Origin of the sequence: Rhizobium sophorae (assembly GCF_013087515.1) — a bacterium.
In the GTDB taxonomy this organism is placed as follows: domain Bacteria; phylum Pseudomonadota; class Alphaproteobacteria; order Rhizobiales; family Rhizobiaceae; genus Rhizobium; species Rhizobium sophorae.
On record NZ_JABFCN010000021.1, the window covers coordinates 57,672 to 140,737 of the forward strand.

68 protein-coding genes and 2 pseudogenes (1 of these 70 only partly in view) are annotated in these 83,066 nt (G+C 58.8%); 41 read left to right on the forward strand and 29 right to left on the reverse strand.

The annotated features are described in order from the left end of the window. The 11 genes from G9X64_RS12565 to G9X64_RS12615 all read left to right on the forward strand — a co-directional run. Positions 1-549, forward strand: the 3' portion of a protein-coding gene (locus G9X64_RS12565) for a LysR substrate-binding domain-containing protein (protein WP_040140048.1). It extends 369 nt beyond the left edge of the window; the window shows 549 of its 918 coding nt (coding positions 370-918); its start codon lies off the left edge, out of view; the stop codon is at positions 547-549. A 423-nt stretch (positions 550-972) separates the two neighbouring features. After that, positions 973-1,656 (forward strand): GntR family transcriptional regulator, encoded by a 684-nt coding sequence (locus tag G9X64_RS12570; RefSeq protein ID WP_040140051.1) that lies wholly within the window; start codon positions 973-975, stop codon positions 1,654-1,656. A gap of 88 nt (positions 1,657-1,744) precedes the next feature. Next, complete coding sequence (locus tag G9X64_RS12575) at positions 1,745-2,632, forward strand: NAD(P)-dependent oxidoreductase (RefSeq protein WP_064843728.1); 888 nt, start codon at positions 1,745-1,747, stop codon at positions 2,630-2,632. Positions 2,633-2,723: 91 nt separating this feature from the next. Then, on the forward strand, positions 2,724-3,152 hold the full coding sequence (locus tag G9X64_RS12580) for a carboxymuconolactone decarboxylase family protein (RefSeq protein ID WP_170961475.1): 429 nt from the start codon (positions 2,724-2,726) through the stop codon (positions 3,150-3,152). 79 nt (positions 3,153-3,231) lie between these two features. Next, positions 3,232-3,615, forward strand: coding sequence for a hypothetical protein (locus G9X64_RS12585; protein WP_064843732.1), 384 nt, complete (start codon positions 3,232-3,234; stop codon positions 3,613-3,615). Then, entirely contained in the window at positions 3,612-4,508 is an 897-nt protein-coding gene (locus G9X64_RS12590; RefSeq protein WP_064843734.1) for an alpha/beta fold hydrolase, read from the forward strand. Before G9X64_RS12585 ends, G9X64_RS12590 begins: the two co-directional genes overlap by 4 nt. 25 nt (positions 4,509-4,533) lie before the next feature. Then, a complete protein-coding gene (locus G9X64_RS12595) occupies positions 4,534-5,700 on the forward strand; it encodes an ABC transporter substrate-binding protein (RefSeq protein WP_064843736.1) in 1,167 nt (388 codons plus the stop codon). A gap of 89 nt (positions 5,701-5,789) precedes the next feature. After that, positions 5,790-7,343, forward strand: coding sequence for a sugar ABC transporter ATP-binding protein (locus G9X64_RS12600; RefSeq protein WP_064843738.1), 1,554 nt, complete (start codon positions 5,790-5,792; stop codon positions 7,341-7,343). Beyond that, positions 7,340-8,314 carry an ABC transporter permease gene (locus tag G9X64_RS12605; RefSeq protein ID WP_050577727.1) on the forward strand — a complete coding sequence of 325 codons (975 nt, stop codon included), beginning with the start codon at positions 7,340-7,342 and terminating at the stop codon, positions 8,312-8,314. Before G9X64_RS12600 ends, G9X64_RS12605 begins: the two co-directional genes overlap by 4 nt. A gap of 11 nt (positions 8,315-8,325) precedes the next feature. Beyond that, positions 8,326-9,345 (forward strand): ABC transporter permease, encoded by a 1,020-nt coding sequence (locus G9X64_RS12610; RefSeq protein ID WP_013984697.1) that lies wholly within the window; start codon positions 8,326-8,328, stop codon positions 9,343-9,345. Positions 9,346-9,368: 23 nt separating this feature from the next. Further along, complete coding sequence (locus G9X64_RS12615) at positions 9,369-10,856, forward strand: NAD-dependent succinate-semialdehyde dehydrogenase (RefSeq protein WP_013984698.1); 1,488 nt, start codon at positions 9,369-9,371, stop codon at positions 10,854-10,856. A gap of 739 nt (positions 10,857-11,595) precedes the next feature. On the opposite strand, the gene G9X64_RS12620 is transcribed toward G9X64_RS12615, so the two are convergent. After that, positions 11,596-12,702, reverse strand: a complete 1,107-nt coding sequence (locus G9X64_RS12620; RefSeq protein ID WP_064843739.1) for an NAD(P)-dependent alcohol dehydrogenase — start codon at positions 12,700-12,702, stop codon at positions 11,596-11,598. 666 nt (positions 12,703-13,368) lie between these two features. Between G9X64_RS12620 and G9X64_RS12625 the strand changes: the two genes are divergently transcribed. The 11 genes from G9X64_RS12625 (at position 13,369) to G9X64_RS12675 (ending at position 26,224) form a co-directional block, all read left to right on the forward strand. Next, positions 13,369-14,457, forward strand: a complete 1,089-nt coding sequence (locus G9X64_RS12625; protein WP_013984701.1) for a substrate-binding domain-containing protein — start codon at positions 13,369-13,371, stop codon at positions 14,455-14,457. A gap of 56 nt (positions 14,458-14,513) precedes the next feature. Then, entirely contained in the window at positions 14,514-16,040 is a 1,527-nt protein-coding gene (locus tag G9X64_RS12630) for a sugar ABC transporter ATP-binding protein (RefSeq protein ID WP_170961474.1), read from the forward strand. Positions 16,041-16,049: 9 nt separating this feature from the next. Continuing rightward, the gene (locus tag G9X64_RS12635) at positions 16,050-16,991 is read left to right on the forward strand and encodes an ABC transporter permease (RefSeq protein WP_013984703.1); all 942 of its coding nucleotides are present in this window, start codon (positions 16,050-16,052) and stop codon (positions 16,989-16,991) included. Positions 16,992-16,996: 5 nt separating this feature from the next. Next, positions 16,997-17,995: an ABC transporter permease gene (locus G9X64_RS12640; RefSeq protein WP_013984704.1), complete on the forward strand. Its 999-nt coding sequence runs from the start codon at positions 16,997-16,999 to the stop codon at positions 17,993-17,995. Positions 17,996-18,057: 62 nt separating this feature from the next. Continuing rightward, the gene (locus G9X64_RS12645; RefSeq protein WP_064843743.1) at positions 18,058-19,209 is read left to right on the forward strand and encodes an NAD(P)-dependent alcohol dehydrogenase; all 1,152 of its coding nucleotides are present in this window, start codon (positions 18,058-18,060) and stop codon (positions 19,207-19,209) included. Continuing rightward, the gene (locus G9X64_RS12650; protein ID WP_013984706.1) at positions 19,169-19,480 is read left to right on the forward strand and encodes a putative quinol monooxygenase; all 312 of its coding nucleotides are present in this window, start codon (positions 19,169-19,171) and stop codon (positions 19,478-19,480) included. Before G9X64_RS12645 ends, G9X64_RS12650 begins: the two co-directional genes overlap by 41 nt. 77 nt (positions 19,481-19,557) lie before the next feature. Beyond that, on the forward strand, positions 19,558-20,820 hold the full coding sequence (locus tag G9X64_RS12655; RefSeq protein ID WP_040140070.1) for an NAD(P)/FAD-dependent oxidoreductase: 1,263 nt from the start codon (positions 19,558-19,560) through the stop codon (positions 20,818-20,820). Positions 20,821-20,915: 95 nt separating this feature from the next. After that, on the forward strand, positions 20,916-21,101 hold the full coding sequence (locus tag G9X64_RS12660) for a hypothetical protein (RefSeq protein WP_013984708.1): 186 nt from the start codon (positions 20,916-20,918) through the stop codon (positions 21,099-21,101). A gap of 376 nt (positions 21,102-21,477) precedes the next feature. Continuing rightward, positions 21,478-22,134 carry an SDR family oxidoreductase gene (locus G9X64_RS12665; RefSeq protein ID WP_183621733.1) on the forward strand — a complete coding sequence of 219 codons (657 nt, stop codon included), beginning with the start codon at positions 21,478-21,480 and terminating at the stop codon, positions 22,132-22,134. A gap of 183 nt (positions 22,135-22,317) precedes the next feature. Then, positions 22,318-24,834, forward strand: a complete 2,517-nt coding sequence (locus G9X64_RS12670) for a methyl-accepting chemotaxis protein (protein WP_096771276.1) — start codon at positions 22,318-22,320, stop codon at positions 24,832-24,834. 220 nt (positions 24,835-25,054) lie between these two features. Then, positions 25,055-26,224 (forward strand): ABC transporter substrate-binding protein, encoded by a 1,170-nt coding sequence (locus G9X64_RS12675; protein ID WP_064843746.1) that lies wholly within the window; start codon positions 25,055-25,057, stop codon positions 26,222-26,224. A 443-nt stretch (positions 26,225-26,667) separates the two neighbouring features. Here the strand turns inward: G9X64_RS12675 and G9X64_RS37355 are convergent. From G9X64_RS37355 to G9X64_RS12755, 16 genes and pseudogenes are all read right to left on the reverse strand, one after another. Beyond that, a pseudogene (locus G9X64_RS37355) lies at positions 26,668-27,007 on the reverse strand (transposase family protein); the annotation flags it as partial. Positions 27,008-27,057: 50 nt separating this feature from the next. Then, positions 27,058-29,757 (reverse strand): sensor domain-containing protein, encoded by a 2,700-nt coding sequence (locus G9X64_RS12685; protein ID WP_064843748.1) that lies wholly within the window; start codon positions 29,755-29,757, stop codon positions 27,058-27,060. Positions 29,758-29,931: 174 nt separating this feature from the next. After that, the gene (locus G9X64_RS12690) at positions 29,932-32,199 is read right to left on the reverse strand and encodes a methyl-accepting chemotaxis protein (RefSeq protein ID WP_064843750.1); all 2,268 of its coding nucleotides are present in this window, start codon (positions 32,197-32,199) and stop codon (positions 29,932-29,934) included. Between the two features lie 271 nt (positions 32,200-32,470). Next, positions 32,471-33,472, reverse strand: coding sequence for an AraC family transcriptional regulator (locus G9X64_RS12695; RefSeq protein WP_237359384.1), 1,002 nt, complete (start codon positions 33,470-33,472; stop codon positions 32,471-32,473). A gap of 357 nt (positions 33,473-33,829) precedes the next feature. Further along, a pseudogene (locus G9X64_RS37100) lies at positions 33,830-33,992 on the reverse strand (IS6 family transposase); the annotation flags it as partial. A 6-nt stretch (positions 33,993-33,998) separates the two neighbouring features. After that, entirely contained in the window at positions 33,999-34,802 is an 804-nt protein-coding gene (ribB, locus tag G9X64_RS12705) for a 3,4-dihydroxy-2-butanone-4-phosphate synthase (protein ID WP_081284273.1), read from the reverse strand. Positions 34,803-34,817: 15 nt separating this feature from the next. Continuing rightward, positions 34,818-35,327, reverse strand: coding sequence for an NADPH-dependent FMN reductase (locus G9X64_RS12710; RefSeq protein ID WP_064843752.1), 510 nt, complete (start codon positions 35,325-35,327; stop codon positions 34,818-34,820). Positions 35,328-35,343: 16 nt separating this feature from the next. Next, positions 35,344-36,360 carry an ABC transporter permease gene (locus tag G9X64_RS12715; protein ID WP_064843754.1) on the reverse strand — a complete coding sequence of 339 codons (1,017 nt, stop codon included), beginning with the start codon at positions 36,358-36,360 and terminating at the stop codon, positions 35,344-35,346. 12 nt (positions 36,361-36,372) lie between these two features. Beyond that, complete coding sequence (locus G9X64_RS12720; RefSeq protein WP_064843756.1) at positions 36,373-37,341, reverse strand: ABC transporter permease; 969 nt, start codon at positions 37,339-37,341, stop codon at positions 36,373-36,375. Continuing rightward, positions 37,341-38,900, reverse strand: coding sequence for a sugar ABC transporter ATP-binding protein (locus G9X64_RS12725; RefSeq protein WP_064843758.1), 1,560 nt, complete (start codon positions 38,898-38,900; stop codon positions 37,341-37,343). Before G9X64_RS12725 ends, G9X64_RS12720 begins: the two co-directional genes overlap by 1 nt. A gap of 538 nt (positions 38,901-39,438) precedes the next feature. Further along, complete coding sequence (locus G9X64_RS12730) at positions 39,439-39,837, reverse strand: GFA family protein (RefSeq protein WP_064843760.1); 399 nt, start codon at positions 39,835-39,837, stop codon at positions 39,439-39,441. Between the two features lie 2 nt (positions 39,838-39,839). Next, entirely contained in the window at positions 39,840-41,051 is a 1,212-nt protein-coding gene (locus tag G9X64_RS12735; protein WP_064843762.1) for an LL-diaminopimelate aminotransferase, read from the reverse strand. Between the two features lie 82 nt (positions 41,052-41,133). After that, positions 41,134-42,303, reverse strand: coding sequence for an ABC transporter substrate-binding protein (locus tag G9X64_RS12740; RefSeq protein ID WP_064843764.1), 1,170 nt, complete (start codon positions 42,301-42,303; stop codon positions 41,134-41,136). Positions 42,304-42,430: 127 nt separating this feature from the next. Then, complete coding sequence (locus G9X64_RS12745; RefSeq protein ID WP_064843766.1) at positions 42,431-43,555, reverse strand: LLM class flavin-dependent oxidoreductase; 1,125 nt, start codon at positions 43,553-43,555, stop codon at positions 42,431-42,433. A gap of 56 nt (positions 43,556-43,611) precedes the next feature. After that, a complete protein-coding gene (locus G9X64_RS12750; protein WP_007636445.1) occupies positions 43,612-44,031 on the reverse strand; it encodes a carboxymuconolactone decarboxylase family protein in 420 nt (139 codons plus the stop codon). Between the two features lie 70 nt (positions 44,032-44,101). After that, positions 44,102-44,611: a flavin reductase family protein gene (locus G9X64_RS12755; protein WP_064843768.1), complete on the reverse strand. Its 510-nt coding sequence runs from the start codon at positions 44,609-44,611 to the stop codon at positions 44,102-44,104. 129 nt (positions 44,612-44,740) lie between these two features. On the opposite strand from G9X64_RS12755, the gene G9X64_RS12760 reads away from it, so the two are divergent. Then, the gene (locus G9X64_RS12760; protein ID WP_040114027.1) at positions 44,741-45,508 is read left to right on the forward strand and encodes an SDR family oxidoreductase; all 768 of its coding nucleotides are present in this window, start codon (positions 44,741-44,743) and stop codon (positions 45,506-45,508) included. A gap of 373 nt (positions 45,509-45,881) precedes the next feature. Here the strand turns inward: G9X64_RS12760 and G9X64_RS12765 are convergent, their stop codons facing one another. The 6 genes from G9X64_RS12765 to G9X64_RS12790 all read right to left on the reverse strand — a co-directional run bounded on the left by G9X64_RS12765 (position 45,882) and on the right by G9X64_RS12790 (position 53,492). Next, positions 45,882-47,114 (reverse strand): alpha/beta fold hydrolase, encoded by a 1,233-nt coding sequence (locus G9X64_RS12765; protein WP_064843770.1) that lies wholly within the window; start codon positions 47,112-47,114, stop codon positions 45,882-45,884. A gap of 109 nt (positions 47,115-47,223) precedes the next feature. After that, positions 47,224-47,913 carry a GntR family transcriptional regulator gene (locus G9X64_RS12770; protein ID WP_007636440.1) on the reverse strand — a complete coding sequence of 230 codons (690 nt, stop codon included), beginning with the start codon at positions 47,911-47,913 and terminating at the stop codon, positions 47,224-47,226. 151 nt (positions 47,914-48,064) lie between these two features. Further along, positions 48,065-48,841 (reverse strand): N-acyl homoserine lactonase family protein, encoded by a 777-nt coding sequence (locus tag G9X64_RS12775; protein ID WP_064843771.1) that lies wholly within the window; start codon positions 48,839-48,841, stop codon positions 48,065-48,067. 21 nt (positions 48,842-48,862) lie between these two features. Next, positions 48,863-49,987: a zinc-dependent alcohol dehydrogenase family protein gene (locus G9X64_RS12780; protein ID WP_064843773.1), complete on the reverse strand. Its 1,125-nt coding sequence runs from the start codon at positions 49,985-49,987 to the stop codon at positions 48,863-48,865. Positions 49,988-49,999: 12 nt separating this feature from the next. Next, entirely contained in the window at positions 50,000-50,893 is an 894-nt protein-coding gene (locus G9X64_RS12785; RefSeq protein ID WP_096771800.1) for an MBL fold metallo-hydrolase, read from the reverse strand. Positions 50,894-50,975: 82 nt separating this feature from the next. Beyond that, entirely contained in the window at positions 50,976-53,492 is a 2,517-nt protein-coding gene (locus G9X64_RS12790; protein ID WP_064843775.1) for a methyl-accepting chemotaxis protein, read from the reverse strand. Positions 53,493-53,952: 460 nt separating this feature from the next. Here G9X64_RS12790 and G9X64_RS12795 point away from each other — a divergent pair, with 460 nt between their 5' ends. Next, complete coding sequence (locus tag G9X64_RS12795; protein ID WP_171376653.1) at positions 53,953-56,397, forward strand: beta-glucosidase; 2,445 nt, start codon at positions 53,953-53,955, stop codon at positions 56,395-56,397. A 113-nt stretch (positions 56,398-56,510) separates the two neighbouring features. Here G9X64_RS12795 and G9X64_RS12800 read toward each other — a convergent pair whose 3' ends face one another. Beyond that, entirely contained in the window at positions 56,511-56,750 is a 240-nt protein-coding gene (locus tag G9X64_RS12800; protein ID WP_064843777.1) for a hypothetical protein, read from the reverse strand. A gap of 254 nt (positions 56,751-57,004) precedes the next feature. On the opposite strand from G9X64_RS12800, the gene G9X64_RS12805 reads away from it, so the two are divergent. After that, positions 57,005-57,262, forward strand: coding sequence for a hypothetical protein (locus tag G9X64_RS12805; RefSeq protein ID WP_081284274.1), 258 nt, complete (start codon positions 57,005-57,007; stop codon positions 57,260-57,262). A 177-nt stretch (positions 57,263-57,439) separates the two neighbouring features. Here G9X64_RS12805 and G9X64_RS12810 read toward each other — a convergent pair whose 3' ends face one another. The 3 genes from G9X64_RS12810 to G9X64_RS12820 all read right to left on the reverse strand — a co-directional run bounded on the left by G9X64_RS12810 (position 57,440) and on the right by G9X64_RS12820 (position 61,945). After that, entirely contained in the window at positions 57,440-58,438 is a 999-nt protein-coding gene (locus G9X64_RS12810) for an MBL fold metallo-hydrolase (protein WP_088395910.1), read from the reverse strand. A gap of 615 nt (positions 58,439-59,053) precedes the next feature. Further along, complete coding sequence (locus G9X64_RS12815; RefSeq protein ID WP_064843783.1) at positions 59,054-60,919, reverse strand: TRAP transporter large permease; 1,866 nt, start codon at positions 60,917-60,919, stop codon at positions 59,054-59,056. A gap of 9 nt (positions 60,920-60,928) precedes the next feature. Further along, entirely contained in the window at positions 60,929-61,945 is a 1,017-nt protein-coding gene (locus G9X64_RS12820) for a TRAP transporter substrate-binding protein (protein WP_081284275.1), read from the reverse strand. 395 nt (positions 61,946-62,340) lie between these two features. On the opposite strand from G9X64_RS12820, the gene G9X64_RS12825 reads away from it, so the two are divergent. Then, a complete protein-coding gene (locus G9X64_RS12825; RefSeq protein WP_081284278.1) occupies positions 62,341-63,309 on the forward strand; it encodes an NAD(P)-dependent oxidoreductase in 969 nt (322 codons plus the stop codon). Then, positions 63,306-64,154: an alpha/beta fold hydrolase gene (locus G9X64_RS12830; protein ID WP_171376652.1), complete on the forward strand. Its 849-nt coding sequence runs from the start codon at positions 63,306-63,308 to the stop codon at positions 64,152-64,154. Before G9X64_RS12825 ends, G9X64_RS12830 begins: the two co-directional genes overlap by 4 nt. A gap of 71 nt (positions 64,155-64,225) precedes the next feature. On the opposite strand, the gene G9X64_RS12835 is transcribed toward G9X64_RS12830, so the two are convergent. After that, a complete protein-coding gene (locus G9X64_RS12835) occupies positions 64,226-65,155 on the reverse strand; it encodes a LysR substrate-binding domain-containing protein (protein WP_064843788.1) in 930 nt (309 codons plus the stop codon). Positions 65,156-65,382: 227 nt separating this feature from the next. On the opposite strand from G9X64_RS12835, the gene G9X64_RS12840 reads away from it, so the two are divergent. The 12 genes from G9X64_RS12840 to G9X64_RS12895 all read left to right on the forward strand — a co-directional run bounded on the left by G9X64_RS12840 (position 65,383) and on the right by G9X64_RS12895 (position 80,406). Further along, positions 65,383-66,234: a sugar phosphate isomerase/epimerase family protein gene (locus G9X64_RS12840; protein ID WP_064843790.1), complete on the forward strand. Its 852-nt coding sequence runs from the start codon at positions 65,383-65,385 to the stop codon at positions 66,232-66,234. 21 nt (positions 66,235-66,255) lie between these two features. Continuing rightward, a complete protein-coding gene (locus G9X64_RS12845) occupies positions 66,256-67,248 on the forward strand; it encodes a dihydroxyacetone kinase subunit DhaK (RefSeq protein ID WP_040114043.1) in 993 nt (330 codons plus the stop codon). 10 nt (positions 67,249-67,258) lie between these two features. Then, positions 67,259-67,900, forward strand: coding sequence for a dihydroxyacetone kinase subunit DhaL (gene dhaL / locus G9X64_RS12850; RefSeq protein ID WP_064843792.1), 642 nt, complete (start codon positions 67,259-67,261; stop codon positions 67,898-67,900). 652 nt (positions 67,901-68,552) lie between these two features. Continuing rightward, positions 68,553-68,729, forward strand: coding sequence for a hypothetical protein (locus G9X64_RS12855; protein ID WP_170961508.1), 177 nt, complete (start codon positions 68,553-68,555; stop codon positions 68,727-68,729). A 202-nt stretch (positions 68,730-68,931) separates the two neighbouring features. Beyond that, a complete protein-coding gene (locus G9X64_RS12860; RefSeq protein WP_096771802.1) occupies positions 68,932-69,903 on the forward strand; it encodes a DUF3991 and toprim domain-containing protein in 972 nt (323 codons plus the stop codon). A gap of 124 nt (positions 69,904-70,027) precedes the next feature. Then, complete coding sequence (locus tag G9X64_RS12865; protein WP_064843796.1) at positions 70,028-70,633, forward strand: DUF1419 domain-containing protein; 606 nt, start codon at positions 70,028-70,030, stop codon at positions 70,631-70,633. Positions 70,634-70,775: 142 nt separating this feature from the next. Beyond that, positions 70,776-75,869, forward strand: a complete 5,094-nt coding sequence (locus G9X64_RS12870; protein WP_096771809.1) for a helicase-like domain-containing protein — start codon at positions 70,776-70,778, stop codon at positions 75,867-75,869. A 583-nt stretch (positions 75,870-76,452) separates the two neighbouring features. Next, complete coding sequence (locus tag G9X64_RS12875) at positions 76,453-78,195, forward strand: ParB/RepB/Spo0J family partition protein (protein WP_096771803.1); 1,743 nt, start codon at positions 76,453-76,455, stop codon at positions 78,193-78,195. A gap of 93 nt (positions 78,196-78,288) precedes the next feature. Continuing rightward, on the forward strand, positions 78,289-78,765 hold the full coding sequence (locus G9X64_RS12880; protein WP_096771804.1) for a UCP036055 family protein: 477 nt from the start codon (positions 78,289-78,291) through the stop codon (positions 78,763-78,765). Beyond that, positions 78,762-79,646 (forward strand): DUF7007 domain-containing protein, encoded by an 885-nt coding sequence (locus tag G9X64_RS12885; RefSeq protein WP_096771805.1) that lies wholly within the window; start codon positions 78,762-78,764, stop codon positions 79,644-79,646. The genes G9X64_RS12880 and G9X64_RS12885 overlap by 4 nt, the downstream gene beginning before the upstream one ends. Then, complete coding sequence (locus tag G9X64_RS12890; protein ID WP_096771806.1) at positions 79,646-80,002, forward strand: hypothetical protein; 357 nt, start codon at positions 79,646-79,648, stop codon at positions 80,000-80,002. The genes G9X64_RS12885 and G9X64_RS12890 overlap by 1 nt, the downstream gene beginning before the upstream one ends. Next, entirely contained in the window at positions 79,999-80,406 is a 408-nt protein-coding gene (locus G9X64_RS12895; protein ID WP_096771807.1) for a hypothetical protein, read from the forward strand. The genes G9X64_RS12890 and G9X64_RS12895 overlap by 4 nt, the downstream gene beginning before the upstream one ends. Here G9X64_RS12895 and G9X64_RS12900 read toward each other — a convergent pair. Beyond that, complete coding sequence (locus tag G9X64_RS12900; RefSeq protein ID WP_096771808.1) at positions 80,376-80,594, reverse strand: hypothetical protein; 219 nt, start codon at positions 80,592-80,594, stop codon at positions 80,376-80,378. The two genes, G9X64_RS12895 and G9X64_RS12900, sit on opposite strands and share 31 nt — an antisense overlap. Before the next feature lie 179 nt (positions 80,595-80,773). Here G9X64_RS12900 and G9X64_RS12905 point away from each other — a divergent pair, with 179 nt between their 5' ends. Both G9X64_RS12905 and G9X64_RS12910 read left to right on the forward strand, forming a co-directional pair. After that, the gene (locus G9X64_RS12905; protein WP_096772370.1) at positions 80,774-81,361 is read left to right on the forward strand and encodes a hypothetical protein; all 588 of its coding nucleotides are present in this window, start codon (positions 80,774-80,776) and stop codon (positions 81,359-81,361) included. A gap of 304 nt (positions 81,362-81,665) precedes the next feature. Continuing rightward, positions 81,666-82,589, forward strand: a complete 924-nt coding sequence (locus tag G9X64_RS12910) for an ArdC family protein (RefSeq protein ID WP_096772369.1) — start codon at positions 81,666-81,668, stop codon at positions 82,587-82,589. Positions 82,590-83,066: the final 477 nt, after the last annotated feature.

Consider the following 83,066-nt stretch of genomic DNA (forward strand, 5'->3'; position numbering starts at 1 on the left):
ATCAGGCTTCTGTCGACATCGGATCCTGCAAAATTGTCCGATGGCTCGGTCGATGTCGATATCTGCTACGGCAGCGCTCCTCGACTGGGCTCTATCGCGGCGGAGGAGTTCCCCCTTGAGACAATCGTCGTAGCCTGCTCTCCCGAGGTGGCGAATGGCGAGCGGCCCATACGCAAGCCATCGGATCTGGTGGGCCACACCTTAATCAAGTCGGAGCAGACGCTTTACAGCTGGCAACAATGGGCGAAGGACCACGGCTTGGCGATTGACGTCAATCGCGGCGCTCGATTTCGCGATGCGTTTATGGCGATCGCGACCGCTGTCGAAGGACGCGGCGTGTGCCTGGAGAGCTACCGGCTTCTTGAACGGGATGTGGAAAGAGGTAACCTCGTCCTTCCGTTCGGGATGACAGGCCCCAACCTTCGTTGCCACACGCTCACATATGTCCGCTCGCGGCTCAGATCAGAAAAGGTCAACGCGTTCAAGCAATGGCTGGAAAACGTATGGCTTGAAGACGCTGCCTCGGCTGAAATGCGGGCGCGAGGCTGATCGAACCTCTGACGGGCAGCAAGATCGTCCGGCGTTCTTTGAAACGCTGAGACAGCAATATGCGTGATGCCCAACCTTCTCTTAGCCATGCCTCGAGATTTTTTGAAGTTTTTGCGATTGCGAGGGGAGCGGCCACCGAGCGCGATATGCGCCGTCTTCTGTCCTTCTCACCAGTCTATGCGCTGACAACTTCAAGGCCATAGCTGTAGGACCGTGTCAGATCGCGCTCCGGGCGGCGCTATCCGCGACTTAAGAGCCCGCAAGTCTATGGCTGTCAGACACGACGAGCAGGCAAAGCTGTCGCGAAGAGATCAACTGAGACTGGCAGCTCTCAGACAATCTGGATTGATATTAAGAGCGAATGCCTCCATATGTAGAGAATGATTTAGCGCGGCGTGAGCCGATTACAGGTGTTGGCGGGCGATGCAGACAGACCTACAGATATCCAGACAAAGTGCGACGTTGCGCGTAAAAGTTGAGGAGACTCTACGTCAGGCGATAGCCAGTGGGCGATTTAAGCCCGGCCAGCGACTGGTAGAGCGAGAACTTTGCGAAATGCTGGGCGTCGGCAGGACCTCGGTTCGCGAGGCAATGCGACAGCTCGAAGCTGAAGGCATTATCACAAGCTATCCCCATAAGGGACCGGTCGTCAGTACGATCACCTACGAGGAAGCGCAGCAACTCTATACCGTTCGGGCTCTTCTTGAAGGATTCGCGGGCCAGCAGTTCGCTGAGCATGGCACTGCCGCCGACATAGCGACACTTCTAGCCGCGGTGGTCGAATTCGAAGCCGCCGCCGAAAGTGGCGTCGGTGCGCGCCTCATAGATGCGAAAAACGCATTTTACAACTGTTTGATGGACGGCAGCAAAAACGTGTTCGTAAGGCAAATGCTGACAGCTCTGCACAATCGGATCAATCTCCTTCGAATGACAACCATGACGCAACCGGGACGCCTTGCGCACAGCATTGCCGAAATCAAGGATATTGCGAACGCAATCCAGAATCGCAACGGGCCGTTGGCGGCGGCGGCCTGCAAATTCCATATCGACCAGGCTGCCAAGGTCGCACTTGAATACCTCCGGAAGAACGCAGCGCTAGAAACTTAAAATTTCGATTGACAGATTGTCTGATAATCTTTTTAATCCTCTCTGAAGGAAGGCGGGTTTCATTGCTCGCACGCGTCCGGAGGAAAAAATGTCATCGACACTCAACGCAACGCGCGTGGCCTTTATAGGGCTGGGCGCGATGGGCCAACCTATGGCTCAACATCTCATTTCGGCGGGCTTCGATGTCGTCGGTTTCGACCTCTCGAAAGACGCCAAGACAAAGCTCGCTGATGCGGGCGGGCGAGCCGCCGAAACGATTTCTGACGCCATGGTCGGGGCCAGTTTCGTGATCACCATGCTTCCGAACGGCAAGATCGTGCGCGAGGCGCTGCTGGGCGAAAACGCCTGTGGCGGCCTGAAGCAGAATGCCGTCGTCATAGACATGAGTTCGTCTGCTCCAAACGACACAAGGGAGCTCGGTCTCGAACTTGCTTCTCGTGGCCTTCGGCTGGTTGACGCCCCGGTCTCCGGAGGCGTCAAGCGCGCCGTTTCTGGCACCTTGACAATCATGGCCGGTGGGGAGGATGCTGATATCGAGGAGGCCGAGCCGCTGCTGAAGGCAGTGGGACAACAGGTGTTCCGGACGGGGCCAGTTGGCTCGGGTCACGCGATGAAAGCGATTAACAACTTCGTATCCGGTGCAGGTGTGCTGGCGGCGATCGAGGGTGTCCTTCTTGGACGTGCCTTCGGCCTGGAGCCGGCGACGATCGTCGATATTCTCAACTCGTCGTCTGGAAAGAACAACGCCACCGAAGTGAAGATGAAGCAGTTCATCCTCTCTGAGACGTTCGGGTCGGGATTTGCCATTGGCCTGATGGCCAAGGATATCCGCATCGCCGCCGATCTCGCCAAGACGCTTGGTCTTCGCCTCGATGCTCTCGCCAGCACGGCAGACGCCTGGGATGCTGCACAGAAGGCGCTAGGCCCATCCGAGGACCACACCCGCATCATCCGATACGTCGAAGATCACAATTAGCCTCGGAAACTCGCGAATTCGGGCGAAACAGACAGATTGTCTGATAATCAGTTTATCTTGTCGTAGACAGTAGAGCTAGGAGCGTTGTCGAATGACCGCCACGAAAGAAACGAAAGTGAAAACACACGGCAAGGAGCGGCCTGTCCCTTCGGAACAGTTCGCTCGAGGGCTGGCGACGCGTCGTGAAGTCATGGGCGATGCCTATGTCGACGCAGCACTCGGTAAGGCGACCGACTTCACCTGGCCTATGCAGCAGCTCGTCACTGAGTATTGCTGGAACGAGATCTGGAATCGACCAGGCCTCGACAGGCGCGCGCGGTCCATTCTGAACCTTGGCATGATCTCTGTTCTCAATCGTCCGCATGAGCTCAAGGGCCACGTGCGCGGCGCGATCAACAACGGCCTTAGCAAGGAGGAAATCCAGGAGATTTTCCTGCAGGTCGCGATCTACGCCGGCGTACCGGCGGGCATCGACAGCTTCCGAAACGCCCAGGAGGTCTTCAACGAAATGGGCATCTGAAGCCGCCGCCGCTAGGCGTGGCGGAAAATTTTGAAGGGCGTGGATCGGCCGCGCCGTTTTAACTAGGGAGGAGCCGAACTTGGCCATCGATCTCGAGAAGTTCAAAAAACTGGCGCTGGAGGACTTCGAGTTCAAGCGCGAAACCCGTTATCTCAACGGCATTATCAAATGCGATTTTCCGACCCGCAGCGTCGCACTCCACTTCGAAGACGGCAAGATGGTGAAGGTCGAAGAAGCCGCCTACGACGACGAGACGTGCAAGATCGTCATCCGGGGCACGGGTGAACAGTGGGATGCGCTTCTCCAGAAGAAGCCGCGGCCGTTTTATCAGTGCCTGCAGTCGTCAAACATCAAACACGGTCTGTACCTTAGCAACAATAACGAAACCTTCGCGTATCTCCCTGCGCTCAATCGCATGACGAACCTGATGCGCGAAGCCCGCCCGGAAGGAGTAGCAGCATGACTAGGCATGATCCAATCACGGGCCGTTACGTCTACCTGACGATCGAAGGCATCGAATATCGCGTCTATTACGAGGAAGCCGGAGAGGGCATTCCCTTGCTTGTCGGTCACACGGCGGGCTCCGACGGCCGCCAGTACCGGCACACGCTCTGCGACGAAGACGTGACCAAGAACTTCCGCGTCATCGCGTTCGACTTGCCCTATCACGGGAAGTCTCTTCCTCCCCACGGCGTTCGCTGGTGGGAGAAAGAGTACAACATGACCAAGAAGTTCATGATGGATTTCCAACTGGAACTCTCTAAGGCCCTTGGTCTGGACCGCCCCGTTTATATGGGTAGCTCGATGGGCGGACATCTTGCTATCGATCTCGCATCGAATTACCCCGACAACTTCCGCGCTACTATCTCCGTCGAAGGCGCACTGCGCTCGGCTGCCGAATATGTCGATGTCGGCATGGCAGGCATTCGGAAAGAATTCGACAACCCAAACGTGAACCGCACCTCCATCGGCGCGGCCATGATGCTCAATATCTCGCCCTACTCACCAGAAGCCAATGTCCGCGAAATCCAATGGGAATATAGCTGCGGCGGTCCGGGCGTCTTCGCAGGTGACCTCTATTATTACTACTATGACCACAATGTCTCGCCCGAAGAGGCGAGCAAGATCGATACGTCGAAGTGCATGCTGTACTTCCTGACGGGCGAATACGATCCGAATACCTCCCCGGCCGACACCAAGATCGCCGCCGATCTCGTCAAGGGCAGCAAGTTCTGGACGATGGAGAAGCTCGGACATTTCCCGGTCACTGAAGACTACACCGAGTTCAGAAAATACCTGCTGCCGATCCTCGAGGAAATCCAGCAGGCATCCGCAACCAGGGCGAAGGTCGCCTGAAACAATCTCTTGGGAGGAGCATCCAATGAGACGGAGTTTAACCGGAACCATGGGGGCGCTGATCGCGGTCAGCGCCCTGACGACCACTGCTTGGGCTGACGGCGTCGACCAGCTCCCCCCCAACGAGAAGAAAATCTACGAGGTCGTCGACCCGCAGGTTCCGCTCGGAGCGAGCGCCTATAAGGACTTCAAGCCAAAGAAAGGACCGCCGTGGAAGATCGGCTACGCCAGTAGCTATGCCGGCAACACGTGGCGCGCAGCCGCCCTCGATGCCGTCATGAATGACCTCTTGCCGCGCTCCAAGGAAGCGGGGCTTGTATCTGAAGTCGTGGTCACTCAGTCCGACCTCAAGGACGCCGTCCAGATTCAGCAGATGCGCCAGATGGTTGATGATGGGGTCGATGCCATCATCATCTGCTGCTCGAACGTCACCGCCCTCAACCAGACGATCGAGTACGCCTATAAGGCAGGCGTTCCTGTTTTCTCGTTTTCGGGATACGTGACGTCGCCTTACGCGATCAACGGCGCTGCCAATCACGCGCAGGGCGGCGGCGAGATGGCGACCTGGCTCGCAGACAAGATCGGCAAGAAAGGCAACGTGCTTCTCGTGTCGGGCATCCCTGGCTTCGCCTCATCCGACAGCTTCGACAAGGCCGCCAAAGAAGCGCTGGCAAAGTATCCCGACATCAAGATTGTCGGCGAAGTGGCTGGCAAGTGGACCGACCAGGTAGCACAGGTCGAGGTGCAGAAATTTCTGGCGACGAACCCCATTCAGATTGACGGTATTCTGACACAGGGCGCGCAGGAGAACGGCGTGTTGAATGCCATGCTCCAGTCGGGTCGTGACATGGTGCCCATTACGCTGGGCGGCGAGGCTTCGGCGGCATGTTACTGGCGCCAGAATCCAGAATGGGTCGATGCTGGCTTCCATATCTGGCCGCCGCGCCGCGAGATGCAGCAGATGTGGGAGATCATGCTTCGCACGCTCGAAGGGCAGGGGCCGAAGGTACAGTCCTTCCTGCGCCCTGTCCTGCCGTTCACCATCGATGACGTTCGCGCTTCGATCCCCGAGGATTGCGATGTGAACTCGACGGATTTCGTCGAACCGAAGGCGGACGGATGGTTCCCAAGTGCGATTGCCGACCAGTACTTCGAGCGTCCTGCCGATCCCTGGAAGCCGGTAGCCAAGTAAGCCGGATCCGCCCGGTGGCTTAACTGCCGGGCGACCGTTGGAAGATCGTAAAAGCCGCCTTGGCGGACGTTGCGGGTGGGAGGTCTGCGATGGGCAGCGAGATAACAGTCAGAATGGTAGATGTCGCCAAGGCGTTCGGGGAGACGAAGGCACTCAAGAAGTGCGACTTCGAGGCCCGCGCCGGGGAGGTGCACGCCATCGTTGGCGAAAACGGCAGCGGCAAGAGCACGATGGCCAAGATCATGTCGGGCGTTTTGCACCCGGACGCAGGCAAGGTCACGATCCTGGGTGAAAAGGTTGCCTCGCCCGTCGACGCCAAGCGGGCCGGCCTGACCACCATCTTCCAAGAAGTCCTGGTTGCTGACGAGGCTAGCGTATTCGAGAACCTCTATGTCGGTCGTGACGGTGTCTTTCGTTCGCAGTCGACCGGCGATCGGCGGAGCGAAGCAGCTGAAATCCTGGCGCGGCTCGTTGGAAAATCCGTAGACCTCGATCAACTGGCAGGCAGCCTGCCGCTCAGCATCAAACAGTGGATCGTCATCGCACGGGCTATTCTTCGCAGGCCGCAGGTGCTGATCCTCGACGAATCTTCGGCCGCGCTCGACCTCGACTCGACCCTCCGGCTCCACGCGGAAATCGACCGCCTTCGTGCCGAGGGCGCGACGATCCTCATCGTAACCCACCGGATCGCGGAACTCGTGCGTATCGCCGACCGTGCGACGATCCTGCGTGATGGGATAACTGTCGGTACGCTCGGAAAGGATGAGATTACCGAGGAAAACCTGCTGTCCATGATGACGCCGGCAGATCGGCGCGCCAGCGATGCGACAGAATACGCCTCCCGAAAGAAGGCGCTATCGGCCCCTCTCATACTAACCGCGACGGGTCTCGCCGCGCACAGGTCGGCGCGCCTATTCGATTTCGACCTTCCCAAGGGGAGCATCGTCGGCGTAGCCGGGCTTGATGGGCAGGGGCAGGACGCTTTTATCCGCGTCTTGGCCGGCATCATCCAGCCGTTCGGTGGCGAGGTGAAGGTCCGCTCGGTTGATACGGACAAGATGATCGCGCTGCAATCGCTCGACGATGCGGCGAAGCTCGGTGTTTCCTACGTCTCCGGGGATCGCAAGCGCGAGGGTATCTTCCCGCAACAAAGCATCTTCGAAAACCTCGCCATCGGTGTCTACAGGAAGACGCTCGGACCCCTGGGCGTGATCCGCAAGCCCACGCTGAAATCCATGTTTAAGCGCGAAGTGGATCGTCTGCGCATCAAGATCGGCAGCCCGTCGAACAGGATCACCTCACTGTCGGGCGGCAACCAGCAGAAGGTGCTTATCGGGCGCGCCTTCGCAAACGATCCCCAAGTCATCCTCCTGAATGACCCCGCGCGCGGTGTCGATCTCGGCACTAAGCGTGACCTCTACCGGGAGTTACGTCTGTTCGCTGAAAAAGGCGGCAGTGTCATCTACGTCTCGAGTGAGATCGAGGAGTTCATCGGGTTTGCCGATCGCGTCGACGTGTTCTTCGGGGGAACGTTGTTTCGATCCCTGACCGGCGAGGAAATCGCCGAGGCACCAATCCTCGCCGCTATGTTCGGGAAAGCCCGGGACGCTTCCGTTGATTTCGATCTGGAAAGGACCGCATGATGTCCGTAACCGCTTTCCGTCAAGTCACGCAGGACCGCTCGTTGTTCGTTCCGGCCGGGCTTTTCCTCGTCCTCCTTTGCGCTGTCGCCTTCCGGGGCCAGGGTCTGTTCACGAACAATGGTCTGGCCGGAGCCATTCTGGTTGCAACGCCGCTGATCCTGACCACGCTCGCGATAACACCGATCGTCATGGCGGGCCGCGGAGCGGTGGACCTTTCCGTGGGCCCGCTCATGGGCTTCGTCAACGTCACGCTCATTACGTGGCTGGTCGGCAACGGCATCACGCACCCGTTGGCCATCATTGCCTGGGCGGTGGGATTGGGAGCAGCGTTCCAGCTGGTGCAAGCACTTGTGATCATCTATGTGCGCGTCGCGCCCATCATCGTCACGCTCTCCGGTTTCCTCGTTCTGTCGGGCGTCAACCTGATGGTCATGTCGCGTCCCGGCGGTGTCGCTCCAGACTGGATGCTAAGCTGGGGCGCGGGAACGAGCATATTTTCGCCTGTCCTGTTGCTTCTGCTCGGCGCTTTCGCAATCTGGGGCGTCCTGAGGGGCACGATGTTTTACCGCAACCTGCGGATGACAGGCGCTGACGAGCGGATGGCCTATACCAGCGGTGTGCAGGTCGACGTCGTGCGCATCATCGCCCATACGGTCGGCGGCGTTTTTGCCGGGCTGGCCGCATTGAGCTACACCGCGCTGATCTCATCCGGCGACCCGACCCAGGGCAGCACCTACACGCTGCAAGCGGTGACGGCGCTGGTCCTTGGCGGAGCTAGTCTCTCCGGGGGCCGCGGCGGTGCGCTCGGCTCGACGCTCGGCGCGATCAACATGTTCCTCATCTCGTATCTTCTGTCCACTTTCAACTTCGGGACGGTTTCCGGCTTCGTCACGCAAATGGCCTTTGGCCTGATCCTCGTTGGGTCACTTCTCGTGAACGTCTTCGTCATCAGCCGCCGCACTGTCGCGTGAGGAGTAAGGAAATGATCTCCACTGTCTTGAACACAGAAATCGGCGCGACCCGTGGCGCCAGCCCTTTGCGCAAGCACAAGAGTATTTCGATCGGCTTCTGTCTCCTTGCGTGTCTGCTCATTCTTGGAGCCCTGCTCGTGCCGGGCTTCGTGTCGCCGCAGAACGCGCGATCGATCCTCCTTCTCGCCGCCTTCCTTGGGCTGGCGTCTGTTGGGCAGACGCTCTGCGCGCTCGTTGGAGCGCTGGATCTTTCCATCCCATACATCATCGGTGGCGCCAATATCCTGCTTCCAAGCCTCATGGTGGCGGGTCTTCCCGCCCCCGTCGCCATGATCGTCGTGCTTCTCCTTGGCATTTTGGTCGGGGCTTGCAACGGCGCCCTCAGCTTCCGGCTGCAGGGTCAGGCGCTGATCATGTCGCTCGGTCTTGGTTTTGCCGCCGTCGGGGCGGTCCAGATCTACACCTCGCTCGGATCGCAGTTCGGCGGTACCGTCTTTGCGCCCGTCCCCGGATGGCTTCGCAACCTTTCGGCGTTCAATGGCAGGTTCTTCGGTCTGCCGTTTCCACCGGTTATCGTCATATGGGCTTTCATCGCCGTCGCTCTGGGCTGGATAATGCACAACACCTGGTTTGGCCGGAGCCTCTATGCTGTTGGCGGGAGCCGCACGGCCGCCGCCCGCCTCGGAATCTCGGAATTCAAGATCTGGACAGTGATTCACAGCGTCAGCGGGGCGATGTCGGCACTCACCGGAATGCTGCTCCTCGGTTTCTCCGGCGGCGGTTTTGTCGGGGTCGGTGATCCCTATCTGTTCACCACCGTGGCGGCGGTCGTTATCGGCGGAACGTCTCTTCTAGGCGGTGCCGGCGGGTATGGAGCGACGGTCCTCGGCGTCCTCGTCCTTACTGTCCTGACCTCGCTTCTCGTCGGCCTGGGGCTCAGTTTCCCGGCACAACAGGCCGTCGTAGGGCTGCTGATCGTCCCCATGGTCGCGATCTACGCCCGCTCACCACACATCCGTAATCAGATTTGAACGTTGCATCGAAAGGAATACCAATGGCTATCTCCACCGCTCTACTGGATCGCCTGAAAGACCCCTCCCTGGTACGCGAGGAAATGCTGGTAGGAGGCGACTGGCGAAAAGAGGGCGCGAGCGGCAAGACGATCCAGGTCCACAATCCCTCGACCGGGGACGTGATTGCGAGCCTCCCGAGCGCAGGACTCCAGGACGTCCGCGAAGCCATCGACGTCGCCAAACTCGCCCAGAAAAAGTGGGCCGCACGATCGGGCAAGGAACGTGCCGGCGTCATGCGGAAGTTCTTCGACCTCGTCACGGCCAACACCGAGGACCTCGCGATCATCCTGACGTCCGAGATGGGCAAGCCTCTAGCCGAGGCACGCGGAGAGGTCGCCTACGGCGCTTCCTACATTGAATGGTTCGGGGAAGAAGCCAAGCGCGTTTACGGCGACACCATTCCGGGGCATCAGGCCGACAAGCGCCTGATAGTCATCAAACAGCCCGTCGGCGTGGTGGCGGCCATCGCGCCCTGGAACTTTCCTTCCGCCATGGTCTGCCGCAAGATCGCCCCGGCGCTGGCATCCGGCTGCGCCATCATCTTCAAGCCGGCCGCCGAAACCCCATTGTCGGCCCTTGCTCTTGCCATACTCGCTGAGCGCGCGGGAATACCCGGCGGCCTGTTCAGCGTCCTGCCGACAGACAACGCCCGGATGTTCGGTGAAGAAGTCTGCTCGAACCCCGTCGTCAAGAAGCTGACCTTCACAGGGTCTACCGAGGTCGGCCGCATCCTGATGGCGCAGGGCGCACAAAAGATCATGAAGCTCAGCCTCGAACTCGGCGGCAACGCTCCCTTCATCGTCTTCGACGATGCCGACCTCGACGAGGCCGTGGAAGGAGCGATGCTGTCCAAGTTCCGCAATGCCGGCCAGACCTGCGTTTGCGCCAACCGTCTCTACGTCCAGAGCGGGGTCTACGACCGCTTCATAGAGAAACTCGCGGCGCGGGTTTCCGCGCTCAAGGTCCTTGACGGGTTCGAGGATGGAGCCACCATCGGTCCGCTGATCAACGACGATGCGGTGGCGAAGCTCTATAGTCACATCGATGACGCGGTCGGTAAGGGTGCGAAGATCGTTGTGGGCGGCGCAAGGGACGAGCGTGGTGGCACCTTCGTCCAGCCGACGCTTCTCTCGGAAGCCACGAAGGAAATGAAGGTCGCACGAGAGGAGACCTTTGCGCCGCTCGCTCCTGTCTTCAGGTTCAAAACGACGGAAGAGGTCATTGAACTGGCCAACGACACAGAGTTCGGTCTCGCCGCCTACTTCTACGCCAACGACCTTCGAAACGTCTGGAAGGTTACGGAGGCCCTGGAGTACGGGATGGTCGGCGTCAACACGGGCCTGATCTCCACGGAGGTTGCACCGTTCGGCGGCGTCAAGCAGTCGGGGTTCGGCCGCGAGGGCTCGAAATACGGCATGGATGACTTCCTTTCCATGAAATACGTCTGCATGGGCGGCATACAGTCATAGTCCAACGGCTGGTGGTGGGTCTTAAGGCTCGCCACCAGCAAGGTTTGAGCTCGTCACGGAAGCCCGATGACACATTCTGCAGAAGGCGGGGAGAGTCTTGGTCAAGACCGCGCCGACAGCCTTCAAAACGAGGCGGCCGACCGCGAGCAGGACCCGGCCGATCACGCTGCCCAGGCGAACGTCGAGGGCAGAACGGCAATGGAACGTCGGAACGTGCGGAGAGAGGCAGGGGCGAGACTCGCCTTTGTCGTGGGTCTGTCTGCTTAAGGCTTCCGTTGGCCCAACGCCTGATGACCCATCTCGAAAGTTTCGTTGGTATTTTTCGACGGGACGGAGAAAGCGCGCCACTGGCCACTCGCTGGCAAGATCATCGCCGATTGTCTGGCATTTTGCTGGTGGCACGTCGACGCAAGGCGCACGTGTCGGGGGACGCTCGGCCTGCCGGCCCGAGTGCTCTTATGGCCCAAGGGCAGCATCAGTTGAATGACGTGCGGTCGTCAACTGCCGCAAGGCCTTGATGAGGGGGTCACGGATCGCCGAGAAATTGCGCCGTCGCAGACTAATATTTTGACCTGGAAGAGCCCACTACCGTTACCGCGACCTGGTCGCGTTGCAATGATGAAACGGGGTTGCGCCTCACACCTGCGTTCCAGAGTGTCCGGGCGAGACCGTGACGACCACGGCCCCGCCGGACGTTGCCTTGGGAGGCTGACTTCTGGACAATGTTCGTGACGAGAGCTTAGTGCTTCATGCGCAGGATTGGCTTGATGACCTTGCCGCTCTCGGAATCGGCCATTGCCTCGTTGATCTGGTTGAGATCGTAGAACTGGACGAGCTTGTCGAACGGGAACCGTCCCTGCTGCCAGTATTCGATGAGCTCGGGTATGAATTTGGAGGGAATGCTCTGGCCTTCGACCACACCGACGAGCGTACGGCCGAACAGAAAGTTGCCGATATCGACGATCCCTTCCGTTCCGAGCGCGGACGATCCGACCAGTCCACAGGTTCCTGGGGTGCCGAGGCAATCGACCGCCTGGCGAAACACCTTCGGCGAGCTCGTGCATTCGAGACTGAAGTCTGCGCCTTCGGGAATGATTTCCCTGATCGCCTTGACGCTATCCCTATTGCGGGCGTTTATGATGTGGGTTGCACCCAGTTCAATCGCCAGTTCGAGACGTTCATCGTTAAGGTCGATCACGATAATGGTCGAGCATCCGGCAATCTTCGCCGCCATGACGGCTGCCATGCCGACCGCACCCGCGCCGAACACTGCAATGGAAGATCCCGGTTGGGGCTTGAGGCAGTTGAGAACCGCTCCGGCGCCAGTTTGCAGCCCGCAGCCCAGCGGTCCCATGAGTTCGAGGGGAACATCTTTGGAAACCCTGACCGCATTGCGCTCGCTGGCGATGGCATAGGTGGCGAAAGAAGACTGCTCGAAGAAGCACCCGCTGATCTGGGTACCGTGTGAATCATGTAGCGGGCAACTGCCATCCGGCCGGGTGCCACGGAAATTTCTGCCGAAAAAGTCTTCACAATAATAAGGCGTGCCTCCCCGGCACTTCTCGCATTTCCCGCAATATGCGTAGCTTAGAGCCACGTGGTCGCCGGGCGAAAGCTCTTTTACATCGGCCCCGACCACTTCCACGACGCCGGAGCCTTCATGGCCGAGAACCACGGGCTGCGGTACGTCATATCCTTGGTCGCGAACAACCATGTCGGTGTGGCAGACACCGCTCGCCACGATCCGGACGAGGATTTCGTCGGGGCGAGGTTGATCGATACCGATGCACTCCAGAACAAGAGGCTTTGCCTTTTCGCGCGAAATTGCAGCGTATGCTTCTTTCATAAAATGACTCCATCAGTGCGCGCTCGGCCGGTAGGTGACACTTGTAGGCGTTCGCAGACAATCAGTCAATTATCTTCAGTGAACCAAAATGGTCGCTGAGGCCATCCCAGCCCGCTACACGGACATGTAAAGAGAAAAATCGATGTAATATCAATTGCTTCCTCAGGGTATTCGGCCGATCTAGATCTTGGTCCGAATTGTTGGCTGTCTTAAAACTGGAATTCGCTTGACAGATTGACTGATTCAGAAGTGGCATTCATCGAACGCGCCGGCTGACGGTGGTGCCCGTATTTCCTGCCTCGCGGCCTCGCTTTCCGGGTGATGGTAGCGATTATGGCTCCCAACTTCCTTTTTATGAACCTCGCCGGCGAGGCGCGGTCTCCTCTGGTTCCTGTTGGCGTGCTCGTGGGTGAGGTGACGGGCGGCTGCTTTGTCTTATTGCTATATCGAACCAAGCAGCAATAAAAGAATAAAAAAATCAGTATGATAACACAGAAGACACGTCAAAAAGCTGAAATTCAATATAGTTTATTGACAGATTGTCTGCTTATTCATAATGATGCGATCTGCCGTTTGTGGGGAGAATTCAGCGATGTCTGGAGGATAGCGGCGCTCCAGATCGCAGACAAAATGACCACGTTGGGTGGCAAGAGGAGGAGAATTTCGATGAAAAGACGTACATTCCTACAGACGGGCAGTGCCTTGATTGCAGCTGGCGCGTTCGGAATACCGGGCATCCTGCGGGCAGAGGATACGATCACCCTGCTGCCCGACACTTGGCCGTCCGAAGGGGAAAACCCCGTCGTCGACGCTGGTAAGTTTGCCAAGTCAGGTCCCTGGAAGATTGGTCACAGCCACTATGGCCTGGCCGGTTCGACGCACACCTATCAAACCGCATTCGAGGCCGAATACGAAATCAGCAGGAACAAGGCCCGTGTCGGCGACTATCAATTCCGAAGCGCCGACCTCAACGCCTCAAAACAGGTCGCCGACATCGAGGATCTGATCGCACAAAAGGTAGATGCAATCATCATTGCGCCGCTTACGACAGGCTCGGCCGTGGAAGGCATCAGGAAGGCGAAGGCTGCCGGCATTCCGACGGTCGTCTATCTCGGTCGCGTCGACACCGACGAATTCACGGTGCAGGTCCAAGGCGACGACTTCTACTTTGGCCGGGTGATGGCGCAGTTCCTGGTCGATAAGCTCGGCAACAAGGGAAAAGTGTGGGTGCTGCGTGGCGTCGCCGGACATCCGATCGATGCTGATCGTTACGCCGGGGCGATCGAGGTCTTCAGCAAGTCCGGTCTCCAAATCACCTCAACCCAGCACGGCAGCTGGTCCTACGAGGACTCAAAGAAGATAGCCGAAAGCCTCTATCTGTCTGATCCGGATGTCGCCGGGGTCTGGACTGACGGCGCGAACATGTCGCTCGGGGTCTTGGACGCGCTGCAGGAAGCCGGGGCTTCCACCATTCCACCGATCACGGGAGAAGCGCTCAACGGTTGGATGCGTCGTTGGAATGACGAAAAGCTCTCTTCGATTGGGCCCATTTGCCCTCCGGCTCTTTCGACGGCAGCCCTGCGTGCGGCCTTCGCGCTTCTCGAAGGCAAGCCGATCCAGCGCAACTGGACCAACCGGCCCAAGCCGATCGTCGACGACAATCTTGCACAGTTTTACCGCTCCGATCTCACGGACGCTTACTGGGCTCCGACAGAAATGCCGAATGAGAAGCTCCTCGAGTACTTCAAGGCCTGACGCATGGAGGGCGCGGACAAAGCGCGCCCTCTTCACCCTCGCAGATGGAAGTGTTCATGAGTATGCTTGTCGAGATGGTCGGCATAAACAAGTCCTTTGGTGCGGCCAAAGTCCTGTCGAATGTTCAATTTTCGCTTGAACGCGGCTCCGTCCACGCATTGATGGGCGAGAACGGGGCGGGAAAATCCACGCTGATGCGAATTCTGGCCGGCGTCTATCAACAGACCGCTGGACGCATCCGTCTGCGAGGAGAAGAGGTGACCTTCCGTTCCCCCAAGGAAGCGCGTCTCGCCGGGGTGTCGACAGTGTTTCAGGAGTTCACCCTCATCCCCAATCTCACGGTCGCCGAAAACATGTTTCTTGGACACGAACCGCGGCGTGCCGACGGGTCGATAGACACCGCCGAGGTCGTCGAGCGATCCCGCAAGCTGCTTGTCGACGTTTTCCCTCAACTGGACGCCACGGCGATTGTGGAAACGCTGACGGTTGCCCAGCAGCAGGCAGTGGAAATCGCCAAAGGTCTGACATCCAATGCCGATGTCTTCATTTTCGATGAACCGACCGCGGCACTAAACTCGACGGACGTCGCTCATCTCTTCAAGGTCATCCGCGATCTGAAGGCGCAAGGGAAGGCTGTCGTCTACATCTCGCATCGGATGAACGAGGTGTTCGAACTGTGCGACACCATCACCGTCATGAAGGATGGGGCTTGGGTAAAGACAGCCAGGGCAGAAGACTTCAATCTCCAAACGCTTGTGGCAAACATGGTTGGACGCGAGCTTCAGAATTTCTTTCCGCCGAGGGCGCAGACCATTGGGTCGCCGATGCTCGACGTGGCAGGGCTTCGTCTCAATGACCATGGCCCGCCAGTCGGTTTTTCCGTACGCACGGGCGAGATCATCGGACTGGCCGGGCTGGAAGGCCAGGGGCAGCGCGAAATCATGCGTGCGGTCGTCGGGGTCGAAACCGCCGCAGTTGTGACCGTCCGGCGTCGCCGCGACGATAGCATGATCGGTGTGAACGTATCCTCCGGCTTTTCGAGTGCGATCTCAGCCGGCATTGGTTTCATTCCTGAAGACCGCAAGCAGGAAGGCTTATTTCTTCGGCTTCCGATCTACGATAACATCGCACTTGGCAAGCAGTTGAACCGGAACATGGCGAGCGTTGCATGGCGTTCCATCTCCAGGGTTCACGATGTCATAAAGTCGCTCCGTGTTGCGGCTGCCGACCCAGCCTCGCCCGTCGGCAAACTTTCGGGCGGAAACCAGCAAAAGGTCCTTCTTGGCCGCTGGCTGCTTTCGGGGGTTGATATCCTTGTCATCGAGGAGCCGACACGTGGCGTCGATGTCGGCGCTAAAGCGGAAATCTATAAGCTCCTTCGCGATTTTGCCGATCGTGGCGGTGCAGTGATCGTCTCGTCACGCGAGCACCCCGAACTGATCGGGCTCTGTGACAACATCCTGGTCGTTCACGACAAAAAGATCGTCGGACAGATGCCCGCGCTTGATGCCACAGAGGAAACCATCCTGGGAACCGCACTCGGTTCGAACTCCGCGCACGATCCGCGCGCCGCTGTTCATTGAGGAGGATACATGAATACCGTCGCAAAGTTCCTGAAGGCACCCTATAGGGCGGGTGCGATCCGGCTGTCGATCGGGACGCTATTCGTGCTGGTGGTCGCCTCGGTTATCCTGCTTCCACAATTTCTGGCGCCGGAGAATCTGTCGAACCTGCTGGCCCAATCCACTGTTCTTGTTATTTCTGCGCTAGGCCAGACCTTTGTGATCCTGACGGGCGGCCTAGACGTTTCCGTTGGTTCGATCATCAGCGTGACGACTACGATCATGACACTCGACATGCCCGAGGTTGTCCGTGTCATGCTTTGCATTGCGGTTGCGATCGCATTCGGATTGTCGAATGGCTACGGCGTAGCCAGGCTCAACGTCCATCCGATCATCATGACCCTGGCAACCATGGGTATCGGCCAGGGATTGGCGCTTATCATTCTTCCTATCCCCGGCGGGAAGGTGCCCGAATGGCTTTCGGCGTCAGTCGCGGGTTCCGTTGGGCCCGTGCCAAACTCGCTGCTCTGGCTGATCGTCGCCACGTTCGTTGCTGCCTGGTTGCTTTATCGCAGACCGTTTGGCCTTTACCTGTTCGCTTCGGGTGGTAACGACTTCAATGCCCGCATGAATGGCGTCCCGGTCGAGCGCACAGTCATCAAGGCCTACATCCTGTCGGCGCTATTTGCTTGCGCTGCCGGGATGTTCCTCGCAGGTCGCCTTGCCTCGGGCGATCCCAAGGGGGGCGCCACATTCGGAATTGAATCCGTTACCGCAGCAGCGCTCGGGGGTGTTCACCTGGCTGGCGGTATCGGCAGCATCCTCGGCACTGTAGCCGGCGCGGCTATCCTCGGCATCGTCAACAACGTGATGAACCTCGCTAACGTCTCGGCATTCCTCCAGTCGGTCGTGAAGGGCCTTCTGCTGCTAGCACTCGTCGTCTCACAGCGTCGCAAAACGATCGGACTTTGAAAGAGATGGACCTCTCGATGACCACAACGGATGCGAAAATTGAGACGCCATCGCGCACTCTCACCGCCAGGCGCATACTTTCCTGGGTGCTCGGTTTGCCCCCGGCATATTACGTGCTCGCAATCCTGATCGCTGTGGCCCCCGCTGTAAGCGCGACGCTGATCAATCCAAACTATTGGTTCGTGATCCTGAAACAGTCAGCGCCGCTTGGGATCGCGGTGCTGGCGCAATCTCTTGTCATGCGGGTGCGTTCTATTGATCTCTCGGTCAGTGGCGTGTTTGCTTTTTCGATCTATCTCGCCAGCTCCGGGCTCCTCAACAGTTACCCGCCCTTCGTCACGGTCCTGATGCCGATCGTCATCGGCCTTGCCGTCGGTCTGATCAACGGCGCCCTCGTGGCCTATGTCCGCGCCTCCGCGGTCATCGCGACGCTGAGCGTATCGGCGATCCTCATCGGGATCATCCAATTCATGAGTTCGGGCCGTGCACCGGGTTCGACACCAAGCTGGCTTCGCGTCCTGACGAGCGGGAACATCTACGGCCTGTCTTACTCCGTGATCGTCTGGATCGGGATTTCCGTTCTCGTCGCATTAGCGTTCCGCTTCTTGATCCTCGGGCGCTACTTCCGCGCTGTCGGCGACAATCCGAGGGCGGCGGAGATAACAGGCATACCTCTGGCCCGCACGATTTTTGTCTCCCATACACTTGCGGGCACGCTGACAGGCATCGCCGCCCTGGTTCAGGTGTCGGCTCTGGCCGTTGGCACGATCAAGCCCGGCTTCGACACCTTCATGAACGCTCTCGCCGCGACGATCCTCGGTGGGGTGACGTTCGGCGTCGACCGCGGTGGCGTCGCGGGGCCTTTCGTGGCGGTCGTCGCCTTCAGTTTCCTCTTCGCGATGTTGACGGTGTTCGGCATCCAGGAGCCCGGCAAGCTGATCGTCCAGGGCGGGATCATCGCGCTTGCTGCGATCATTTACGGAGCACGCGTCGGTCGCGTCTAGCCGCAAGGATCTGCCAAACAGGTCATTCCCGGTGTCAACGCGGGAGAATGCAGGAGATAAGAATGGTGAAGATAACGGCGGCCGTGGCCGCAAAACCGAAAGCTCCGCTTGAGTTTCGTGAACTTGAGCTGGCGGATCCAGAAGGCAATGAAATTCTCGTGCGGACGGTCGCCACGGGGATCTGCCATACCGACCTGTTGCTCCGTGATGGGATATTTGGGCCTCCCGCCCCGGTCATACCAGGACATGAAGGTGTTGGTATCGTCGAGGCCATCGGGGCGGACGTCCAAGGTTTAAGGGTGGGCGACCACGTTGCGCTCAGCCAGAGTTCATGTGGCTTCTGCGGCGATTGCCGGCGCTCTCACCCGATGAACTGCCAGAACTACACCCAGTACAATCTGACGGGGCTTCGTCCGAACGGCAAGAAGGCCTTGCTGTGTGATGAAGTCGGCATCGGCAGCAACTTTGTCGGCCAGTCATCCTTCGCGACCCATGTCCTGGCGACTGAAAACAACGCCGCGCAGCTTCCCAAGGATTTCGACCTGACGAATGCGGCCCCGCTCGGTTGCGGCATGGCAACGGGAGCAGGTACCGTCATCAACGCCATGAAGCCGGAGATCGGTCAAACCATTGCCGTGTTCGGCGCGGGAGCGGTCGGCATGGCTGCGGTGATGGCCGCCAAGGTCCGGCGGTGCAGCAAGATCATCATCATCGACCTGAACGAGCAGCGTTTGGCCATGGCTGAGACGTTGGGCGCGACCCACGCTATCAACGGCAGGGACCCAGACGTCGTGGAGCAGATCCACGCCTTGACGGGCGGCGGTGCCGATTTTGCGATCGACGCCGTGGGTATCGTTCCCGTCATCCTGAACACGATCAAATGCACGCGGGCAGGGGGTCATGTCGTCCTCCTCGGGCTCGACGCGCTCGGCAAGGATATTCCAATCCCGCTGGACCTCATGGTCTTCAACCGGAAAATTCAGGGTGCCATCCTCGGGGATCAGATCCCGCAGCTCTTCATCCCCCAACTGGTCGAACTAAACCAGGCCGGCCTGTTTCCGTTCCAGAAGCTGATCACAAAGTACCCGTTCGAGAAAATCAACGAGGCCATCGCCGATGCCGAAGCTGGCCGCGTGATCAAGCCCGTCATCGTCTTCAATAGGAGCTTCCCACATGCCATCGAGCAAGTCCGACGAACAGCATCTCATCGTTGAGTTTAAAACATCGACGCGTAACCGGGACCGTGTCAACACACTGCTCCAGGAGTTTGTCGGCCCTGCCCGCGAGGAAGAGGGCTGCCTTTACTACAATCTCTACCAGCGCTCCGACGAGCCGAATACGTTCTTCATTCTCGATGGTTGGGCAAACGAGGAGGCAGCCGCGCGTCACGGAGAATCTGCGAACGTCAAGCGTGTTCTCGAACCGCTGCTTCCGTTGCTGGTAAGCCCCCCTTCCATCATTGTGAGCAGTCGCATCAGCGACTGAGCTTGCGATCGTGCAACACCGAAGGACGCGCTTCGATCCGAGGCGGGTTTTTTTCCAAAGGCTCGCGGGAGGACGAAATGGAGCATCGAGTTGTCATCGTGGGAGGCGGTTTCGCCGGCCTCCAATTGGCCAAGGATCTCAAATGTCCAAACCTTTCGATCACGATCGTCGACAGACGCAATCATCACCTGTTCCAGCCGCTGCTCTATCAGGTCGCAACGACCGTCCTGGCAACCTCCGAGATTGCCTGGCCCATTCGCGCGGTCTTCCGTGGAAGGAAAGATGTCACAACGCTTCTTGGCGAGGTCGTGGGCGTCGATGTCGAGAAGCGGCTTGTCTCGCTCAAGGGCGGTCATGCCATTCCCTACGATACCCTTGTTCTCGCAACAGGGGCCCGTCACGCGTATTTCGGCCGGGATGAATGGGAGCCTTTCGCGCCCGGACTGAAGGCGTTGGAAGACGCCACCACCATCCGCCGTCGTCTTCTCCTGGCGTTCGAAAAGGCGGAGCTGGAAACCGATCCCCAAGCGCGGGCCGCAATGCTGACCTTCTCGATAATCGGCGCCGGACCGACAGGCGTCGAGATGGCCGGGATCATCGCCGAACTGGCTCAAAGGACGCTTGTCGAGGAATTCAGAAACATCGATACGACTTTGGCGCGTATTCTTCTTGTAGAGGCAGGACCGCGTGTTCTGCCTGTTTTCCACGAGGCGTTATCGCAATACGCCGAGCGATCCCTTGCGTCGATGGGCGTCGAGGTTCGCACGGGACGGCCGGTAACCGACTGCACCGAGGAAGGTATATCGATCGGGGACGAGTTCGTCCCGAGCCGTACGGTCATATGGGCGGCGGGCGTGCAGGCATCCAAGGCCGCCGTATGGGTCGGGGCGGAGACAGATCGAGCAGGGCGGGCTATCGTGCAGCCCGACCTCACGATCTCAGAACACCCGGAGATCTTCGTTGTCGGCGATACCGCGAGCGTTAAGACCGGCGAGGGAATGCCGGTTCCTGGTATCGCTCCTGCCGCAAAGCAGCAGGGAAAATACGTCGCCCAGGTGATCAAGGCCCGCCTTAAGCAGCGCTCAGCGCCGCTTCCCTTCAAGTACAGGCATCTTGGTAATCTTGCCACCATAGGGCCAAGCTCCGCGGTGATCGATTTCGGCAGGCTTCGGCTCAAGGGCTCCATCGCCTGGTGGATCTGGGGCTTTGCCCACATCTACTTTTTGATCGGAACACGGAGCCGCATGGCGGTCGCGCTGAGCTGGCTTTGGGCATTTACCTCCGGACACCACTCTGCCCGCCTTATTACCCAGAAGGAGACGCTGAAGGACGAGGTCTAGCAGGGATTTATCAGTGACGTGGCGGAAGCACGCCACGCTTTCGTGGGCATTGCGCGGAACGACCTTGTCACCTGCAGCTATTGAAGGAACGAAACATGAGCGAGTTTTTGAAAGACAGCATTATCATTCCACCGACCTCGACCGTGGAACGCGAGAATGGCGAGTGCCTATCTGAAGGCCAGTCTGCAATAGACGTTGACGCGCTCGACGATGCTGCGCGTGCAAGCGTTGAGGGCCAAACGAATGCCATACGCGTCAGAGAGCCGCGTGTGAAAGCGTAGGACTTTCCGGAAAGATGCCGTTCCCCAGAGACATCCATGGGCTGTTCCATGGAAGGTCCAACTGTGGCACGGCGAGACCAAACCGGCGCGCGCCAAAGACCTCGTGAAACCGGATCGATGGATTGTCCGTCGATCATCTTCCATGTCCTCTTGGCTTGGGGTCGGAGAGGCGGGAGACAACGTAATTTGGAGATAAGTGTGTGGTGGTCTCCCTGTTGAGATACGAACGAGTTGCTAGATCTCACGGTTTCACACATGGACCGTTTTCCGCGTGAAACCAGGATCTAAGACTCACAACGCTTGCCGGACACCGCCGACGGAAGGGTTTATCGAAGGAGGACAAACCGATGCCGGCTCTCATGCAGGCAAAGTATGCGTGTTGGTGGGCGCGTCAAACCCGGTCGGTTTCTGTCTTGCGCAGTCTTTCCTCGAAACTGGCTACCGTGTCGCCGTAGGTGACCTCGACCCTTCAGACTTCAGTTCTTTAACCGCAGTCTCGGGGACGAATTTGTTTCCGGTTAAGGTCAATTTGAATAGGGACGTGTATGTCAATTCAATGGTCGATCAGGTCTACCTACGCTGGAGCCGGGTCGATATTCTGGTGAACATAGCCTTCCGTCGCCGTGAATGCGCCGAACCGCTTTCCGCTACGGATCTTGGGCTTGATGCCGTCTCCAACCTGATAAGGGTGACAAGTGCTTTCGGCTCCCGCCTCCAGGGAGAGGAACTCGCTGTTGTGAATATCGCCTGGTTCGACGAGAAGTCGCTGCTAGAGGCCGACCGCGAAGCTGTGCTCCAAGCGGCCTTACGAACTACGACGAGTGCGATGGCGAAGAAGTATTTCGACTCGGGGCTTCGTATAAACGCTGTTCATACCAGAAATGCGCGTTCTACATCTTACGTTCAAAGTGAGACGCTTAGGACACTTGTTCAAGCTGTCCAATTCCTCGCAAATCCAGAACTGTCTGGAAAGCTCACGGGGAACGTCCTGCACATCGACCTGAAACCTGACGATAGTCCTTTCCGACGATAATTCGAGAAGACATTAACCTGTCGTTAAGGTTGATAGTTTGAGCGTCAATTCGACGTGGAAATCCTAACAAGATGTAAAGCACTTTGCATTTCCGCAGTCGAACTTTCTTCCTCTTCGTTTAGGTCGAATAACTAAAACTCCAGAAATGGGTGGCAGTGCCCGCTTTAGTCATCTGGAGGTTTTATGTTCGTCGATCGCTTGCTATCCGCTTTCAGCATCAGAGCGAAAGTCTTATTAGTACTGGTGCCGCTGGTCATGATCCTGGCGGCCGTCGGTGTCGTGAGCCTACAGGCGACCGGATTGCTGCAATCTCGCCTTCGGCTATCGAGCGAAGTTCTCGAGACTTTGAGCGGATTTCGGGACGTCTCTGAGAGCATGAACCGGTTTTTGGCGCAGAGTTCTACGGAGAACCGTGATGAGGCCCTGGCAAGTCTAAGGGGGCAGGGCGCCACGATGCTGTCGCTTCAGGAAGTCGCCACTGACGTTGGTAGTGACACTCGTGCTCTTGAAAGCAGTGAGTCCGCAATGTCCGCGATTTCTGACAGCATGGACCGCATGTGGTCCCTGCACAACGATGAGCTGTCCATTCGTCGTGACGTTGCCGCAAGCTTGACCGAGATCAAGCAGGTCGCGGCCGACCTGAAGCTGGCCGCGGTTAAAGTCCGTGCGCAGGTCCGCAACCAGGAAAACTCTGGCAAAACGATGCTCAGAGAGGCTACCCGCTCAATCGACACGGCGGCAATTATGCAGCGGTTGTCGGAAAATTTGGTGAATCTGCCGGCCAGCGCGATGCAAACCCCCGAGGCACAGCAACAGGCGCTCATGATCAAAAAGGCGATGAAAACCGTCAAGCGCGTCGTTGCAACGGGCGATGGTGGACAAGCAGTCGCAAACTTGGAACAGGCAATCTCCAGCGTCGTCGCCAATTCCGGGCTGGATAGCGCTTTCCTTCACAGCCTAGGGATCGACCTTAGTGCGTTTGCCCCGCGACTGCGAGATGACGCCATACAGCATATGATCGAGGGAACCCAAGCAGTTCGAGCCTTGGATAAGCCATTGGCGGAATCGGAGACGCTCATTGCGGCAGTGGCATCGGTAGGCCAGGATGCCGATTCGATAGAAATTGAGATAAACAACCTGTTGCGGGCGGCCAGCACTGAAAACCAGGAGCGACTCATTGAGCAGCTTACGAAACTGACTCGTGACACCGTAGCGGTTGGAGGCGTAGCCGGTTCATTGCCAGACTTCCCCAAAATGGAGGAGGTCCTCTACTTACAGGGGGATGCCATCGAACAGAATACCGAGAAGTTGGTCAAGATCGCGGAAGGGCGGCAGGCGCAATACGCAGAGGCGGATAAAACCGTCCAGTCGATATGGAAAAATCTCGTGTCGTTCGCGTCGACTCAGGAACATGACGCTCACCGGGAAAGTGATTTCGCCCGACTATTGTCCGCAGCTGCTACCGTCTCCGGTGTTTTGGTCGCCCTCTTGGCCGGAGCCGGCCTGATGGTGACATTGCGCGCTCCAATCGAACGGATCGCAAGGCGCATGCAGGGGCTAGCGACCGGTGATCTTCAATCAGACATCGTTGGCTGCCAGCGGAAAGACGAAATTGGCGATATGGCTCGCGCGCTTGAAGTTTTTCGCGGAAATGCGGTCTCGAAGCTCGAGGTTGAAGCCCGCGCGCAAGACGACCGTAAAACGGCTGATCAGGAGCGAACGGATCGTGAGTTTGAACGTGCTCAGCTTGAGAAAGAAGTGTCCAGCGCTGTACAAACACTCGGGGAGGCACTCTCTAGATTGGCGCGAGGAGACATCTCGCAGACCATCGACCGCCACTTCCATCCCAATCTCGAGCAACTGCGGCGTGACTTCAACCACTCACTGTGCGTCCTCAGGGAAACCGTGTCCCATATCGACGAAAACACCCAACAAATCAAATGGGGAACCGACGAACTTTTCAAAGCCTCTGATGATTTGTCACGACGGACTGAACGACAAGCTGCTTCTCTCGAAGAAACCGCAGCAGCCGTTGAGCAGGTGACTGCGACGGTGAGGAACTCTTCGGAGAATGCCTGCGAGACACAAGCGTTTGTTTCTGCAGTCAAGGAACATGCAGAGGGCGCGGCCATCATTGTAACTGATGCTATAAGCGCCATGGCACGAATTCAGGATGCATCTTACAAGATCGGTCAGATCATAGGATTGATCGATACCATTGCATTCCAGACGAACTTGCTTGCGCTGAATGCCGGCGTTGAAGCAGCTCGTGCCGGCGATGCTGGAAAAGGCTTCGCGGTAGTCGCACAAGAAGTGCGCGAGCTCGCCCAAAGATCGTCAGCCGCAGCGCTCGAGATCCGGCAGTTGATTTCAGAATCTTCGTCAGAGGTGGCCGTCGGTTCGGATTACGTCGGCAAGACCGGGGAGGCTCTGCACAGTATAGCGGCATCCATCGTGCAGATTTCTGATCGCATTGACCAGATTGTGAGTTCCAGCCGCGAACAAGCGACTTCGCTGGCCGAGATCAATAACAACGTCAATGTTCTTGATCAGGGGACGCAACAGAATGCAGCCATGGCTGAGCAGACAAACGCTGCAACGAAGACGCTTTCTGATCAGACTGTCGAACTCAGCGAACGGCTTGCTGGGTTCAAGTTGACAGATGACAGGCCAGCTCATCGGGTAAGTCTCGCTGCATAAGGCAGGCGTAGTGAGATTCGAAGCATGCCGATGGCGGGCCATGCCGCCATTCGATCGAATGAAAGTCACATACCCCAGCGCACGATTTCGCTTCGATGCGCCGGTCTCTCTCCTGGTAGCTCTTTGTCGCTCTCCGTCGCGCAGGATTCAGCACGGCCCGGGCCAACCTTAAGACAACGAAACTATCATCCAGTGCTCAGACTTTGAAAGGTGCCTATCCGTGTGCGTACGTGAGTTGATAATTGGATTTTTTCTCGCTGCAACCCTGGCCATCCCGCTGACGGCGAAGGCTGGCGGGCTCAGTGAACTGCCGCGGGAAGAGCGGAAGACCTACGAGTTATTGGACCCGCGGTTGCCCACGGGAGAGTCTGTGTTTCGGAATTTCAGAGCAAAGCGAGCGCCACCGTGGAAAATTGGTTACGCCTCGAGCTACGCTGATAACACATGGCGTGCGAACGTCCTTGATGAATTTACAAACAAGCTTCTGCCGACTTTCAAGAAGGCTGGGCTGGTATCCGAGCTCGTCGTTACGCAGTCCAATCTCGATGATAGCGCCCAGATCAGCCAAATGCGGCAGATGGTAGATGATGGTGTCGACGCCATAATCATATGCTGCTCCAACCTTACAGCGCTCAACCCGACAATAGAGTACGCCCATTCGAAGGGCGTGCCTGTTATCTCATACTCCGGTTATGTGACGTCGCCGTTCGCAATCAATGCGACAGAGAATAACATGCAGGGCGGTTTTGAGGCGTCAAAGTGGTTGGCGGAAGAGATCGAAGGTAGCGGCAATGTGCTGCTTGTGTCCGGAATCACTGGCTTCGCCTCCTCAGACAGCTTTCAGGCCGGCGCCACAAAAGCCTTGGAGTACTATCCCGAGATCAACGTCGTGGGACAAGTTGACGGGAAATGGACAGACAGCGTCGCACAATCCGAAGTTCAGAAGTTCCTTGCCGCCAACCCTGGCCGAATTGATGGTATTATTGTTCAGTCGGGAGCCGAGTCTGGTGTGATCGACGCCGTCCGCCAGTCCGGGCGCGAGATTGTGCCGGTCGTGCTTGGCGGAGAGGCTTCGGCATCATGCTACTGGCGTAAGAATCCTGAATTTGTAAGCAGGAGCTTCCACTTCTGGCCGCCGCGCTCCGAGGCTCGTTTCGTATGGGACGTGATGATGCGCACTCTGGAGGGTCAAGGTCCGAAGATACAGTCTATTCTGCGACCGGCGATTCCTTACACGATTGATGATGTAAAATCGGATCTGCCAGCTGATTGCGACCCTAATAGTGAAGACTGGCTCGAACCGAAGGATGCAGCTTGGTGGACTGCTGACGCTGCCGCTAAATTTTTCGACAATCCAGCAGATCCGCTTTCCTGGAGACCCACCAACTGATCTTGCGTGCTGTGTAGGCAGTGAAACGCTACCCCGGCCGGCCTCGGGCGGGGTTGATGACATGGGAGATGCCGCTGGTCGCGTCAGCAGGAATTCTAGAAACGATCCGGTTCCGAAGGAACGACGATGTGCCCGGCCTGGGCACTCTCGCCCCGGATGCTGGGGATATTCTACTGGCTATTACTGATCCTGTTCCATAATAACCCTTATCTGCTTTTTTCTAACCTGTTGAAACTAAGGGTGAAATAACCATTTATTTGCGCTCTGAACTGATGGTCCCGGCGCGCCCTTCACGCCGGAACATCAAATTCCGTGAGATTTATGCTTCGGCCTCGAGCGCATGCTTCACGCGCACAATCAACAGCGGCACGGCAACAATCAGGATTGGAATGGAACGAGGTCATCAGCCGGCTGATGTGCGGCCCGCATGGCCGTCTGGTACGTCGCTGGCTTTGTATGAGCACATCCAGAACAAATCCGTCCTGATCTACGGCTCGTCCGAGCCAATGCTTATTGCTACGGATCGAAACACCGGTCTGATCCAGATGCCACTTGTGGGCGAGCCGACCGGAACTGCGGCGGCGAATGTCGTTGGCGAAGGTACGACCAGAGTGCCCTGCCCACAGGCCAATCGTCTGGTGCGAGGCAATGATCCCACGAGCGGCCCTGCATGTCCTCGACCATCCGCAGGCTCAAAAACGAAACGGAACTAAAGCCACACCGCGTAGCCAATAATTTCAGCAAGAAGGGCTCGCGGCGACAAAGTGGGTCACGATCCATCATGCCATATCATCGCACGACAAATCCCAAGGTCCGTTGCCGTCACGATGCCCTCAGGGGCGTGCGTTCGCGACGAGAAGTTCGGACTTCGGAATGGGCTTACTATAGTAGAAGCCCTGTGCCACAGCGCAGCCGCTTTCAGTCAAGAATTTTTCTTGTTCAACCGTCTCCACGCCCTCAGCGACCACATTTTGCCCTAGGCAACGCGCAATCGAGAGAATTGCCTTCACCAGTTCCCGACTACGCTTGTCGGATCGATTGATGAATGACCGGTCGATCTTGAGGGTATCAATGGGAAAGTTGGCCAAATAGCTCAAAGATGAGTAGCCGGTGCCGAAATCATCGATCGCTATGGAAATTCCGCTCGCATGCAATTGAGAGAGTGTCGTCGAAACGCCCTCACAGTTGTGGAGCAGGAGGCTCTCAGTTATTTCGACCTCGATCCACTCCGCACGACAACCGGTTTCCTGTAATATGTCCGCGATCGTTTGCGACAAATGCGGGCATTGAAACTGCTTGGGAGACAAATTTATCGCGATCTTGTGCGGGGACAGTCCATCTGCGTTCATGGCGGCAGCCGTCAGACACGCCTCATGCAGCACCCAGCGTCCCAGATCGATGATCAATCCGGTCTCCTCGGCGACACCTATGAATTCGCCCGGAGGGATCATTCCCACCTTCGGATGATGCCATCGAAGCAGGGCTTCTGAACCGATCACCTTTCCGTTGTCCAAAAGGACCTTTGGCTGATAATGGAGTTCAAGTTGCCCACGTTTCATAGCAAGGCGTAGGTCTGATTCGAGCGCCAGGCGCTTTTCAGCCCCAATCGTGAGATCTCTTGAGTAAAAGCGGAAGTTGCTACGCCCAGAACGCTTTGCCAGATACATCGCAGAATCCGCATATTTCACCAAATCGTCGGGTGCGTCGCCGTCATTTGGAAATACCGATATCCCAATACTGCAGGATACAAAGAACTCCCTGTCGGAAAGCATGAAACGTTCTCCGAATGCGGCGAGCATTCTGCTGGCAATTTGAGCCAAATCCTCAGTGTCCTTAACATTCGGAAGCAAGACAGCAAACTCATCGCCACCGAGTCTCGCCACTGTGTCGGTAGTACGGACGCCTTCTCTCAAGCGGGTCGCCACCTGCCGCAGCAACTCGTCACCGACGGGATGTCCCATAGTGTCATTGACTGCTTTGAAATGGTCCATGTCGATTAGCATCACCCCGGCTCGCTGGCCCGCCGAAGCCGCGTCCCTGATCATCTCGCGTAACTGCTCATTGAAAAGTGTCCGGTTAGGGAGGCCGGTCAGAGAATCATAGAATGCCATCTGACGGATTTTCTTACGGGACGTGTCCAGTTCGGTGATATCGCGGGCCACGCCGAGAATCCCGGTCAGCTTTCCCCCCGCGAATACCGGAACCTTACGAGTTTCCAAAAGCACTGATCGATCATCCTCGTGATCGGTGATCCGTTCCTCATTGATGAGAATACGGCCGGCTTGCATGGCCTCTTTATCCTTGTCCCGAAAAAACTGGGCGAGTTCGGGAGTAAACAGATCATAATCCGTTCTCCCGACGATTTCCGCTTCTGCCTTGCCGACCAATCCTTCGAAGGCATGATTGCACAACAGATATTTGCCTGTTACGTCTTTCAGCCATACCATGTCCGGAATGGTCTGCAGTACACTCAAGAGGCGAGTCCGAGCTTCAATGATTGTTCCCTCGGCGTGCTTTCGCTCTGTAATATCGCGAGATAACACAAGAAAAGTGACGGTTGAGTGATTGCTGCTTGGTCGCTTTGCGACCGACAGTTCAAACCAACGGGATTCGCCATTTGGAAGGGCGATACGGATACATCGACCGTAGGAGGCGCCGGTTTCATCGGCTTCTTCAAGAGCCAGCATAGCGATGTCGGCCTGATCTGGAAGGAGCGAATCGCGGACAAGCTTGCCGAGCAGCACTTCTTTTGGTTGCGCCAGGAGCTCCTGATCCCTGGCCCAGACCTGCAGGTAGCGACCGTCGGCATCTACCTCGAACAGAACGTCAGGAATGGCGGCGATAATTCCCTCTGCGAATTCAAGAGCCTCTTTGAGATCATGCTCCGTACGTTTCCGCTCTGTGATGTCCAACATCGCGCCAACCAAGCCGACCCTATTGCCAGCTATATCAGTGATCGCTGTTTTGCTGAGTAAAAGATCAACTACGCCACCATCTTCGGCGGTGGCCTTTGCTTCATATTGCTGAACACCGCCATTTGCAAAAAGCGCCTCGTCCAACGCGGCATACGTCTCGGCTATGGGTGCGGGTACCAAATCGAAAACGGTTTTTCCGATAATCTCTGCTCTTGAGCGACCGGAGAAGCTTTCAAACGCCCTGTTGCAACCAAGGTGTACCCCATCTCTGTTCTTGAAGAAGACGGGTAGCGGGATCGCGTCGAGTACGACGGCACTGGACATCTCTTCGGCGTTGAATGGCATGTCGACGTTTGTCTCAGGTTGCCGGGGGGGCGCCCGAAAAGACTTCTCAAAGGGTTGCCCAAGCCTCGCGACATCCTCGTCGTGACCGGGCGATGGCCGGACAATGGAGGCCTCCGAAAATGGCGGTGCCGTGCCCGTAGCAAGCGGAGGACTGGCATTGACCGCATTGCGTAAGGCGTGACGCCCCTGGATGTTTTGAGCATCAGTCGCCATCTGCGTTTCTACAGGCTGTCCGAGGCGGGATGTTAGTTCCGATTGACGTATCTGTTTCATGTGCCAAGTCCTCTTGTAACGTGGCTGAACAATCATGCGTCAAGCCAGGGTTTTGTTAGGACCGCACAAGTCATTTGGCGGAGTACCATGCCGCTACCCCACCGGGATATCGCTCTCGTTCACAATCATCAAAGATGTGTATTTGACTGTGGTCGGCGACGCCGCCCATATGATTTAGAACGCTTGCCAATCATCATTCGAAGGCGCGAGCGCCAGGTTACCGCGGCGCATCGGATAGTTTCCGCGGTCAACCATTGTCTGACCGGCCGGGAAACTCTTGCCAGGTTCGCCCGAGACCTTCTGTGGCTTGAAATCCCCGCTCTCGTCTTTGAAGTGGAAATGTCTCAACAGCGCGGCTAGGCTTTGGCTCTCTTGGGCGAGGTGTGATCCTGCAGAATTCATCTCCGCGACCATGCTCGCATTTTCTTGAGTGGCATGGTCCATATGATTAACCGCGCCGTTGATCTCGCGCAGGCCCGACGATTGTTCTTGGGAGGCCGTTGCGATTGCGTCCATATGAAGATTTACATCCTGCACAAGCTCTTCAATCGTTCTCAGGCCCGATCCGGTTTCGCTCACGAGCCTTACGCCCTCGTCGACGGCCAGAGCTGAATTGCCGATGAGATCCTTGATTTCTTTTGCCGCTGTCGCTGAGCGCTGCGCAAGCTCCCTGACCTCCTGGGCAACAACCGCAAAGCCTTTTCCCGCGTCGCCAGCACGCGCTGCTTCGACGCCGGCGTTCAGCGCCAGGAGGTTCGTTTGAAAGGCGATCGTGTCGATGACGCTGATGATCTGCGAAATCTGTTTGGAGGAGTTTTCAATGCGATGCATGGCTCCGATAGCATTGCGTACAACCCGACCGGACATTTCCGCATGATCTCGCATCTGTTGGACGGCTCCGCGCGCCTCGGCCGTCCTCTTTGTCGTCGATGCAACGTTGACGGTTATTTCCTCCAACGCCGCTGCAGTTTCCTCGAGCGAAGCCGCCTGCTGCTCGGTGCGTCTTGAAAGATTTTCAGATGCGGCCGAGACGCCCGAGCTGCCATTCGTGACCGTTTCGACTGAATGGCCGACGGTAACAAGCGCGTCCCGGAGCTGACGAATGGAAGCGTTGAAATCGCCGCGCAACCTTTCAAACTGTGGCGCTAACGGCTCCTCAATCTCATAAATCAAGTCTCCATCCGCCATCCGCTTCAACCCGGTTGCCAATGCCGTCGTCGCTCGAACGAGGCGCTCATCTGCTTCTTTTTCAGCCCTTATCTGAATATCCAGCTTCTCTTTCTCAGAACGAATGCGCTCAGCTTCCGCGGATGTCTCCATTTGATTTTTTTGTATGGCCGCGCCGCGGAAAAACTCAAGGCAACGCGCCATGTCCCCGATCTCGTCGCGTCGGATCGTCAAGGGTACCGGCGCCGACGTATCGCCTTCTGCGAGTGCCTTCATTCGGCTTGTCAGAGTCCGAATGGAATTTGAAATTCTCCGAACGACCGAAATGCACAGAATGAGTACCGTAGACATGATCAGAAGCGTGGCGCCGGAGTAGCCGATAAAGGCATTGCGAAGATCGGCGTACCGCTGAAATGCCATCTCGTCCAACTTGTCGCCGGTGCGCATTATGAGCTCGGTCAACAAAGCAGCCCGCTGTTGGGTGATTTCATTCCATCGATCCAACGTCTCGGGGGGGAAGGAAACGCCCGGCTGGTTCGCATACATCTGATCGCGAACGCCCGCGATGAACTTGCCTGCGGCGCTGGCCTCGAAGTCGTCATAAGATTTGACGAGATCGGCAGGGAGAAATTCGTGCATCGTAGGCACATAAAGCTGCTTTAGATTTTTTGATTGTAAGAGGGACGAAAATAGATCGACGGAGATCGCTGAATTTTTGATGAAAGCTCGGCCGGGCCTGATCTCCAGCAAACTAGCTTCCGTGATCTGCATCAGCGCGTGAAAACCGGTAATTTGGCGTGCCAAATTCAAATTATTGACAGTCGCCCCAGTGCGACGGACGAGCTCCAAACCCGCAACGGCAGCTGGGCGCAAGGCAACGGCTCCCTCCGCCTCGCCCGCCGTTCCGTCATCGATGCGCCGGCGGAAGCTATCGATATTGTCTCGCCTTTCACGAATGATCTGCACTGCCCGTTCTATGGCCGGATCGTCAAATGCCTTTTTCCAAGAGTCGTAAGCGGAAAAGACCGCTGTAAAAGCCCTGTCCGATGCGGCTCGCTTCGCCCGACGGACGTCGGCGCCTGCAAACGCTTCCGCCGCTATAGCCTGGGCGAGGAATCCGCCTTCCCGCCCAAGTTGCTGCGTTGTTTGTGCGCTTCGGAACATAGAATATTCGTGGTAATATCCCAGTGATGTTGATACTCCGATGAGTACGAACGCCGTCAACGGAATAATTGCCAAAATCATTAAAAGTAGGGATAGCGGCAGTCTGGACATACGTTCCTCATGGACTATAAATTACACCGGATTCCATTAGCGACGCGGTCAAGAACATTGTGAAATCGACCGCTACATATGAGATGAGCTCGGCAGACTTACCATATGATTAACCCCTGTACTGATTTGAAACTGCGTTGCGCAGATCGGAACATCGTTGCGTTCAGGGGATCATCTGCAAGACAGATCTTGGGCCGAGCCAGTCGGTTTGCTGGAGAGTTCTGTTGCTATCAAGCCTCGAAGACGGTCGAGCGCGCTGACTGATCGTAGATCAGTCGGCGCAATCCGCCTCCGATATACGCAATGTTTCAGAGGGATATACTCCATAGCGCTTGCGATAGTCCGCAGAAAATCTGCCTCTATGAATGAAGCCCCATTTCAGAGCGACCTGCTTGACCGAGATGCCAGGCTCGCCTGTCATCAGTTCCTGATGCACTGATTCCAACCGTAGGTGCTGCAGAAATGCCAGAGGGGTCGTATTTCGGAAGTTGCGAAAACCGCTCTGAAGAGTGCGTCGGCTCACGCCACAAGCCGTTGCGATTTCCTCAAGAGATAGCGGCCGAGCAATATTGGCACGCATATAGTCGACCGCCCGCTTAACGGCCTTGGGTAAGGGTGGTTCAGCAACGCGGCATAACTCAGGTGAGTAGCGATGCTGCGCAGCTTCGATCAAAAGCTCTATCGTCGTTTCGGTGAGGAGATTAAGTGCTATCGGCGATTGAAGGAGGGTTCCGTCTCGTAATCCAGCATAAAGCACTGGTACCAGTTGCACCAAAAGGGAGCCGAACCCGACCGATAGGTCGATTTCTGGCGAAAAATCGAGGCTGCCTCTTATTGGCGTATTGAGCCGACGTGCTAAACGGCGCGTCAGCTCATCATGGGAGATCCTAAGACCCAAATGTTTCCTGGGCCCAATGAATTGGGTTGTACTCGCCGACATACTGTTCACGAAAACGCCACGCCTTCCCTCTGACAGGATTTGTCTGCCGTCCACGGTAACGACCGATCGCCCATATAGTGGAAGCATGATAATGTTTGCCTCCGCCGGTCCCTGGTGCTGGACCGTTAGGTCGCCCTCGTAATGCGCGGCAATAACTGCAATCGGGCCATTGGTAATCGCATGTATATCGTAGGCGATCGTCTTGTCGCCCTGTACATGCGCTGGAGATTGCGGGGAAAGCCTGGAAAGCGCTTCCGCGAGTTCCTCGCTGCAAGTGCCTTTGAGCGAGAAATGGTCAATCTTGGAGGGGACACTCTCAACTCTCCACATCATCACTTCCTTCCCGAAACGGTTTCCAAGCATGAGGTCGGCCTTTCGCCATCGACGGGCGAACAGGGCAATTGAGGGTTTGCAGCCGGTCCTTCGCCGTCACTTCGACGGGAATCTTAGACTTAAGGGCAAAGAGACGAGCCCATGACGCCGGTCGATTTTGTCAGTGATGCGCGAGCAATTTGGGCCCATAGGTTCATCGCTTCTACTCCCAGTTCGCGACGATGGCTCGTGGTGAGGTCATGGGGTGGGGTGTGGAACAGGGTGGAGCCGAAGCGCTACATCCGGCATGAACTCTCGTTTTACAGCGTGGTAGGATCGAAGCTTGTTGTTGGCGGAGGTATGACCAAATTACTCTGCCCACAGGCGGATCGTCTGGTGCGAGACAATGATCCCAGGACCGGCCAGCATGGCCTCGATCACCCGCAGGCGCAAAAGCAAAGCGGAAAGAAAGCCACACCGCGTGCGCAATAATTTCAGCAGGAAAGCGGCGGGGGCGATAAAGCGGGTCACGGTTTGTCATGCCCAATCATCGCACAGCGAACCCAAGGTCCGTTCCCCCCGTTGGCACCTGCGAAACGCACTTTTCTTGTGCTGTATCAGAGACTGCGAACGCAGTAGTTCCGCTCTCCCGCTGGGGGCATGTAGTACGTCTGCTTGCCAGATACGAAACATTCGACAGCGCCGCCGCCGCGCCCGCGTCCTCTAAACGAGGGCCGCGTTCATCGATCTCGCGGCAATAATCGATCAGGGCTTCGATGGTCACCATGAGAAGGTTGTGGCGCGCGGCGAATTCGCTGAGTTCGGGAAGACGCGCCATAGTGCCGTCGTCGTTGGCGATTTCGCAGATAACACCCGCTGGCTCGAGCCCGGCGAGCCGAGCGAAATCCACCGCGGCTTCCGTATGGCCGGGGCGTCCGAGAACACCCGACGGGTTTGCCCGCAGGGGGAATATGTGGCCTGGCCGGGACAGCTCCTCCGGCATCGTCGATGCGTTGGCAAGCGCCCTGATGGTCTTGGCGCGGTCTTCTGCGGAAATACCGGTCGATACGCCTTCTATCAGGTCCACTGAGACCGTGAACGCCGTCTGCATGGAATCCGAGTTGCGCTCCACCATGAGCGGGATATCCAGTTCGTCCAACCGCTCCCCGGTCAAGGGAACGCAGATCAGGCCGCGCGCATAACGCATCATGAAGGCAACATGATCGTTCGTCACCTTCTCCGCGGCAACGAGGATGTCGCCCTCGTTTTCCCGGTCTTCGTCGTCCACGACGATGATCATCTCTCCGGCGGCGATTGCTTTAACCGCGCTCTCGATGGAAGCAAACTTCATGTTCTTCTCCTTGAACTAACCATGGCCCAGAGTGCGTGCGAGTTGGCGGTCGACCCGCTCCCGAAGTTCCGCAGATGGTGCCGAATCCGGGAAGTCGCCGTCCATCGCATAGATGAAGTCACCGCGAACCTCGGCTTTGAAGAAGCCCATCAATGAGCGCAGGTGAGCCTCGACATGCTCGCCATGGGCCTCGGCCTTGCCCGTTGCGAATATCAAAACGGGTCTACCCTGCAGGGCTGTCATTTCGAAGAGGTCGAAAAGATGCTTGAGAAGACCGGTCATCGAGGACTTGAAGACCGGTGTCCCCACAACGAGGACGTCTGAAGATTGGATTGCGTCAAGAACGTTCGCAAGTCCAGCAGGAGCCTCCGAACGCCACAGCGTGGTTCCTAACACCGGGAGAACATCGACCAGGTCAAAGAGATACCGGCCGTGGCCGGGCGAGACGCTCGAGAGTGCGTATTCCCCGAGCGCCCGCGTCTTGGAGGGGCGCGAGACATTGCCGGTTATCGCGACAATCTTCATTTTGCCGGCCCTCCGATCAGATCTGGTTGCGGATATGCGGGGTACGCGCGTAGACGGCCACCATCGGCACGATCAGCAAACCCACGATCGCCTGTTGCGCGGCAAAGCTGAGGCCGAGCCCGACCAGCAGGGACGTCAATATCGTCAATACGAGTACCCCGAGAACGGTTGCCCCGTATCCGCCTGCGCCACCGAGCAACGAGGTGCCGCCGATCACAACGGCCGCAACGGTGGTGAAGAGATATGGGTCTCCGACGCCAACGAAGCCGCCGCCGGAAAACCCGAGCAGCAATACGCCCGTCAGTGCCGACATCGCCCCACTGATACCGTGAATGCTGGTCCAGACCTTGGTTTCGGAAATGCCAAGCCGTGCCGCTGCAGTCCTGCTGCCGCCGACGGCGTAGATGGAGCGGCCGAACCATGTGTTATACAGAGCCCAGATGGTGACGAGCGTGACGAGGAGCCACACCAGTACCACTGGCGGCAGGGGCAGCCCGAAGGTCTTCCCGTTGAACGCGGCGATATTGCGGAGCCAGTCCGGTACGGGGGCGAAAACCGTTCCGCCGTAGTCGGAACCGATGGAGGTGTAGAGTTGTACCGCGCCGACAAATGCGAAGCCGACCCCAAGGGACATGATGAGAGCCTGGCCCTGCAGCTTGAAGCTCAAAAAGCCGTTCGCAAGCCCGATTGCTGCTCCCAGGAGAACGACCGCTATCACGGCCAGCCAGGCAGGCATCCCGGTGACCAACAGGCTTGGGAAGAGAATATTCGCTCCCCCGATGACATATGGAATGGAGAGATCAAGCGCGCCAACCATGGCACATAGCGTCTGTCCCAACGATGCAAGCCCCAGGAAAGCGGCAAGCAGCAATATCGAACGCGCGTTACGGGGCGAGATAAACCCCGGAACAAGGATCGTACCCAACACGAGAAGTGCGGCAAGCAGACCAAAGCCAATTACGATGCTGCGCTGAAGCTTTACCGATCGTCCTGTGATTTGGCTCATCGTCTGTTCCGTTGTGAGTGAAGTCATTACCAGTCCTCTCTAGAAAGCCGTGCGCCGGGCCGTCATGAATACGTTGACGAGGAGCGATGCCACGAGGATCAGGCCGAAAGCCATTTGCGTCACGAACCCCGTCACGCTTCCGAAGCTGAAGGCGGAAAGCAGGTACGAGATGAGGAACATGTTCAGCGCACCAAGCGTGGCCCCCAAAGCTCCTCCTCTCCCGCCAGCCAGGTTTGCGCCACCGAGCACCAGGGCGGTAACCGCCTGGAGCGTGTAGCTGCTTCCCTGGGTAGGATCGCCAGAAGAGATCAATGCCGTATAGCTGAGCGCGGCAAGGCCGACGAAGACGCCGCCGAGGAGATGGGCGCAGATGCGTACGGTGTCGACTTTCACCCCGCTCGTGTAGGCCATCCGTTCGTCAGCGCCTGTCATGCGAAGGTGGGAGTAAAAGGTGGTCCGGCGCATAACGGCCCAAAGAGCCAACGCCGCCAAGACGATGATCAGCACCGGAGATAAGATCGTCGTTCCTGCTCCCCACGTCATCATCCAGTCCGGCGCAACGCCGCCCGGCCTTGACATGACCATGAGGTTCAAGCCTGAAAGGACGAGGAAGCTGGAGAGCGTGACGATGATGGGGGCGACCCGGACGTAGATGATGATGAGCGCCTGCAGCAACTGATACAGTGCGCCGACTGCCACCACCCAGCAAATCACTGCGAGCGGAGACGTGTAACCCCTTGCTGAGAGCCAGCCGATCAGGGTGACGTTCACGAAACCCATCAGCGGGCCAACGGAAAGGTCGACCGAACCGCGGCCTGCCATCACGATCGGTGTCAGGGCCAGCGTCGTGAGGATCAAAGGTGCTGCGACGATGATTGCTCCGCCCATTCCGGTTGCGGTGAACAGCCGCGGCGAGAGCACGGCTGCGGCGACGAGCAACACTCCGAAAAGAACGAGCGGTACGGTCAGCGACCTGTCGAGCGCAGGAAATCCAAAACGTTGCGACATCAGTGTGCCTTTCTCTCTTTGGAGAATTCCATGGTGTCGGCAACCGAGCGGCCGAACATTGCAGCGAGAATGGTTTCTTCGTTGATGTCGGGGCCGTCGAGGGAACGATGGATGCTCCCTTTGTGAAAGACATCAACGCGATCGGCGAAACCGAGAAACTCTTCGATCTCGCTTGAAAGGTAGATTACCGAGCCGCCACCTTCGGCAAACAGCCGAAGCTCGCGATACAGGTCGCGTTTGGTGTTGAGGTCCACGCCTCGAGCAGGGTCGTTAAGAACGATCACTCTGGGATCATTGGCGAAGGCACGACCGATCAGGACCTTCTGCTGGTTACCCCCGGAAAGGGACGTAATGCGGTTGTCCGGGTGCCCGATCTTGACGCGGAGCCGCTCGACCTCCCGGGCAAACGTCTGCTTCAGCCTTTTACGCCTGATGACACCGAACGGCCCCAGGTTCTTTTGGTAGATACCGATGGCGAGGTTCTCGAAAATGCTCTGCTGTGGGAAAATTCCTTCCCGCTTCCGGTCTCCGGATACGTACACAATGCCCTTATTCGCGGCGTCGTCGAGCGTGCTGACTTTGACGAGACCGGTGCTTTCCCGATCCAGGATCCGGACCTCCCCTCCGAACGGCGACATAATCCTGGCGACCAGTCGCACGAACGCGTCCTGGCCCTGGCCGTCCAGACCCGCAACGCCCACGATAGATCCCTGCGGAAGGACGAAGTCGAAGGGTTGCGATGCCTCTTGGGGGCGCGCGCCATGCACGGAAAGAACCTCCTTGCGATCACCCGACAGGCCCGCTGCAGACGTTGAAGCGGCGGCGGAAATCTGGCGGTCTTGAGGGGTCATCATGCGGAGGAGGTTCGCCTCGGTGATCTCGGATTTCTCAAGGACACCGACGGTGAAACCGTCTCTCAGTATTGTCGCCCGGTCGGCGATACGGACGAGCTCAGCGATGCGGTGCGTGACGATGATTACCGCGCACCCCTCGGACCGGAGCCGATCGATCTCTTCGTGGAGCCGGACGGTCGCGTCGAGATCGAGTGCAGCCGAGGACTCGTCCAGGATCAAGACCTTGGGTTTCCTCAGGACGGCGCGGGCGATAACGATCCATTGCTTGATGCTGAGCGGAAGATCACCGACGTTCTGCCTGAGATCGATATGCTTTCCGACCAGGCGGTCCAGAAGGCTTTGCGCAACGCTTCCACGTTCCTTGGAGGATTTCCGAAGCGAGAACAGGTCCTCGCTTCCCACGAAAAGGTTGTCGAGGACACTTGCCTCATCGGCGACAAGGACTTCCTGGAAGATCGTAGCGAGACCAACCTCTTTGGCATCGACTGGCGAGGTGATGGACTTGCCAAGGATTAGGACAGATCCTCCATCGGCAGCGATAACGCCGGACATGATCTTCGCCATGGTGCTCTTGCCGCTGCCATTCTCGCCAACGATCGCGTGCACCTCTCCTGCCCTGGCGACAAAATCGCATTTCTTCAAAGCCTTCGTTTCGCCAAACGATTTGGCAACGGCCGTCATGCTTACGGCGACGTCATTCGTCATGCCCATCCTCCCTTTAGGCAGCAGCAAATCGCGCCAGGGCATCCGATGCCCGGCCTCTTGCTGGATTGTGACTGCCGTCTTTGAATGCTCCGAGTACTCACCCGGCGAACTGCAGAATGACAGATTGTCTGCTAATCTGTCAATAGAGACGTCATGCCCTTGTCGGGATGTCGAGTTGGTTTCGATGAAATCACGATGATATGGTCGCTAGACGCCCCGATATTTGCGAAAGCGCGTTGGCACGCACCTGACGTCCGGTCAGTGGTTCTCAACCGGAACTCGTCCGCCAGATCGGAAGCGATCTGGCGGCCTCCGCTATCAAGCCAAGACCAAAGCGCTGTTGAAGGTGTCCGGTCATGGGAATTACCATCGCACCCACTCCGATGAAGGCGACCGTTTCAATTGGGGGATACGTCACAGCCCAACCTCCACGCTTCGAACGCGGCAAGTGCCACTCGATTTAGCCCCTTCACGGGCGTGCCCGGGCAAACCGCACTCATTGTCGATCAGCCCATAGGGGCGCGCAACCGTGAAAGGATCACGGGAATTCTTCGAAGTTTTCCTTCGCGGGGTCGTGGGCAAGCCACGGCGTGGCGTGGGACAGCCAGACGTTGGACATAGGAACTGAACCAGGATCAGTGTCAAAAGTGCCTGCCCGCAGCACCTTCATCTCCGGGTTGGCAGGCCGTTCGGCATAAACGTGCGAACCACACCGTGAGCAGAACCACCTCAGTTTTCCAGGCGTCGACTCAAAGCTGTGAAGGACGTCATCGCCGGAAATCAGATTAAAGTTCTCACTCTTCACCTTGGCGGCAGTGTTATGATCGGCCGCATGGGACTTTCTGCACGTCTGGCAGAAGCAGTTCCACATCGGGCCGTCCAGTTCCGACACTTCGTACTGGACCGCTTTACATTGGCAAGATCCGAGGATCGGCATCTTCAAAATCCTTTCATTGCTTTATCGAGTTGTGGCGGTCGCGCGCTCGCGGAAAGCCACCGCTTCAGGTTCCGTGCAGCCTGCCGGATTCTGTCTTCATTCTCCACGAGAGCCAGCCGTACGAATTCGTCACCCATCTCGCCGAAACCGATACCAGGCGAAATCGCGACCTGTGCCTTCTCGAGCACGAGTTTCGAAAACTCCAGCGAGCCAAGGTGTCGGAAATCCGGAGGTATCTTAGCCCATGCGAACATCGTCGCCGCAGGAGCTGGAACGTCGAAACCGGCATCGGCAAAGGTCTTCACCAGTGTATCTCTGCGCGTCTTGTAAATGTCTCGGGCCCGCGCGGCGTCCTCCCCGTCCGAGTTTAGGGCATGAGCGGCGGCGACTTGGATTGGCGTAAATGCTCCGTAGTCCAGGTACGATTTCACGCGCGTCAACGCCCGGATGAGGCGTTCGTTGCCCACCGCAAACCCAACGCGCCAACCGGGCATAGAGAATGTCTTCGACATCGAGGAGAACTCGACGGCCACGTCGATCGCGCCGGGGACTTCGAGAACAGACGGCGGCGGCGGACCGTCGAAATAGATTTCAGCGTAGGCGATATCCGACAGAACGATGAGATCGTGCTTCTTCGCGAAGGCGATGACGTCCTTATAGAAGTCGAGCGTCGCGACGCGAGCGGTGGGGTTCGACGGGTAGCTTATGATGAGCGCCAGAGGCTTCGGTACCGAATGCCGCACCGCCATTTCGAGAGCTTGGAAGAAGGTCTCATCCGGCTCGACCGGTACCGACCTTATCACGCCCCCTGCCATGACAAATCCGAACGTATGAATCGGATAGGAAGGGTTCGGACAGAGAATGACATCCCCGGGGGCGGTTATGGCCTGCGCCATGTTCGCAAACCCCTCCTTGGACCCGAGCGTTGCAACAACCTGGGTATCCGGATCAAGCTTCACATTAAACCGGCGGGCGTAATACGCAGCCTTGGCGCGGCGAAGCCCGATAATGCCCTTGGAAGCCGAATAGCGGTGCGTGCGCGGATGCTGCACCGCTTCGCATAGCTTGTCCACAACCCAGCTTGGCGTGGGAAGATCGGGATTGCCCATTCCAAGATCGATGATGTCGACTCCGGCCGCGCGCGCGCTGGACTTGAGACGGTTCACCTGGTCGAAGACGTAAGGAGGCAAACGCTGTATCTTGTGGAATTCCAACTTCTGGCTCCTTATCGTAGGTCCTCCGCGCCGACGGATGAAGCCGGCGCGGAGGTCGCTGGACAACTTGGGAGGTCGTCGATTACTTCTTCGGGCGCCAGGCCAGCGGATCTTCCGGGCGCTCGAAGTACTGTGCTGCTACGTCCGCGGGCCACCATGCGTCGCCCTTGGGCTCGATCCACGCCGTGGAGTTCGGATCGCAATCTTCCGGAATTGCTTCCTTCACATCGTCGATCGTGTAGGGAAGAGCCGGTCGCAGGATCGACTGGATCTTCGGCCCCTGGCCTTGGAGTGTCCTCATCATCACGTCCCACACCAGGCGAGCATCGGCCCGCGGCGGCCAGAAATGGAAGCTCTGGCTGATGAAGTCGGGATTGTTGCGCCAGTAGCACGCCGCCGACGCCTCGCCGCCGAGGACGATTGGCATCATGTCGCGCCCGGACTGCTGGACCGCGTTGACGACACCGTTTTCCGACGCCGACTGGACCAGGATACCTGCGATTTCGGTAGGGTTGGTCGCGAGGAATTTCTGGACTTCGACCTGGGCGACCTGATCGGTCCACTTGCCAGCGACATCGCCCACGACGGTGATGTCCTTATACTCGTCGAACGCCTTCTTGGCACCGACATTGAAGCTGTCGGACGATGCGAAGCCCGGGATGCCTGAAACCGTCAGGACGTTGCCCTTACCGCCGATTTCCTCCGCCAGCCATTTCGCGGCCGTGTAACCGCCCTGGGTGTTGTTTTCGGTCGCATTGATCGCGTAGGGCGATGTCACGTAACCCGAGAAGGAGAAAACCGGGACGCCCTTGGAATGCGCGTATTCGATGGTCTGGTTGATGGCCGTCACGTTCGAGCAGCAGATGATGATGGCATCGACGCCGTCGTCGACCATCTGGCGCATCTGCTGGATTTGCGTCGCGTCCTTCAGGTCGGACTGCGTGACGACAAGGTCAGATACCAGTCCAGCCTCCTTGTATTTGGGAAGCAGAACCTCGTTCATTTCAGTGAGGATCTGGGCACGCCACGTGTTGCCGGCATAAGTGGACGCGTAGCCGATTTTCCACGGCGGCGGCCGCTTCGCCACAAAATCCTTGAGCGGCGTACCGCCGAGGGGAATTGCCGGGTCCACGAGCTGGTAAAGCTGCTTCTGGTCCGGTGGTAGCGAGTCTAATCCGTCCGCGAATGCGGCGGTGGTCATCAGGCCTAGCCCGATGATCACGCTCAATGCGGTGTAAACCTTCTTCAGCATGTGTAGGGTCTCCTCCCCTTCGTACATCCGCTACAGCAGTCGACGCCGTTGGCGTCGAGCCACGGAATTGGTGAAACGTGTTTCGATTTCGGATCGGTGGCGGGCGGCTTAGCCGCCCGCGGAACGGTCAGTTCCTGAGGCCAGCCTGTTTCAGCAGGGGCATGACGCGGTCGTTGAAGAACGGCAGTTCTTCGTTGTAGTCGACCATTGTGAGAAGCGCGCCGTCGACGCCCGTATTGCTCAACGCGACGAGCTTGTCGGCGACCTGTTCCGGCGTTCCGACGATCGGGTAGCCGCCCCAGCCAGCGATAAAGCGCTCCTTGAACTTCTGGTACATCTCCGCCGAGTGGTTCTGTGACTGAACCTGGAGAACCTCGCAGATGTTTTCGCAGGCTTCCCAATCGCCCTTCTGGTTCACGTAGTAGTCATAGTAGTCCTGGGCTTCCTTTTCGGTCTCGCGAACGACGACCGGGCACGCGGTGAAGGTTCCGAGTTCGCGCTTGTATTCCTCGCGAGCCAGTTCCTTCACCTTCTTCACCCAGGCTGCGCCCGATTCCATGTCCTGCATGAAGCCGAAGTTGAAGTCGCAGAACTTCGCGGTGAAGTGCAGGCCCTTGCCCGAGGAGCCGGCGCAGATGAGGACCGGGCGGCCCGTCTCCTTGTTATAGGGCTTCGGCTCGCTGAACGCGTCTTTCACCTTGAGGAACTGGCCGTCATAGGTGACACCGTTCTTCTTCCACAAGGTGTCAACGATTTCCATCCATTCCGTGGCATATTCGTAGCGGGTGTCGTGTTCCATCATCGGAACGCCGAACATCTCCATTTCCGGGGTAAACCAACCCGTCACCAGGTTCAGGCCGTATCGGCCCTTCGAAATATTGTCGATCGTCGTCGCCATCTTCGTCGCGACGATCGGGTTCAGGGTCGGGATATGCGTCGTCGAGAAAAATTGCAGCTTCGTGGTCACGGCAGCCAGGGCCGCGGCCCAGGTGAACGTGTCCATGTTCACGCCGTTGAAGTTCGTCGGCCCGCCGAAACCGCGCCACCGGGCGATCGGCACCATGCATTCCCACCCAGCCGCTTCGAGCTTTTTGGCAATTTCGACATTATGTTCGAAAGTCGGTTCGAACGTTGATTCCGCGGTGGTGATGGCGCATGCGCTCGAACAATTTGTTCCAAATACGCCAAGCTTCAGCTTGTTGCTGTTAAACATCGGGTTTCCGGCGGCGCGGAAATCATCGCTGGTCGTCATATTGAAGTCTCCTCCACAGAGTTGGTCTGTTCCCGGCCCGAAGGTCGGGGCACCGATTAGATGCCCATGTCCTCGAAGACTTCCTGTGCGACGCGGAAGCTGTCGATCGCCGCGGGCACGCCGCAATAGATCGCGACCTGAAGGAAAACTTCACGAAGCTCGTCCTTGCTGAGGCCGTTATTGATCGCGCCGCGAACGTGCAGCTTCAACTCGTGGGGGCGGTTAAGGGCGGAAATCATGCCCAGATTGAGAAGGCTGCGTGAACGGCGGTCGAGGCCGGGCCTGTTCCAGATCTCGTTCCAGCAATACTCGGTGACAAGCTCCTGCATCGGCCAGTTGAACTCGGTCGCCTTGTTTACCGAAGCGTCGACATATGCACCGCCGAGAACCTCCCGACGGGTCTGCAGACCCTTTTCGAACCGTTCACTGACGGGACGCCCATTCACTTGCGATTTCACATCGGTGGCAATAGTCACGGATCAAACTCCTCATTATCGGCCGAAAGGCTGGTGGATGTGATAGGCCGAAAAAGCTCGGCCAAACGTTTCAGGCGGCAGCATCGATCAGCGCTGCCGATCTAACCAATTTCCCGTCCTCGTAGAGGAGCGGGGCAATATTCTCGATAAACCGGGCCTCGATAACTTCCCCTAGAACGACATCATGGGTGCCGACGGAGACTGCGGAGTTGAGGCTGCAGACGAATGCGGCCTGGGCGTCGCCGAGGATGGGAACGCCGCCAGCCGTGATCCACTCACCATGCGCGAACCTCTCCTCTCCCTTCAGTTTTCCACTAAACAGCGGAACCAAAGGCGCATGGCTAAGATGCAGCATGTTGACCGCGAATTTTCCCGTAAGCTTGAGTGGGCCGCTGATCGAAGCAGATTGGTTGATGCAAACCAGGAGGGTCGGCGGGTCAGCCGTCACCGACTGGACGGCGGTTGCAGCCATTCCGTAACGGGCACCTTCCCATTCCGTTGTGATCAGGCAAATTGTCGATGTGAACCGGCGCAAAGCGGTCTTGAACGCCGCTTGCGCTGCTATTTCAGCACCAGCCATGGTTACCTCCCCAAGTCATTTGATAGCCAAGATAAGCAGATTAGCAGACAATCTGTCAACACGTTTTATTCGTCATTGACAGATTGTCTGCGAAAATGTTTTCTCGATACAGCGAAAGAGGAGACGATTATGGATCTGGAATCGAAAGTATGTGTGGTGACGGGGGCTGGCAGCGGGATCGGGCGCGCTACAGCTGAACTGTTTGCGCGCCAGGGCGCTAAGGTTGGCGTCGTCGACGTCAACATCGATGCCGCACGAGACGTCGCGCGAGAAATGGGGACAGGTGCGATCGCGTTAAAGGCCGATGTGTCTTTGTCCGCCGAAGTAGAGGCGATGGTTAGGTCAGTTAAGGAAAAATGGGGGCGTATCGACGTTCTCGTCAACAACGCGGGGTTCGGAATGACCGGAAACGTCACGACCATCGCCGAATCCGACTGGGACCGGATCATGGCGGTGAACGTGAAGGGGATATTCCTATGCTCGAAATACGTGGTTCCCATCATGGCGGAACAGGGCAGCGGATCCATTATTAACACGACCTCATACACGGCCGTGTCAGCCATCGCTAACCGCACGGCCTACGTGGCGTCGAAAGGCGCGATCTCGGCACTCACGAGAGCCATGGCACTGGACCACGCAAAAGACGGGATCCGCGTCAACGCTGTCGCCCCCGGAACGATCGACTCTCCCTATTTCACCAAGATTTTCGCCGAAGCGGCAGACCCGCAAGCCCTGCGGGAAGACTTCAACGCCCGTGCAGCCCTGCACCGGATGGGCGACCCGGAAGAGATCGCCGAGGCGATGCTTTTTCTAGCTTCGGACCGCTCGCGGTTTGCGACCGGAAGCACTCTCACCGTCGACGGAGGATCGTCGATCGGGAACCACTTGGTGCGCTAAAGCACATGGGTGCTGATGGGTGCCTCCTTCTTGACCAAGGGGAGGCACCTTTACTGTGGCAACTACATGTCGGAAACACAGAGGCCGCGGCGGGAAGATAGAGATCACGCGCAAGGCTGCGTGATCAGGACCCTGCGATGAGGCGCCGCTACGGCATTTTTTAAACGCATCGCCGCGCCTGATCCTTCACTCAGATATCGCGGGAATTTTTCCAATTTCTTACCGGAATTTCTCGGGAGCGTGAGGATGCCGCCCCCGATGCCGGCTGTGTCATCGCCGGGACGCCAATTGCGAAGCCTCGGTAGGCGCCCGCCCACTTTCAAATTTGATCGCCCGGCGTGTTGCACCGAGCGACCAGAGTCACTGCGACCGCTTAGCGCGCGGCTTGCCGTACGAACTCGAGCCCTTTTACAAGATAGCTCCGAAAGAAATTCGGGTGTTCGCACATGGGGAAATGACCCAGCCCATCCATGACGAGGTGGAGGCATCCCGGAATAAGTTCGGCGAGCCTGGCCCCATCCGTCGGAGTGGCTGAGTAGTCATAGTCGCCCGAGAGCAGCGCCACCGGGGTGCGCGACGGGTCAATCCGGGGAGTTGTCACTGCTCCGTCGAACTCGTCGCTGTAGAAGGAAAGATCGCCTGGGTAAACTCCGGGTGCTCCCTGCGAATAGATCCAGCTTGACCTCCTGCGGTCCCCTGCGGGGCTGAGTGGGCTCATGATCCCTCTGACATACGCCGAGTTATGAAGTGAGCCGTGTACGTTTACGTTGTGCTGGTATGGGTTCCGGCGTCCCTTGGAGCGGAAAGGTGGCTCGATCGCCACGATCCCGAGGACATGCTCCGGCCGTTCCGCGGCGAGAACCAGCGACATTGCCGCGCCCATGGACCCACCCGCGACAATCGCCTTTTCGCGAACCACCTGTTCGAGTATGGCCGTGCACCATTTCAGGTACAGCGATGCCGTGAGCTTGTAGGGTGCGCCGTCCCATGTCAGCGGCGGCATGGACCGACCGTGGAATGGTAGGTCAACCGCGATCAGCCTGTAGTTTTTCGCAAGCTCGGTGTCCGCCAGCTGAGGCAAGAATTGGCGGCTATCCGCTCCGGCGGTGTGGAGAAACAGGACCGGCACCCCCTCGCCTGCTTCTTCGTAATATATTTCATGGGGGACGTCATCGATATCGACGACGGCATACTGCCCCCGGATTTGACGCAGGTCGCGTTGCGCATGCTCCGCTTTCATCTCGGGGGACGTTACGACGAGCTCAATCACCCGTTCCAGAGCCGGGCGTGCTTTCGCGAGGGCGAGCGGTGAGCCGGCGATCTCGAAGAGAGGGTTTGCAAGCTGTAACGCCGTGAAGGAATGAAAGGTGGCGGGCGGCGGCGTCATCAGAAGCTGCTCCCAGGCGTCTGCAGTGGCCCTCACTGTCACCTGGGGGTCATCGCTTTCCCCCCAGATCGCCGCGCCGCCTTCAGCGAAATTGAGGGCGATCACCTGATCGCCGACGTAGAAGGCGATGTCCATTGTCAGGTCCGGAGTGAGCCGGGGCAATTCCGGATCCCCAAGAGCCTCCGCCATGCGGGACCGCAATTCATTAAAAGTGCCCAAAGCAACCTCCCTGTTCGAACGAGCGCCAGGCCGCACGCGTCGGCAGCGCCATGACTTCGAATAAGCAGATTATCAGACAATCTGTCAATACCGGCTGTTGCCGCTTCCTTTAATCGCCGTCGTTTTCGGAGGTTTTACGAAGGTAGTCCAGTGCGACCTTAGCCGCCATGTCGATGTGGTACTTGCAGGCTGCGGCGGCTTTCGCTCCGTTTCGGTCAGTAATGGCCGCAGCGATCTCCTTTATCTCTTCCACACTGTGGTTCAAGCGCCCCGGCTGCGTCATCGACGTCATGCGCAGAAGAGTCACCCGATTGTGGAGCGATGTCAGCATTTGCTTGACGAAGACGTTTCCACTCCCTTGCATCAGGCAATCGTAAAACGCGGTTTTCGCCTTGATGAGCCTGCTCCCACCGCCGCTTGCCGCCGCTTCCGCAAACTCAGCAACCGCCTCATTGAGTGTATGGATATCCTGGGCGGTTCCGTTTTCAGCGAATTCCTTTCCGGCATAGCTCTCTAGCAAAGCCCTGACGCTGTAGAGCTGAGCGGCTTCTTCGTAAGTGATAGTGCTGACGACGGGACCGCGGTGCGGATAGCTGGTAATGAGGCCCTCGGCCTCGAGTTGTCGAAGCGCCTCGCGGATTGATGTCCGTCCTACACCGATCGACTCGCAGAGTTCTCGCTCAACGAGGCGCTGACCCGGCTTGAAACGGCCGCTTGATATCGCCTGCCGCAGTTTATCTTCTACCTGAGTGCGCAATGTGGCACTCTGTCGTGCAATCTGTAAATCCATATCACCCATTGGATCCAAAAGTCCGTTTTACCAAGGCCGAAAGCGGCCGTGCAAGTCATGGTACTATATGGTGGGTTATCCTGGTGAGACAACCCGATTGTCTGACAAAAGCGAAGAACGCCTCAGCTTTATCTCTTACCGGACATTCCACGCGTCCCCATTACCGTAGAACCTTTGCAAAAGCGAGATCGGGTGACAGCGATGGAAAACCCGTCAGGACTGCGGGATCATGGCCTGGAACAAGTAAGCCGGACGGTCCTGATAGTTCACGGAGCGTTCGGTATCCCTCCAGTACGTCGGCGTAATCGGCAAAAAGCGGAAAGACGTCGTCATGCTCCAGATAGCGTTGAAAATGGAGTGCGTCCGATGCGATGACGACGACTTCATCGCCATCGTCCAGCCTCACGACCTGAAGGCCTTTGGAATGACCGCCGACGAGATGGATGGTGAGTCCCTCCATAATCTCGCCGTTCCCGTCGTGGAAGCGCATTCTGCCGGAAAACGTCAGGCGGACCGCATCAACGACGGCGTCCACTGCGAAGGGACGCCGAAGACGATCATGGCACATGCATCGTCCTGTACCGTAGGCCATCTCCCGATCCTGCAAGTGGAACAGGGCTTTGGGGAAGTCCACAAGGTTTCCCGCGTGATCATAGTGGAGATGCGTGATAACGACGTCGGTAATGGACGATGCGGAAATCCCGAGCTGGCGAAGCGCCTCGACCGGATGGATCAACATGGTCCTCCCGCGCCTTTCAGCCTCCTGCGGGCTAAACCCGGTGTCAACCAGGATCAGACGTTCACCATGGCGGATCAACCAGACGAAATACTCGATCCTGCCCGGGGCGTCGTGGGGATCTCCTGCTTCCAGGCCGAGTTCGCTAACGGGCCGAACCGCAGTGCCGTAATGTATCGCCAGGACTTTCCAGTCGTTCAAATTCTCGCTCCTTCCGCAGGCTCAGGGAACCAGCAGATGCCGGATCACCTCGCCACGGTCTAACCGGTCGAAGGCCTCGTTGATTTCCTCAAGCGGGCCAGTGCTGGACAGCAGTCTCTCCACGGGCAACCTGCCTTTGAGGAACAGGTCGATATAACGGGGAATATCGCGCGAAGGCACGCAGGACCCCATGTAGCTGCCTTTGATGATGCGTTCTTCCCCGACAAGAGGAAGCGGCGAGATCTCGAATTTGGTGTTCACGTTCGCCAGACCCGCTGTGGCTGTCGTGCCGCCGCGCCGCGTAATGCCATAAGCGGTTTCGAACGCTTTGCTCGACCCTGCCATCTCGATGGCGTAGTCCACTCCCCCGCGTGTCGCTTCCTTGACCTCGCCGACCACATCCGGCGAGGTTGCCAGGAAGGTACGCGTCGCGCCCAGCGACCTAGCCAGCTCAAGCTTTTCCGGCATCAAATCGATGGCGACGATCTCGCTTGCTCCGCTGGCCACCGCTCCGAGGACCGCCGACAAGCCCACGCCCCCAAGGCCGATGACGGCGACCGACTGTCCCGGCTTCACGCCACACGTGTTTACGACCGCACCGACGCCTGTCATGACGGCGCATCCGAACAGGGCCGCCATCGTGACGTCCACATCTTTGGTGATCTTGACGACCGAGTGCGCCGACACGATCGCGTATTCCGAAAACGCCGATACGCCGCTGTGATGGTTGATATCGTAGCCGCGAAGACGGATATGCTTGCTACCGTTCAACAATGTCCCGGCGGCGTTTGCGCGATAGCCAGGCTCACAGAGGCTAGCGCGTCCTCCCGCGCAGTAATCGCAGTGTCCGCAGATCGGCAGGAACGACATCACGACGTGATCGCCAACCTTCACTGTATCGACACCGGGTCCGATTTCTTCGACGATGCCGGATGCTTCATGCCCCAACGCGACAGGCAGCGGGCGGGGCCGGTCGCCGTTTATCGCCGACAGGTCGGAGTGGCACACACCAGCGGCCTTGATTTTGACCAGGACCTCAAGATTGCCCGGAGGCGTCAGATCGACGGTCTCGACACTGAGAGGTCGCGAACTTGCATACGGCTTGGGAAGCCCTGACTCTCGGAGAATGACGGATTTCATCTGCATTGTCGTGTATTCCTATCTCGAGAGCATCTGCATGGCGGCGGGTACGTAGCGGAAGCCTTCCCGCTCCCGGGCGACGTTGCCGAGCCCGGGCCACGCAAAGTGATAGGACATCACTGGTATGCGGTCTGTCGCGAGCATATCCAGCACCCGGGTGCGCGAGCGCGCCGAGAGCTTGGGATCGGTGTCGTACTTGAACTCCATCCACGGGCGTTCCATCAGCAGGATATGATGATGGGTGAGATCGCCGAGGAAGCAGAGCCGATCGTTGTCAGACTGCATGAGGAAGCAAAAGTGGCCCAAGGTGTGGCCTGGAGCGTGCACCGCTTGCACGCCCGGCAGGAACTCCTGACCGTCCACGAAATGCGCTATCCGATCACGGTGTGGAAGAAGGTTTCTCCGGGCATTTTCCACCTGAGCCTTGAAACCGGCATCAAGCTTGCCTCCGTCGGTCCAGTCATCGAAGTCGCTTTCGCTTATGAAGATCTTCGCGTTCGGAAAATTAAGCTTGCCGTCCTGATCGCAAAGTCCGCCGGTGTGGTCGATGTGTGCGTGGGACAACACCACGGCATCGACTTCCAAGGGGTCGATGCCTGCCTCCTGCATGCTTTTCAGCAAGCGGCCGGTCGTCGGCCCGAAAATCTTCGACGTCCCCATCCCGGTGTCGAACAGGATGGTCTTTCCGTTAATTTTGACCAGCGGGATGTTCTGCTCGAGGGTTACCGACGAACTGGACAGGAAGTTCCTGTCGAGCATTTCCGTCACTGTGGCCGCGTCGACTCCGAGAAAATTCTCCCGCGGGTCGCCCAATTCCAACGGTCCGTCCGAAAGCACCGTTATTTCGCCGGTTCCGAACTTGAACGGATAGAAATAGGGCAACTTAGTCTGATGCGCTTGGTCATTGAGCACGCCGGATATCCTCCCAGATTGGCTGTACCATTTGACAGATTGTATGAAAATCTGTCAACAGAATATTGATGATAGTCTGTCGTCAGGAAACGATCGAAAGCATGTGACCCCTCGGCCTGCCGATGTTGAACTGTTCTATCTGCTGCATCAGTCGCTGGGTCTCCTTTGTGAGTTCCTGAGTGGCGGCGTGGGCTTGCTCGGCGATGGCAGCGTTTCGCTGGGTGCTGTCATCGATCTCGCCGACGGCCTGGTTCACTTCGATAAGCGAAGCCGCCTGGTCCCTGCTTGCCGCAGCGATAAGCTCAACCCTTTCGGAAATTCCGGCAACATTCGACGATATTGCAATGAGCACCCTGCCCGCCTCGTTCACCAATCGCGATCCCGAGGCGACTTCCTCGGTCGATCTTGCGATGAGTCCCTTGATTTCCTGGGCGGCTAGAGCCGACCGCTGGGCAAGTTCCCGGACTTCTTGGGCGACGACCGCGAAACCCTGCCCGGCTTCTCCTGCTCTCGCGGCCTCGACGCCGGCATTGAGTGCCAGGAGATTGGTCTGGAAAGCGATCTCGTCGATTACGCCGATGATTTGCGAAATGCGCCCGGAAGCCGCTTCTATTCGGCCCATAGCGTCGACCGCGTTCGTGACCACTGAAGCAGACGCATCCGCGGCCTGCTTGGTTTCCTTTACAAGCCGGGCTGCGGCCTGCGCCTGCTCTGTCGACGAATGCACCGTCGCGGTGAGTTGATGAACCGCAGCCGCTGTCTCCTCCAACGACGCGGCTTGGCGCTCGCTGCGGCGGGAGAGATCATCGGCGCCACTGCTGAGATTGTCTGCATTTTGCCGAATGAGCACGATGTTGCCGCGAAGTTCCGACATCGTCGCCTGCAAGCGCAGCAACGAATTGTTGAAGTCTTTTCGCAACTGTTCCAGCCGCCCGGAGAACGGTTGATCGATCGTGCTCGAAACATCACCGTTGGATAACCTCTCCAGCCCAGCGGCAAGACTGTCGACGGCGTCGCCGATCTGTTTGTCGATCTGGGCTTTCTCCGCCTCGTTGTGCCGACGTTCAGCTTCGGAAGCTGATCGTTGACGATCCGCGTCGTTCTCGATCTCGATTTTCCTTACGGCATTCTCCCTGAAGACACAGAGTGCCCGGGCCATTTCTCCGAGCTCATCAGCGCGCTCAGAACCGCCGATCTCTATGTCAAGGTCCCCTTCGGACAAACGCCGCATGTCGTCGGTCAACCGGACGACAGGTTTCTTGAAAGTCGCAATCATCCCGAAGCCAGCGAGAAGCGCGACGAGGACGCCTGCAAATATCGTGATGAGGGCAATGCCGTTCGCACGGGCCGTCTCTTCGATGGCCCTGGCACGCTGGGCGTCGGCAAACGTCGTGAGGTGGCCCCATATGGTGTTCAACTGGTCTGTCGTTTGCCTATATTGCGCACGCCTGACTTCCGAGATCTCGACGAGCTTCGCACTGTCCTGCGTCATACCCTCTACCGCCGGAGGGACCGTATTCTGGACTGCCTTGAAAAGGTCGAGATCGGAAGCGGCACTCCAGATGTCCAATATCTCCTTCTTCGTTCTGTCGAAGTTCTGGATGAGTTGCGCGCGGTTTTGTTCGGTAGGGTCGGCTATGAAGCGCGCAAGGTGTATCCTGATGAGATAGCTGGAGTCCGAAAGTCTTCGGCTGCCGTCCAAGGCGCTGCTGATCTTGGCCAAACGTTGGTCGAGACCTGCGAACTCGACGATTGCTTTCTTTGTTTGCTGGTTCGCCACCGCGTTAATCCCGACGGAGATTTCCTTGAACGCGGACATTGCGGTGTCGAGGCCTACGGCGTTGTCCGATGCGGCGCCCTGCGACAGAATTTCTGTTACGCTTTTCACCGCGCCGTCGACCGAGCTCGACAGTTTTGTAGCGTCCGACGGCAAGGAAGCCCGCAGATTTCGGGCGCTTCGACGCAACTCGCCCACTTTGCCGCGCAAATATTCGAGTTTCAGCTCGGTCGTTCCGGCGGATTGGTAGCCCGCGGCAAAATCAAGGAAGAAGGTTGCATAGCCTGTCACCCTGTCGGCATCGCGCAACATCGATTTGGCGGCGCCCTCGGACTGCTCGCCGGACTTCCTCAACTCGTCAGCTAGCCTGAGCATTTCATCCTGCGACCAAACCAGCGATTCAGAATGATTGGCGATCGAGGTTATCAGTTGCTCTTCGCTTTCATGGATGCTCCAGAGAGAGCCAAAATTGTCCACCACGTCCCGCATAATCGCGTTTGCCGACAGGAGGCCTTCGCTTTCCCCCGTAGCTCCGGCATTCGTCACTAAAGCTTGCAGATGCGATTGCTGGGCGAGCAGGTCAGCCTTCACGCGATCGCGCCTTTCTTCCGACGCCTCATCGAGAAACTCTCTCATCGAGGCGGAGACGTCACGGAAACCCGAGAGCACCTGCATCACCTGGCTCGAGGTTTCCAGGCGGCTTTGTAGGAGACCCGCGGCGTAGTGCCCCAAAAATCCCACCGCGCAAATGCTGATTATGAAAGGCAGTACGAAAATGATTACTTTTGTCTGTAGCCGGAAACGGGACAACAGCCTGTCCATCGTGGTCCATCCTTGTCCATAGGCGGTGAAGAAGCTTCATCAATCGGGATCCGCCTCCGATGGAGACATCGAATCATCAATGACGACACGAGGCTGCGCGACTGAGGATTGTCTGTCAACAGATTGTCTGATAGCATGTTCAGGTTTTCAAATTGTCTCGCGAACTTGCGGAGGAATAACTCCAGAACCGGCGCTGCCGCAGCCGGCACAACTTTCACCGCTGACATCGATCAAACCGCGATGTCCTTGTTTTCAGTGGAAAGCGGTGACGTCATCTCGGCCACGTGAAGGCTGCGAACATGTCGTCGTCGTGGTGACGGCGCCTTGGTGAACAAACGGGCCTTCCTTCTCATGGATGGACGGCTCCACGGATGACGCCGACCTCACCAGCTTTCCCAATATGCATATAGAGATGCCCGATCTGGGAACGGTAAGTGTTGAGATTGAGGAAGCAGAGAAGATGACTGATACGAGAGCATTGCTCGATAATATGACCTTGGCCGAGCAGGTCTCGCTACTTTCCGGCGATACGTTCTGGTCTTTACCGCCCATCGACCGCCTAGGGATAGGGAGATTGCGCTTGACGGACGGCCCCAACGGCGCCCGCGGGGCGGGGTCTTTTGTCGGGGGTGTGACTGCAGCGGCTTTCCCGGTAGGCATTGCCATCGGAGCGAGTTGGAACCCGGACCTAGCCAGGGAAATCGGCAGTGCGCTAGGTGACGAGGTTCTTTCCAAAGGGGCTCATGTCTCGTTGGCGCCGACCGTTAACATCCAGCGCAGCGTCACAAACGGCCGCAACTTTGAGTGTTTCTCTGAGGATCCGATACTGACGGCGGAACTTGCCGTCGGCTATATCGAAGGTCTGCAGTCCAAGAAAGTGGGTGCCACGATAAAACATTTCGCCGGCAACGAGTCCGAGATCGAACGTACAACCATCTCTTCAGATATCGATGAACGCACTCTGCGCGAAGTCTACCTAATACCCTTTGAGGCGGCGGTGAAGCGGGCAAAGGTCTGGGCCGTGATGTCTTCATATAACAAACTAAACGGTACTTACACGGCGGAAAGCCATTGGTTGTTGAACGAGGTACTACGCGGTGACTGGGGTTTTAACGGCGTGGTGATGTCGGACTGTTTCGGCTCGCGTTCGACCGCACCCACCGTGAATGCTGGGCTGGATCTGGAGATGCCGGGCCCGACCCGCGACCGCGGCTCCAAGCTTCTGGCGGCGATCGACGCGGGCGAGGTAAGTGTCGAGACCGTCCGCGCCTGTGTGCACAATATCCTGACCCTGATGGAACGCACCGGCGCAATCAACGATCATCGCGAGTTTAAGGAGTACGCCATTAATCGGCCGGAACATAGGGCACTCATCAGGCGCGCGGGAGCGGAAAGCGCAGTTCTGCTACAGAATGACGGCATCCTGCCATTGGCTCAGCAAGGTACGGTCGCCATCATTGGACCCAATGCCAAGATCGCGCAGGTTATGGGAGGCGGCTCGGCGCAGTTGAACCCCCACTATGTCGTCAGTCCGTGGCAGGGGCTGGCGGACGCCCTGGGTGAGGAGAACGTGTGCTACGCTCAGGGTTGCAGCAATTATCGGTTTCAGCCGCTGATCGAAAACCCGACAACCTTCGAATTTTTCCAAGAAAGGGAGCTTGCTGGCGAGCCCGTGAAGGTTATCGAGGAACCGTCGAGCCTCGGTGTATGGTTGCCCCCCGTGGCCGGGGGCCTAGTCGATCCGTATCGCTTTTCCGCCCGAATGCGCACCGTATTCACAGCCTTAGAAGCCGGCGTCTATCGCGTCGGCCTGACCTCGGCCGGGCTTGGTCGGGTCTATGTGGACGGCAGGCTTGTGGTGGACGCCTGGGCTTCCTGGACACGTGGTACCACATTCTTTGAAGAAGGCTGCGAGGAGGTCGTGGGCGAAATCACGCTCGAAGCCGGCCGTACATACGAGGTCGTCGCCGAGTACGCCCGGCACGATCACGTCAACCTCTATATCGCCGCAATTCGGGTAGGAATAGGCAGGTTTTCGGCCGAAGCGGAGATTGCCGAGGCAGCAGCCGTCGCCGCGAAGGCTGATCATGCGGTAGTCTTCGTGGGCAGAACGGGCGACTGGGATACCGAGGGCTCCGATCTCCGCGGCATTGCACTTCCTGGTCTGCAGGACCAGCTTGTTGAGGCGGTAATTGCGGCCAATCCGAACACGATTGTCGTCCTACAAACCGGTGGACCGGTGGAAATGCCCTGGCTTTCCGGTGCTCGTGCAGTACTGCAATGCTGGTATCCCGGTCAGGAAGCTGGCAACGCGATCGCCGATGTGCTCCTTGGCAAGGCCGAGCCCTCGGGCCGACTGGCACAGACTTTCCCCGTGCGCTGGGCTGACAATCCCACACATACCGAGGATGACGCGGTCTATCCAGGCAAGAATGGCCATGTGCGATATGACGAAGGTGTGTTCGTTGGATATCGGCACTACGATCGCCAGGACATTAAGCCACTGTTCCCCTTCGGTCATGGTCTCGGTTATTCAAGCTTTGCGATGTCAGACCTGACGGTGGGGCTGCCGGATCCTGCCGGCGCGGTGACAGTGACACTGGGATTGACCAACGTCAGCGAGCGGCCAGGTTCGGCAGTGGTGCAAATCTATGTGGGCGATGTTGAAGCATCTGTACCCAGACCGGTTAAAGAATTGAAGGCCTTCTCGAAAATCGGCCTGGAACCCGGTGAGAAACGAAGGCTCAGTTTCATTCTTGACGCCCGAACATTTGCCTTCTTCGACACGACCGAGCGGTGCTGGCGGATAGAGACGGGGGAATTTGCAGTTATGGTTGGGTTCTCGGCCACCGACATCCGTTTGAGTGGAACTGTCACGCAAAAGGGCGCTGTCTTAGCGCTCTAATCGTGCAGAGAATCAAAGACTACGTTTGGCGGTGGTTGAGTCCCAAAAAAAGAGCGCAGTGGCGGTGAAGCTCGGTGAATGAGTGAATGAATGGCTCAAGACGGGCGATATTGTCATCGACAGGAAGGATACCGACCTTCATAGGCGGCGAAGATGGCGTCGGAAGCGTTGGCGGACACGTTCGCGACAGCGTCGGTCCTACGCTTTTTTTTGATGCCTTTCGCAGTCTCTCGAACTGAGCTCACGCTAGCCGCGAGATCGGAATCCTCAATCATATCGAGGGCTGCCACATTCTCGTGCAGTTCGGCTCGACCGATCTCCTTCAGGACATATGTATCGAGCAGAAATTTCAAGCTTAGTCATCCAGCGCGCTAAGATCGGGAGCACCGATCCACCCGAGCGATATCGTATCCGCCGGTGCGAAGATTGCGGGCAGCAAAGGTGGATCTCGATCGCCCAACCCTGATCATTTCTGGCAATGAGAAATCTTGTTTTCGGACGCGGAGCCACGGACAGACGCCGTCGATCTGTGCCGAAACTTGAGCCTGCAGCCCTTTCCAGGTATCTATCGGTCGAGAGCGCAAAATTACAGGCACAGGATGCGGCGATGCTGAAAACCGACACCCGCCAAGCAAATTGGCGCCGTGCTAATCCAGCGAAATATGATGCTCATCTTGCTGTACAGCGAGCTGTAAAGGCAGGCGAGCTGGAAAAGCAAACATGTGAGGTCTGCGGGATTGAAATGGTCGACGCCCATCATGATCAATACGACGACCCTTTAAAGGTGCGCTGGTTATGCCGACGGCATCACACGAGGCTTCACCACTACGGCGAGGATATGTTTCCGATCAGGAATGGCCTTTAGGTGCGGTCCGCCGATCGCTCTTGATTTCAGTTGGCGTTCCCGCGAGACTTGATGTCTAGCAACGCGATGAAGGCGCACACTGCTTGTTGCGTAACTTCCGCCATGTGATGATTTCGTTCGACTGCCCTCCGGATAGGATTGACGCGAAGGTATTGCCCTCGCGCCCTTCTCTACCACTCAGTCCAACAGGCTAAGATGTAGTGGCTCAGGAAAATACTCGAAGCCCTCTCCCGCTATGCCAACGTGCCCGTAGCCCGGCCATGGGAAGTGGTAGGACATGAAGGGTATTCTATTGGAGGCCAGCATTTTCAGAATGCGCACACGCGATTGAGCCGACAGTTTGGGATCGGTATCGAACGCAAATTCCATCAAAGGCTTTTCGAACAGAAGCACAGGATGATGAGTGAGGTCGCCGCCATAGCACATTGTCTTTCCTGCTGATTCAATCATAAAGCAGCTATGGCCGAGTGTGTGTCCAGGAGCGCTAATGGCATGAATACCAGGAAGAAACTCTTGTTCGTCCTGGAAAAAAACCATGCGGTCCCGCACGGGTTTGAGGTTGTGGATCGCGGCTTTAACAAGACCGTTGAGATCGCCTCCAAGTTTTTTCTCGTCGGTCCAGAAATCGTAGTCGGTTTGGCTGATGTACACCTGGGCGTTTGGAAACGTTGGTTTCCCGTCGTCGCCCCAGATTCCGCCGACGTGGTCCCAATGAGCATGCGAACAGACGACAGCGTCAATATCTTCCAGCGCAATATTCGCGGCGGCCAAGCAAGACTTGAGACGGCCAGTCGTCGGGCCAAATTGCTTAAGCGATCCCATCCCCGTGTCGAACAAAATCAGCTTGCCACCGATGTTTACGACAGGTGCGTTCTGAGCGAGAACGATCTCATCCGTGGGCAGGAAGCTGTGGTTTAGCATGGATCTTATCTCGTCGGCCGGGACGCCGAGAAAGCTTTGTGTCGGGTCGCCGAGCGGAAGTGGGCCGTCTGATACGATGGTTACCTGGGCGTCCCCAATGGCAAATCGATAAAAGTCCGGAGCTTGTGCCCCGGAAACGGGGCTCGCCCTAGCGTGAGCCGCTATACTGTTCGCACCCAAAACGGCTCCACTCAAAGCAGCTCCCCCTGCCAATAGTAAGTTGCGGCGGTCGATCTCGAAACGTTCATTTCCCATTTCACTCCTCCCCATTTGTAAAAAAGCGTCTGCAGACCGCGCTTGTCTTGCGACGGATTTCGGCTTTGTCTGCATTGGAAAGGTATCAAGTGGCAGGTCTACGACAATTGAATTGCAAGTCCATTTCAATGAGCATCGCTCAACAAATGATCTCGCTCGGACCTGCGATTAATCAATCGAAACAAGCGGTTTCGGGGTACCGCGTTGCTCCGGCCATCAGATCTCGTTGGCTTACGGTGAGTTCGAAAGAACTCTTGGCTCCCTGACTGCGGGACGCGGCTCGCATCCGAGTATCGGCAAGATTATCGTGGATCGCCTTGGCTGCCTCTTTGTCATGTGAGTGGCTCTGCGTCAGGTCGCCAACTGTGTTCATTAAGCGGTAGGAGGATAGATGTTACCTCTTCCCTCGAAGAGCGCACCGCTCCTTGAGGAAGAAGCCACGGAAAACCGCGAGGACGTAACGATCTTCCGGTGGGCGCTACATTCCTTCCCGGGCATATTGCGGAGCCAGCAGCATGCTTCTGAAGCACGTTGCCAGCCCGGCATTCCGCCTTATCCGACATGGTTACGATCGTAGAATGGCCGACTTCTCTACCGGCCGCCTACGGTCGCACGTCATAGGAAGCCGATCGAGATCCAGGGCACCGCTGCGACGATCGCAAGCCCGAGAAGCAGGGCGATCATGTACCCCCACAGCGGCTTTATCCCTTCCACCGGGTTCACACGGCCGATTGCACAGGCGGCATAATAACCGACGCCGAACGGCGGGAGGAACAAGCCCACTCCCATGGCGAGAATGACCACGATCGAATAGTGCACGTCGTGGATCCCTAATCCCTTGGCGATCGGAAATACCAGAGGTGCGAACAGAACCACCGCGGGAATGCCTTCCAGCACGCTACCGAGCACAATGAACGCGACGATCGACACGATCATAAAGATCGGCGCTCCTCCGGGTAGACCCGCCATCGTCTGAACCAGCCCACGCGAAAAACCCGATTGAGTTAGGCACCAGGCCACAGCCGTTGCCGCCGCGATGATGAAAAGGATGGCTCCGGACAAGACCGCCGTTTCCACCAGCATCGGACCCACCCGCTTCCAGTCGAACCGGCGGTAAATGAGGAGGCCTGCCAGCAGCGAGTAGGCAATGCCGATTGTCGAGACTTCCGTGGCGGTAGCAACGCCTTCGACAACCGCTGTACGGATGATAAAAGGCAGGGCCAAAGCCGGAAGCGCAATCAGGAATGTGCGGAAGATCTCCCTGGCCGGCGGCTTGCGAAAACCCGACATGTCCTCGTTGCGATAGCGCCACCAGACGACAACGCAAAGCATCAATCCGCAGACGAACGCCGGCAAAAGACCGCCTATGAACAGGGCCGAAATCGATACGCTCGTAACCGATCCGATGGTGATCAATACGAGGCTCGGCGGGATCGTCTCCGTCTGCGCACCCGTAGCCGCAAGCAGGGCCACGAGATCACCGGGCTTTGATCCTCTCGCTTTCATCTCCGGGAACAGTGCCGGGGCGACAGCAGCCATGTCGGCGGTCTTCGAACCCGATATCCCAGACACCAGATACATTGCCGCGACGAGGACGTAACACAGGCCGCCTCTGACATGTCCGAGCAAGGACGCCAGGAAGTTCAGCATCGCTTTTGCCATGCCCGTAACCTCCATCAGCATACCCAGCAGCACGAACAGCGGGACCGCCAGCAGGAGAAGATGCGACATTCCCTCGTCAAGCCGACCCGCGATCACGCTTATCGGACGGCTCGTACCCAGAGCCACATAACTGATGGCAGCGAGAGCGAACACGAACGCGATTGGTACGCCGCTCAGCACACCTAGTGCGATGAAGACTACGAAGAAAAGCACGAGGTTCCAGTTGCCCATCGCCATGATCAACGGTTTCGCCGCAATCGCCAACCCTATCAAGCATGCGGCTACAAGGACTCCGATCAGGAAATCGCTCAGCCTGATGCGCTGAAGGGCATTGGTCACGCCAAGGATAAGCATCAGGCCAAGTCCGATCGGAAGACCAAACGAACGCCATGCGACCGAAACCTCCATCGCGGGAGTGACGACCGGAACTTCATGAAGAGCGTAGACCGTGGCCTTGGGTAGAAGAAGCACGCAGACCGAAAGGCAAAAGACAAGTGCAGCCACCTCCAGTCTTGCCTTTACGACGGGCGGCATCGCGTCCGCGATAACGCCCATCCTCATGTGCTGTCCGCGGTGAAAAGCGAGGACCGCGCCCACGATCGAAAGCCAGAGGAACAACATGGAGGCGAGCTCGTCCGACCAGATGAGCGGCTCGCCCCATGCATAGCGGGCGAAGACGCCCGCCGACAGCACGAGTACCTCGACGACAACAAGTGCTGCGGCGATCAATTCAATCAGGCGCACCACGCCCGCTTCAGCTTTGGCCAGGACTGGCCACGCGCCAATCACCGGGGGGCTGACATTTTCAGAAGTAGCCATGTCAACGCCTCAGATCAATTTGCCCGAGGTAGACTCCAGCAACGCCCATGCTTCCTCGCCGAAACGCCCCTTCCAATCGGAGTAGAACGACGAAGCCTGCAGCGTCGCGCGGAACTGGGCAGTATCGACGTCGATAAATTCAAGACCCTTGCTCGTCAGCTCTGCCTGGAGTTCGGAATTCAGCTTTTCGACATCAGCGCGTTGCACGAGAGCCGAGCGATTGATTTCGGTGACGACAATGTCACGCAAGTCCTCAGGCAACATCTCGAAGTTGTCCCGATTGGCGAGGATCCAGAAGCCGTCCCACATATGGTTGGTCCGGGAAAGATACTTTTGAACCTCGTACATTTTGGCAAAGTAAATGCCAGCGAGCGGGTTTTCGAGACCGTCAGCCACGTGAGTCTGAAGCGCGGAATAGGTTTCGCCCCATGGAATTGATGTCGGCGCGGCGCCGAGGGACTTGAAGAGCGATGTCCAGAGCGGCGCAGGAGGGACGCGGATCTTGAAGCCCTTGAGGTCCTCGGGCGACTTGATCGGTTTGCCGATCGAGGTGGTCTGCCGGAAGCCGTTGTCCCACATCTTCTCGAAGGCGATCAGGTTGACCTTCTCAAAAGCCGTCCGGATGCTCCGGCCGAGCTCGCCATCCACCGACTTCCAGACCTGAGCATAGTTGGGGTAGGCAAATCCTACGCCGGTGATGGCCGCGGGCGGAACGAGTGTCGCTGCGATGAGGCCTGTCTGCGCAAGAAGGTCCAGGCCACCCGATCGAAGCTGGCTGAGCATATCAGCATCGGTGCCGAGCTGGCTCGCGGGAAACACCTGAATACTCACGCGGCCGTCTGTTTGCTCGCTGATCTTGTTGGAAGCCTCGGTCATGCGGGTGTTGAGCGGATGATCAACGGGCATGATGTTGGCAAATTTAAACGAAAACTCTGGCGAGCTCGCGCGCATTGTGCGAGGTGCCGCAAGCGTGGCGGTCATCGCCACGGAACTCATAATAAGGGTACGGCGGTTCATTGTGATCATTGGTTCCTCCTCTAACCGTGTTGATCTATGTCGATGTTTTTAGGAGCCTCCAGCGCAGGCGCTCTCCTCGTAAGCGGTCCTCAGTTTCTCGCAGGTTGCTTAGACCTTGGTGTGACGTCGCTGAAGCCGGAAGCCTCCCACTGTGCGGCTGGACGTAAAATAGGCGCTTGCGCCAAACGTCCGCAAATGAATTGCCTCAGGCCAATGGTGAGTTGAACTCAGGCGAGTTCGGCGTGACCCGCGATGGAGACAAAGTTTTTCTAGGAGAACGCGCCAGGCAACATGAATCCAGATCACATGTTTTTTGGGCAAACTCTTTTGATGTGGAGGAAGCCGCTATGCTAACCGCTTTGCATGCGACCATGGCACTCCGGTGGGATGTGCCGACCTATGACGTGCCAGTATCTCGGAGGAGACCGGAATTGCACCAAGCTTTAGAAACAAAGCCGAGCCCGGCACGAGGACCGGGAAAACCGACAATCGGTTTTTTTGGTCTCGGCTCCATGGGATTGCCCATGGCGTCGCATCTCCTAAAAAGCGGCTTCAACGTCAAGGGGTTTGACATCTCGGAGAATGCTCTAAAAAGCTTCGCTGACAGTGGCGGGACTGCCTATCCAGACGCCACAGAAGCCGCCAGCGAGACCGACGTCTTGATGTTGATGGTGGTCAACATCGACCAGGCGCACCAAGCCCTCTTCGAACGGGGCGCCCTGGCAAATTCAACCAGGACCAGCATCGTCGTCCTGATGTCAACATGCCCTCCCGGCGAGGTTGAACAGCTCGCCGAGGCCGTGACTGCTCGCGGTCACCGGTTTCTGGATGCACCTGTTTCCGGCGGCGTCGCCGGAGCGCGTGACGCGTCGCTTTCCATTATGGTGGCTGGCGACAGGCAAACCTATGAAATGAGCCGCGATCTTCTCGACGTGCTCGGCTCCAAGATCTATTATCTCGGGGAGCGGCCTGGCCAGGCATCGGTTGCCAAAGCGGTCAACCAGTTGCTGTGCGGTGTACACTTGGCGGCAGCGGCTGAGGCGCTGTCGCTCGCCGAAAGGGCTGGGCTCGACACCTCAACGGTACTCGAGATCGTGTCCGGCTCGGCGGCTGCCAGCTGGATGCTCAACGATCGTGGCCAGCGTATGCTTCTGGAAGACCCAGAGGTAACGAGCGCGGTAGACATCTTTGTGAAAGATCTCGGTATCGTGCTTGCCGCTGGCTCCTCTGCCAGGGCCGCCCTGCCGCTCGCCTCCGTTGCGCATCAGTTCTTCCTTGCCGCGTCTGGCCAGGGGTCGGGCTCGGCAGATGACAGTCAGGTCATTCGTGCGTATCGGGGGATGACCGCGGGCCAGAAGGAGGCAAAGAAATGAGTGCCGAGATCAAAAGCAATTACGCGCGACTGTCCGGCATCAACATGCACTACCTGACCGCAGGATCCGGTAAGCCGCTGGTTCTCCTTCACGGGGTGCCGCAGAGTTCGCACGAATGGCGGCACGTGATCCCCTTCCTCGCCGACAAGTACGCGATCATCGCGCCGGACCTGCGGGGCCTCGGCGACACTTCCCGGCCCGCCGATGGGTACGACAAGAAGACGATTGCCGAAGACGTGTGGGAGCTTCTTTCTGAACATCTGAAGATCGATCGCTTCAATCTTGTGGGACACGACTGGGGCGGCCCGGTGGCGTTTGCCCTGGCCGCGCAGCACCGGGAGGCTGTTAGCAAGCTCGCGATCCTGGACGTTACCATTCCTGGCGATGGAGCGGACATGTCGCAAGGCGGCCGGCGTTGGCACCACCCCTTCTTCAGGACGCCGGATTTGCCGGAAGCGATGTTCGGCGGTCGCGAGCATATCTATCTGGAATGGTTGTTTGACAATTATGGCAGCCGGGCAAACGTGCTATCTCAGGAAGACAAGAATGAGTATTTCCGTACCTACCTAAAACCGGGTGGCCTACGCACACTTCTCGCCTATTATCGGGGCTTTCCAACCGACGTCAAAGACAACGAGTTATTCCTCGAGAGGGATGGCAAGCTCGAAATGCCGGTCCTCGCCCTGGGCGGAGACAGTGGTTTTGGCCGCGGCATGGAGACGATGGAATCAATGCAGCGGGTGGCGAGTGACGTTCGAGGCGGATTGATCCCGGGCTCGGGTCACTGGGTTGCGGAAGAAGCTCCCGAATTCATAGCGAACGAACTCCGGAAATTCTTTGGCTAAACCACTGCCTGACGTCGGGGATGCGCGTCTGATCCACCAGTCGCGCATCACCGACCCTGAGTGTGCATAACTCACCTCCCGCCGACGTCGATCTCACTCGCAGAAACCGTGTCGCCAGCCAGGGTCTCTTCGATCCAACGCTTGAACAGAGCGATCTTTGGTGTTCTTGCCCTGGACCTCAAGTACACGAGACTATGGCAATTGATGCTGGGGCCTTCCGGGCCAAACGGCGCAACGAGCCTCCCGCTTTTCAGATCTTGCCGGACGAGTATGAGGCTTTCCAGGCAAACGCCAAGTCCATCCGCGGCCGCATTGATGGACATGAAAGATCTATCGAAACGCAGTCCCCGATCCATGTTGAGCCTCACACCGTGGTCGTCGGCCCAATCCTGCCAGCGATAGAGGTTCACTTCGGAGTGGATGAGCGGAAATCTGGCGAGATCCTGCGGTGAGCGTATTCCGTTTGCGCCCTCGACCAACGATGGGGCGCACAGGACCATTATTGGCTCGGGTGGGAAGGGCTCGACGGCGATGCCAACCTCCACGGGCTGCGTTCCGTAGCGGATGTCTATATCGACGTTGCCGGTCCTGAGCTCGGCCGGGTCACCAGAAGCGTGCAGTCGAAGATCGATCTCCGGATAGCGGGCGCTAAACCGGGCCAGGCGAGGCATGAGCCACTGCGAAGCTAGACTGACGACCGAATGGATATTCAGAATGTCACTTTTGCCCTTCTTCGTGAAATTGCGCGTGGCGCTCTCGATCCTTCGAAACGAGGCGCTGATCTCTTCGGCGTAAGCCCTCCCCGCGTCAGTCAGTATGATTGAACGCCCGGAGCGATGAAATAAAGCAATTCCGAGCTCCGAATCCAGCGCGGCCATTTGATGGCTCACGGCCGAGGGGCTGATGCTCAGTTCCTCGGCGGCTTTTCCAAAAGATCCAAGACGTGCGACAGCTTCCAACACCTGTAGCGATCGCAGCGAAGGAAACTCCAACGCGCTCATCACCCCTCCTCCCGTTTATGCGTGCCTCGCCACCTTTCCCACTGGAGAGATTCAGTACGCTGGAGGACGCCCTTCATCTATATTCCATGAGGAAATTTAACGCAAATGATGCAGCTGTTGAGATGTATTCATGCATTGACCGACGGAATTCGCTTGTCCGGATGAAGCGTTTTTAACACTTTGCCCTTCGGAACGGACTTTGCGCCGTTCTTCTAAGGGAGGAATGCATGGCTGAACGGGTGATCTCCGTGTCCGGCGCGCCGTACGACGGGCATAGCAGAGAGGCCGCACTGGAGAGCGCGGCAACCCTCGGGTTCACGCATTTCGAGCCGGCCTTTATCGTTGGATATACAGAACCCTTTGACGAGACCGCCTTCAAACCTTCCGAGATGACCAGTTGGCGCAGCGCGCTTAGGTTTTCGGGGCTCTTGTGTCATGCAATGTCGTCGCACATCGACCTCGGTTTCGAAGATTCGGTCGAAGTGTTCACGGGCCGCATGGCATTCGCCGCGGCGATTGGAGCCAAGGTTATTGCGACCAACACGGCCGCCCGACAAAGAGAGGCAACATTCCGTCGCAACGTCGAAACCATACTGAGAAGAGCGGAAGCCTTCGATATCATCGTTGGCCTGGAAAACCCAGGAGACGGCAGCGATAGCCTGATCAACACCGCGCGAGACGGTATTTCTCTTGTTGAGGAATTCGGATCGCCCTTTCTAAAGCTAAATTACGACGCCGCAAACACAGCGTCACATCGACCGGACATGGACGATCTCGCAGGTGATGGAATCCTGGCGCTGCCGGAATCGGCGCACGCCCATATCAAGGATGTTCGTGAAACCGACGAAGGTTGGTTTTTCTGCGATATCGGCGACGGCAAGGTCGGGTGCGAGCGCCTCCTGGCTGCAATCGCAAAGCTCGACAGCCTCCCGGTCAGTATTGAACTTCCCTTGAGACTGCATCGCAATCGGCAGGCGCAGCCCGTTCGCCGCCGAGATCCCGTGCCGCTGTCATCGATCGAGGACTCGCTGGCTCGGTCGCTCAAGGTCGTCCGGCGAGCGCTCAACGACAATCAATGACCGTGTCTGGAGGAGGACGCAGTGCAACGTTTTGTAAACAACCGCGATGAGGTCGTGGAAGATACCATCAAGGGCTTTGTGAAGGCACACCGAGACATCGTGCGCCTCGCCGAAAACCAACGCGTGGTGACGGCGATTGACCGGCCCGCGCAAGGAAAAGTGGGTGTCGTAACTGGAGGTGGCTCCGGACACGAGCCTGCCTTCATTGGCTATATAGGCCGCAACATGCTTGACGCGGTCGCGGTCGGCGAGCTGTTTTCGTCGCCAACGGCCAAGAGCTTTCAGGATGCCATACGCGAAGCGAATGGTGGGAAAGGGGTCGTTGTCCTCTACGGAAATTATGCCGGAGACAACATGAACGTGAAGATGGCGATGAAGCTCGCCGCAAAGGACGGCATCGAGGTTGCCACGGTCGTTGCAACCGACGACGTATGCTCCGCCCCCGCGGAGGAGCAGGCGAAGCGCCGAGGCGTTGCCGGAGAGATCTTCATGTGGAAGGTGGGGGGAGCGAAAGCGTCGATGGGCGCCAGCCTATCCGAGGTTCGTGACGCAGCGCAGAAGGCCATCGACAATTGCCGCTCGGTCGGTGTCGGATTGGGGCCGTGCACTCTTCCAGCGGTCGGACATCCGAACTTCCAGATCGAGCCTGGCACCATTGAAGTCGGTATCGGCCATCACGGCGAGCCGGGCGTGCGAGTAGAAGCGCTCAAGAGCGCATCAGAGGTCGCCAAGGATATGTGCCAGATCGTGCTGGATGACCATGATCTCGGCTCGGGGACAGAAGTGGCCGTACTGGTATCTGGCCTTGGCGCGACACCGCTGAACGAACTTTACATTCTCTTCGACACAGTCGAGGAGGAAATCTCCGGCCGCGGCCTCAGGATCCACAAAGCGTATGTTGGTAACTACTTCACGTCTCTTGAGATGGTTGGAGCGACTTTGACGGTTATGGCGCTCGATGAAGAGCTAAAGTCGCTACTGGAGGTCGAGGTTCGCTGCGCGGCGACACTTTAAGGAGGGAACAATGCAAAAAATGAATAACGCGGCAGCCGGAGAAATCGTAGTCTCCATGGCAAGAGCGATCATCGACAACCGCGACTACCTCAGCGAGATCGACGGCAAGATTGGCGACGGCGATCACGGAATAAATATGGCGAAAGGTTTCGGTTTAGTGGCCGACCGGATACGCGGCAAGGAGCTATCGCTCGCAAAAGCGCTTGAGACCCTGGGAACAGTCCTGATGACCGAGATCGGCGGATCTATGGGTCCGCTTTACGGTGTGATGTTCACCGAGTTTGCCCAGCAGATCGATCAGGTCGACCAGATCGACAGCAAGACGTTCAGCCGAATGCTGCATGCTGGCTTGACGGGTATTCAAGAAATTGGTTCGGCTAAAGTCGGCGACAAGACATTGCTTGACACGTTGGTGCCTGCTGTTGAAGCTTTTGACAAAGCGACATCAGAAGGAAAATCCTTCGACGAGGCATTGGAACTCCTCGTTGCGGCAGCCGAAAGTGGCCGCGATTCGACGGTGAACTTGATCGCACGGATCGGCCGAGCCAGCAGGCTGGGCGAACGATCGCTCGGCGTGCTGGATGCTGGTGCGACGTCTTGCGCGCTGATCCTCAAGGAGTTGTCTGAGGGAACCCGTGATAGGCTTCAATAGTGTCATCGCTTCTTGAGCGTGATCATACTGAGAACCGAAGTGATGCCGAGCTTAAGGGGAAGCCAATCCAGAGTGCCGCTCGGTTATTGATGTGAAACGCGCCGCGATAGAAATCCGGCAACACTCCTCCGTGTGCCGCCCGAGGGTGGACACCCGCTTTCGCGGCCATCCGGGAATCAAACTTAGCGGACAGATTGGGTCGGCGGCGAACTATGCATTCGGTCTCCGGGCACCATCGCTCTCGCTTGCAGGGTCGGGTTCCGCAAACCGCGAAAGGCACGACTCATCGCAACTTAGGCGGTGCCACGACTGAAGCTGACGCGACATTCGGTCACGCGGCGACGCAGAGTCCTTCGCTCAGCTAACACCTGACCCGCTAAATCGAAGACACGAGTAATCGGCCTGGGGGAGCGACGACCTGGCACGAAGCTCGAAAATCGTGCGTCAAACGGTGGCCCAAACGGAAGCAAGCCAATCCCGCTCTTTACCGATGGCGTCCTGGCCGGTTCCGGATCTTCCACGATCAACCCGCGAGGGGTCCGCTAGCAAGCTGCGGCCGCTTCCGCTTTGCGTCGCGGTGATCGCGCCCGGACCCGTGCCTTTGGAGGAGCCATCGAGCGGGAATTGGCCCGCTCCCGAAGGAGCCTCTCAAATGTCGCACGATCTCTCTCTCGCCCAGTCCCACGCCTTCCAGCTCTCCCGTGACCTGATGGTACCGGTCACCCTTTTCGAAGTTGACGGCGAATATGGCGTCATTCCTTCCGATGAGATCGACGCCGACGACGATCTGGCGATCGTGCATGAGTACATGCCTTGGCCGGCTCATTGAGCCGGCACCGCCGGGGCGTGCCCCTTGCGAGCGGCGGGCCGCAAGGGAAGCTTCGCCGCGGCCAATTTCAGCTTGCATGATCCGACAATTGCGCGCCGCGCCCTTGCGGCCTTTGCTCTTTGGGGCCTGCCGAAAGGGGTCGGGTGAACCGACGGGCAAGGAAGGGCTATGGAGGCCGATCGCCGGGCGATCGGAAGGAAAAATGAAGAGAAGAGAAATAGAAGCGTTGCGCGAGCAGGTCAGATGTGCGGCGGTGCTTGAGCATGCCGGGTTTGCAATAGACGCGAAGGAAAGCACACGGCGGGCAGTCAAATTCCGCCGCGGCGGCGAGATCGTCATCGTCACCTATGAAGGACGCGGATGGTTCGATCCACTGTCCGACGCGAAAGGCGATGTGTTCCGGCTCGTCGAGCATCTCGAACGGGTCGGCTTTCTCGAAGGCGCAGAACGGATCGCGGCTCTCATCGGGTTTCAGATCACGGAGCCGGAGTGGCAGCCGGCGAAACATGGCGAGAGATGCGACCTCTCTCTTCCCGATCGTTGGCAGTCCCGCCGGCGACCCTGGCCCGGTTCCTCGACATGTCGATACCTCAGTGGCGAGCGCCACGTGCCAACTTACGTGCTGCGAGCGACTATCAAAGGCGACCTACTGCGAGAAGGTCCGCAAGGCAGCATGTGGGCGGCGCACCGAGACCAGGCGGGGGCCTTGACCGGCTGGGAAGCGCGGGGTCCGCAATACCGGGGTTTTGCATCCGGAGGAACCAAGGTTCTTTTCCGTTTCGGTTCGGACAGCGCATCGCGCTTGGCCGTCACAGAAGCCGCGATCGATGCCATGAGCCTCGCGGCGATCGAGGGTTTGCGGGAGGGCACGCTTTATCTCAGCACCGGCGGCGGATGGTCGCCGGCCACGGAGGCAGCGTTGCGGGAGCTGGCCGCGAAAACTGGCGTCCAGATCATCGCGGCGACGGACGCCAATCCCCAGGGCGACATGTTTGCCGAACGGCTGCGGACGCTTGCCGACGATGCCGGCTGCGACTGGACACGGCTTCGGCCGCCGGAAGAGGACTGGAACGAAACCCTGAAGATCAGGGAAAAGGAAAAGAGGGAAAGGATGGAAGGAGGAGGCGTGCCGCATCCGCGCCGCCCGCGTCAAGGGAGGCTTCGCCCGGCGTAGCCGGCCCTTGACCCTGACGGTCGCGATGCCGGCGGCAGCCAAGGGGTCATGAAGGACTGAATAGGAAGGCACGGTCGAGAGGACAGTGCCGCGCTTCGGTCCGAAACCTCCGAAGGAGCTGTAGATGAACCCCTCTCCCGCAATCCGAAAAGTCTTCCAGGGTGTCGCAAGCCGACCGCAGATGTTCCGCATGTTCGACCGTCATCTCCAGCGGCCCAACCGCTGGGAAGCCGACGCAACGCCGCTCTATGCCGGCGAATGGTTCGAGATCGGCGAGGCCGAGCACGACTACATGTTCGAAATCCTGCCGCCGCTCTGGATCCGCGGTTCGATGTTTGCGATGCGCGAGTTCCTGACCGGCTCGGTGACATCGGTGTTCTTCGCACTCCGGATCGATGAGGCGATCCGCTATTTTCACGGCTATTGTGATCTTGCCGATCAAGCCTCCGTCGAGACCATGCGCGTCGCGATAATTGAGCGCGAAAGCCGCCCGGTTCGGTCCATGACGCGCGAGGAGCGTCTCGAGCATATCTGGAGCAGTACGGCGGACGACTATCGCGGCTATGCTGGCGAGCGCTGGCCAGAGGCTTCGCGCGGCAAACGCACCCTGATGATCTACGGCGGTAAAGGCGGCACTGTTCTGAAGCTGCTGGAAGACCTCAGCGAGGACGAGATCGCCGCCAAACTGCCGGTACAACTGCGCCACCTCCCCTCGCCGATCGCGGCTTGAGAGTTTCCGTTTGCATCCGTGCGCGAAGCGATCGCGCTCGGACCACGATAGCCGCGCAGCCCATGCAGGCGGCCTCCCCCCTTCGCGTTCCTCGACTGTCGCTTGCGGCGGATCGATGACGCTCGCTCACAAGGAGTTTTCGATGAGCAGCGATCCCTTCACCCTTGATATGTTTGGCAGCAGCGCTTTGTCATCAGGACTTGGTCTTGGCGTCGCTGCGTTCGGCGGTTTTGCCGCCAACGACGACGAGCCTGACCCGACCCCGCCCTCTTCTGAGCCGGCTCTGCCGGTGACCAACCGGCCGGTCCCGCGGAAGCAGGGGCAGCGCGCCAACTTCTATCTCGACGATGGCGACCGCGAGCTCGCCGCGAGCTGGAAGGAGCGGGCACGCATCAACGTTGCGGCAATCCTCACCGCCAACGAAATCGAGAAGATGAACCTGCCGGTGACTCCGGCCGCGCAGGCGAGGCTCATCCGCTTCACCGGCTTCGGCGCCGGCGAGCTGGCAAATGGCATGTTCCGGCGGCCGGGCGAAGCCGACTTCCGCACAGGCTGGGACGATCTCGGCAACTCGCTGCAATCCGCGGTCAGCGTGGGCGACTATGCGTCGCTTGCCCGTTGCACCCAATATGCCCACTTCACCCCCGAATTCGTCATTCGGGCAATCTGGATGGGCATTCAACGTCTCGGCTGGCGCGGCGGCCGTGTGTTGGAGCCCGGGATCGGAACGGGCCTGTTTCCGGCGCTGATGCCGAAACAGTACCGCGAACTGAGCTACGTCACCGGCATCGAGCTCGATCCCGTCACGGCCCGCATCGCGAAACTGCTGCAGCCGAAGGCGCGCATCATCAATGGCGATTTCGCGCGCGCCGACCTCAATGCGATCTACGATCTTGCCATCGGCAACCCGCCCTTCTCCGATCGGACGGTTCGCTCCGACCGGCAATATCGTTCGCTCGTTCTTCGGCTGCACGATTACTTCATTGCCCGATCGATCGATCTCCTGAAGCCGGGCGCCCTGGCTGCCTTCGTCACCAGCGCCGGCACCATGGACAAGGCGGACGGCACCGCACGCGAACACATCGCCAAGTCCGCCGACCTGATCGCCGCAATCCGACTGCCCGCAGGCAGTTTTCGGCGCGACGCCGGAACGGATGTCGTGGTCGACACCCTCTTCTTTCGCAAACGCAAGGCAGGCGAGCCGGAAGGCGACCTTTCGTGGCTCGACCTGGAGGAAGTCCGGCCGGCTACCAAGGACGAGGGCGCGATCCGCGTGAACAGGTGGTTCGCGCGGCATCCTGATTTTGTCCTCGGCGACCATGCCCTGAGCTCCGGTCCCTTCGGGGAGACCTATACGTGCCGATCACGCGCCGGCGAGGAGCTCGACGCGGCGCTGACGGCAGCCATCGCTCTTCTTCCGGAAGGCCTTTATGACGGCGAGCCGACGGCCATCGACATCGATCTGGAGGACGAGCTTGCCGAGAACGTCGATCTCCGCCCCGACGATGCCAAGATGCGCGAAGGCAGCTATTTTGTCGATGTCAGGCACGGCCTCATGCAGGTCGTCGATGGCGAGCCCGTCGCGGTGCAGGTGCGCAAGGCGCGCAGTGGCGAGGGAATTTCTGAAAAGCACGTCCGGATCATCCGCAAACTGATCCCGATCCGCGAAGCCGTGCGCGACGTCCTGAAAGCCCAGGAACTGGACCGGCCGTGGCGCGAGCTACAGGTGCGGCTGCGCATCGCCTGGTCGAACTTCGTGCGCGATTTTGGCCCGATCAACCACACCACGGTTTCGATCATCGAGGATGAGACGACGGGCGAGGTTCGTGAAACCCATCGCCAGCCGAACCTTATGCCATTTCGCGACGATCCCGACTGCTGGCTGGTTGCCTCCATCGAGGACTATGACCTCGAAACCGACACCGCCAGGCCCGGGCCGATTTTCTCGGAACGCGTCATCGCGCCCCCTTCCCCGCCCGTCATCACCTCCGCAGCCGATGCTCTAGCGGTCGTCCTCAACGAACGCGGGCGCATCGACCTCGATCATATCGCCGAGCTTCTGCATTGCGACACGGATGCGGTTCTCGATGCGCTCGGTGACGCAATCTTTTGCGATCCCGCCGACGGCTCATGGCAAACCTCGGATGCTTATCTCTCTGGGGCCGTGCGCACCAAACTTGCTGCCGCGGCAGCTGCGGCCGAGCTCGATCCCGCTTATGAGCGCAATGTCCGTGCGCTTCAGGCGGTGCAGCCCGCCGACCTTCGCCCGTCTGATATCACCGCACGGCTGGGTGCTCCCTGGATTCCGGCCGCCGATATCGTCGACTTCGTGCACGAGACGATGGGCGCCGAGATCAGGATCCACCACATGCCGGAACTCGGTTCATGGACGGTCGAGGCGCGGCAACTTGGATGGACGGCGGCCGGCACATCCGAATGGGGCACCGACCGACGCCACGCCGGCGAGTTGCTTGCCGATGCGCTGAACAGCCGCGTGCCGCAGATCTTCGACGTCTTCAAGGATGCCGATGGCGAGCGGCGGGTGCTGAACGTCGTCGATACCGAAGCCGCCCGCGACAAGCTGCAGAAAATCAAGACGGCCTTCCAGAACTGGGTGTGGACCGATCCTGATCGCACCGACCGGCTGGCGCGGGTCTATAACGATCGTTTCAATGATATCGCGCCTCGAAAGTTCGACGGCTCCCATCTCATGCTTCCCGGCGCCTCTGGCGCCTTTGTTCTTTATGGGCATCAGAAGCGTGGCATCTGGCGGATCATTTCGTCCGGCTCGGCCTATCTCGCGCACGCTGTCGGTGCGGGCAAGACGATGACCATGGCGGCCGCGATCATGGAACAGCGCCGGCTCGGGCTGATCGCCAAGGCGATGCTGATGGTTCCGGGCCATTGCCTCGTCCAGGCCGCCCGCGAGTTTCTCGCGCTCTACCCGAACGCCCGCATCCTCGTCGCCGACGAGACCAACTTCACCAAGGACAAGCGCGCTCGCTTCCTCTCGCGGGCGGCGACGGCGACCTGGGACGCGATCATCATCACCCATTCGGCATTCCGGTTCATCGCCGTGCCGTCGAGTTTCGAACAGCAGATGATCCAGGATGAACTGCAGCTCTACGAGGAGCTGCTGACCAAGGTCGACAGCGAGGACCGTGTCTCCCGCAAGCGTCTCGAACGGCTCAAGGAGGGACTGAAGGAACGACTGGAGGCGCTGTCCACCCGCAAGGACGACCTGTTGACGATTTCCGAAATCGGCGTCGACCAGATCATCGTCGATGAGGCGCAGGAATTCCGCAAGCTTTCCTTCGCCACCAACATGTCGACCTTGAAAGGCATCGATCCGAACGGTTCGCAGCGTGCCTGGGATCTCTACGTCAAGTCTCGTTTCGTCGAGACGAAGGACCCCGGCCGGGCTTTGGTTCTCGCCTCCGGCACGCCAATTACCAATACGCTTGGCGAGATGTTTTCGGTCCAACGTCAGCTTGGGCACGCGGCGCTGGCCGAACGCGGCCTGCATGAATTCGACGCCTGGGCCTCGACGTTCGGTGACACGACGACGGAACTGGAGATCCAGCCATCAGGCAAATACAAGCCGGTCAGCCGGTTTGCTTCCTTCGTCAACGTCCCGGAACTGATCGCCATGTTCCGGTCTTTCGCCGACGTGGTGCTGCCCGGCGATCTCCGCGACTACGTCAAGGTGCCTGAGATCTCGACCGGCCGCCGGCAGATCCTGACGGCCAAGCCGACCCAGGCATTCAAGAATTACCAGACGGTCCTCGACGCCCGTATCAAGGCGATCGAGATGCGTGAGGGGCCGGCGCAGCCCGGCGACGACATCCTGCTCTCCGTCATCACCGACGGTCGCCATGCCGCCATCGATTTGCGCCTGGTCGACGTGGACAATGACAACGAGCCGGACAACAAGCTCAACTTGCTCGTCCAGAACGCTTTCCGTATCTGGCAGGAGACGTCGCAAAGCACGTTCGTGCGACCCGACGGCAAGCCCTTCGATCTGCCTGGCGCGGCGCAGATGATCTTCTCCGATCTCGGCACCATCAACGTCGAGAAGAGCAGAGGCTTTTCCGCTTACCGCTGGATCCGGGATGAGCTCGTCCGCCTGGGCGTTCCGGCCTCCGAAATCGCCTTCATGCAGGACTACAAGAAGACCGAGGCGAAGCAGCGTCTGTTCGCCGACGTCCGCGCCGGCAAGGTCCGCTTCCTGATCGGCTCGTCGGACACGATGGGGACCGGCGTCAATGCGCAACTGCGCCTTAAGGCGCTGCATCACCTCGACGTCCCGTGGCTGCCTTCGCAGATCGAACAGCGCGAGGGCCGGATCGTTCGTCAGGGCAACCAGCATGACGAGGTCGATATTTTCGCCTACGCCACCCAAGGTTCGCTTGACGCCTCGATGTGGCAGAACAACGAACGCAAGGCCCGCTTCATCGCGGCGGCGCTGTCTGGCGATACCTCGATCCGCCGGCTGGAAGATCTCGGGGAAGGAGCGGCCAATCAGTTCGCCATGGCGAAGGCGATTGCCAGTGGCGACGAACGCCTGATGCAGAAGGCGGGACTCGAGGCGGACATTGCCCGGCTCGAACGGCTGCGCGCCGCCCATGACGACGATCAATATGCGGTGCGCCGGCAGATCCGCGACGCCGAACGCGATATCGAGATTTCGGAGCGACGTGTTGCGGAAATCGGCAAGGACATTGACCGTCTTGTTCCGACCGCGGCCGAGGCCTTTGCCATGACGGTCGTCGACGAGGCTTTCAACGAGCGGAAAGCCGCCGGTCGCGCCTTGATGAAGGAAATCCTCACCCTGGTTCAGCTCCAGCAGGAAGACGAGAGCGTCATCGCCTCGATCGGAGGCTTCGATCTCGTCTATTTCGGCGAGCGATTCGGCAGGGACGATGGGTATCGCTACACGACCCTTCTCCAACGCACTGGAGCGGATTACGAAATCGATCTGCCGGTGACCGTGACGCCGCTTGGCGCTACCTCCCGCCTCGAAAACGCGCTCGACGGTTTTGACGAGGAGCAGGAACGCTATCGCCATCGCCTTCATGACGCCCAGCGGCGTCTCGCCTCCTACCGCTCGCGCGAGGGCGGCCTGTTTGCGTTTTCCGAAGAACTCGCCGAGAAGCGCCGGCAACTACGGGACGTCGATCAGGCATTGGCAGCCGTGGCACGCGAGGAGGGTTTGGCCCACTCGGAAGCGGCCTGAGGTCTGACGCCATTTGCCTGACCTCCATCCGCGGATTTTGGAAGCGCTGCAGCATTCACATAGCTGCAGTGCACAAAAAGTGTTTTCCAAGTGGTCAAAATTCGAGCATAGTGCACACAGCTGATGCACATGGCGGCTTTCCTCCCAGTTCCGCCGCAGCAGCTGTTCCCCTCTGGAGGTTTATTGACCTTCACACTTCATGGGCCGCGGTTTCCGCTGGCCCATTTTTTTATCTCCCATCTATCCCGATCGACATCCAGTCGCTTGCAAGCCGATGCGTTTTTGCAGGCCGGCGGCGTCAGCCGCCGAAATGAGAAGCAGGCAAGGGAGAAAAGGAGGAAGAGGGAGATGAACCGGTCGCAGAGCAGTCGGCTGGTCGCCGCTTCCGCTCAACCGCCGCCTCCGCATCCCGCCACTCGTCCTTCGCAGGGCTGTAAGCCCCGCTCGTCCTTCGCGGCAGCGATGCTCGGCCGCAGTTGCACCCAGCCGCCCGCTCGGCGGTCCGGAAAGTGTCTTCGGAAAGAATGAAGACGCGAGAAGGGCAGGCAGAGGGCCGTGTCCAATCCCCGACAAGGAGCATCCCATGCAACTGATGAAGGTCGATCCGCGTGCGCTGAAGGACAACCCCGACAACACGCGCCAATCGAAGTCGACGCCGCAGGCCGACGCCCTGCTTTTGGCGACGATCAAGGCCGTCGGCGTGATCCAGCCGCCGGTCATTTTCCCGGAAGTCGGCGGCAACGGTTACATCATCGAAGCCGGTCACCGGCGCACTCGAATGGCGATTGCCGCCGGTCTCGAGGAAATCGACGTGATCGTCGTTGAGGCGGCCAACGACAACGGCGCCATGCGCTCGATGGTCGAGAACATTGCGCGCGAGCCGCTCAATCCGGTCGACCAATGGCGGGGCATCGAGCGGCTGGTCGCGCTCGGCTGGACCGAGGAGGCGATCGCGGTGGCGCTCGCGCTTCCCGTCCGCCAGATCCGCAAGCTTCGTCTGCTCGCCAACGTGCTGCCTTCCATGCTCGACCAGATGGCGAAGGGGGACATGCCCAACGAGCAGCAGCTAAGGACGATCGCGGCCGCATCGTCCGAAGAGCAGAAAGAGGTCTGGAAAGCCCATAAGCCGAAGAAGGGCGACACGGCGGCCTGGTGGCAGATCGCCAACGGCCTCTCGAAAACCCGCATGCATGCCCGCGACGCAAGTTTTGGCGACGATCTTCGCCTCGCGTACGGTATCGAGTGGGCCGAGGACCTGTTCGGCCCTGCCGACGAGGACAATCGCTACACCACCAATGTCGAAGCCTTTCTCGGCGCCCAGCAGGAGTGGATGGCGAGCAACCTTCCGAAGAAGGGCGCCATCGTCGAGGTCAACAATTGGGGCCAGCCGGAACTGCCCAAGAAGGCCGAACGCGTCTACGGCAAGCCGGCCAAGGGCGATTGCACCGCGATGTATCTCGATCGCGACGGCAAGGTGCAGAGCGTCCACTACCGGATGCCGGAGGCAAGGAAAACCGAAGGGCGATCCGGTCCGGCCGGCAACGCTTCGACGGAGGCCGACGACGACACCGATGTCGTCGGGAAGACCAGGCCCGAGGTCACGCAGAAGGGCCAGGACATGATTGGCGATTTCCGTACCGATGCGCTGCATGAGGCGCTCGCCCGGGCGCCGATCGAGGACGACATGCTGATGGCGCTCCTGGTCATGGCGTTTGCCGGCACCAATGTTCGGGTCGATTCCGGTGCCAACGACACCGTGTTCGGATCGAAGCGTTTCCAGCGTCATGTCGCGCGCCTCTATTCCGCAGACGGACGCTTGTCGTTCGACATGGACGGCGTGCGTGTCGCCGCCCGCTCCGTTCTCATCGACGTGCTCTCATGCCGGCGCGGCATGTCGAACAGTGGCGTCGTCTCGCGCATTGCCGGTGACGCGATCGGCGCGGACGCTTTCCTTCCAAACATGGGCACCGAGGATTTCCTGCTTTGCCTGTCGCGTCAGGCGCTCGAAGCCGCCGCCAAGTCGGTCAATCTCGTCCCGCGGGCACGGGTCCGCGAAACCCGCGCGGCACTTATCGGTCACTTCGCGGCCGATGCTGCCTTCGTCCTTCCGGCGGCGCTGTTTGCGCCTGACCCGAAGGACATCGCAGATCTTATGAAGCACGCCGATGATCTCACCGGCGACGACGGCGACGGTGCTGAGGGCGAGAACGTCGGTGTCGACAGGTTCGATCCAACAGCGACGGGACATGGCGATCCCGTCGCCGAACCCGTGGGTGATGCCGCCTCCGACGAGGAGGAAACCGCCTACGGGATCGCGGCGGAATAGCCGCCCCCGTCCTTCTCCGCCTGATCTTCCGCCGCCGGTCCTCCCGGCGGCGGTTTCGTTTCCACCACCCACAAAAACCTGAAGGAGGATGCGATGTCCGCGTCTCTGATTTATGACCTCGCCCCGATCGGCTCCATCGTCGCCTGGTCGGATGGTACCCCACGACCGCCCGAGCGCCACAGGAAGAAACTGTCCGCTTGGCAAACACGCAATAGCCAGGGCCGGCTGATCCGCAAGGAAGGCGAGCGCTGCGTCGGCAACACCAGTCTGACACCGTGTTTCACGCTGCATGAAGGCGATCTCGGCGCAAATGGCATCATCACCGTCCGTATCCACCGGACCTTTTCGCTCGATAGCGGCCTGACATTCAAAGTCGTCGAGCGCCCCGCGCTTGGATCTGTTCGCGTCTTCGATCGCCCCGGCGCCAATGCCGAACTCGTTCACCTGGCCGACAATCGGCAGGCGGCCGCGGAATGGCTCACCCGGCACGGCTATCCGCATGCCGTTCTCGAGGAGGCGACTGCCGACGAGGTCGCCGCAGATGAGATCGAAGGGAGGGCTGCGGCATGACTATGCTTTCTTCTGACTCCAACGAAGTCTCCGCCCCTGACGCGTCGGGGGCGGAGTTCGGCAGAAGCGCCGACGGCATGGCTGTCGCACATGTCGGCGATCTCGTCTTCGCGATGGTTCCGGCCCGGGATGGCCAGTATTTTCTCGCCAGCGCCTGGCGCGTGTCACGGCCGCTTGCGGAACTGAAGCGCGATGATTTCTATTCGCACTACGGCTCTGTTGAGGGCGAAGCCGCTTTCCGAAACCGCATGATCGAACAGGCCGGGCATAGCCGCGAACTGCGGCTCCTATCCCGCCAGACCGTCCGGGTGACCTGCAGCACGCCATGGGGTCCGTCGCAGGGCGCCACCGTCTACGCCGATGGAATTGTCTGCCATACGACGGCAGGTCACGGTGGCTTCAGGCTCTCTGACGCCAGCAATGCCAAGGTCCACCCGATGCTCAGGACAGATGGCGGCTGGTATGAAGAGGACGCTGCCTGGGCAATCGTCGCACTCACCTTTCCGGACCTGTTCACGACCTATGAGCGCAAGTGCGCCGATAAGACTATCCGCGACAGCTGGCCGGACGCCTGGGAAACGATCTTCGGTCGGGCGCTCGCCCCCGGCGAGTCTTACCAGAGAGACGCCCAGGCATTCGCACGAGAGCATGCCGGCGACTGGATCGTCACCGCGGCACTTCGTTCGGACCATCACACTGGTATGATCGAGGTGATCGCCACCATCGGCGGCGCGCGCGGCGAGCGAGTGGAAGAGCGCCGCTTCCTGGTGCAGAGCGACGAATATGCGGCCGGCCGCTTTGGCTTCGTCATCGATGAGACACGGCATGCCGCCTATGAGGGTTCCTCCAGCTTCGCCGCCTGGCGCGGGAGGGCGTCGTAATGTCCAACTCCGAGCAACGCGCCGGGCAGTTTACCAGAATGGAATCGGCGCGACGGCAGACCCAGCACCAGCTCGATCTGATCGACCGGCAGATCATGCGACGCATGATCACGATCATTCCCCAGCTTGGTCGCCGTCACTCCGGCTATCGCCGCGGCAAGGCGCCGGAAGCAGGCGCCTTTCTCGAACGCTACCGGGCCAACCTGGCAGCGATCACCGCCGAGCGTCAGCCGGAAATCGATGCGCTTTCGAGAAAACTCGCCCGACAGGATGCGGCAATCGCGGCGCTGCGGGCGAGAGCCGGGTCCGACGGCACAGTCGTGGCTGCTACCGGTCCGGGAGGCAGGACGCCATGAGCACGATCGGAGACCTGGAGCGAAGAGCAGGCATCGGCGCATCACCGGCGGAGCGCACCGCTTTCTGGCTGCAGTTCCATCACCTCGAAGGCGAAGCCTGCCTCAATGCCGGTGTCGCGGAACTCAGGCGGTTGATCGCTCTAAGGGAAGCACCGGCGGATCCCAGACCAAAAACGCGCACCGTTCGTCGCACACGCGAAACGCTGCCGCCTTTGACGCCGGAACAGGAAGCAGCACTTCAGGCCTATGCCGCCAGGAATGGAAGGCGCTGGAAATCGATCCTCAACAACGCCTGGATGGGCGGGCCGCCGTATGATGACGGCGGTCTGCTTCGTGGACTTCGCAACTCGCACGGTCCCACCTGGCTACAATCCTACCGGTTGCCGAAGCCGGCCAAGCGATAGGTCGAGCGCTTGACGTCGGTGAGCTGGAAAGGCTCAGGCAAGCGGGCGGGCCTGTCGTTTCGTTCGAGGACATCATAGTCCCGCGCCTTGCCGGATCGCCCTTCGGTTTTGCTGCGGTCTGAACCGGCGGCCGTGCGCTTCAAGGCCGCTGTCGCGCCGCGGGGCGGCCGGACCCCGCCGTCCTTCACGGATCAGGCTCGCGTGCTCGTTCGCGGGCAGTTTGCCCTCGTCGCCCGCAAACCGGCTCCGCTCGTCCAGGCAGGACCGGACCCTGAAACGCCCGTCTTCCGCCGGTTGGAATGACCGCACCGAAGGGCAAGCCGGCATGGGCCGGAGCCCGATCGGACGACCTCGAAAGGAAACGATCATGGCCAAGTCCGCACCCTCCTCTCGCCAGTCTGCCCGCGTCGTGCAACTGCGCAAGGGCGCCACTATAGAAATGGTCCGGCTGACATGCCCGGACGCCAGCCAGGCGGTGAAGATCGCCGAGAGTTTCGGCACGGCGGTCATCGACAGCGACGGCATTCGCGACCTGCACGAACGGCTCGTCATCGAGACCGCCGATGCGCTCGGTGAGGGCCTGGGCGACAAGGCGATGCAGATCCACCTGCAGCGGATCGTCGGCGCCTTCGTCGGCTCTGCCCACGGCGCCGGGCAGTTCTACAGCCGCGCTGTCACCGAGGCGCGCGATGCCACCGCCAAGGCCGCCAACGATGCCCGCGACGAGGATCTCGACGGCCCCGTCGGCTATGACAGCGCCGCCCAGCGCAAGCGCGAATTCGCCGCCGACATGGGCATACAGGCCCATTCGCTCAGAATGGCGGCCGAAGGCGCCGTCGCCGCCTATGCCCAGGTGATCGGCGAGACCTGGAAGCCTTTCGACCGGCCGGTCGAGCAGCCGGGTCATTCGCTCAGCCGCAAGGCCGCTGAAGCCCAGATCTCGGCCTTCGACTAGGCCGTGCCGGCGGGGCTCCGGCCCCGCCTCTCGACAAACGCGTGAACGGCAGGTTCCATGGCGGAGCCGGCCTGTTTTCGTGTCGCTGACGCGGCCAATAGGGAAACGGAAATCAGGCGGATGGCACGCCCTTCACGGCCCGTTCCGTTCGTCGGGTCTGCAGGAGCCACCGGCAGATGCAACGGCTCCGCCGTCCTCCACTGAAGTTCCGGCCGTTCCGGTGCATCGGCCGGCTGATCGGCTCCTGCCTTCTGCCCTCCGTAACGGGCCGCGACGGGCGCGGCCTCAAAACGGAGGCTTGAAGATGAGCAATACGGAGAAACAGCGGGTCGATCTTTATACCCGGATCACGGACAGAATCGTTGAGGATCTGGCGAAGGGCGTGCGGCCGTGGATGAAGCCATGGAACGCCGAGAACACGACCGGCCGTATTACCCGGCCGCTGCGTCATAACGGGCAGCCGTATTCCGGCGTCAACGTGCTGCTTCTTTGGTCGGAGGGCAGCGCCCGGGGATATACGTCATCCACGTGGATGACGTTCAAGCAGGCCCTCGAACTGGGTGCTGCCGTCCGCAAGGGCGAAACAGGCGCCACGGTCGTCTTCGCCAGCCGTTTCACCAAGTCCGAAACCGACGGGAACGGCGGCGAGGTCGAGCGGGAGATTCCTTTCCTGAAGGCGTACAGTGTCTTCAACGTCGAACAGATCGACGGACTTTCCGACCAGTATCATCACCAGCCGGCTCCGGTTCTCGATCCCGTCGAGCGCATCGAGAATGCCGATCGGTTCTTCCGCAACACCGGTGCTTCAATTCGCCATGGCGGCAACCAGGCCTTTTTTGCGCCGGCCGCCGACATCGTCCAGATGCCACCATTTGAGAGCTTCAAGGATGCGGCAAGCTACTACGCGACCTTGAGTCACGAGGTCACCCATTGGACGGCGCCGGGCCATCGCCTCGGCCGCGACCTCAGCCGCTATGACGAGGACAAATCCGAGCGGGCGCGAGAGGAACTGATCGCCGAACTCGGCAGTTGCTTCCTGTGCGCCGATCTCGGCATTGCTCCCGAGCTCAGGCCCCGCCCTGATCACGCCTCGTACCTCGACTCCTGGCTCAAGGTCCTGAGCGACGACAGGCGGGCGATCTTCCAGGCGGCGGCGCATGCGCAACGGGCCGTAAGTTTCCTGCATGGCCTACAGCCCGAACGTGCCGACGACCGGCTCGCTGCCTGAGGACTTTAGCGTCGGTCGTTGGTCTCGCCAGCGGCCGGCAACTGTTCAGGCCTCAACGTGGGGAGCGTGTCGGGATCAGCCGTGAGATCCAATTTGCCCCAGATCGAGGTTTTCCGGTCGATCGGCTTGAGCTTCCGGGATGGCTTGATTTCGACGATGGGCGACGATTCGCGAGCACGACGATAGCCCGAAGAACGGCCAACGCAACGCCCTTGCTTGGCTGTTCCCGGACGTTTGATTTTGACATGTGGACGGGGCGGCGAGCCCACCGTTGCAGGGATCCGGCAGGCAGTCGGGGCGCAGCTGCCATCGCCATATTCCCTTCCGCCGCAGATCAGGCCACGTCCTTCGCGGGCTCGATGAGGCGTGTCTGATCGAAAACCGGCTTCGCCTCGATCGTCCTCCCGCAACGGCCTTGCAAAACTTTCTTCCCCTGAGCGCGGTGCGCCCATTCCTCGCGGAACAACAAAGTTTTTC

Excerpts from the sequence above, each read along its gene's own strand:
- G9X64_RS12570 (WP_040140051.1), top strand. The coding sequence starts at position 973 with ATGCAGACAGACCTACAGATATCCAGACAAAGTGCGACGTTGCGCGTA.
- G9X64_RS12575 (WP_064843728.1), top strand. The coding sequence starts at position 1,745 with ATGTCATCGACACTCAACGCAACGCGCGTGGCCTTTATAGGGCTGGGC.
- G9X64_RS12580 (WP_170961475.1), top strand. The coding sequence starts at position 2,724 with ATGACCGCCACGAAAGAAACGAAAGTGAAAACACACGGCAAGGAGCGG.
- G9X64_RS12590 (WP_064843734.1), top strand. The coding sequence starts at position 3,612 with ATGACTAGGCATGATCCAATCACGGGCCGTTACGTCTACCTGACGATC.
- G9X64_RS12595 (WP_064843736.1), top strand. The coding sequence starts at position 4,534 with ATGAGACGGAGTTTAACCGGAACCATGGGGGCGCTGATCGCGGTCAGC.
- G9X64_RS12600 (WP_064843738.1), top strand. The coding sequence starts at position 5,790 with ATGGGCAGCGAGATAACAGTCAGAATGGTAGATGTCGCCAAGGCGTTC.
- G9X64_RS12605 (WP_050577727.1), top strand. The coding sequence starts at position 7,340 with ATGATGTCCGTAACCGCTTTCCGTCAAGTCACGCAGGACCGCTCGTTG.
- G9X64_RS12610 (WP_013984697.1), top strand. The coding sequence starts at position 8,326 with ATGATCTCCACTGTCTTGAACACAGAAATCGGCGCGACCCGTGGCGCC.
- G9X64_RS12615 (WP_013984698.1), top strand. The coding sequence starts at position 9,369 with ATGGCTATCTCCACCGCTCTACTGGATCGCCTGAAAGACCCCTCCCTG.
- G9X64_RS12620 (WP_064843739.1), bottom strand. The coding sequence starts at position 12,702 with ATGAAAGAAGCATACGCTGCAATTTCGCGCGAAAAGGCAAAGCCTCTT.
- G9X64_RS12625 (WP_013984701.1), top strand. The coding sequence starts at position 13,369 with ATGAAAAGACGTACATTCCTACAGACGGGCAGTGCCTTGATTGCAGCT.
- G9X64_RS12630 (WP_170961474.1), top strand. The coding sequence starts at position 14,514 with ATGAGTATGCTTGTCGAGATGGTCGGCATAAACAAGTCCTTTGGTGCG.
- G9X64_RS12635 (WP_013984703.1), top strand. The coding sequence starts at position 16,050 with ATGAATACCGTCGCAAAGTTCCTGAAGGCACCCTATAGGGCGGGTGCG.
- G9X64_RS12640 (WP_013984704.1), top strand. The coding sequence starts at position 16,997 with ATGGACCTCTCGATGACCACAACGGATGCGAAAATTGAGACGCCATCG.
- G9X64_RS12645 (WP_064843743.1), top strand. The coding sequence starts at position 18,058 with ATGGTGAAGATAACGGCGGCCGTGGCCGCAAAACCGAAAGCTCCGCTT.
- G9X64_RS12650 (WP_013984706.1), top strand. The coding sequence starts at position 19,169 with ATGCCATCGAGCAAGTCCGACGAACAGCATCTCATCGTTGAGTTTAAA.
- G9X64_RS12655 (WP_040140070.1), top strand. The coding sequence starts at position 19,558 with ATGGAGCATCGAGTTGTCATCGTGGGAGGCGGTTTCGCCGGCCTCCAA.
- G9X64_RS12660 (WP_013984708.1), top strand. The coding sequence starts at position 20,916 with ATGAGCGAGTTTTTGAAAGACAGCATTATCATTCCACCGACCTCGACC.
- G9X64_RS12670 (WP_096771276.1), top strand. The coding sequence starts at position 22,318 with ATGTTCGTCGATCGCTTGCTATCCGCTTTCAGCATCAGAGCGAAAGTC.
- G9X64_RS12685 (WP_064843748.1), bottom strand. The coding sequence starts at position 29,757 with ATGAAACAGATACGTCAATCGGAACTAACATCCCGCCTCGGACAGCCT.
- G9X64_RS12690 (WP_064843750.1), bottom strand. The coding sequence starts at position 32,199 with ATGTCCAGACTGCCGCTATCCCTACTTTTAATGATTTTGGCAATTATT.
- G9X64_RS12695 (WP_237359384.1), bottom strand. The coding sequence starts at position 33,472 with ATGATGTGGAGAGTTGAGAGTGTCCCCTCCAAGATTGACCATTTCTCG.
- ribB (WP_081284273.1), bottom strand. The coding sequence starts at position 34,802 with ATGAAGTTTGCTTCCATCGAGAGCGCGGTTAAAGCAATCGCCGCCGGA.
- G9X64_RS12710 (WP_064843752.1), bottom strand. The coding sequence starts at position 35,327 with ATGAAGATTGTCGCGATAACCGGCAATGTCTCGCGCCCCTCCAAGACG.
- G9X64_RS12715 (WP_064843754.1), bottom strand. The coding sequence starts at position 36,360 with ATGACTTCACTCACAACGGAACAGACGATGAGCCAAATCACAGGACGA.
- G9X64_RS12720 (WP_064843756.1), bottom strand. The coding sequence starts at position 37,341 with ATGTCGCAACGTTTTGGATTTCCTGCGCTCGACAGGTCGCTGACCGTA.
- G9X64_RS12725 (WP_064843758.1), bottom strand. The coding sequence starts at position 38,900 with ATGACGAATGACGTCGCCGTAAGCATGACGGCCGTTGCCAAATCGTTT.
- G9X64_RS12730 (WP_064843760.1), bottom strand. The coding sequence starts at position 39,837 with ATGCCGATCCTCGGATCTTGCCAATGTAAAGCGGTCCAGTACGAAGTG.
- G9X64_RS12740 (WP_064843764.1), bottom strand. The coding sequence starts at position 42,303 with ATGCTGAAGAAGGTTTACACCGCATTGAGCGTGATCATCGGGCTAGGC.
- G9X64_RS12745 (WP_064843766.1), bottom strand. The coding sequence starts at position 43,555 with ATGACGACCAGCGATGATTTCCGCGCCGCCGGAAACCCGATGTTTAAC.
- G9X64_RS12755 (WP_064843768.1), bottom strand. The coding sequence starts at position 44,611 with ATGGCTGGTGCTGAAATAGCAGCGCAAGCGGCGTTCAAGACCGCTTTG.
- G9X64_RS12760 (WP_040114027.1), top strand. The coding sequence starts at position 44,741 with ATGGATCTGGAATCGAAAGTATGTGTGGTGACGGGGGCTGGCAGCGGG.
- G9X64_RS12770 (WP_007636440.1), bottom strand. The coding sequence starts at position 47,913 with ATGGGTGATATGGATTTACAGATTGCACGACAGAGTGCCACATTGCGC.
- G9X64_RS12780 (WP_064843773.1), bottom strand. The coding sequence starts at position 49,987 with ATGCAGATGAAATCCGTCATTCTCCGAGAGTCAGGGCTTCCCAAGCCG.
- G9X64_RS12790 (WP_064843775.1), bottom strand. The coding sequence starts at position 53,492 with ATGGACAGGCTGTTGTCCCGTTTCCGGCTACAGACAAAAGTAATCATT.
- G9X64_RS12795 (WP_171376653.1), top strand. The coding sequence starts at position 53,953 with ATGACTGATACGAGAGCATTGCTCGATAATATGACCTTGGCCGAGCAG.
- G9X64_RS12805 (WP_081284274.1), top strand. The coding sequence starts at position 57,005 with ATGCTGAAAACCGACACCCGCCAAGCAAATTGGCGCCGTGCTAATCCA.
- G9X64_RS12810 (WP_088395910.1), bottom strand. The coding sequence starts at position 58,438 with ATGGGAAATGAACGTTTCGAGATCGACCGCCGCAACTTACTATTGGCA.
- G9X64_RS12815 (WP_064843783.1), bottom strand. The coding sequence starts at position 60,919 with ATGGCTACTTCTGAAAATGTCAGCCCCCCGGTGATTGGCGCGTGGCCA.
- G9X64_RS12820 (WP_081284275.1), bottom strand. The coding sequence starts at position 61,945 with ATGATCACAATGAACCGCCGTACCCTTATTATGAGTTCCGTGGCGATG.
- G9X64_RS12830 (WP_171376652.1), top strand. The coding sequence starts at position 63,306 with ATGAGTGCCGAGATCAAAAGCAATTACGCGCGACTGTCCGGCATCAAC.
- G9X64_RS12835 (WP_064843788.1), bottom strand. The coding sequence starts at position 65,155 with ATGAGCGCGTTGGAGTTTCCTTCGCTGCGATCGCTACAGGTGTTGGAA.
- G9X64_RS12840 (WP_064843790.1), top strand. The coding sequence starts at position 65,383 with ATGGCTGAACGGGTGATCTCCGTGTCCGGCGCGCCGTACGACGGGCAT.
- dhaL (WP_064843792.1), top strand. The coding sequence starts at position 67,259 with ATGCAAAAAATGAATAACGCGGCAGCCGGAGAAATCGTAGTCTCCATG.
- G9X64_RS12855 (WP_170961508.1), top strand. The coding sequence starts at position 68,553 with ATGTCGCACGATCTCTCTCTCGCCCAGTCCCACGCCTTCCAGCTCTCC.
- G9X64_RS12860 (WP_096771802.1), top strand. The coding sequence starts at position 68,932 with ATGAAGAGAAGAGAAATAGAAGCGTTGCGCGAGCAGGTCAGATGTGCG.
- G9X64_RS12865 (WP_064843796.1), top strand. The coding sequence starts at position 70,028 with ATGAACCCCTCTCCCGCAATCCGAAAAGTCTTCCAGGGTGTCGCAAGC.
- G9X64_RS12870 (WP_096771809.1), top strand. The coding sequence starts at position 70,776 with ATGAGCAGCGATCCCTTCACCCTTGATATGTTTGGCAGCAGCGCTTTG.
- G9X64_RS12875 (WP_096771803.1), top strand. The coding sequence starts at position 76,453 with ATGCAACTGATGAAGGTCGATCCGCGTGCGCTGAAGGACAACCCCGAC.
- G9X64_RS12880 (WP_096771804.1), top strand. The coding sequence starts at position 78,289 with ATGTCCGCGTCTCTGATTTATGACCTCGCCCCGATCGGCTCCATCGTC.
- G9X64_RS12885 (WP_096771805.1), top strand. The coding sequence starts at position 78,762 with ATGACTATGCTTTCTTCTGACTCCAACGAAGTCTCCGCCCCTGACGCG.
- G9X64_RS12890 (WP_096771806.1), top strand. The coding sequence starts at position 79,646 with ATGTCCAACTCCGAGCAACGCGCCGGGCAGTTTACCAGAATGGAATCG.
- G9X64_RS12895 (WP_096771807.1), top strand. The coding sequence starts at position 79,999 with ATGAGCACGATCGGAGACCTGGAGCGAAGAGCAGGCATCGGCGCATCA.
- G9X64_RS12905 (WP_096772370.1), top strand. The coding sequence starts at position 80,774 with ATGGCCAAGTCCGCACCCTCCTCTCGCCAGTCTGCCCGCGTCGTGCAA.
- G9X64_RS12910 (WP_096772369.1), top strand. The coding sequence starts at position 81,666 with ATGAGCAATACGGAGAAACAGCGGGTCGATCTTTATACCCGGATCACG.